Consider the following 115,343-nt stretch of genomic DNA (forward strand, 5'->3'; position numbering starts at 1 on the left):
AGCACCCAGACAAAGTGGCCTTCGTTGCCCATCTGCAGGGCGGCTGTTGGGATCACAACGGCATTTTGCTGCGTGTCGACCAGCATGCGAGCGTTAACAAACTGATTCGGGAACAAGGCATCGTCCTGGTTGTTAAAGCGGGCCTTTGCTTTGATGGTGCCGGTGGTGGCGTCAATCTGGTTATCGAGGCTCAGCAGCACGCCTTCGCTCAGTTTTTGTGAGTTGGTACGGTCCCAGGCCTCAACTTTCAGTGGCGTCCCCGATTTCTGTGCCTGTACTACGGTCGCGATATCGTTCTCTGGCAAAGTGAAAACCAGATCAATAGGATGGGTTTGTGTAATGACGACAATCCCGGTGGTATCGCTGCTGGATATCTGGTTACCCACATCCACAAGCTTCAGGCCCACCCGACCATCAACAGGTGCCGTTACCCGGCTCCAGTCGAGCTGCAATTGCGCGCTGGCGACGCTGGCTTCATCGGCTTTTATCGTCCCTTGTGTTTCGTTGACCAGCGCCTGTTGCGCATCCAGTTCCTGACGAGAGACCAGATTGGTTTTAACCAACTGCTGATAGCGTGCGAGGTCGCGACGAGCATTGGCCAGCGTGGCTTTATCTTTTGCCAGTTGCCCCTGCGCCTGCGCCAGTGCGACTTTGAACTGACTGGGGTCTATCTCAGCCAGCAGATCGCCGGCTTTCACCTGTTGCCCTTCCTGAAAGTGTATGGCGATGAGTTGGCCGTCCACGCGACTGCGTACCGTCGCGGTGTTCGCGGCAGTAATGGTACCCAGCCCGGTCAGATAGCGTGGAACCGCTTGTTCGACTGCCGTGGCCGCCTGAACCGGAGCCAACGGACCGGAACGCATTCCTCGCCGTCCCGCTGTCGGAGCGGGTTGCGTCTGACGGGTTGCGCCGGGGGCTGTTCCCTGGGGCTCGCTGCGACTTTGCCAGAACCAGAAGGCGGCGATGGCGGCCACGACGATCACGATTACTATCACCCTGCGGGATTTGTTACGGCCTTTCATTGTTATGAGTTTCTCATCCTGAAACGTTTCGCGGAATGATACTAGTTTAGCCAGTGAACAAGGGAGAAAAATGGAGGAATTATGAAACACTGTCGGGATTCGTCTGAATGACGGCGCGGCTTTGCGAGGCATTACGCAACAATTTGCGGCGAAAATAGCGAATGCGTCATTGTGCGTTAGAGTGCGGTCAAGGCAAAAGGAGGTAAGCCAAAGATTTCAGCGGGATGCTGGAACGGGAAAGCCCCTCCCGAGGAAGGGGCCAAAATAAGGAAAGGGTTATGATGAAGTACGTCATCATACTGGTGGTACTCTTAGTCATTAGCTTACCGGCTTACTAAGACACCAGGGGGAGGGGAAACCTTCCCTAACCCTCACTCCTGAAAATAAGCCACAGTAACGATGATGTCAATACGCGCACCTTTGAGCCTGCGAGCCGCTTAGCGGAAAACAACGTCAGCCCAGCGGGCCAGTCCGGCGGTGACAGAGCCGAAATCATCGCCACCGGCGATAGGGATCCCCGGAAGCTGTTCAGCAAGGGCTTTTTTGATCAGCGGTGAACGGGCGCTACCGCCGGTCAGATAAATGACATCCGGTTTTTCCTGCGCGTTATCCAGCGCTAAGTTAACCTGCTCAAGAATACGTGCCAGCGGTTGATTTAACGCCATTTCCAGTCCTTGCTGGCTGATAGCGGTGGCCAGCGCATCGCTGATAAACGGCAGTGCCGCGGTAACATTTGTCTGGTCAGAAAGCGCAATTTTGCTCTCTTCTGCGCTGCGTACCAGGCGATAACTCAGGCGTTCACGCCAGACTTTAAGCAGCAGCGCGACTTTGTCTGCTTCACGCGCGTCGCGGACAAGATCGTTGAGTAAACGTCCATTGGCGGTACTGTAGAAATCACTTTGCGCGGGAACATCGTTGATCGCGACCGCATTCCACCAGGGTAAAATCGGCAATGCGATGCCTTTTTCCGTTTCGCCGCCCATGCCCAGCAGTGGCATCAGATGTTTAAAGGCTAACGCAATATCCAGATCGTTACCGCCCACGCGGCAACCGCTGTGTCCCAGCAGGCTGTTTTCGCGATCGGCGCGCTGATGCCATTGCGGCCCCATCAGCAGTAGCGAACAGTCAGTGGTGCCACCGCCGATGTCCACCACCAGTACGCGTTTTTCTTCCTGCAAGGTTGCTTCAAAATCCAGACCCGCGGCTACCGGCTCGTACTGGAAGACGACATCCTGAAAACCGGCGCGTTTGGCCGCACGTTCCAGAATACCCTGCGCCTGGGCGTTGGCGTCATCACCGCCTAACCCCTGGAAGTTGATCGGGCGACCGATAACGGCCTGGGTGATCGCTTCCGGCAGCTGGTTTTGCGCCTGATTGCGAATATGCAGCATCATCGCGCAGACCAGATCCTCAAACAGCGCAACCTGCTGCGGCTTCAGACCGCTGGCACCCAGGAATGATTTTGGCGATTTAACAAAGTACACCTCTTCCGGGTCGTCAATGTATTGCGCCAGTGACGCCAGACCAAACTGCACGCTATTGGCGCTAACATCGATGTCTTCATCGCGGTTATAACGCATTGCACGACTCAGTAGCGCCTGTGTTTCGGCATCCGTCGTGGGGACATCATGATGGCGATACAACCATTCGCTCACCGCTTCGCGCGTAGGCGCACAAAGCATTGAGGGCAGTAACGTGCTGTTGTTTTCCATTTTGAGCAAGTGTGGCTGCCCGTCACGCATTACGGCTACTGAACAGTTTGCCGTACCGTAGTCAAAACCAATAAACACCGTAGAAATCCCCATGCCAGTGAAGAAGGGGCGTGACTTTAGCGAAATGTCGCCGCCCCGACAACTGGAATATGAAAGCAAGGCGTATCGATTGAATACTGTTTATGCTGTAGGTTTAACTAAAAAGGACACCTGAATGTTAACACTGAGCTGGCAGCCGCCTTATGACTGGTCCTGGATGCTAGGGTTTCTTGCCGCCCGTGCGGTGGATGGCGTCGAAACCGTCGGGGAGCTGTATTACACCAGAAGCCTGGTTATCGGTGAATATCGTGGACTGGTGAGCGTAGTGCCTGACCTGAAGACACACCAGCTGCAGGTCAGGCTAAGTCCGGGGTTACAGCCCGTTGCGCCAGAATGCCTCGCCAAAATTGAGCGGTTGTTCGATCTTCGCTGTTGCCCACAGCATATTGCTAACGCGCTGGGCAGCCTGGGCGCAGCGCGTCCTGGACTGCGGCTGCCTGGCTCTGTCGATGCCTTTGAACAAGGTGTGAGGGCGATATTAGGCCAGTTAGTTAGCGTTGCAATGGCGGCAAAACTGACCGCGAAAGTTGTACGCGCCTACGGTGACAGGCTTGATGACGCGCCTGAGTATGTTTGTTTTCCCACACCACAAGCGCTGGCTGCAGCTGAGCCTTTGCATCTGAAAGCCTTAGGGATGCCGCTCAAACGCGCCGAAGCGCTCATTCATCTGGCACGAGCAATGCTTACCGGAAGGCTTGCATCGGTTGCACCAGTTGATATTGAGCAAGGCGTAAAGCACTTACAAACGTTTCCCGGTATAGGGCGCTGGACTGCCAATTATTTCGCGCTACGCGGTTGGCAGGCGAAAGATGTTTTTCTTCCTGACGATTATTTGATCAAACAACGCTTTCCGGGCATGACACCAGCCCAGATCCGGCTCTATGCCGAGCGCTGGAAGCCGTGGCGCTCCTATGCGTTATTACATATCTGGTATACGGAAGGGTGGCAGCCGTCAGTTGATAGCGAAGTTACTGGTATTGAGTAGCAGATCCAACGGCTGAGCATCAGCAATGATGTCGCCGTAGATCATATCAATACCGATACCAGAAAGTGCGTCCATAATAAGCGGCATTTGCACGGGGCCGGCGATCGTTTTGATATCCAGTCGCTGTGCATGACCCTGGATAATAGAAACCCACATTTCATCCATCAGGTTGCCGTGAACACTGGCGCTGATCTCACTGTCGAGTAACAGGTAATCGACGGTGTGAAACTTCAGGTTTTCAACAATCTCTAAGTCGCGTCCGACCTGGCTTAAAATAATCCGACAACCCGCGTGACGAAGTCGCTGAATGGCCGATAGGCTCTGAGCTGGATGCGATTTCATCACTCCGGCTGGAACGGTCAGGTGTAATAAGCGTGGTGGTAGCGGACTATGCTGCAACTGCGCCAGAAGTTCATCCACAAGTTCGGTACTCAACAGTCCGGCGGCAGAAAGGGGCAGGGCAATACTGAGCCCCTTACTGGCAATCGCCGTCGCTGCATGCTGGAAAAATTCGTTAAAAACCCGGCGGTCAAGCGCATGATTAAGCGTGGGGTCAACGAGTCCGGTACGGAAAATATGCTCTTCGATAACATCACCGTCCTCTGTTCCCAGGCGCAGTGAGAGTAGCCAGAAGCTGAATGTCTCAGGAATGCGTGGAGAGGCCACTCCCCGGGCGATCATGAGCATCGGGTTGTGCGCAATAATGTGCTTCTGTTCATCAAACGACAGCAGTTCCCGTGAGGCGTGCGTCTGACTTTGCTGGGGTTCATACACGCAGACCCGGCCACGCCCACTATTTTTGGCGGCATAACAGGCGATATCTGCCTGAGACATGACCTCAGTCGCGACATGATTTTTCTCATCGATCAGCGTAATACCCGCACTGGCGCCTATGCGGTGCAGACGGCCTTCCCACCTGAACTGATACTCGTTGATGGCGCTGATAATACGGCCTGAGATAAAGCGAGCGCTTTCGATGTTGCAATCCGGCAGCAACAGGCCGAATTCATCGCCACCGAGACGAGCCAGTACATCGCTGGTACGCAGCATGCTGAGCATCAGAGAAGCAAGTTCGCGCAGCAGGGCATCGCCTGCAGCATGGCCCGCGCTATCGTTCACGGCTTTAAACCTATCCAGATCGATAAAGACCAGAACATGGCGCTGATGCGTATTGTGTACGGCTTGTAGCAATTGTTTCAGATGGTTCTCGAAGCTGACCCGGTTAGCAAGATGGGTGAGGTCATCATGCGACGCGCTGTAGCTCAGTTGGCGTAACATCTTACGCGACTCGGTGACATCCTGAATGACCAGTACGGAGCCAATGCTACCACCGTCAAGGGTACTGAGTGGCGTAATGCTGTACTGAATGTCGTAACTGCTGCCGTTACGGCAATGCAGAACCACCTCCTGCTCTATGGCAGTACGCGACATATCGGCACTGTAGATGTTTTCCATCAATGGGCCGTTATCGCCAAAGGTAATTCGCAGCACTGTCAGTAACGGAATACCTATCGCGTCGTCCTGCTGCCAGCCGCTCATCTTCTCGGCAACCGGGTTCATGAAGGTCACGTTCATGTCGACATCAATGCAAATCACCGCTTCGCCGATTGAGTCCAGCGTGATGTGCAGGCGCTCTTTTTCCTGGTACAGCGCTTCGTTAAGCTGCTTCACTTCGGTCATATCCAAATTGATACCGAGTAAGCGTTCAACTTCTCCGTCTTTATTCAGTACCCGGTTAGCCAACGAGCGGATATGGCGTACGCCGTCACGTACTGCAATACGAAATTCGAGCTTAAAGGGAATTCGTGCGGCCAGAGAGTCGCGAATCACATTTTCAGCATGCTCGCGATCTTCCGGTACGACGCACTCGTACCAGACTTGCCAACTGGGTTTGATATGTAGCGGGACTTCATAGAGATCGAACATGCGCTTATCCCAACTGATCACGTCGGGTTGCAGTTCCCACTCCCAGATACCGATACCGCCCGCTTCGTTGGCGAGGGTAATGCGTTCCATCAGCCGCTTATTCATCCACTCGGTGTGCTTCAGGTCGTTTATGTCTTCAACCTGTGCAATAAAGTAGAGCGGGGTGTTGTCGCTGTGGCGTACCAGCGAAACGGCCAGCAATGCCCAGACAACGTCGCCCGCGCGCGTGTAATAGCGCTTTTCCATGGAGTAACTGTTGATTTCACCACGGACCAACATGCCGAGTTGTTCGAGGTCGTTATTCAGATCTTCCGGCCAGGTGAGCTGCTGGAAGGTCAGCGCTCTCAGCTCTTCCTGACTGTAGCCAAGAAACTGACACAACGCCTTGTTTGCCTGTAACCACTGCCCTTCGGTACCGACCAGCGCCATGCCAATCGCGGAATATTCCATAGCATTACGAAAACGCGATTCGCTTTCCGAGATGTGTTTTCGCTCGGCCCGAAATGCGTACATCACCATAGTCATCATGTTGGCTGGCAACAGAATCATCAAAAACGGCAGCCACGGAATACTTGTCATCACATTCGCTTTCGGGGTGTAGAGCAGCGATGGGTTGGCCGCCAGCATCAGAGAGACCATCAGGACGGTGCTGAGAAAGATTAAAAATGCTTCCATACGCGGCAAACGGACGGCGCTCCACATCAGCAACACAATGACGCAGGTAAACGGCCACGGCACGTACATCATGGAAAGCCAGCTGAACGTTAAGGTGACGAGCAGCGTGATGAGGGTCTCAAGCAGTAAACGTGGATCGCGGTGGCGCAGCAGATAATGAGGCTTGAATAACAGACCTAATGGCACCAGCGCCAGCGCGCCGATGGATTCGGAAAGCACCCAAATGAGAAATGTATTTAACGAGGTTCCCTCCGGGAGCAGTAGCCACATCAGCACACCACCTAACAGCGGAGGGATGACGGCGCTACCCAAGGCCAAACGCGCCCAGTCATTCAGATTCTGTAAGGGGTTATACCAGGGGAGCAGTTTGCGCAATAACATCGCGCCGGCGACCGCTTCAATAATATTGATGGTCGTATAAGTATAGTTAAGCGAGCCTCCAGGAAAAAACAGCAAAGACGCGCCGATGCTGCCGAATGAGCAAGCCAGCGCTATCCCGGGCCACATTTTTCCTGCATGGCGGTAAAACGCCACCATCATGATTGAGGTTGGAAACCAAAGCGGTGCCAGTTGGGTACCGAAGCGCGACAGCTCCAGCGAAAATAGCGTAAAGATAAATGCTACCAGACCTAAACTGGCCAGGCGCAGCAGAGGATGGGGTAGGGTAACTAAAACATGTTGGAATTGTTTACTCATTACCACTTTACCCAAATAGCCGATGTCGGCCAGCAGAGTTACCGGCCGCATCACGTTTAATCTTCGTTTATGCTAGTACAAATAATTTACAATTTATACGCCAGTTGCTCATAAATTAACACGCCCAAGCCATTAATTCCTAAGGCGGGTGAATAAAATTTGAGCCTGCTTTAAAATTAACCGTTTTAATTTGCGACAGGGAAAGCATTGGTGCAGCCTGGGCTGGCATCGCGCGGCTGAAATCCCTATAATTGCCGCGTTTGGCGTTTCGACGCCGCCCTTCCTTACATCCAGGTTAATCAGGTCGCTAAATTTATGACTGATCAGTCCCATCAGTGCGTCATTATCGGCATTGCCGGCGCATCGGCTTCCGGCAAGAGTCTTATTGCCAGTACCCTTTATCGCGAATTGCGTGAACAAGTCGGTGACGAACATATTGGCGTTATTCCCGAAGACAGCTATTACAAGGATCAAAGCCATCTGTCGATGGAAGAACGCGTAAAAACGAACTACGACCATCCGAACGCGATGGATCACAGTTTGCTGTTTCAGCATCTGCAAACACTTAAACGTGGTTCCGCCATTGAATTGCCCGTTTATAGCTATGTTGAACACACGCGCACACAAGAAACTATTCATATTGAACCTAAGAAAGTCATTATTCTGGAAGGCATTTTGTTGCTGACGGATGCACGTTTGCGTGATGAAATGAACTTCTCTATTTTTGTTGATACGCCGTTGGATATTTGCCTGATGCGCCGTATCAAACGGGATGTGAATGAACGTGGTCGTTCAATGGATTCGGTGATGGCGCAGTACCAAAAAACCGTACGTCCGATGTTCCTGCAATTTATTGAGCCTTCAAAACAATACGCCGATATCATCGTGCCTCGCGGGGGTAAAAACCGCATTGCTATCGATATTCTGAAGGCGAAAATCAGTCAGTTCTTTGAATAAGTTCAGCGAATTGTGTACCGTTCAGTGATAACCTGGTTCACCCTTAACGCGCCTGGCATTAAGGGTTTGAAGCACGAAAGGAGAAAGTGCCATGCGTTTATGTGACCGAGATATTGAAGCCTGGTTGGATGAAGGTCGTCTGTCGATCAATCCACGTCCTCCTGTCGAGCGTATCAATGGCGCAACGGTAGATGTGCGTCTTGGTAACAAATTTCGTACGTTCCGCGGTCATACGGCGGCGTATATCGATTTGAGCGGACCGAAGGATGAAGTCAGTGCTGCGCTTGACCGCGTAATGAGTGATGAAATTGTCCTCAAAGACGGTGAGGCGTTTTTCCTGCATCCGGGTGAATTAGCGCTGGCGGTAACTTTCGAATCCGTTACGCTGCCTTCCGACCTTGTTGGCTGGTTAGACGGCCGTTCTTCGCTGGCACGTCTGGGCCTGATGGTACATGTTACGGCACACCGTATTGATCCGGGCTGGTCGGGGTGCATCGTCCTGGAATTTTACAACTCAGGAAAATTACCGTTGGCTCTGCGCCCCGGTATGCCGATAGGGGCACTGAGCTTCGAACCGCTTTCCGGTCCGGCAGCGCGACCTTACAACCGTCGCCAGGATGCGAAGTATCGCGATCAGCAGGGCGCGGTAGCCAGCCGGATCGATAAAGACTGAGTGTTTTCAGTCCATTGGGGATAGCATGAGACGATTTCTGACGACGCTGATGATTATTCTGGTCGTGCTGGTGGCCGGTTTCTCTGCGTTAGTATTGTTGGTTAATCCGAATGATTTCCGCGCATACATGGTGAAGCAAGTTGCGGCGCGTAGCGGATATCAACTGCAGTTGGATGGTCCTCTGCGCTGGCACGTATGGCCCCAGTTGAGCATTCTCTCCGGGCGCATGGTGCTAACGGCCGAAGGTGCCAGCGAACCGCTGGTTCGTGCCGACAATATGCGTCTGGACGTCGCCTTGTGGCCGTTGTTGAGTCACCAACTCAGCGTAAAGCAAGTCATGCTCAAAGGCGCGGTGATTCAACTCATACCTGAAACCGAGGCTGTGCGCGGAGTCGATGCCCCTGTTGCGCCAAAAGATAATACACTGCCGGATCTGGCAGAGGATCGTGGATGGTCGTTTGATATCGCTCGCCTGCGCGTGGCTGACAGCGTTCTGGTATTCCAGCATGAAGACGATGAACAGATAACGGTTCGTGATATTCACCTGAATATGGAACAGGATGCCCAGCATCGTGGAACGTTCGATTTCACCGGCCGCGTTAACCGTGACCAGCGCGACCTGACGTTGTCCATCAGCGGCGCTGTCGATGCGTCTGACTATCCGCATGATTTAGTCGCCAATATTGAGCAACTGAGCTGGCAGTTACAGGGCGCTGACTTGCCGCCGCAGGGGATCCGCGGCCAGGGGCAGCTTCAGGCTCGGTGGCAGGAAGAGAAAAAACAGCTCAACTTTACGCAGATTAACTTAACTGCTAATGACAGTTCACTCGCCGGGCAAGCTCAGGTGACGCTGGCGGAGAAACCCGCATGGGACGTCAATCTGAAATTCGGCCAGCTCAATCTGGATAACCTGATTGTACAGCATGATGCTCTGGCGGCGACAGATACCGGGGCACAGCAGAGTCAGAGCCAGTCGACGTTGGCGCGACCAGTCATTTCCTCGCAGGTTGATGCCGTCTCTTATCAGGGGCTGCAAGGATTTTCCGCCAACATTGCACTACAGGCGGATAAAGTTCTCTGGCGGAAAATGGCATTTGATCATGTTTCTGCAAAAATCGTCAACCAGGCTGGCTTGTTGAATATCAATGAGTTGCAGGGGAAAAGTGACGGTGGATTGATCTCACTTCCAGGTTCGCTGGATGCCAGAAAAGGCTCACCACGGGCAGTCTTTCACCCACGGCTGGAAGGCGTAGAAATCGGCACTATCCTGAAAGCTTTTGACTATCCGATAGCCCTTACTGGCAAGCTGTCACTGGCTGGCGATTTTTCGGGCTCTGACATTGATGCGCAGGCATTTCGCCACAGCTGGCAAGGACAGGCCAATGTTGAGATGAGCGGCACGCGTATGGAAGGCATGAACTTCCAGCAACTGGTGCAACAGGCGGTTGAACGTAGCGGCGGTAATGCAGGCTCACAACAGGATTTGGATAATGCGACGCGGCTGGATCGCTTTGTGACCGATCTGACGCTGGATAACGGCAAGGTTACGCTGGATAACATGGAAGGGCAGTCTGCCATGTTGGCGCTTTCGGGTAAGGGCACGTTAGATCTGGTTGAGCAAAATTGTGATACTCAGTTTAACGTGCGCGTGCTGGGCGGATGGAATGGGGAAAGTAAATTGATCGATTTCCTCAAAGCGACCCCAGTTCCGCTCAGGGTCTATGGTAAGTGGCAGTCGTTGAACTATAACCTGCAGGTGGACCAACTCTTGCGTAAGCATATGCAGGATGAAGCGAAACGCCGATTGAACGACTGGGCCGATCGCAACAAAGACTCTCGCAACGGCAAAGACGTTAAAAAGCTGCTGGATAAACTTTGAACCCTGGTGCCGGATGGCGGCTTCAGCCCCATCCGGCATGTCGCTTATACCTCGTAATCCATCTCTTCTTCACTGCGCAGTGGTATCAACTGGACTTTCTGCACTCGATGGTTTTCTACTTGCAAGGTTTTCAGCAAATAGTCGCCAACCTGTACTTCCTCTCCGGTTTTCGGGATGCGCTGCAGATACTCCATTAACAGCCCGGCAATGGTGTGGTACTCACGTTTCTCATCTAATGGGATCGGGACATACTGCACCAGGTCTTCCAGCGGCATATGGCCGTTTGCCGTCCACGACCCATCGGCATTTTTCTGAATATCATGACGAGCGTCGATCTCTTCGACTTCATTTGGCAAGTTACCCGCGATGGTTTCCATCACGTCGCTGAGCGTCACAATTCCTTCCACCGAACCAAACTCATCGGCCACAAAAGCGAAGTGCGTCCGGGCGTTTCGGAACTGCTCCAGCGCAGGAAGAAGCGGCAGGGTTTCCGGGAATACCAACGGCTGGCGAAGTAAGACGCGCAAATCGAGCGGTTCGCCACGCAGCGACTGTTGCAGAAGGTCAATTACATGCACCACACCGAGCAGTTCTTCCTGTTCATCTTCTCCGGTTACGACCAGGCGCGTATGCTGGTTTTTCTCCAGTAGTGTGCGAATTTCTGCTTCCGGAGCATTGAGATCAATATGCTCGATATCATGGCGTGACGTCATGATACTGCTGACGGTTCGCTGATTAAGGTTCAGTACGCGCTCAATCATCCGCCGTTCTTGTGGTGCAAAAATCTGGCCTTCATGATGATCCGCCAACATAGCGGCAGTTTCGGCATCCAGCTCGGCATCTTCTTTTTGACCGCTTATCAGACGCATCACCGCCTCGGCGGTACGCTGGCGTAACGTGTGGTTAGCCGACAGGAAGCGACGACGGTTAAAAATAGCCAACTGGTTCAGGGCTTCTATCATGACCGAGAAGCCGATAGCCGCGTACAGATAGCCTTTCGGTATGCGAAAACCAAAGCCTTCCGCGACCAGGCTGAAACCAATCATCAACAGGAAGCTCAGGCACAGAATAACAATAGTTGGGTGGCTGTTAACAAAGCGGGTCAACGATTTACTGGCCAGCATCATCAGGCTGATGGCAATGATCACCGCCGCCATCATGACCGCCAGATGATCAACCATACCAACAGCGGTGATCACCGAGTCCAGTGAGAAAATGGCATCAAGTACCACAATTTGCGCGACCACGCCCCAAAATTTCGCACCCCGACGTTGGGTGGGATTGTCGCTGTCTTTCCCTTCCAGCCGTTCGTTGAGCTCCATAGTGGCTTTAAACAGCAGGAAGAAACCGCCGAACAGCATGATCAGGTCGCGGGCGCTGAAGCTGAAGTCCCGAATGCTGAACAGAGGTGTGGTCAGCGTCACCAGCCATGATATTGATGCCAGCAGCAGCAGGCGCATAACCATCGCCAGCAGTAGCCCGGTAATACGCGCCTTATCCCGCTGGGATGGCGGGAGTTTCTCCGCGAGGATGGCAATAAAAACAAGATTATCAATGCCAAGAACGAGTTCTATCACGATTAGCGTGACGAGTCCGGCCCAGATTGACGGATCGGCAATCCATTCCATAGTAAATGCTATACCCATAGTTATATGACAATTGTCACAATTCGATCATGGGTAAAACCGACGAAAAATGCAATGGCGAGAAGGGATTTCTCTGCCCTTTATATCAGGACAGAGGCGAGAGAATAGTCGGAAGGTAACTGCAAGAAATGGCTTTATTTATGCAGTTATATTTAGGAAATATCGCAGGCTGGATATTTATATATTAACATTGTCAACATCAATAAAATCCTAAAAATATACATACCTTATGCTTAATATTAATCTTAAAAGGCTACATTTCAGGGCTTGTTATCTTGCCTGCTATTCGGTTAGCTGCAACAATTCTTCCCGTAATAATCAAAAGAGAAATATGTTGCCAGTATCGCACCATGCTATTACTGATGGGCAGGCGCTATGAATATGATGACAACAGCGAGGATGGTAAAAATATAAATTAATCAGTGCATTGGTAGCCAATAAAGCCAGGGGCGGTAGCGTGCCTGGTCGCCTGATGATAAACCTAAATTATTCTGTCAAGAGACTGCAGATGGATTCATTTTTTTTAGGACTGATGCCAGTTAAATTTCTATTCAATTAACGGCAAGGTGAATGCAAACAGGCGTAATCGCTATTTAAAACGCACGTGATAATGACTCTGCCAAAGTGATAAATAATCAATGATGAAATCCAAAATTAAATTGATGCCAGTATTGGTGTCGGTAATATTGATCAACGGTTGTACCGTGTTTCCGGGCAGCAATATGTCTACCATGGGCAAAGATGTGATTAAGCAGCAGGATGCCGATTTTGATATCAACCGGATGGTGAATGTTTATCCGCTTACCCCTCGACTGGTTGAACAATTGCGTCCGCGACCGAATGTTGCTCAACCTAATATGTCGCTGGATCAGGAGATCTCCGGGTATCAGTACCGGGTCGGACCCGGCGATGTCCTGAATGTCACCGTCTGGGATCATCCCGAACTCACCACGCCTGCGGGACAGTATCGTAGCTCAAGCGATACAGGAAACTGGGTGCAACCTGATGGCACCATGTTTTATCCCTACATTGGCAAAGTTAGCGTGGTGGGAAAAACGTTGGCAGAAATTCGTAGTGATATTACCGGGCGCTTAGCGAAGTACATCGCAGACCCGCAGGTGGACGTTAATATCGCCGCATTCCGCTCGCAAAAGGCATATGTCTCCGGGCAGGTGAATAAATCCGGTCAGCAGGCCATCACCAACGTACCTCTTACTATCCTTGATGCTATTAATGCCGCAGGCGGCCTCACAGAAGCGGCCGACTGGCGCAACGTTGTGCTGACTCACAAAGGGCAGGAGCAACGCATTTCACTGCAAGCGCTAATGCAAAATGGCGATCTGAGCCAGAACCGTCTGCTCTATCCTGGCGATATTCTGTTTGTCCCACGAAATGACGACCTGAAAGTGTTCGTGATGGGTGAGGTGAAAAAACAGAGCACCCTCAAGATGGACTTCAGCGGTATGACACTCACCGAAGCGCTGGGTAATGCGGAGGGCATCGACCTGACCACCTCCAATGCCAGTGGCATCTTTGTTATTCGTCCATTAAAAGGCGAGGGTGGACATAACGGCAAGATAGCCAATATCTACCAGCTTGATATGTCTGACGCGACATCGTTGGTGATGGCGACCTCTTTCCGACTCCAGCCTTACGATGTGGTGTATGTCACGACCGCGCCGGTTGCTCGCTGGAACCGTTTGATCAATCAGTTGCTGCCGACCATTAGCGGTGTTCGTTATATGACGGATACGGCCAGCGACCTTCACAACTGGTAATCGCCATGTTTAACAAAATCTTAGTTGTCTGTGTGGGGAACATTTGCCGTTCTCCGACGGCAGAGCGCTTGTTAAGGCAATTTCATCCGGCGTTGACGGTGTCTTCCGCTGGTCTCGGCGCGCTGGTAGGCAAGGGCGCCGATCCGTGCGCTATCAGTGTGGCGCAGGCACATAACTTGTCGCTGGAAAATCATTGTGCACGGCAAATCTCGGGACGGATGTGTCGGGAGTATGACCTGATCCTGACCATGGAAAAACGCCATATTACGGCGTTGTGTGAAATGGTGCCGGAGATGCGCGGCAAAGTAATGCTGTTTGGCCATTGGGACAGCGAACGCGAAATACCTGACCCGTATCGTAAAAGCCGTGATGCGTTTGATGCGGTGTATGCACTACTTGAGCGGTCTGCCCAGCAATGGGCCCAGGCACTGAATGCGGAGCAGGGAAAACAATGACAGAAAAAGAAAAACAGTCTGCCACGTCGGCAACAGGCAACGATGAAATCGATATCGGACGTCTGGTGGGGACCGTAGTCGAAGCACGCTGGTGGGTACTGGGCATAACCGCCGCATTTGCGCTATGTGCGGCGCTCTACACCCTGTTTGCCACGCCGATCTACAGTGCCGATGCGCTGGTACAAATAGAGCAAAACACCGGCAGCTCGTTAGTTCAGGATATTGGCTCGGCGTTATCCAACAAGCCACCTGCTTCTGAAGCGGAAATTCAGCTTATTCAGTCACGGCGGGTATTGGGCAAAACGGTAGACGATCTTAATCTGGATATTTCCGTCACTAAAGATTCATTTCCTCTTTTTGGTGCCGGCTGGGACCGTCTGATGGGCCGCCAGAATGAAACGGTCAATGTAACGACTTTCGCCTTGCCAACGTCAATGAATGAACAGACCTTCACGTTGAACGTACTGAACGACAAAAGTTATCAACTGGTGAGTGACGGCGGCTTTAGCGCTCGTGGCCAGGTTGGGCAGTTACTGAACCATGACGGTGTAACGATGCTGGTTGAGGCGATTCATGCCAGTCCGGGTAGCGAATTTACCGTCAGTAAGTTCTCCACGCTTGGCACGATCAACAATCTGCAAAATAACCTGATGGTGACGGAAACAGGTAAAGATACCGGGGTGTTGAGTCTGACCTTCACGGGGGAAGATCGTGCACAAATCCGCCAGATCCTTGACAGTATTACCCGCAACTATCTGCAACAGAACGTGGAGCGTAAATCTGAAGAGGCCGCTAAAAGCCTGGCATTTCTGGCAAAACAATTACCGGAGGTGCGCAACCGTCTGGACGTTGCCGAAAACAAACTGAATGCATTTCGTCAGGATAAAGACTCCGTCGATTTACCGCTGGAGGCCAAAGCGGTGCTGGACTCGATGGTAAATATTGATGCTCAGTTAAATGAACTGACCTTTAAAGAAGCTGAAATCTCCAAACTGTTCACCAAAGCGCACCCGGCGTATCGCACGTTGCTGGAAAAACGCCAGGCGCTGGAAGATGAAAAAAACAAGCTTAACGGGCGCGTGACGGCGATGCCGAAAACGCAGCAGGAAATTGTCCGCCTGACGCGTGACGTGGAGTCCGGCCAGCAGGTCTATATGCAACTGCTGAATAAACAGCAGGAGCTGAAGATCACGGAAGCCAGTACGGTTGGCGATGTGCGCATTGTCGATCCTGCCATTGCCCAGCCTGGTGTCCTGAAACCGAAAACGGCGCTGATTATTCTCGGCAGTATCCTACTTGGTTTGATGCTTTCAGTGGTTGGCGTGCTGCTACGGTCGCTGTTCAATCGCGGTATTGAAAGCCCGCAGGCGCTTGAAGAGCAGGGCATCAGCGTGTATGCCAGCATTCCCCTGTCAGAATGGCAAAAAGCGCGTGATAACGTTCAGACCATCAAAGGTGTGAAACGCTACAAGCAAAGTCAGTTACTGGCTGTGGGGAATCCGACCGATCTCGCGATAGAAGCGGTGCGAAGCCTGCGTACCAGCCTGCACTTCGCCATGATGCAATCACGTAATAATGTGCTGATGCTTACCGGGGTCAGCCCGTCGATCGGCAAAACATTTGTCTGTGCCAACCTGGCTGCGGTTATCAGTCAGACCGACAAGCGCGTACTGCTGATCGACTGTGATATGCGTAAAGGCTATACCCATGAGCTGCTCGGGACCAATAACGTCAACGGTCTGTCTGAGATCCTTAGCGGCAAGGGTGACATTCCCTCCTGCGCAAAACCAACTTCAATTGCACATTTTGACCTGGTCCCTCGCGGGCAGGTTCCCCCTAATCCTTCAGAACTGCTGATGAGCGAGCGCTTTGGCGAGTTGATGACCTGGGCCAGTGCGAACTATGACCTGGTGCTGATCGATACGCCGCCAATACTGGCCGTGACCGATGCAGCTATCGTTGGTCGCCACGTCGGAACCACGCTGATGGTGGCGCGTTACGCGGTCAATACGCTGAAAGAGGTGGAAACCAGTCTGAGTCGTTTCGGGCAAAACGGAATTCAGGTGAAAGGGGTGATCCTCAACTCCATTTTCCGGCGCGCCAGCGGGTATCAGGATTACGGTTACTACGAATACGAATACACGTCGGATTCGAAATAGATAACTAACAGCAACGCATATCGAATGTAGGCCTGATAAGCGTAGCGCCATCTGGCAACTTTATCTGGGACAAAAAATGACGACAGACAACCCGCTAATTTCTATTTATATGCCCACCTGGAACCGCCAGCAGTTGGCTATCCGGGCGATTAAATCGGTGCTGCGCCAGGACTATAGTCACTGGGAAATGATCATTGTCGATGATTGCTCTGCCGAGTATGAGCAGCTGCAACAGTTTGTTGAGGCGTTAAACGATCCACGCGTGAGCTATACGCATAACGAGATGAACTCCGGCGCGTGCGCAGTACGCAATCAGGCCATCATGCAGGCCAGTGGGCAGTACATTACGGGGATTGATGATGACGATGAGTGGACGCCGAATCGCCTGAGCTCATTCCTTCAGTCTCGTCATCAACTGGTAACGCATGCTTTTCTATACGCTGATGATTATGTCTGTGAAGGTGAGGTTTATTCACAGCCAGCCAGTCTGCCGCTGTATCCAAAATCGATGTACTCACGTCGCCGATTTTATAAACGCAATATCATTGGTAATCAGGTCTTTAGCTGGGCCTGGCGTTTCAAAGCATGCCTGTTTGATACGACGTTAAAAGCCGCGCAGGATTACGACATTTTTCTGCGCATGGTCGTGGCCTACGGTAAACCCTGGAAGGTAAAAGAGGCGACGCAGATCCTGCATGTGAATCACGGCGAGATGCGTATTACCTCATCCCCACATAAGTTCTCCGGTTACTTCCAGTTCTATCGCAAACACAAAGGTAAATTTGACCGGGCGAGTAAAAAATATCAGCTGTTTACTCTTTATCAGATCCGTAACAAGCGGATGAACTGGCGCACATTGCTGACGTTGCTTTCCATCCGTAACGGCAAACGCCTGGCTGACGGTCTGCGAGGACGTTAAGTATGCTGAGTCAACATGTGAGAGCAAAGGTAATGCAATGAATATTCTGCAATTTAATGTTCGGCTTGCCGAAGGCGGGGCGGCCGGGGTCGCGCTGGATTTACACCTGCGCGCGCTGGAAAAAGGGTGGGTGTCGCGGTTTGTATACGGTTATGGCAAAGGAGGCAAGAGAAGCGCCAGTCACGGAAATTATCCGCACGTGATTAAACATGCGCCGCGTTTGACGTCGGCGGCGAATATTGCCCTGTTTCGCCTCGCAAACCGCGATCTGTTTGGCAACCTCGACAGTATGTATCGCACAATCATCCGCACCGCGGGCCCGCTGGTTCTGCATTTCCATGTGCTGCACAGTTACTGGCTGAACCTCGAAGAGGTAGTGGCGTTTTGCCAAAAGGTGAAGGCACATAAGCCCGATATCACCTTTGTGTGGACGCTGCACGATCACTGGAGTGTTACCGGACGCTGCGCCTTTACCGATGGCTGCGAAGGCTGGAAAACGGGCTGCCAGAAATGTCCAACGTTAAGCAACTATCCCCCGGTTAACGTTGATAAAGCGCATCAGCAACTGCCCGGGAAACGTCAAATGTTTCGTACGATGCTGGCGCTTGGCTGCCAGTTTATCTCGCCCAGTCAACATGTGGCGGAAGCATTTAACAGCCTGTACGGTGCCGGGTGTTGTCACATCATCAATAACGGTATCGATGTGGCGACGGAAGCGATTCTTGCTGACTTGCCGGTTCAGCATGAGCCGCTGGGCAGACCGAAAATTGCCGTGGTGGCCCATGATTTGCGCTATGACGGCAAAACCAGCCAGCAACTGGTCCAGGCGCTTATCGCGCTCGGTGACAAAATAGAGCTGCATACCTTCGGTAAGTTTTCCCCGTTTGCCGGAGCAAACGTCATCAACCATGGGTTTGAAAGTGACAAACGAACCTTGATGGGGGCGCTAAATCAGATGGATGGGCTGGTGTTCAGTTCGCGGGTTGATAACTATCCGCTAATCTTGTGCGAAGCGCTTTCTATCGGTGTACCGGTTATCGCCACGCACAGTGAGGCGGCACAGGAAGTGCTGGCAAAATCAGGCGGCAAAACATTCAGTGAAGCGGATGTTTTGCATCTGGTACAACTGAAAAAATCAGAAATTGCACAGGCGGTATTTGACACCTCGCTGGCTACCTTTAGCCAGCAGAGCCGGACAGCATACAGCGGACAACAGATGCTGGAGGAATATGTCTCGTACTATCAGGGTCTGTAGCTATCTGGTGTTGCCGCTGCTTTATCTGCTGGTTAACGTCAAGCTTGCGCAACTGGGTGAAAGTTTCCCTGTCACCGTTGTCACTTTCTTACCACTGTTGCTACTGCTGTTTGTTGACCGTATCAATATTAAAAAGCTGTTGATTGCGTTGGGAGTGGGTGGGGGGCTGGCGGTGTTTAACTACCTGTTTGGCCAATCGCTGGATGCCAGCAAGTATGTAACATCTGCCATGTTGTTTATCTATACCGTGATCATTATTGGCATGGTGTGGAGTATTCGCTTTAAAACCATTTCGCCACATAACTATCCTAAAATTTTGCGTTTATTCTGGCTGGTGGTGGGGTTAGTGGTCGGTCTGGCTGCCATTGAAATGGCACAGATCATTCTCAGCGGTGGCAGCAGTATAATGGAAGCTATTTCGAAATATCTTATTTACAGCAATAGCTATGTGCTGAACTTTATTAAATTTGGTGGGAAGCGTACCACCGCACTCTATTTTGAGCCTGCATTTTTCGCTCTGGCGTTAATCTCAATTTGGCTCAGCATCAAACAGTTTGGTATCAAAACGCCCAAGACCGATGCTATGATTCTGGCAGGGGTGATATTGTCAGGATCGTTTTCAGGGGTGATGACATTTATTTTGTTTTACCTGCTGGAGTGGGCGTTTCAGTATCTGAATAAGGATGCGATAAAAAAGAAGTTACCCTTGGCAATTATCTCGCTGAGTGTGTTTATGGTGGGCGTGATATTTGCCTTCCCCTACATCACGACGCGTCTTGGTGATTTAGGTACTGAAGGCTCTTCATCTTATTATCGCATAGTAGGACCGTTGGTCATGGTTGGCTATTCATTACTGAATGTCGATGGTGTAGTGAGATTTGGCTCACTTTATGAATATGTTGCATCATTCGGAATCTTTAACGGTGCAGATGTAGGTAAAACGATAGACAATGGTTTGTATTTGTTAATTATCTATTTTTCGTGGTTCGCCGTAATATTATCCCTGTGGTACATGGGAAAAGTAACGAAAATGATGATGAATGCGTTTGGTGATAATCAGAATTATCGGGTGCAGCTTTATCTTTTTACACCGTTGTCGTTGTTTTTCACCGGTTCAGTATTTAGTCCGGAATATGCATTTTTAATTGTATGTCCGTTTATTTTGCGCAAGGCGCTGAATATCGCGAGGTAATTTACATGCTGCTGAGTATTATCACCGTCGCTTTTCGCAATCTGGACGGGATCGTCAAAACCCATGCGTCACTGGCGCATCTTGCGCAGGCGAGCGATATCCGCTTTGAGTGGATTGTTATCGATGGGGGGTCAACAGACGGTACACCGGCATTCCTGGAAAATCTCAATGGAGAGCACCAGTTACGTTTTGTCAGCGAGCCTGATAACGGTCTCTACGATGCAATGAACAAAGGTATCGCTATGGCGCGCGGGCGCTTTGCACTCTTTCTCAACTCTGGAGATATTCTGCATGCCGATTCTGCACATTTTATCCGCCAGTTAAAAACGCAGAGTGATAAAGCGATGGTGATTGGCGATGCTTTGCTGGATTTTGGTAATGGTAAAAAAATGACGCGCCGGGCTAAACCGGGTTGGTATATCTACCACAGTTTGCCAGCCAGTCATCAGGCAATATTTTTTCCGCTGACGGGGCTGCAAACCTGGCATTATGATTTGCAATATAAAATATCATCGGATTATGCGCTGGCAGCAAAATTATACAAGTCCGGGTTCGCGTTTAAAAAACTGACTGGTTTAGTGTCGGAGTTTTCCATGGGCGGCGTATCGACTACGAATAATCTGGAATTGTGTCGGGATGCCAAAAGAGTCCAACGTCAAATATTGCGCATGCCCGGTTTTTGGGCTGAATTTTCTGAATACATACGTCTGCGTACAACCGGTAAGACAAAACACTTATATGGTAAAACGTAAGGTCACACTATGCAGGATTTAAACGGCTTCGCGGTGCCGAAAGGTTTTCGCGGCGGTGGTGCAATTAAAGTGCAATTATGGTGGGCGGTACAAGCAACATTATTTCACTGGTCACCACAGGTGATGTACCGCTGGCGTGTTTTTTTATTAAGGATATTTGGCGCAAAAATAGGAAAAAACGTAGTTATTCGGCCTTCAGTAAAAATTACTTATCCGTGGAAATTAACACTGGGTGATTACGCCTGGGTAGGGGATGACGTGGTTTTATATACGCTGGGTAATATTACGATTGGGGCTCATACGGTTATTTCGCAGAAAAGCTATTTATGCACCGGAAGTCATGATTATGCCAGCCAACACTTTGATATTAGTGCCACGCCAATTGTGATTGGCGAGAAATGCTGGCTGGCGACAGATGTTTTTGTCGCGCCTGGCGTGACGATAGGCGACGGCACCGTCGTGGGTGCACGTAGCAGCGTTTTTAAATCGTTGCCGGCCAATGCCATATGTCGGGGTAACCCCGCAGTAGTTATGCGTAAACGCGTCGAGAACGTTACTCCCTGAAGGGAAATTTTAAGAGGTAATAACATGTCAAAAGTCGCTCTCATTACTGGCGTAACCGGGCAGGATGGTTCTTACCTGGCAGAGTTTCTGCTGGAAAAAGGTTATGAAGTTCATGGTATTAAGCGCCGGGCCTCGTCATTTAATACCGAACGGGTAGACCATATTTACCAGGATCCACATGCGGGTAATCCCAAATTCCATCTGCATTATGGTGATTTGACGGACTCCTCTAATCTGACCCGCATTTTGCAAGAGATTCAGCCGGATGAAGTCTATAACCTGGGCGCAATGAGCCACGTGGCGGTGTCGTTTGATTCGCCAGAATATACTGCTGATGTTGATGGGATCGGCACGCTGCGTTTGCTGGAAGCGATTCGCTTCCTGGGTCTGGAAAAGAAAACCCGTTTCTATCAGGCCTCCACCTCTGAACTGTACGGTCTGGTTCAGGAGATCCCACAGAAAGAAACGACGCCGTTCTATCCGCGATCGCCCTATGCTGTCGCCAAACTGTATGCCTACTGGATCACCGTCAATTACCGTGAATCTTATGGCATATATGCCTGTAACGGCATTCTGTTTAACCATGAATCTCCGCGTCGTGGCGAAACCTTCGTCACACGCAAAATTACCCGTGCAATTGCCAACATCGCCCAGGGGCTGGAGTCCTGTCTGTACCTCGGCAATATGGATTCGTTGCGTGACTGGGGACATGCCAAAGACTACGTCAGGATGCAGTGGATGATGCTGCAGCAGGAACAGCCGGAAGATTTCGTGATCGCCACTGGCGTGCAGTATTCCGTCCGTCAGTTTGTGGAAATGGCTGCTGCCCAACTCGGTATTAAGCTGCGCTTTGAAGGTGAGGGCGTGAATGAAAAAGGCATTGTGGTTTCGGTGACTGGGCATGATGCGCCAGGGGTGAAACCGGGGGATGTGATGATCGCCGTCGACCCGCGCTATTTTCGTCCTGCAGAGGTTGAAACGCTGTTGGGCGATCCGACAAAGGCACACGAAAAACTGGGCTGGAAACCGGAGATCACATTGCGCCAGATGGTTTCTGAAATGGTTGCTCACGATCTGGAAGCAGCGAAGAAACATTCACTGCTGAAGTCCCATGGTTACGATGTTGTTATTGCACTGGAGAGCTAATGATGATGAAGAAGAAACGTGTTTATATTGCGGGACATCGGGGAATGGTGGGCTCTGCTATTTACCGACAACTTGCACAACGTGAAGATGTCGAGTTAATCATCCGTAACCGTGAACAGCTCAATTTATTAGACACAACGGCGGTTAATGATTTTTTTACCAGTGAAAATATTGACCAGGTTTATCTTGCCGCGGCAAAAGTTGGCGGGATTATGGCTAATAATAATTATCCATCTGATTTCATTTATGAAAACATGATGATGGAAAGTAATATCCTTCATGCGGCTCATAATTCAAATGTCGGGAAGTTATTATTTTTAGGCTCATCATGTATTTATCCTAAGTTTGCGCAGCAACCAATCAAAGAGAGCGAGTTGTTGCAGGGATCACTGGAGCCGACAAATGAGCCCTATGCCATCGCTAAAATTGCAGGAATAAAACTGTGTGAGTCCTATAACCGGCAGCATCGCCGGGATTACCGTTCAGTGATGCCGACGAACCTGTATGGACCAAACGACAATTTCCATAAAGATAATTCCCATGTGATCCCTGCGCTATTGCGTCGTTTTCATGAAGCCACCCAACGGGATGACAAGTATGTTGAGGTTTGGGGCAGTGGAAAACCCATGCGTGAATTTTTGCATGTCGATGATATGGCGGCAGCAAGCATCCATGTGATGGAGTTAGACAATGAAGTTTGGCAGGAAAATACAGAGCCAATGCTTTCTCATGTCAATGTAGGCACGGGTGAAGATTGCACTATTCGTGAACTATCCGACGCCATTGCAAAAGTTGTTGGTTTTCGCGGTGATATTATTTTTGATGCTTCTAAACCTGATGGGACACCACGAAAACTGCTTGATGTCAGTCGCCTGAGAAGACTCGGTTGGCATCATGAAATAGGACTTGAACAGGGGTTGATTAATACTTATCGCTGGTTCCTTGATAATCAGCAGCGGTATCGGGGTGAGTAATGTTTCTCAATAATGAAGACTTCGCTAATGCGGTGCGCACGACGCCGTTGATCTCTCTGGATTTTATCATTGAGAATGAGTTTGGGGAGTTTTTAGTTGGGAAAAGAACTAACAGGCCTGCTCAAGGATATTGGTTTGTGCCCGGCGGCAGAGTATTAAAAGATGAATCGCTGGAACAAGCATTTATGCGTTTGACGGAAGAAGAATTAGGTCAGCAGTTTCTCATAACACACGGTCAGTTTTTTGGTGTCTGGCAGCACTTTTATGAGGATAATTTTTCTGGTTCTTCATTTTCAACGCATTATGTGGTGCTGGGTTTTCGACTGAAGATTAATACCAGTACATCAATGTTGCCGTCAAAACAGCATGATACCTGGCGTTGGGCTAAAACAGATGAGCTGATTGCCGATGGGAATGTGCATAAGAATACGCAGGCATATTTCAACCCAGCGACGAAAGATCGGGTGCCCGGGATATGAGAATTCTGGTTTATGGCATCAATTACTCTCCCGAATTGACCGGAATTGGTAAATACACGGGAGAGATGGTGGAGTGGATGGCGAGCCAGGGGCATGAGGTTCGGGTGGTCACGGCACCTCCTTATTATCCGCAGTGGCAAGTCGGCGAACCTTATTCTTCCTGGCGCTATCGTCGGGAAGTTGGTGTCACCACTGTCTGGCGCTGTCCATTATATGTACCAACTCAACCTTCAACGTTAAAGCGGTTGTTACATTTGGGCAGTTTTGCCCTGAGCAGTCTTTTTCCCCTATTGGCTCAGTATCGGTGGAAGCCTGAATACATTATCGGCGTGGTACCCACGCTATTCTGTACACCAGGGATGCGTTTGCTGGCAAAACTGTCTGGCTCTCGCACCGTGCTGCATATTCAGGATTATGAAGTTGATGCGATGTTGGGGCTGGGATTGGCGGCAACCGGAAATTCCACAATGATTGCGCGAGTAGCCAAAGCATTTGAGCGTAGCAGTTTGTTGAATGTGGATAATGTTTCCACGATCTCCCGCTCTATGATGCAAAAAGCGCAGGAGAAAGGCGTTTCTGCAGAAAAGCTTATCTTTTTCCCGAACTGGTCCGAAGTGGAAAGATTTAGCAAGGTGGATAGTGCTGATATAGAGCAAATTCGTCAGCAGTTTGATTTGCCAACCGATAAAAAAATTATTCTGTATTCCGGAAATATTGGTGAGAAACAAGGCGTTGAAAATATCGTTGAGGCTGCAAGCCAGACTCAGGATAAACCATGGATATACGTTATTGTGGGTCAGGGAGGGGGGAAATCCAGGATGGAACAAATGGTCAAGGAACGAGCCCTAACGAATGTTAAGTTCTATCCCTTGCAACCATACGAAATGTTGCCAGCGTTATTAAGGTTGGCAGATTGCCATTTAGTCATCCAAAGACGTGGCGCTGCAGATGCGGTCCTTCCTTCTAAGTTAACGAACATATTGGCGGTCGGGGGAAATGCCGTGATTACAGCAGAGATCCACACCGAACTGGGGCAGCTTTGTCAGAAACATCCCGGTATTGCGATCTGTATTGAGCCAGAATCAGTTGAGATGCTTGTGGCCGGAATTACTGATGCAATCACTATGCCTGAATACAATATGATTGCACGTTCCTATGCAGAGTCTGCACTTGAAAAAGATAATGTCTTAAATCAATTTATTAATCATTTGAAGGGTTGACTTATGAGTCAGAATAACATTCATCCGGTAATTATTGCCGGTGGGTCCGGTAGCCGTTTGTGGCCATTATCCAGAACATTATATCCAAAGCAGTTCTTGTGTCTGGATGGGAAAAATACAATGTTGCAATCGACAATTTGTCGCCTTGATGGATTGGATTGTTCACCACCGCTGGTAATATGTAATGAAAAGCATCGATTTATTGTTGCTGAACAATTGCAAGAAATCGATAAGCTAACGGGGAATATTATTCTTGAGCCACAAGCCAGGAATACCGCACCAGCAATCGCGCTGGCAGCAATCGCAGCATGTAACAATAATTCCGATCATAACCCGTTGTTGCTGGTCCTGGCAGCTGATCATATTATCGAAGAAAATAAATTCTTCCACGATGCAGTGACCTCAGCCATTCCGTTAGCCGAAAATGGCAAGCTGGTAACATTTGGTATCGTCCCGGATGCACCGGAAACAGGGTACGGTTATATTCGACGCGGTGAAGTCAGTAGTACCCAGATTCAAGTTGATTCTGTTGCTTTCAATGTTGATGCTTTTGTGGAAAAACCTGACCTTGAAACAGCCGAAAAATATATTTCTGCTGGTGAATATTACTGGAATAGCGGTATGTTTTTATTCCAGGCCCGACGCTATCTTGAAGAGCTTGAAAAATATCGCCCGGATATTCTACAGGCCTGCTTGTTAGCGATGGATAACGCTGAACTGGACAATGATTTTATCCGTGTCAGTCGGGACGATTTCCAGGCTTGCCCAGAGGAATCGATCGACTATGCCGTGATGGAGAAAACCACGGATGCCGTAGTCCTGCCGATGAACGTTGGCTGGAGCGATGTGGGGTCATGGTCATCACTTTGGGAAATCAGCGATCGTAACGACGAGGGCAATGTTTATCATGGCGATGTCATTGACCATAATACAGAGAACAGTTATGTCTACGCCGAGTCGGGATTGGTAGCAACCGTCGGCGTAAAAGATCTGATTGTCGTCCAAACTAAAGATGCAGTATTAATCGCAAATAAAACGGATGTACAAGATGTAAAAAAAATCGTTGCGCAAATTCAGGCGGATGGTCGCTCGGAACATCATATTCACCGTGAGGTTTTTAGACCCTGGGGAAAATATGATTCTATTGATGAAGGTGATCGTTATCAGGTTAAAAGGATAACCGTGAAACCCGGGCAGGGCTTTGCATTACGTATGCACCATCATCGCGCTGAACACTGGATTATTGTTGCGGGAACGGCAAAGGTCACGATCTGTGATGAGGTCCAATTATTAAGTGAAAATCAATCAGTGTATATTCCTCAGGGTACTATTCATTGTCTTGAAAACCCAGGAAAGGTTCCGCTGGAGATGATTGAAGTTCGTTCCGGAGTCTACCTTGAAGAAGATGATATTGTAAGATTTGGCACACATCATGAGCATATATAGAAATCTATTATTCATTTCTGTTAACTGACTCTCTGCGAACTTTTATGAAATAAAAATAACAGAATCTGGACTTTGTTACTTATTTATTTAGGCAATCGGGCCCAGGCTAACTGTTGCCTGAAGAAGGAGATAACATGAGCCAAATAATCCGCGTTACTACTTGTGATATTTGTTACGGGTCAGTTGGTGATGTACGCCTGAACGTGCGAACGCGCACTCTCCTGGCATTGCTAAATCAGTAATGCTGGTATTTCCCTTGCCCGATAAGGGCAAGTGGTGACTAACAGGAACCACGATGACACATCTAAAAAAGCGCGAACGAGCCAAAACCAATGCGTCGTTAATATCGATGGTGCAACGCTTTTCAGATATCACCATCATGTTTGGTGGATTATGGATAGTCTGCGAACTGAGCGGTTTGCCTTTCCTGTATATGCACCTGCTGGTCGCGTTAATCACGCTGGTCGTTTTTCAGATGCTGGGCGGGATAACGGATTTTTACCGCTCCTGGCGCGGGGTAAAAATTTCAACTGAGTTGGTGCTGCTGCTGCAAAACTGGACGCTGAGTCTGATTTTTTGCGCGGGTCTGATTACCTTTAATAACGATTTTGATAACCGGTTTGCTCTATGGCTGGCATGGTATCTGCTTTCAAGTATTGGCCTGGTGCTGTGCCGTGCGTTTATTCGCTACGGGGCGGGATGGTTGCGAAATCGTGGTTATAACACGCGTCGGGTAGCGGTAGCAGGGGACCTTCCTGCCGGACAGGTGCTGCTGGACAGCTTTCGCCATGAGCCGTGGTTGGGGTTTGAGGTCGCGGGTGTTTATCACGACCCCATACCGGGGAAAAACGCCCGGGATTGGGCGGGAAATCTGCAGCAACTTGTGGATGATGCCAAAGCTTCACGCATTCATAACGTCTATATCGCTATGTCGATGAGCGATGGGGCGCGGGTAAAAAAACTGGTACGCGAACTGGCTGATACCACCTGTTCAGTGCTCCTGATTCCTGATGTCTTTACCTTCAATATTCTGCACTCGCGGATTGAAGAAATGAACGGTGTTCCTGTGGTTCCGCTGTATGACACACCGCTTTCAGGCATTAATCGTCTGCTGAAGCGCGCGGAGGATATTGTGCTGGCATCGCTAATCCTGCTGCTTATTTCTCCTGTGCTATGCGCCATTGCGCTGATGGTGAAGCTGACCTCAAAGGGGCCGGTAATTTTTCGTCAGACCCGTTATGGGATGGACGGGAAACCGATCAAAGTCTGGAAGTTTCGTTCCATGAAGGTAATGGAAAACGATACGGTGGTTACCCAGGCCACGCAGAACGATCCGCGAGTGACCCGCGTGGGTAACTTCCTGCGGCGGACGTCTCTGGATGAATTACCACAGTTTATAAATGTGCTGACAGGCGGGATGTCTATTGTCGGGCCGCGTCCACATGCGGTGGCGCATAACGAACAGTATCGCCAGTTGATAGAAGGGTACATGTTGCGCCATAAGGTGAAGCCAGGCATTACCGGCTGGGCGCAAATCAACGGCTGGCGTGGTGAAACCGATACGCTGGAAAAAATGGAAAAACGCGTAGAGTTTGACCTCGAATACATTCGCGAATGGAGCGTGTGGTTCGATATTAAAATCGTTTTTCTGACGGTGTTTAAAGGCTTCGTCAATAAAGCGGCATATTAATATGAGTTTACGAGAAAAAACCCTCAACGGTGCCAAATGGTCAGTCATTGCTACGGTAATCATCATCGGTCTGGGGCTCATTCAGATGACGGTTATGGCACGGATTATTGATAATCATCAGTTCGGGTTATTAACCGTGTCGCTGGTGATTATAGCGCTGGCCGATACGCTGTCTGATTTTGGCATCGCCAACTCGATTATTCAGCGCAAAGAGATAGGTTATCTTGAACTAACCACCTTGTACTGGTTAAACGTTGGGCTGGGGATAGTCGTATGTATTGCTATGTTTGCGCTCAGCGAAACCATTGCCGATGCGCTTAATAACCCTGAGCTGGTGCCACTGATTAAAACCTTAGCGCTGGCGTTTGTGGTGATCCCGCATGGGCAGCAGTTCCGTGCGCTGATGCAAAAAGAACTGGCCTTCAACAAAATTGGCATGATTGAAACCAGTTCAGTACTGGCCGGTTTTACTTTTACCGTGGTTAGCGCGCATTTTTGGCCGATCGCTATGACTGCCATTGTTGGGTATCTGGTGAATAGTACGCTACGTACACTGCTGTTTGGCTATTTTGGTCGCAAAATATATCGACCAGGGCTATGTTTTTCACTTTCATCCGTGTCGCAAAATCTGCGCTTTGGGGCGTGGCTGACGGCGGACAGCATTATCAATTATGTGAATACCAACCTTTCGACGCTGGTGCTGGCCAGAACCCTGGGTGCTGGCGTGGCAGGAGGCTTCAATCTTGCCTGGAACGTGGCAGTTGTACCGCCAATCAAACTGAATCCGATAATTACCCGAGTACTGTTTCCTGCGTTTGCCAAAATTCAGGACGATACCGAAAAACTACGGGTCAATTTTTACAAGCTGTTATCTGTTGTCGGCATTATCAATTTCCCGGCCCTACTGGGACTGATGGTGGTATCAAATAACGTCGTACCGCTGGTGTTTGGCGAAAAGTGGAACAGTATTGTTCCGGTGCTGCAACTGCTGTGCATTGTGGGTCTGCTGCGCTCAGTCGGTAATCCGATAGGCTCACTGCTGATGGCCAAAGCACGGGTTGATATCAGCTTCAAATTCAATATTTTCAAAACCTTTTTGTTTATCCCCGCCATCCTGGTTGGCGGAAATATGGCGGGTGTGATTGGCGTCACGCTGGGCTTTTTACTGGTACAGGTCATAAACACCATCCTGAGCTATTTCGTGATGATCAAACCGGTACTGGGACCGAGCTATCGGCAGTACATGCTCAGCCTGTGGCTACCGTTCTATCTCTCTTTACCCACGCTGGTGGTGAGCTACGCGCTGGGAATGACATTGCAAAATAAATTGCCGTTAAGTGCGTTGCTGAGCCTACAGATAACCGCTGGCGCGCTGGTGTTTGTCGTGATGATTGTGCTGTCGCGTCATCCGCTGGTGGTGGAAATCAAACGCCAGTTCTGCCGTGGTGAAAAAATGAAAGCCTTGTTCCGCGCAGGGTGAATTGCGTTTGTTGTCGTCCGGAGACGGGAAAACCGTCATCCGCACTGATTTTAAGAGGTCATGATGAAATTACTGATTCTGGGCAACCACACCTGCGGTAATCGCGGGGACAGCGCCATTTTGCGCGGTTTGCTGGATGCCATTCATACGCTCCAGCCAGAGACTGAAGTGGATGTGATGAGCCGCTACCCGGTGAGTTCCTCCTGGTTACTAAATCGACCGGTGATGGGCGATCCACTGTATTCACAGATGAAGCAGCATAACAATGCTGCAGGCGTCATGGGCCGCGTAAAGAAAGTGCTGCGTCGTCGCTATCAGCATCAGGTGCTGCTCTCGCGCGTCACCGATTCCGGGAATCTGCGCAATATCGCTATCGCTCAGGGGTTTACTGACTTTGTCCGCTTGTTGTCGCGTTATGACGCCATTATCCAGGTCGGCGGATCGTTTTTTGTCGATCTGTATGGCGTGACGCAGTTTGAACATGCCTTGTGTTCGTTTATGGCTAAAAAACCGCTGTACATGATTGGTCACAGCGTAGGGCCATTTCAGGATGCACAGTTCAATCAGTTGGCGAACTACGTTTTTGGGCACTGCAATGCGTTAATTTTACGCGAATCGGTCAGCCTGGAACTGATGAAACGCAGTGAAATAACGACAGAGAAAGTCGAGTCGGGTGTGGATACCGCCTGGCTGGTAGACAACCATCACGATGACTTTGACCCGGGTTATGCCGTACAGCACTGGCTACAAACGGCTGCAAAGCAGAAGACTGTCGCCATTACATTACGTGAACTGGCGCCGTTTGATAAGCGTCTTGGAACCACACAACAGGCCTATGAGCAAGCCTTTGCCGGCGTGGTTAATCGGATCCTTGATGAAGGTTACCAGGTGATGGCGCTCTCAACCTGTACCGGTATTGATAGTTACAACAAAGATGATCGCATGGTTGCACTGAACCTGCGTCAGTACGTTAACGATCCGGCCCGTTATCACGTGGTCATGGATGAACTAAACGATCTCGAAATGGGAAAAATATTAGGCGCATGTGACCTGACGGTGGGCACACGCCTGCACTCTGCCATTATCTCGATGAACTTTATGACGCCGGCGATAGCCATTAATTATGAGCACAAATCGGCGGGAATTATGCAGCAACTGGGGTTAGCGGAAATGGCGGTTGATATCCGCCATCTGCTGGATGGTAGTCTTGAAGGCAAGGTTGCCGATAACCTGGGACGGCTCGCTGAACTTAACGTCAGGGTGGCGGAGGCGGTTAAGCGTGAACGTGAACACGGTAGGCGTATGGTGCAATCGGTATTAACGCGTATTCAGGAGGGGAAATGAAAGTCAGCTTTTTCCTGCTTAAATTTCCGCTGTCCTCTGAAACCTTTGTGCTGAATCAGATCACCGCGTTTATCGATATGGGGCATGATGTTGAAATTATCGCGTTATATCAGGGCGATCTTGATAACACCCATGCATCCTATATGGACTACCGCCTGGGCGAAAAAACACGATGGTTATTGAAAGAACCGGCTGGCAGGTTGGCAAAGCTGAAATATCGCACTACGACGATTTTACAAGGCATCACCCGGACAGCGACCTGGAAAGCGCTCAATGTTCCACGCTATGGCGATGAGGCGCGTAATCTGATTTTAGCGTCCATCTGTGCGCTAACCCCACGAGCATTCCAGGCCGATGTCTTTATTGCGCACTTTGGACCCGCTGGCGTAACGGCGGCCAAACTACGTGAACTCGGCGTGCTCCGCGGCAAAATAGCCACTGTCTTCCATGGTATTGACGTTTCACATCGGGACATCCTTTCCCGCTATACCCCCGAATATCAGAAGCTGTTTCAGCGCGGTGATTTGATGTTGCCCATCAGCAATCTCTGGGCCGGACGTTTGCGGAATATGGGATGCCCACCGCATAAAATAGCGGTATCGCGTATGGGGATTGATATGACGCGTTTTACACCCCGTGAGGTGAAAGCGCCGGGCACGCCGCTAGAAATTCTCTCCGTTGCACGGTTAACCGAGAAAAAAGGGCTGCATGTCGCTATCGAAGCGTGCCGCCAGTTGAAAGAGCGGGGTATCTCATTTCGTTATCGCATTCTGGGAATTGGCCCTTGGGAGCGTCGATTACGTACGCTTATCGAGCAATATCAACTGGATGACGTGATTGAAATGTCAGGATTTAAACCCAGCCATCAGGTCAAAGAGATGCTTGAGCAGGCGGATGTCTTCCTGTTGCCCTCCGTCACGGGAATTGATGGTGACATGGAAGGGATCCCGGTGGCGTTGATGGAGGCCATGGCCGTAGGGATACCGGTCGTCTCTACTGTGCACAGTGGGATCCCTGAGCTGGTGGAATCTGGAAGCTCCGGTTGGCTGGCACCAGAGAATGATGCTCAGGCCCTGGCGGAGCGATTAGCGACGGTCAGCGTGCTAGACAGTGAGCAAGTGAAGCCGGTGGTGGCGTGCGCCCGCGAAAAAATAGCCGCTGAATTTAACCAGCTTGCGATCAACAAACAGCTAGCCAGTCTGCTGCAAACGATGTAAATCGAGGTTGTATGCCAGAGAAAAAACTCTCGCGACGTACTTTTCTGACGGCAGGCTCTGCGCTTGTCGTACTGCATTCTCCCGTTGCCCGGGCGCTTGAATCACCGGGCAGCGTCAACATTCAGGATTACAATCCACAGGATTGGGTGGCTTCCTTCAGGCAGGCGTTTTCAGAGGCGCAAACCGTTGTCGTGCCTGCTGGTCTGGAGTGCAGGAATATCAATACCGCGATCGGGATCCCGCCTGGTAAAACGTTGCATCTGCAAGGCGGGGTCAGTAGCAGCAGTCGTGGGCGCTTTATTCTGCAGGATGGCTGTCGCGTGACAGGGGAGCTGGGGGGGCGCTTGCGAAATATTACCCTTGATGTTCGGGGATCCGACTGTGTGATAAAAGGCATAGCCATGAGCGGTTTCGCCCCTGTGGCACAAATTTATATCGGGGGGAAAACGCCGCGAGCGATGCGTAACCTCACCATTGACGACATTACCGTCACTGATGCGAATTACGGGATCCTGCGACAGGGGTTTCATAACCAGATGGATGGGGTACGGATAACCAACAGCCGCTTTAGTGATTTACAGGGTGACGCCATCGAGTGGAATGTCGCGATAAACGACAGTGACATCGTGATTTCAGACCATGTTATAGAACGCATCAATTGTACGAACGGAAATGTTAACTGGGGTATCGGTATTGGGCTGGCAGGTAGTACGTACGACAACACCTATCCAGACGAACTGGCGGTGAAAAGATTTGTGGTAGCCAATATAACGGGCTCGGATTGTCGGCAGTTAGTCCATGTCGAGAACGGCAAACATTTTATCATTCGTAATATTACCGCGCGAAATATCACCCCGAATTTCAGCAAGAAAGCGGGTATCGACAATGCTACAGTCGCTATTTATGGATGTGATAATTTCGTTATCGATAATATCAATATGAAAAATAGCGCAGGGATGTTGATTGGGTACGGTGTGATCAAAGGACGATATTTGTCCATCCCACAAAACTTTAAGTTAAATAATATTCAACTGGATAACACACATCTCGATTATAAATTACGTGGTATTCAGATTTCCTCAGGTAATGCAACTTCATTTGTGGCCATTACCAACGTGGAGATGAAGCGCGCAACGCTGGAGCTGCACAACAAACCTCAGCATCTTTTCTTGCGAAATATCAAGGTGATGCAGCAATCTACCATCGGGCCAGCGCTGAAAATGCACTTTGATCTGCGCAAAGATGTACGCGGTAAGTTTATGGCCAAACAGGAGACCTTGCTCTCGCTGAACAACATTCATGCAGTTAATGAAGCTGGGCAAAGCTCGGTTGATATTGACAACGTAAACCACCAGGTTGTGAATGTCACGGCAGTGAATTTTCGACTACCGGGCCGGTAATTTTACGACCATTCCTGGCTAAAAACCTACCCGGCTAAGATTATGATTACTGCATTCTGCCGATAAGCGGCGTAACATGCGTCCTAACTGAGCAATGTAATTCATACTGGCTAAAACAAGCTAAAAAGCTATAATTCAGCAACTATTGAATAGGTGAATGACTTAATGATTAATTTGAAAGCAGTTATTCCGGTAGCGGGCCTCGGGATGCACATGTTGCCTGCCACAAAGGCCATCCCAAAAGAAATGCTACCGATCGTTGATAAGCCGATGATTCAATACATTGTCGACGAGATTGTAGCTGCAGGTATCAAAGAAATCGTTCTGGTAACACATGCGTCTAAGAACGCGGTTGAGAACCACTTCGACACCTCTTATGAACTTGAATCGCTGCTTGAACAGCGTGTTAAACGCCAGTTACTGGCCGAAGTGCAGTCCATCTGCCCTCCCGGTGTGACTATCATGAACGTCCGTCAGGCACAATTACTCGGCCTGGGCCACTCTATTCTTTGTGCACGCCCGATAATAGGGGACAACCCTTTTGTGGTGGTGTTACCTGACGTCGTTCTGGATACGGCGAGTGCGGATCCGCTGCGCTACAACCTGGCCGCAATGGTGGCCCGCTTTAATGAGACCGGGCGTAGTCAGGTGCTGGCAAAACGTATGGCTGGCGATCTTTCCGAGTATTCCGTTATTCAGACCAAAGAGCCTTTAGACAACGAAGGTAAGGTCAGCCGCATCGTTGAATTCATTGAAAAACCCGACCAGCCGCAAACCCTTGATTCGGACCTGATGGCCGTAGGGCGCTATGTGCTTTCTGCTGATATTTGGGCGGAAATTGAGCGTACGCAGCCTGGTGCGTGGGGGCGTATTCAGCTTACGGATGCTATCGCTGAACTGGCGAAAAAACAGTCTGTTGATGCCATGTTGATGACCGGCGATAGCTACGATTGTGGTAAGAAAATGGGCTACATGCAGGCATTTGTGAAGTACGGACTGCGCAACCTGAAAGAAGGGCCGAAGTTCAGGGATCAAATTTTAAAACTGCTGAGCTAGTGCCATTGCTACCCTCGTTGCCTGCGATTTGAACCGAGTATCGTAGCAGTATATGTAAAGAGTCATGATTTGTCTGATACCCGCAGAATGCTGCTATAAATGTTTTTTTATAAATTTCAAATACTAAAAAAGGTAGATCGGTAAGAAATTACCGGTCCGCCGTAGGACATTTTTCTTGTCTACACAGTGAATAAATAAGAGAATATTCGGTTGAGATATCCCTTATTCGTTGAGGGTTATCAGCAATTTGTTTGCCCAACATAAAATGAGCAGTGCCCTGGTAGCTGTAGAGCCAGTGCGGTAGCGTGCCCATTTGTCATTGAGCGACGATGAAACTTTTTCGTTGGTTTAGTATAACGCATTGATATTTAAGGACCCAAGATGTTACTTCCTGTGATAATGGCCGGTGGTACCGGTAGTCGTTTATGGCCGATGTCGCGCGAGCTCTACCCAAAACAGTTTCTTCGTTTGTATGGACAGCGTTCAATGCTGCAAGAAACAGTGCTCCGTCTGGATGATGTCGATGCACGGGAACCGGTAGTCATTTGCAATCAGGAACACAGATTTCTTGTTGCTGAGCAACTAAGACAAATTAACAAGCTCTCGCATAATATCATTCTTGAACCCGTTGGCCGCAATACTGCGCCAGCAATAGCGCTGGCAGCATTAAGTGCAATAGAGAATGGCGATGACCCAATTCTTCTGGTATTAGCCGCAGATCACATCATTAACAATAAACCGGCATTTCACCAGGCGGTAAAGTCAGCATTTAAATTTGCCATGCAGGGGCGCCTTGTCACATTTGGGATTGTACCAACCGGTGCAGAAACAGGTTATGGCTATATTCACCGCGGTAAGGAAGAAGTTCTTGGTGAGAATATCGCTTACCAGGTTAGCCGTTTCGTGGAGAAACCGAACAAAGAAACCGCGGAAAGTTATTTAGCGTCTGGTGAATATTACTGGAACAGCGGAATGTTCATGTTCCGGGCCAAGAAATATCTTGAAGAACTGGAAAAATTCAGACCCGATATTCTTGAGTCCTGCAAGGCGGCAATCCGCGGTTGCAAAGATAGCGATGAGTTTATCAAGATTGATCGCGATCTGTTTATCGCTTGTCCGGATGAGTCTGTTGACTACGCGGTCATGGAGAAAACGACAGACGCTGTCGTCGTTGGGCTTGATGCAGACTGGAGTGACGTGGGTTCCTGGTCGGCACTATGGGAAGTGAGCCCTAAAGATAAAAAAGGTAATGTCCTGACGGGTGATACCTTCATGCACAACGCAAATAACTGCTATATCAACACTGATGAAAAATTGGTTGCCGCTATCGGTGTCGATAATCTGGTGATCATTAATACAAAAGATGCCGTACTGGTCGTTGATAAAGATCAGGTGCAGGATGTTAAGAAAGTTGTTGAGTATCTTAAAGCTAATCATCGCAGTGAATATAAGCGTCACCGGGAAATATACCGTCCGTGGGGGCGATGCGATGTGGTGGTACAGACCGAGCGTTTTAATGTAAATCGGATCACCGTTAAACCGGGTGCAGCATTTTCGATGCAGATGCATCATCACCGGACCGAACACTGGGTTGTGCTTTCCGGCACGGGTGAAGTAACGATTAAAGATCAAAAATTCCTGCTGACTGAAAACCAATCAACCTTTATTCCCATTGGAGCACAACATCGACTGGAAAACCCAGGCAAGATTCCATTGGAACTGCTTGAGATCCAATCCGGCTCCTATTTAGGGGATGATGACATTATTCGTATTAAAGACCAGTATGGTCGTTGCTAATTTTGAAGGTATAAAGATCTATGTCTAAGCTGACTTGTTTTAAAGCCTATGATATTCGTGGAAAATTAGGCGAAGAATTAAATGAAGATATTGCGTATCGCATTGGTCGCGCATACGGTGAATTCCTCAAGCCTAAAACAATCGTGGTGGGCGGTGACGTACGCTTAACCAGCGAGAGCCTGAAACTGGCATTAGCGAATGGCCTAATGGATGCGGGTACCGATATCCTAGATATTGGTTTAAGCGGGACAGAAGAGATCTATTTTGCAACCTTCCATCTTGGTGTAGATGGCGGCATCGAAGTTACCGCCAGTCATAATCCGATGGATTATAACGGAATGAAACTGGTTCGCGAAAATGCGAAACCTATCAGTGGTGACACAGGACTACGCGATGTGCAGCGTTTAGCCGAAGAAAATAATTTCGCGCCTGTTGATGCCCAACAGCGCGGAAGCTACAAGAAGATTTCTATCCTTGGTGCTTATGTCGATCACTTAATGGGCTACATTGATTTCGCGAACTTCACTCGTCCAATGAAGCTTGTGGTTAACTCTGGCAATGGTGCCGCTGGCCACGTCATTGATGCGATTGAAAAACGTTTCGTTGCTGCTAGTGTCCCCGTTTCATTTATTAAAGTTCATCACCAGCCGGATGGCACTTTCCCTAATGGGATCCCTAATCCTCTGTTACCAGAATGTCGCAAAGATACTGCCGATGCTGTTAAAGAACATGGCGCAGATTTAGGGATCGCATTTGACGGCGATTTTGACCGTTGCTTCCTGTTTGATGGGGAAGGGCAGTTTATCGAAGGTTATTACATTGTAGGTCTGTTAGCCGAAGCGTTCTTACAAAAAGAACCAGGCGCGAAGATCATCCATGACCCGCGACTGACCTGGAATACCATCGATATTGTGACTAAAGCTGGCGGCATTCCTGTGATGTCTAAAACGGGCCACGCCTTCATCAAAGAGCGTATGCGTAAGGAAGATGCGATCTACGGCGGAGAGATGAGTGCTCATCACTACTTCCGTGATTTTGCATATTGCGATAGTGGGATGATTCCGTGGCTTCTGGTGGCAGAGTTGATTGCTAAAAGCAACTTATCGCTTGAGACGCTAGTGAGCGAGCGTATGAATGCATATCCTTGTAGCGGTGAAATTAACTATAAGGTCAACAATGCAAGTGTAATGATTGAGGCAATAGAGCAGCAATACGCGCTGATGGCGGAGCAAATCGATAAAGTCGATGGGTTGAGTATGGAGTTTTCTGACTGGCGATTTAATATCCGTACGTCAAATACTGAACCATTATTGCGTTTGAATGTTGAAACAAAATCTAATACTGAAAAAGTTAAACTAAAAGTTTCTGATTTAGAAGTCTTCATCAAGTAAAGGTGAAACAGTGAAGGTTATAGAGTTGATATGGGAATATCGGGGTTTTATTCTCGGTAACATTAAAAGAGAATTCCAGTCAAAGTATAGAAACTCCTTGCTTGGGGTAACCTGGAGTGTATTAAATCCACTATCAATGATAGTGGTGTATACAGTTATATTTTCTCAAGTCATGCGGGCAAAATTACCCGGCGTTGATTCACAATATGCTTATAGTATTTATATATGTGCAGGCATTTTGACATGGGGATTGTTCTCAGATCTTGTTCTTAGATCTCAAAATATGTTTTTGGATAACGCCAATCTTATAAAGAAAATTAATTTCCCCAAATTATGTTTACCTGTTACTGTAATTGGTAGTGCATTAGTCAATTTTTTTATCATATTTTCTTTATTTACGATATTTTTAATTGTAACTAATGACTTTCCTGGTCTTGCCTATTTCTCTCTTATCCCAGTACTAATTGTTATGATAATACTTGCTATGGGAATAGGTATTATTACTGGTGTTTTAAATGTATTTTTTCGCGATGTAGGGCAGTTTTTTGGCATTGTTTTGCAGTTCTGGTTTTGGCTGACGCCAATTATATATCCAGCAACAATTTTGCCTGCAAGTATTCATCCTCTAATGAAAATAAATCCTATGGCCAGTGTGATTGATGCATGTCAAAAGATTTTGGTGAGTGGCGTTTTCCCAAGTTGGTTTGGATTAATCTACCCACTTAGTCTTGGTATCATACTTTGTTTCATCGGTTTGCATTTGTTTAGAAAACATATTGGTGAAATGGTGGATGAATTATAATGGGTAGCATTACTGTTAAACAATTATATAAAGAATACAAAAGTTACCCAAATAAATGGGGGCGATTAATTGAGTGGTGTGGGTTTACCAAGAAAAAGAGGCACAAAACCAAGTCTGTCCTTAATGATATTAACTTTACAATCGAAGCCGGCGAGTCAGTAGGAATCATTGGCGTAAATGGCGCAGGTAAAAGTACATTACTAAAGTTAATCACTGGCACTACGCAACCTAGCAGTGGTGAAATAAAAGTAAATGGACGCATAGCAGCACTACTAGAGCTAGGTATTGGGTTCCACCCAGATTTTTCAGGTCGCCAGAATGTGTATATGGCTGGTCAACTGCTGGGCTATTCCACTGAAGAAATTGATAGTTTATTTCCTGAGATTGAAGCATTTGCAGAGATCGGAGAATATATTGATCAACCATTAAGAATGTATTCTTCTGGGATGCAAGCCCGTCTTGCATTCTCGGTAGCCACAGCGACAAAACCGGATATACTTATTGTCGATGAAGCTTTATCAGTGGGCGATGTGTATTTTCAGGCGAAATGTTATTCGAGGATTGCGGAGTACAAAAAACAGGGTATGACTCTGTTACTTGTTTCCCATGCTGTAATGGACATCTCCAAGCAATGTGACAGAGCTATCTTTTTAAAAGCAGGCAAAGTTTATGCTGATGGTCCTTCCAGAGAAGTCGTTAATCTATATATGGATGACTTGTTTGGTAAAAAGAAAGAGAATATTGCAAATAATAAAGATAACGTAAGCAATGTAATTAAAATCAATCAAGATTCAGAAGATCTCTATCATACACGCCCTGGATACCTGAAAGAGGAGCATCGCTGGGGACAAGGTGGTGCAAAAATCATCGATTACCTGACGGTAAGCGGTGGTGTAGAATATCCAACTGTAATCAATACTAATGATAAATTAGATGTTTATGTGAAAGTACTTTTTGAAGACGATTTTGAGCATGTTACTCCGGGGATTTTACTCAAAAGTCTTGAAGGTGTATTTATCTATGGAAGTAATTCATATCTTTCCACAAAAGGGAAAATATTACCTACTGGGAAGTCTGGTCATATTGTAGTTTATAAATTCAGTATGAACTTATGCTTAAATGAAGGTGCCTACCTACTCTCGTTAGGACTTTCGTCTGGGGATCCGACAAAAACAACGGATCCTATCGATAGAAGATACGATTCAATATTATTAAAAGTTACAAACCATGTCCATATGTGGGGATTGGTTGATATGCAGGCTGATTTTGAACAAATCGAGGAATTTATTTAATGACATATAAAGAACAATCAATTTCAGAACTGGTAGAGCAATTACCAGAGGTTTATCAGCCAATTTTTAAGCATCCTGAATTTAATGCACAAGCATCTCGAACTCATGCCTGCTTCGATAGATTAGAAACTATAACATCATTTTATGACTATATTTCCAAGGATAAAGGACGCCCTTTAAAAGTACTCGATTTAGGCTGTGCGCAAGGATTCTTTAGTCTGAACTTAGCTGCTCGAGGAGCTAGTGTTACAGCTGTAGATTACAGCCAACCAAATATTAATGTCTGCAATAAATTAGCAGATGAGAACAGTGGTCTTAATATTGAGTTTTTGCTAGGTAGCATCGAAACAATTATCCGGGAAAGAGTTAAAGAGCAAGAATACGATCTTGTTCTCGGGTTAAGCGTATTCCATCATTTAGTCTATGAACATGGAGCTGATTATGTTTTTGGACTTTTTGAAGAGTTGTCCAGTAAGGTTGAAACTGGCATTTTCGAGTTTGCATTAAATACCGAACCATTGTATTGGGCAGACGCTCAACCAGAAGAACCTCGTCAACTGATTGAGAGTTACACCTTTAACCATAATTTATCGATGCATGGTACACATTTATCGGTAGTAGAGCGCCCTTTATATTTCGCCAGTAATAAATACTGGAGCGTTGGTGGAAACTACGGCGTTATTGAGCACGCAATGCGTAGATCACACCAGTTGGATAATTATTATCACGGGGACAAACGGCGTTACTATTTCTCAGATAACAAAATTATCAAGATTTTCCTAAAAGACGCTACTAATTGTAATTTTAATGAGTTAAAGAATGAGTCAGTTTTCCTGGAAAGAAAAATTGAAGGGTTTCGTTCTTCAGATTTGCTCTGCTATGGTAGCAATGAGAGTGAGTCATGGATAGTTAGAACTTTAACACCAGGTCGTCTGTTATTAGATATTATTATGGCAGGTGATGAATACGATGATGAGAAGATTGTTACAGATATTCTTGAACAGATAAGTCTTCTTGAGGAAAATGGTTTATATCATAATGATCTTCGCCCCTGGAATATTTTATTGGGAGATGATGGGAAGGTTCATGTAATCGATTATGGTGCTATCTCTAATCGAATTTCTGATGGTGATGATCTCTATGGACAAATACTGTCATTCTTTGCTCTTATTAAAGAAATAGCACATCATCGCATTCGGGAACAAGGGAGTCAGCGGCCACAGTTTATATCTCCTCATGATTTCCCAGAAAAATATAAAAAATGGATCGCAAAGGTGTGGCTTCTGCCGAGTCATCAATGGAATTTTAAGAATATATATGCAGCCTTCCTTGATCAGAATGAGGCCAATGAAGATATCCCTGTCTCAGCCATTCTGGAAAGCTATATGTCATCAGCACTAAACCATATGAATTGGCAAATTAAGCTTATCCAGAATAGAATTGATACTTGTGACACTAACTCGTCTATTCATAATCATGAACTGGATGTGAAACTTTCAGCTAAAATCGATAATCTTTGTGAGAAAATTGATGATACTAATAATAGTATCGCTGGAATAATAGATAAGAATCATATTGAAAACCAATTACGGAACGAGCTTAATTTAGTCTATGCTAGTACCTCCTGGAAAATAACTTATCCTGTGAGGCTGCTATCAAAATTAGTAAGAAAATTGTTACGGTTCCGTGGGTGATTTCAGGAGAAAATCATGTTGCAAAAGATAAGTAAAAGCATAATTTCTGCTGCGAGAGTCTTTTTCGAAAATCGTCCACTGCTGAAGCAACGCGTTGTGCGTTTTTTAAATCGCTATCCAAAATTAAAAAGTAGAATCAAAAGAGGGATGCAAGAAAGCTACAATAATGCTTCCTCATTAGATTTATTTGTAAATGGTTCCGTATCTGAAGATAACTGTAAAATAATAGAGCGAGAAGGTTCTTTATCTATTAAGAAAAAAGGTATCCATGAAGATAAGAAATCAGTACTTGAATCATGGTTCTACTAATCAATGGCTGTGGAAATAATGAAAAAAATACTTGCGCTTAACTTCTTCCCGGCATTCGTTCCGATCTCTAATGGTGGTGAGTCCAAACTTTATAATTTTTATAAAGCATTGAGCAAGTATCATCATGTAACATTGCTAACCTCTACTCATCCGGGAGTCAAAGAAGAAAAAATATATCATACGGCGACATTTGTTGAGCGACGAATCCCGAAGGATAAATATTTTGATCAATGCTGGCAAAATTTAGAAAGCTATACTTCGGATGGCCACGGTGATCTGTCTGCTCCTGCTATTGCCGCTAGTGCACAGTATCCAACAACTATGTTGGCAGCATATCTTAGTGAATATGAATCTGCCGATATAATAATTCATGATTTCCCATTCACCGTTGATTTTGACATTTTTCTGGGTATAGATTGTAAGCCAAGAATTTATAATTCGCATAATTGCGAGACTGAATTATATCAGACTCTTCATCCATCAGAAAAATCGCAACCTATAGTTGACCTGGTTTCTAAAGCTGAAAAAAAATTACTGAATAACGCTGACCTGATACTTTATTGCGGTGAAAGTGATTATGAATCATTTAAAAAGATCGCGCCTCAAAAAGAATCTGTAATGTTTTATTCTCCGAATGGTATGGTCGATAACCATCGAGTAATACCCCAGAGAACAACAAAAGTTAAGCATTCAGCCGTTTTTGTTGGTAGCGCCCATTTACCGAATGTAAACGCTGCAATCTATATTGCTAAAGAAATCGCTCCTAAATGTCCTAATATTATATTCGATATTATTGGTAATTGTTTACCAGTAGGTGAGTACGTAAAAAATGTTGTTAGACATGGCCGCGTTACTGACGAAGAGAAAGTTCGGTTATTTGAAAACGCGAGCATTGCATTGAATCCCATGGAGTCAGGTAGCGGTTCTAATATTAAAGCACTAGACTACTTCGCCTATGCTTTACCTATCTTGTCTACTCCTTTTGGCATGCGCGGATTTAATACGGAGTCTGGTAAGAATGTGATTGAAGGGGCGTTGGAAGATTTCCCTGATCTTTTGAAGCAACATCTTTCAGATAGTGATTTTGCAAACACAGTTGAAATAGGTCTTGCAGGGAAATTATTTGCTAGCGAAAATTATACGTGGGACGTTATCGTTGCAAATATCCTGCCTGAGCTAGATAAGCTTGAGAAACAATCAAGTAATTACACATTAGTTCTTAATGACTATAATTCATTTTTAAATGTCGGTGGTGGCGCAACTCGGACCAGAGGGATCTATCAAGCTGTTAATGATATATCCTCTGTTGTTTTCATTTGCTTCTCAGACGATGAGAAGTTGTCTGTGGAAAAGTATAATGAAAAAACATATGTAATTTGCGTCCCTAAATCACCAGAACATCGTAAGCAAGTTGATGAATTAAATGCACAATTTCATGTGTCCTGCGATGATATAATTGCTAGCGCGCATTGTGCTAAGAATGATTTATTAGTAGCTGTTTATAATATCTTGAAAGTATCTGCACGATTTATAATTGTCGAGCATCCATATATGGCACCGGTGCCGATTACTTATCGTGATCGTTTTATCTATTCTTCGCAGAATGATGAAACAATTCTTAAAAAATCTCTACTAGAATGGCATCCCAAGAAGGATTATTTGATTGATCTAGTTACATCTGTTGAGAAAAAAGCGGTTGAATGCTCAGCGGCAACGATTGCAGTATCGGATGATGATGCTTATAGTCTTTTAGTTGGGAAAAAGACAGCTGGACCCATGATCGTTGTCCGTAATGGAGCACAGCTACCGTCCCCCATTATTAATGATATTAGTCAGCAAGTAGCACACAGAATTATTAAAAAATCGGCAGTATTTCTTGGATCCGCGCATATGCCAAATGTGGATGCTGTCAATTTTTTATTAAAAAATATAGCGCCTAAATGCCCGGATGTTCAGTTTAATATTGTTGGGTCAGTTTGCAACTCTATCAACGTCAATCCGGGTAAAAATGTTATTCTGTGGGGGGTCGTAGATGAAGAAGTCAAATCCGCTATTCTTCAAAACTGTCTTTTTGCAGTGAACCCAGTGACTTCAGGTAGCGGATCTAATATTAAGTTAGCAGACTTTTTCGCAAATGGCCTGTTTGTCGTTAGCTCAAAATTTGGTTTACGTGGCTATCCGAGTCATCTTCACAAACATATCGCACTGACGGAACCTGAAACATTTCCAGATGTGATAAATGCTTTATCCATTTCTGATAGTGTTTTCACTGATGAAATGAGAGCAGAGCGTAAAGATATATTCCGTGCTGAACTTTCTATGGTGGGAATCGCGAAGAAATTCGTGGATTTATTATTAAGCATGGAAAAACCAAAACGTAAGGTACTGTTTGTTACATATCGCTATACTCATCCTGAATTAGGTGGGGCAGAGTCAAATTTGAAGCGCTTTTTGAAAGCGCTTGGTGATACACAAGAATTCGAAATTGATGTCGTTACTACAGAGGTCAGTCGAACAACTAATCATGCACGTTTCATGGAACGTTACGAATTTGATGCCGAGATTGGTGCACCAATTGAAATGTCTAATCTCCGTTTTGCTCGCTTTCCCGTTGATGATAGTCCGAGTTCAGCATTAAGTAATGCAACGAGTTTAGCATGGCGTGTGCAGCCTGTATTTGAGAAGGCTATTGTTCAACAAACCGATAAATTATCATTAGATGGGCTTGCATGGGGATGGGCTGATTTAGAGGGTGAAGCTTCTAACCACTATCGCTGGAGCTACTCTTCTTGTGCAGTCAATGTGGCAAAAGCAAGTAAAGTAAAACTGATAGGGTATATCCCCGAAAAATCATTAATTACATTGCAGTCCCCTGATGGGGGCATTTACCTTAGTCAGGAAATCGAGCATAACTTTACGCTTGAATTGGAAGTTGATGCGGGTATATTCGAGATCTTTACATCTAGCCGATTTATGGGGGGGCAGGATCCTCGACCATTAGGTTTTATGCTTACTGAGTTAATTATTGATAGTGCACCACTCGATCTGACACGACCAACTCTGGCAAGTTCTCAAAGCATCTCGGCAGATAAAGTGTTTGATGTACTGTCTGCGGCTGCAGAGAAAACACGTTTTCCATTAGGTGTCAACCTGACAGATATCAGAGGTCCGCACTCTTCGTCGATGGAACATTATATTGCTACTAACATTGGTAAGTACGATTTGGTAGTAACGCACAACATTGTTTTCAAACCAGCGGTATTTGCTCTTGAGTTAGCGAGACAGCATAATGTGCCTTCATTATTGATACCGCACGCGCATCTGGATGATGACTATTACCATTTCCCAGATTTAATTCATGCTGCACGAAATGCAACAAAAGTCCTCGCTGTGCCTAAAGCTGCGAATGCTTTCTATGCTGAAAAAGGGTGCTGCTCTGAATATCTTCCAGCTGGTGCCGATACTGATGAAGAGTTCCTGGAGAGCGATCGCCATGAGTTTGAAAGCGTGTACGGCAGCGATGATGAATTCGTTCTGGTCCTGGGGCGTAAATCCGGAGCTAAGGGTTATCGTTCAGTAATCCAGGCTGTTGAATCTATTAACCAGTCTGGTAAAAAACTTCGATTAGTAATGATTGGTCCAGATGATGACGGATTGGTGATCACATCCCCACACGTTTTTTATTTGGGGAGGCAGCCGCGTTCAGTGGTGCGTGGTGCATTGATGTCTTGCCTGGCTCTGGTAAATATGAGTTCAAGCGAAAGCTTTGGTATAGTGTTGCTCGAAGCCTGGCTGGCCAGAAAGCCGGTGGTAGCCAATAAATCTTGTGTGGCTTTTCATGATATGGCTATTGATCAAGAAAATGCCCTGATGGTGGGTCACGAAGATCTACAGGATGCTTTGGTGCGCTTAAGAAACGACCCGGCTTTGTGCGAGCGCCTGGGGAGTAATGGTTTTGAAACAGCTCAAAAATTTAGCTGGAAAGTGGTTGAAAACGACTTTGTGAATATTTGTCGTAAAGTAGTTCGATAAGACTTCTCTTTACATTGTTACATTGTCACTAATTATTAATAAGAGATTGATAGATTATTATGAATATAGCGATTGTTACTGGTATTACGGGTCAAGATGGTGCTTATCTGGCAGAACTGCTGCTTGGTAAAGGGTATAAAGTATACGGAACATACCGACGTACCAGTTCTGTCAATTTCTGGCGTATTGAAGAGTTGGGCATTGCACAGCACCCAAACTTGACTTTGGTTGAATACGATCTGACTGACCTGTCTGCTAGTATCCGCTTGCTGCAGCAAACTGAAGCTACTGAGGTTTATAACTTAGCTGCGCAGAGCTTCGTCGGTGTATCTTTCGAACAACCGATTACTACAGCAGAAATCACCGGTCTCGGCCCTGTAAATCTTCTGGAAGCTATTCGTATTGTTAATCCTAAAATTCGCTTTTACCAGGCATCAACGTCAGAAATGTTTGGTCTGGTCCAGGCCGTTCCGCAGAAAGAAGATACTCCGTTCTATCCGCGCAGCCCATATGGCGTAGCTAAACTGTATGCTCACTGGATGACCGTGAACTACCGTGAGAGCTATAATATTTTTGCATCAAGTGGAATTCTGTTTAACCACGAATCACCATTACGTGGTCAGGAATTTGTAACGCGTAAAATCACAGATTCTGTTGCAAAAATTAAGCTTGGAAAACTTGACGTTCTTGAACTCGGTAACATGGACGCCAAGCGTGACTGGGGTTATGCCAAAGAGTATGTAGAAGGGATGTGGCGTATTCTGCAGGCAGAAAAACCAGATACCTTCGTACTGGCAACTAACCGTACAGAGACTGTGCGCGACTTCGTCAGCATGGCTTTCAAAGCTGCTGGATTTACACTGCGTTTTGAGGGTAAGGACGAGGAAGAAGTGGGTATTGACACAGCAACTGGGAAAACCTTGGTTCGTGTAAATCCAAAATTCTTCCGTCCTGCTGAAGTCGATCTACTAATCGGTAATCCAGCTCGTGCCAAAGAAATTCTGGGGTGGGAACCAAAAACCTCGCTGGAGCAGTTGTGCCAGTTGATGGTTGAGGCTGATTTACGTCGTAACCAGCAAGGGTTTTCATTCTGATGTTCGGCGCCGGCAAACATGCTCTGGTGACAGGGATTAATGGTTTTACCGGCCGCTATGTGGCAGCGGAATTATCCGCTGCCGGATATCGGGTATTTGGTATTGGCGCAATGCCTTTTGATGGGCCTGATTATTACCAGGTTGATCTAATGGATACTGCGAGATTGCGGGAGGTTATTCAGCTCATACAACCAAACGTTGTTATACATTTGGCCGCTATCGCTTATGTTGGGCATGGTGATGCAGATGCTTTCTACAACGTCAATTTACTTGGAACGCGCAATTTATTGCAGGCTTTGAGTACCTGCAGCACCATCCTGGATGGTGTGCTTCTCGCCAGTAGTGCAAACATTTATGGAAATGGTACCGCAGGGCAACTGAATGAATCTGCGACAGCAAATCCAGCGAACGATTATGCCGTCAGCAAGTTGGCCATGGAATATATGTCTCGATTGTGGATGGATAAACTACCCGTATTCATTACGAGACCATTTAACTATACAGGTGTTGGTCAGGCGGAAAACTTCCTTCTGCCAAAGATAGTTAAACACTTTAATTCAAAATCACCGACGATCGAGTTAGGAAATATTGATGTTTGGCGTGATTTTACAGATGTTCGTGCATTAAGCCATGCTTATGTCAAGTTATTACAGGCGAAACCAGTTGGTGAAGTTATTAACATCTGCTCTGGCCGAACATATTCACTGAGAAAAGTTATTGAACTTTGTGAAAAAATAACCGGACACCATCTGACCATCCAGATTAATCCAGAATTTGTCCGGGCAAATGAAGTTAAGACACTTAGTGGGGATCCATCTAAATTACAATCATTTATTCCAGATTGGAATGTCCCACCACTCGAAGATACTCTGCGCTGGATGTTGGAAAACGAGTAATGAAAGTCATATTTGGAACTGATGCAATAAAATACCCATTAACAGGTATCGGTCGCTATGCATTTGAGTTGGCTAAATGTTTATCTGATGATCCAGAAATATCCGAATTACTTTTTTTAAATGGGCATCGACTTACTCAGCAAATGCCCGTGGCTAAAGAAAATAGCTCTTCAACAGAGGGGCTTAAAAGTTTAATAAAAAAGAGTCGACTGGCTTCGGAAGTATATAGGCTCACAGCTCCGTGGTTGAAGACTAATGTCTTGAGAAATCATAAGGATGCGATTTATCATGGACCGAATTTTTATCTGCCACCGAAGGTAGAGCGCTGTGTTGTCACGTTTCATGATCTTTCTGTTTTTACTTTACCGCAATGCCATCCTCCTGAGAGAGTTAGGTATATGCGTAAAGAGCTTTTACAAACGGTAAAGCGAGCATCAGTATTTATTACAGACTCTGATTTTACCAGATTGGAACTGATTAATTATTTTAATATTTCTGAAAGTAGGGTGTTTACTGCAAAGTTAGCATGTAGTGGTGAATTTAAGCCCCGCCGTGAAGAAGATATAACTCCTGTTCTCGGAAAATACGAACTTACCTTTAAAAAATATTCCCTATTTACTGGCTCGATTGAGCCGAGAAAGAATATTGCGACTTTGCTTGATGCCTACGAACGCCTGCCACTGTCACTGAGAAAGCAGACTCCTCTCGTTATTAGCGGATTCAAAGGCTGGAACAGTGATACTTTACATCGTCGATTTGAACAAGGTAAACGAGAAGGGTGGCTGCGCTACCTGGGATTTACACCGTCAAGCGATTTACCTGCACTCTATGCAGGCGCTGTTAGTTTTTTATTTCCATCAGTCTATGAGGGATTTGGGCTACCAGTATTGGAGGCAATGGCATCTGGGACTCCGGTTGTTTGTTCAAACAGCTCTTCACTTCCTGAGGTTGCAGGTAGCAGCGCTTTAATGTGTGATGCTATGGATGTTGAGACACTTACGTCTTTAATTATGAAGAGTCTTACTGATACGGAATGGCAGGATAATGCCACTAAAAGTGGATTATCACATGTTAACCAATTTTCATGGAAACGATGTGCAACTGAAACGGTTGCTGCATATAAACAGGTGAAGTAAGATTAATGTTGAAAGTACTGCATTTTTATAAGACATACTATCCAGATACTTTTGGTGGCATCGAGCAAGTTATCTACCAGCTAAGTGAGTCTGGGGCTGAATATGATGTTGAATCAACCGTACTTTCTCTAAGTAAACGCGGGGATATTGATAATCAAAAAATTGGTAAGCAGCGTGTCTTCTACGCAAAAACTAATTTTGAAATAGCCTCAACACCATTCTCTCTATCTTGCATTAAAAAATTTAAAGAATTAGCAAAGCAAGCAGACATCATCCATTACCATTATCCATTTCCCTTTATGGATATGCTGCATTTTTTATGTCGAATCAATAAACCAACAATTGTCAGTTATCATTCTGATATTGTTAAGCAGAAGTTTTTTTCTCGGCTATATTCGCCACTAATGAACCATTTTCTCAAATCAGTTGATTGTATTGTTGCTGCTTCGCCAAACTATGTAAAAACTAGTATTGTATTGCAGAAGTTTGAATCCAAGGTAAAAGTCATACCTTATGGTTTAAATGAGAAATCTTATCCAAGTATTAGTAACGAAAAACTCAAATTTTGGCAAGACAGGTTTGACGGGGGATTTTTCCTGTTCATTGGTGCATTTCGTTACTATAAAGGGTTACACACTCTTCTGGAAGCAGCACACACTACTTCGTTACCCGTAGTTATTGTTGGTGGCGGAGGGATCGAAAGTGATATAAAAGCTAAAGCAGAAGAACTTAATCTTACTAATATGCATTTTGTTGGCTCATTACCCGATGAAGACAAGGCTGCACTACTAAAGCTATGTACTGCTATTGTTTTTCCTTCACATCTTAGATCGGAAGCCTTTGGTATTACTTTACTTGAAGGTGCCATGTATGGAAAGCCGCTAATCTCATGTGAAATAGGTACAGGTACAAGCTTTATTAATCTTGATGGCTACTCTGGCTTTGTTATTCCACCTAACGACCCTGTGAGATTAAGGCAGGTAATGCAAGAACTATACTCGAATCCTGAATTGGCTAAACGATACGGCTCAAATGCATATGCCAGATTTAAAGATGTATTTACATCGGAAAGAATGCTAACTGACTATAGCGCTGTCTATAGAGAGTTGTATACCGTTGATAAAAAAAATCATTCATAACTATTCTCATAAAATATTTTAAATTTCTAAGGTTGAATAATGGTCAATAGATTTAGTTCTCTATTGTTTATTGGATTGTCTATTATTCTACTTGTTATTGGATTAACAAGTAAGCCAGTACAACTTGGCGATGGACATGAGTATTCACTCACAACAAAAGCATTTTTAAATAATCTATCACCAAACATTACTGCGAGTGAGGTTACAGACAGGCTAAATGATATTAAGAGTTTCGAGTCAGCAGGGTATATTCCAGAATACTTTGAAAAAATTAGAACAGGGTTAGAAAATAGTGAAAATAATGCGGGCGCTGTAGGTATATATAAATCTAAAACTAATGAATACTATGGATACCACTTTTGGTTCTATCCACTATTGACTGCTGTTACTGAAAAAACAATATCAATATTAGATGTTAATCCTCTTAAATCCTTTCAATTAACGAATGTAATACTTCTAATATGCACTTTATTCGTTTTGATGAATAATGAAAAAAGTAATCCCGTCGCGCAATTACTTTTCTTATCTGGTGGAGTCATATTCTATCTTAAATGGTCGCATCCAGAAGTAATGATATATTCGCTGTTGTTTCTTGCATTTTATTTTTTAATGAAATGCAAACCGTTAACCTCTGCATTTTTTATATCATTAGCGTCAATTCAAGTTGTATCTTTATCATTATTGTTCATCGTTATACCCATCTATCTTACTTTGGTAAGTCATAAAAATATAGTTTCGGTTATATTTATTTTATTAAGGAAATGGCAAATATGGATTTGTGGACTTATTTCTATAAGTTCAATTATATTTTACTACATAAAGTTTAACCAGTTTAGTTTGATAGGAAGTCAGGCCAGCAGTATTTCAAATATTAACTTTGGACATTTCATTTCATACTACTTTGACTTAGACCAAGGTCTATGGGTTGGAGCCCCATGGTTAGTGATTTTTATTATTTTTCTATGTTTTCGATTTGATAAAATCATTATTAGAGATTTCTTGTTTAGCCTTTTATTTTCAGTTGTAATTTGTATACCGCTGTTAGCAAATAACAATATGAACTCAGGGCAGAATGTCTTTCAACGATATGCCTTGTATTCTGTTGCACCTATTATTGCATGGTCTTGCGCTTACTCTTCTGTAATTTTGAATACAATATACAAGAAAGTAATAATTATACTATTAGCGTTCATGTATATAATATTTAGCAATGGATATGAAACGGATGCGAATTATTTGGCTCATAAACCGTGGACAGCATATCTGCTAGAAAATTATCCTGAAATGTATAACCCAGAGCCTCAGATATTTATATTGAGAACATTTCCTTATAATATGTGGTCCGGAAAAGGGCAAGGCTCTTATGCTTATGAAAACCAAGATGGTATAGTCACCAAAATAATATTTAGGGATAAAAATGAGCATGCGCTTAGCGATAGTTGTAAAGCGGGATATAAAGATTTAAGGACTCATCAGCCTATTAATATTGATAAAGCATCTGCACCCAAATACGGATGGCGCTATATTACAGGGGCGATGTATTGCGATGACTTTGCTCCAGTGTACAAAGGTGTTAAATATTTTCAAAAAGAATCTAATGTCATTGACTTCAGAAAAAATGGTCTTCCCAATTTTGTGATTGGACTCTCCGGTCTAAGTCATGAAGAAGGTTGGGGGCGTTGGAGTGAAGGAAGTAATGTTAAATTAAATTTAGATCTTAAGTTAAATAAAGAAACTACTTTCTATGCAGAGCTTTTTCCCTTCGGGCCTAATGCAGGTGAGCCTATTGTTTTAACTATAAATAATGAATCACATGTAATGGAGCCAGTTGAAGGTAAGGGAAATGTATTTTATGCAAAATTTGACTCCATTGACGAAAAACAAAATACAGCTATCACTGTCAATGTTTCGAAACCAACGTCTCCAGCAGAATTAGGTGTCAGTTCTGATAAAAGGAAAATTGGGCTGGGATTGATTCAGTTTTATTGGCAGTAAAGTTAGTTAAATATAATTTTGAAAAATCATTAGAGGATAGGATCTAGCAGATCCTATCCTTTTTTTATGCTTACTTTCTTATGAATGAATCGTATGCTTCACTCATGGCCACGATATCAGACTTTGTTGGCGACCACCCAAGAGTTTCATATGTAAGCGTTGTGTCAAGTAAAACATCTTTATCGGCTATACCAAACTGCTCGGGGTACAGTAGGGTTAATCCTATCTTGTCCATTGTGGCTAAAACTGGTTTCAATAGCATGGCAGGGATAGGCAATAGTATAGACTTAGATTTTGCATGTTTAATCACACCATTGAGTAACTCTTTTGTAGTTGGTGGCGTTGCAGAGCCTAAGTTAAAATTTATGTTTGGACAATTTTTTTCAACGGCGAGTTCTGCTGCTAGAGCGCAATCCTCGACACTCACCATTTGATAACGATTATTTCCGTTACCAATCATTGGGACGGGTATTCCATGTTGAATGAGTTTAAATAATTTACCCAGTATACCTAAACGACCCGGACCAGTGATTAAGCGAGGACGAAATATAGTTGCATCAATAAAATGTTCACCACGGATGATTTTCTCGGCTAATATTTTACTATTACCATAAGGCCCGAGGGGATTTTGTGGATGATCTGGCGACACAGGACAGACGGTAGGGATGCCGTAAGTCATATCGGTTGAAAAGAATACTAGTTTATGGCAGCCAGTATTTTTCATTTCATTCACTACAGCTTTTGTCCCGCATACGTTCACTTCATTAAACCATTCTTCACGGGATTTTTTGGGGACAGCATCGGCAAATTGTCTTGCAGCAAGATGATAAACAACATCATCTTCTTTTAAATGCAGTTTTTTTAATGTATCGCTATCTGTTACATCACCATTGACAAAATGAACATTTTTTCGTAGTGCCACATTGGGTTGCTCTCGGATATCGATATTGACAACTTCTTGCCCTTTTTCAAGTAATCGTTTAGTGAGAACACTTCCTGTAAAACCACTTCCGCCAGTAATAATATGACGCATTATGCACTCCTAGAGATAAATACAATTCCGACGCAAATTAGAGACAAGCCAATGAGTCTCATTGTGTTTATGTCTTCTTTCAGGAAAAAATAGCCAATTACTGCAGTAATAACATATCCAACCGATAGTAGAGGATATGCCAGGCTAACCTCAACTTTGCCAAGAACTGCCATCCACAAACCAATGCTGAGTACATAACAACTCATACCAGCAATAAACCATGGATTCATGAGAAGTTGAATTGCAAAACCTAAATAGCCTGCAATAGCATCTGGAAGCGGTGCTATAGTGAGCATCGTCTTACGCAGGGCCACTTGGGCAAGGGCATTTAGGGATACACTTGTTAATGCAAGTAGTAAAACAAGTAAACTCATAATTCATCACACCTTAGTAATAGCTTGCAATTATAAAGCTTAAGATAGCAGCAGCACCTAATAAAATACTTGTCCTATCCTTGATCGCGAAAATTACAGGATCATCCGTTAATACTTTCCTATGGCTAAGAAACCATATCCTCATTACCCAAAGAAATACGCATATTGGTTCAAGCAATAGCCATTCAGGAGCACTATAATTTATCTGCACCATTGCTTCCTGAGTCAGGAAAAGTAGCATGATTAAAATTGAACAGATCGCGCTACTTACACCAAAGGCTAAGGTTAATGGCCAGTCTTGATGAGTGTAACCGCGACCACCAATTTTGTTAGTCATTGTTTGATCAGATTTGAGAATCTCAACATGCCGTTTTGCCAGAGCCAGCGAGAAAAATAGCAAGGCAGAGAATGAATTCAACCATGGAGATAGGGGAAGATCATTCAACACCGACCCCATGATTATTCTTAATGTAAAAAGAGCGCCGATGATTGAAACATCTAACATTGGAACTCTTTTTAGTTTGAATGAGTAGCAAAGCGTTAACATTACATAAATTAAAATACAGTATGTTAAACCTATTGATAAATTTATTGATATTATTCCGCCGATTAAGAATAGTATCAACGCACCAATGAGCCCTTGAAATGTGGAAATATTACCAGATGCAAGAGGTCTGTTTCTTTTTGTCTTATGTCGACGATCGGCTTCAAGGTCTGCAAGATCGTTAATAATATAGGTTGCGGAGGCAATTAAACCAAACGCGACAAATGCCAATGTAGTTTTTGCAATAACGTTCGCATCATTTGCGATATGTGCCAGAAATATAGGGATAAAAACCAGTATATTTTTAGCCCACTGATGTAATCTCAGTTGTTTTATCCATTGTTTGAAAATACTTACCTTGGCATCTTCAAAAGCAAGACATGGGATTTCACTTTTTATATCTTTCTTAAATTTATTCCCATTCCCTACAAGAATAACACCTTTAGACTTGTTCCAGATTGCAATATCAGCTTTATGGTCACCTGCATAAATAAAACCCTGCGGGAATCTATCTTTTAGCCATGCTAGTTTATTGACTCCTTTTAAATTCAATTGGTTATCTGAGCCTTTTACACCATCAAAAATCCTCAGATACTCATTTATAGAGTCTGCAATTTTTTGGTTAGAGGCCGTAACAAGATGGATTTCTCTTCCTTTGCGTTTTTCTGTTTTTAAATAATCTATTAAATTATGCCTGTAACAGAATGAGTCGGCATTTTGCGTTACAGTTTCTGTAACGAAGCGTTTAAACGATGTTTTTCCATCAAATAAGGCTTTAGTTAAGCCAATTATTTTAATTGGTTTTTTGAATAATATTGACACAATGCCTTCATGCAGTGTGTCAGTTTTAGACAAAGTGCCGTCTAAATCAACAACAAGAGGCACATTTATGTCGATAGCATCAAATGGCTTGGTGGACATTTACATTCCTTGGCTAAGCAGAATCTACATCGATTCTCAATCGAGAAGTATCGAAAACATTATTAACTGATTATTTTATACAAACTTAGTTATATTTTAAAGAAAAAGATAGTCCCTGAGCCAGAGTTTACCCAAGTGTGCTTGTTGAGATCAGGTTATGGCTTCGATGCAGGGTTTTGCGATAGTATGTTAGAAATTATGCGAGTAATGCATCTGCTCGTTAGATCACCTGACAGGAGTACATAATGTCTAAGCAACAAATCGGCGTCGTTGGTATGGCTGTGATGGGGCGCAACCTGGCGCTCAACATCGAAAGCCGTGGTTACACCGTGTCCGTTTTCAACCGCTCACGTGAAAAAACGGAAGAGGTTATCGCCGAGAATCCGGGGAAAAAACTGGTTCCTTACTATACGGTAAAAGAGTTTGTTGAATCCCTTGAAACACCTCGTCGTATCCTGTTAATGGTGAAAGCGGGTGCTGGCACTGATGCTGCTATCGACTCCCTGAAACCTTATCTGGATAAAGGTGATATCATCATTGATGGCGGTAATACGTTCTTCCAGGACACTATCCGTCGTAACCGTGAGCTCTCCGCTGAAGGTTTTAACTTCATCGGAACCGGCGTCTCTGGTGGTGAAGAAGGTGCGCTGAAAGGCCCATCCATCATGCCGGGTGGCCAGAAAGAAGCTTATGAACTGGTAGCGCCAATCCTGACTAAAATCGCAGCGGTTGCTGAAGATGGTGAGCCGTGTGTGACGTATATTGGTGCCGACGGTGCAGGCCACTATGTGAAGATGGTGCACAACGGCATTGAATATGGTGACATGCAGCTGATTGCCGAAGCCTATTCATTGTTGAAAGGGGGTCTGAACCTGAGCAATGAAGAACTGGCCAGCACCTTTACCGAGTGGAATAACGGTGAGCTGAGCAGCTATCTGATCGACATCACCAAAGATATCTTCACCAAAAAAGATGAAGATGGTAAATATCTGGTGGATTTCATTCTGGATGAAGCGGCGAACAAAGGTACCGGTAAATGGACCAGTCAAAGCTCTCTGGATCTTGGTGAACCGCTGTCTCTGATCACTGAATCTGTGTTTGCACGTTACATCTCTTCGCTGAAAGATCAGCGTGTCGCTGCCTCTAAAGTCCTGTCTGGACCTAAAGCTCAGCTTGCGGGTGATAAGGCAGGATTTATTGAGAAAGTACGTCGTGCACTGTACCTCGGTAAGATCGTTTCTTATGCTCAGGGCTTCTCACAGCTGCGTGCCGCATCCGACGAGCATAACTGGGATCTGAATTACGGCGAGATTGCAAAAATCTTCCGTGCGGGCTGTATTATTCGCGCGCAATTCCTGCAGAAAATCACCGATGCCTACGCTAAAAATCCTGGTATCGCGAACCTGTTGCTCGACCCGTACTTCAAGAACATTGCCGATGAATACCAACAGGCACTGCGTGATGTTGTAGCGTATGCTGTGCAGAATGGTATCCCGGTACCGACATTCTCTGCTGCTGTCGCTTATTACGACAGCTATCGTGCAGAAGTATTGCCCGCTAACCTGATTCAGGCCCAGCGTGATTACTTCGGTGCGCATACCTACAAACGTACTGATAAAGAAGGTGTTTTCCATACCGAATGGATGGAATAAGTCTTCTGATAGTCACTGGCCCGGTTCTCTAACCGGGCTTTTTTTTATCTTAAATCTGATTGATTTGCGTTGATTGCTTAATCTTTACTTAATATTTCTGGCGTACCCTGATAAAGAAAATCTGAATTGTTTTAACCTTCGTTGACACAATATTCAACAAAACGTTAAAACATTATTCTCTTATCAGGATGTCCAACATCATGATTAAATATTAAGTTAATACTGAGAGCATGAAATGAAAATTACCATTTCTGGTACCGGATATGTTGGCCTGTCAAATGGTCTTCTTATCGCCCAACATCATCAGGTCATTGCTCTGGACATTGTCCCTTCACGTGTCGAGATGCTAAATAATCGGATGTCTCCGATAGTCGATAAAGAAATTGAACAGTATCTACAATCAAGCGATATAAATTTTAAAGCCACGCTGGACAAGTACGACGCCTACCAGAATGCAGATTTTGTTATTATTGCAACGCCTACAGATTACGACCCGAAAACAAACTATTTTGATACCTCCAGCGTTGAATCAGTTATCAGAGATGTGATTGCAATAAATCCTGATGCACTCATGGTGATTAAATCAACAGTACCTGTTGGTTTTACGCAGACTATGCGACAGAAATTTAACTCGGATAATATTATCTTTTCTCCTGAGTTCCTGCGCGAAGGGAAGGCACTGTATGATAACTTATACCCTTCACGAATTGTCATCGGCGAACGATCTGCTCGTGCTGAGCGTTTTGCTGCCTTATTACAGGAAGGGGCGATAAAGCAGGATATCCCGGTGCTGTTCACTGATTCTACTGAAGCTGAAGCCATTAAGCTTTTTGCAAATACCTATCTGGCAATGCGTGTTGCTTATTTTAACGAACTTGATAGCTATGCAGAAAGCCTGGGGCTTAATGCACGACAGATCATCGAAGGGGTTTGTCTGGACCCGCGTATTGGTAACCATTACAACAATCCTTCATTCGGTTATGGTGGATATTGTCTGCCAAAAGACACGAAGCAATTACTTGCCAACTATCAATCTGTACCTAATAATATTATTTCAGCCATCGTTGATGCTAACCGCACACGAAAAGATTTTATTGCTGATGCCATTCTTTCGCGTAAACCCAAAGTTGTCGGTATCTATCGCCTGATTATGAAAAGCGGCTCGGATAATTTCAGGGCATCGTCTATTCAGGGCATCATGAAACGCATTAAAGCGAAAGGTATCCCGGTCATAATTTATGAACCGGTAATAGCAGAAGAGAGTTTCTTCCATTCACGGGTTGAGCGTGATCTGGCTAAATTTAAACGTGAGGCCGATGTGATTATCTCTAACCGCATGGCAGAAGAACTGCAGGATGTCGCTGATAAGGTGTATACCCGCGATTTATTCGGTAACGATTAAACGCTCGGCGAAATAATTGATACCGGCATCATGCCGGTATCAGTCTATTACTGATGGCGCTTGCGTAAATTCTCAATCACTGTCGTCAGATCGAGATCCTGGTCCTGCAGCAGAACCAGCAGGTGATACATCAGATCCGATGCCTCATTGGTCAACTCGAAACGGTCATGCACAGTCGCGGCCAGTGCTGTCTCAACACCTTCCTCTCCAACTTTCTGGGCAATTCGCTTCGTACCGCTGGCGTACAATTTTGCGGTATAGGAGCTGGCGGGATCTGCCGTTTTACGCTCAGCCAGGAGTTGCTCCAGTTGATACAGGAACAACCATTGGTGGCTGGACTCACCAAAACAACTGCTGGTGCCTTTGTGACAGGTTGGCCCAATAGGGTTAACCAGCGCCAGCAGGGTGTCGTTGTCGCAATCAGCGGAAATGCTGACGACATTAAGAAAGTTGCCAGAGGTTTCACCTTTGGTCCACAGGCGCTGTTTAGTACGCGAGAAAAAGGTCACTTTCCCGCTTTCGATCGTTTTATCCAGCGCTTCCGGGTTCATATACCCGAGCATCAGCACCTCACCGGAAACTGCATGCTGCACGACGACCGGCATCATCCCATCGGTTTTTTCCCAGTCCAGCTCGCGGCATTGTTGCTTGGTTAACATATCCTGATCTCCACGCCCTGTGTTGCCAGGTACGCTTTTAATTCGCCAATATTGATAATTTGCTTGTGGAAGACCGAGGCGGCAAGCGCGCCATCGACATCCGCATCCCTGAAGGCTTCGAGAAAGTGCTCCATCGTTCCGGCACCGCCTGAGGCGATCAGCGGAACGTGGCAAACTTCGCGCACTTTTTTCAACTGCTCGAGATCGTAGCCGTTACGCACGCCGTCCTGGTTCATCATATTAAGAACGATTTCACCGGCGCCCAGTTTTTGCACCTCTGTTACCCAGTCGATCGTTTCCCACTGCGTGACGCGGGTACGGCTTTCATCCCCGGTATATTGGTTAACGTGATATTTGCCGGTTTCTGCGTCATACCACGTATCAATGCCCACCACGATACACTGCACGCCAAAGCGATCCGCCAGGCGGGTGATCAACGTTGGGTCAGCCAGAGCCGGGGAGTTGATAGAAATTTTATCTGCGCCGAAAGACAGTATCTTTGCGGCATCCTCTGGTGATTTAATCCCACCGGCGACACAGAACGGAATGTCGATCACTTCTGCCACGCGTGATACCCAGCTTTTGTCCACCACGCGACCATCGCTCGATGCGGTGATATCGTAAAAAACCAGCTCATCTGCGCCTTCATCGGCATAGCGTTTCGCCAGCGGAACGATATCGCCAATAATCTCGTGATTGCGGAATTGAACACCTTTGACAACCTGTCCGTCACGAACATCAAGGCAAGGGATTATGCGTTTTGCCAGCATTGGATGGCCTCCTCAACGGTGAATTTACCTTCCAGCAAAGCACGACCCACAATGACGCCGCCAACGCCGGTTCCGCGCAGGGCGGCTACATCTTCAATCCCACCAATCCCGCCGGATGACTGAAATGCCACCTGCGGATATTTGGCGCACACTTCTTCATAAAGCGCGACGTTTGAGCCCGCCAGCGTGCCGTCGCGGGAGATATCGGTGCACAGCACGTGCTTCAGGCCGACGGGTAAATAGGTCTCAACCAGTTCTTCCAGTGAAACCCCGGAATTTTCCTGCCAGCCGCTAACTGCAACCTGTTTATTCCCGTGCTCGTCAATCCGCACATCCAGAGCCAGAACCAGCGCGTCGGCACCAAAACGGGCAAACCAGTTCCTGACGACTTCGGGAGATTTTACCGCAGTCGAACCCACCACTACGCGGGCGACGCCAGCGTTAAGCAGCGCTTCAACATCTGCTTCGGTACGTACGCCACCCCCTACCTGCACCGGCACGTTTACGCCAGCAACCAGTGTTTTAATCAGCGGTATTTGCCGTTTCTGCGGATCTTTTGCCCCGGTCAGATCCACCAGGTGCAACACCTTTGCGCCTTGTGCGGCATAGCTTTGTAAACGGGTCAGGGGATCGTTACCGTAATCACGCTGCGTTGCGTAATCGCCCTGATGAAGACGCACAACCGTGCCGTCGATTAAATCTAATGCCGGAATAATCATTACATCTCCAGAAAGTTTTTCAGCAACTTCGCGCCAGCAGCACCGGAACGCTCCGGGTGGAACTGCACGCCAAAGAAATTATCTTTTTGTACCGCTGCGGTGAAGGGCTCACCGTAGTTGCATTGCGCAATAGTCCATGGGTTCACCGGCATGGCGTAGCTGTGTACAAAATAGAAATACGCCCCATCCTCAATGCCCTGGAAAAGGCGGTTTCCGGCCTGTGGATAGACACGGTTCCAGCCCATATGCGGCAACGGCAGACCAAAATCGGTCATTTTGGGTACGTCTTGATCAATAATCCCCAGCAGGGAGACACCGTTACTTTCTTCACTGCGTCGACCAAGCAGCTGCATACCTAAGCAAATCCCCAGTACAGGCTGTGTGCAGGCTTTGATCAGTTCAATCAGCTCACGCTCGTGTAGCTGATCCATTGCCGCCTGGGCGGTACCGACGCCCGGCAAAAACAGTTTATCGGCGCGCAGCACAACATCCGCATCGCGGCTAACTACCGGATCGTAGCCGTGGCGTGCGACGGCGGATTTCACCGAGTTCAGGTTGGCACAGCCGGTGTCGAGGATCACCACGTTCATCACAGCACCCCTTTTGAAGAAGGAAGCGTGTCGCCTTCTACGCGAATAGCCTGGCGCAGCGTGCGGCCAAAGGCTTTGAACAGACTTTCCACGCGGTGGTGGTCATTTTTACCTTTGGTTTTAAGGTGTAACGTGACGCCCATGGTGTAAGAGAGCGAACGGAAGAAGTGTTCGATCATCTCCGTACTCAGATCGCCGACGCGCTGGTAGGTAAACTCAGCCCGGTACTCCAGGTGTGGACGCCCGGAGATATCCAGGGCGCAGCGTGCCAGGCACTCGTCCATCGGCAGCACAAAACCAAAACGGTTGATGCCGCGTTTATCGCCCAACGCCAGTTTTAAGGCTTCGCCCAGAGCCAGCCCTGTATCCTCAACGGTGTGGTGATCGTCAATATACAGATCGCCTTTGACGGCTATTTCCATACGAAAACCACCGTGGGTCGAGATTTGATCCAGCATGTGGTCAAAGAAGCCGACGCCGGTATTAATTTTGCTGCGGCCTTCGCGGTCCAGCCAGACTTTAACGTCAATCTGCGTTTCTTTGGTATTACGCTCAACGTGGGCGTAACGATCCCGTTTGGTTAGCTGCTCACCGATCATTGCCCAGTTCAGTGTGTCGCGGTGATAGCGTAACCCGGTGATGCCCATGTTTTCCGCCAGTTGAATATCGGTTGCGCGATCGCCGATCACATAGCTGTTCTCGGTATCCAGCGCCTGTTCAATGAGGTATTGCTCGACCAGCTTCACTTTGGGTTTACGACAATCACACGCGTCTGCCGGCAGGTGCGGACAGATCAGTACTTCATCAAATATGACGCCCTGCGAGGTGAAAACTTGCATCATCAGGTTGTGTGGACCGTCAAAATCCGCCTGCGGGAAGCTCTGTGTTCCCAGTCCGTCCTGGTTGGTGATCATCACCAGCTTAAAACCAGCTTTTTGTAGTTTTAGCAAGACCGGGACAACCTCCGGCTCAAAGGCAAGTTTGTCGAAGCGATCAACCTGAAAGTCACTGGGCGGCTCGGAAATCAGGGTTCCATCACGGTCAATAAAAAGATACTTCTGGCTCATACTTGCTCCGCACGTAAGGCGTCAATGACGCGCTGGCTCTCTTCGCGGGTTCCGACAGTAATACGCAGGCAGCCGCTCAATGAAGGTTGTTTGTTCTGGTCTCGTAAGATAATGCCCTGATCCCACAAAGATTTAAATACGCTGCTTGATGCTGTGAAGCGCGCCAGAACATAGTTGGTTTCAGAATCGAAAACCTGTTCTACGCAGCGGATGGTTTTCAGGCTATCAACCAGGTACTGACGCTCTTGCAGAATCTGTGCCACGCGCTCACGCATGGCGGAAATGCCTTGCGGCGTTAGTGCCTGAGCGGCGATATCTGCCACAGGTGTAGAGAGCGGGTAAGGCGCGATCACTTTCAACAACAGGTTGATGACATCTTCATTAGCTAGCGTAAATCCGCAGCGCAAACCGGCAAGGGCAAACGCCTTAGACAGGGTGCGCAGTACCACCAGGTTTGGGTATTCCGACAGCCAACCCGCCAGTGTGGCCTGCGGGCAAAACTCGATATACGCTTCATCGGCGACCACGATGGCTTTGCCCTGCGTCATGTCGAGCAGTGAACGCAGATCCTGCGGATTAATTAACTGGCCCGTCGGGTTATTGGGGCTGCAAACGTAAACCACTTTCACGCCATCAAGCTTGTCAGCGATGCCCTGTAAATCCAGTTGCCAGTCGGCAAGAGTCGGCACGGTGCGACATTCAACGCCAATGGTTTCCGCACTGACGCTATACATACCATAGGTCGGCGGGCAGTAGAGAATCGCATCTTTACCCGGCTCGCAAAAAGCACGTACCAGCAACTCGATACCTTCATCAGCACCGCGGCTGACCAGTACCTGCTCTGGCTTAACGCCCGCATACTGTGCGTAGTTCTCGATCACCGCCTTCGGCTGGCACTCCGGATAACGGTTCAGTGTTTGCTGAGTTAGCTGGAATTCAACGGCGGTGGGAAACTCATTGGCATTGAGCCAGACGTCGCCATTTCCGCCCAGACGGCGGGCAGACTGATACGGTGTTAGCTCACGGACATTTTTACGGGCTAAATCAGTAACGCTGAGAATGTTGTCAGTGCTCATGCTTGCTCCTTCAGGGCGTTAACGCGCAGGGTAACGGCATTTTTGTGGGCTGTCAGTCGTTCTGCTGCGGCCAGCGTTTCGATGGTTGCGGCCAGGGCAGAGAAACCTTGCGGCGATAATTCCTGTACGGTCATCCGCTTCTGGAAATCGGCCAGTCCAAGACTTGAGCAGGTTGCGGTATAGCCGTAGGTAGGCAGCACGTGGTTAGTCCCGGAGGCATAGTCACCGGCAGATTCCGGTGACCAGTCACCGAGAAAGACAGAGCCCGCACTGGTGATGTCATCGACAAGTTCGCGAGCATTGCGGGTCTGAATGATCAGGTGCTCCGGGCCGTACGCATTAGAAATCGCTACGCATTGCGCAAGGGAGCGGGTGACAATCAGACGACTGGCGCTTAACGCCTGCCGCGCGGTTTCAGCGCGTGGCAGCGCTGCAAGCTGGCGTTCTACTGCTTCAGCAACCCGGCTGGCCATACCGGCATCCGGCGTCAGCAGGATCACTTGGGAATCGGGGCCGTGTTCGGCCTGCGAGAGTAAGTCAGAGGCAACGAAATCCGGCGTGGCGCCGCTGTCGGCAATCACCAGCACTTCAGACGGACCTGCTGGCATATCGATGGCGGCACCGTCCAGACGCTGACTCACCTGACGTTTGGCTTCGGTCACAAAGGCATTACCGGGGCCAAAAATTTTGTCCACTTTCGGCACGGATTCACTGCCAAATGCCAGCGCGGCAATAGCTTGTGCGCCCCCAACGTTAAACACCTCCTGTACGCCGCAGAGTTGTGCGGCATACAGAATTTCATCGGCGATAGGTGGGGGAGAGCACAACACCACTTTTTTACAGCCTGCAATGCGGGCCGGGGTGGCGAGCATTAACACTGTTGAGAAGAGTGGCGCGGAGCCCCCGGGAATGTACAGTCCAACAGAATTTACCGGGCGGGTAACCTGCTGGCAGCGTACACCGGGCTGCGTTTCAATATCGACTACCGGCAGTTGTTGCGCGTTATGAAACGTTTCGATGTTTTTCACGGCGACTGCCATGGCCTGTTTCAGGTCATTGCCAAGACGTGCGCCGGCGGCGGCAATCTCTTCAGCGCTGACTTTCAGCGCACTCACGTTAGTTTTATCAAACTTTGCGCTGTATTCACGTAGCGCTGCGTCACCGCGCGACTTTACGTTATGCAGAATTTCGCTCACGGTACGGGTGATGCTATCTGACGCCGAGATTGCCGGGCGCATCAGTAATTCACTTTGCTGCTCTTCAGTACAGCTATTCCAGTCGATGATGGTATTAAAGCTCATAATCGTCTTCCTTTTTTTGCCGGATGGCACGTTGTTTATCCGGCCTACGGGTCTTGTAGGCCCGGCTAGCGAAGCGCTACCGGGCAGCATAAGTGGAATTACTCCATCATCTTCTCAATAGGCAGCACCAGGATGGAGCTGGCGCCAAGCGCTTTCAGTTTTTCCATCGTTTCCCAGAACAGGGTTTCGCTGCTAACCATGTGCATTGCCACGCGCTGCTGATCGCCGGCCAGTGGCAAAATCGTTGGGCGTTCAGCGCCTGGCAGCAAGGCGATAACGTCGTCCAGACGTTCACTTGGCGCGTGCATCATGATGTATTTAGATTCGCGCGCCTGAATAACCCCCTGAATACGGGTCAGCAGCTTATCGATCAGTTGTTGCTTAGCATCGGCCATTTCTCCGTCACGCTGAATCAGACAGGCTTTGGAGCGGTAAATGACTTCCACTTCACGCAGGCCGTTGGCTTCAAGCGTTGCACCGGTAGAGACCAGATCGCAGATTGCATCAGCAAGTCCTGCACGGGGAGCAACTTCGACAGAGCCGTTTAACAAACAGGATTTGAACGACACTCCTTTCTGGTCGAGATAGCGTTTGAGCAGGTGCGGATAAGAGGTGGCGATGCGTTTGCCGTTCAGTGCCGACGGACCGTCCCAGGCTTCGTCTACTGGGGTCGCCAGCGAAAGACGACAGCCGCCGAAGTCCAGACGACGTAACGTAAAGTAACGAGGATCTTCACCCTGTGCGCGGCGGTTGAGCAGTTCTTCTTCCAGCACGTTTTCACCGATGATGCCGAGATCAACGACGCCATCCATGACCAGACCCGGGATATCGTCATCGCGTACGCGCAGAATATCGATTGGCATATTTTCTGCCATCGCAATCAGGCGCTGGGTGTGAAGATTAATTTTAATACCACAGCGGGCCAGCAATTCGCGTGAGTCATCGCTTAAACGGCCTGATTTCTGCATAGCTATGCGTAAGCGGGTGTTGTCTAACATTCTCTATTCCTCGTTATCCTGTCTGAATCGGTTTGGGTCACGCACAAAAAAAAGCCCCCGGAAGAAATCTTCCGGGGGCTTTCTCATACGCTCATGCACCACTGGAAGATTTAAATGTCTCCCAGCACACATCGCCTGAAAGACTAGTCAGGATGATGGTGATGATGGTGATTAAATTGAGCGCGTGTCATAAATTTTCTCGATGAATGCTTATTCATTTGATGTCTTTTAACCTAAACCACTTTAGCCGCGGAAAGCAAGGGCTTTTTTTGATCATTAATTCATTTCATATTGATACTATGAATTGTCAGCCACCGTGGGCTGGCGTAGCCTTGGGTTATAGGCCAAAAGTCAGGAGAAAAGGCATGAAAAAGGTCGCAATTGTCGGATTAGGTTGGTTAGGCATGCCATTAGCCATGTCTCTGGCGGCCAGGGGCTGGCAGGTTACCGGCAGCAAAACCACATTGGATGGGGTGGAAGCGGCCCGAATGAGCGGTATTGAAAGCTACTCGTTGCGCCTGGAGCCTGAACTGGTCTGTGAACCTGACGATCTCGATGCGCTAATGGATGCGGATGCGCTGGTCATCACCCTGCCTGCACGCCGTAGTGGCCCGGGTGAGTCGTTTTACTTGCAGGCAATGCAGGAACTGGTCGACAGTGCGCTGGCGTATCGTATTCCACGGATTATTTTTACCAGCTCTACCTCAGTTTATGGTGATGTGCAGGGGACAGTAAAAGAGGGCACACCACGCAATCCGGTCACGGCGAGCAGTCGTGCCCTGAAAGAACTTGAAGACTGGCTGCACAATCTGCCGGGAACGTCGGTGGATATTCTGCGCCTGGCAGGCCTTGTGGGACCGGGCAGACATCCCGGTCGCTTTTTTGCGGGTAAAACAGCACCAGATGGACAGCATGGCGTCAATCTGGTGCATCTGGATGACGTGGTTTCTGCTATCACGTTGCTGCTACAAGCGCCTAAAGGGGGACACATCTATAATATATGTGCGCCTATGCATCCGGCACGCAATGTGTTCTACCCCCAGATGGCTCGCCTGTTGGGGATGGAACCACCGGATTTCCGGGACGGAGTGGATAACGGTAAAGGTAAAGTCATTGATGGCAACCGAATTTGCAATGAGCTTGGGTTTGAGTACCAGTATCCCGATCCGCTGGTGATGCCGATGGAGTGACAGATCAGCAGAGTGTCGCTGTATACCGCCAGGGGGCGAGTATGAAACCACTGCTGGATGTTCTGATCATTCTTGATGCGTTAGAGAAAGAGGGGAGTTTCGCGGCGGCGTCCGCAAAATTGTTTAAGACGCCGTCAGCGCTGAGTTATACCGTCCACAAACTGGAAAGCGATCTCAATATTCAGTTGTTGGATCGCAGTGGACACCGGGCCAAATTTACCCGTACCGGACAGATGCTGCTGGAAAAGGGACGCGAGGTATTACATACCGTGCGCGAACTCGAAAAGCAGGCCATCAAACTGCATGAAGGATGGGAGAATGAACTGGTTATCGGCGTAGACGATACCTTTCCCTTTTCGCTTCTTGCCCCGCTTATCGAATCTTTCTATCAACACCACAGCGTGACGCGTCTTAAATTTATCAATGGCGTATTGGGCGGCTCCTGGGATGCCCTGATTCAGGGCCGGGCCGATATCATTGTGGGTGCCATGCGTGACCCACCCACAGCGAGTGACTTTGGTTTTGCGCGTCTGGGTGTGCTTGAACAGGTTTTTGTTGTTGCCCCCCATCATCCACTGGCGCAGGAACCGGAACCGTTGAGTCGTAGAACGATCAAACGTTTTCGCGCCATTGTGGTCGGCGATAATGTGCATCCCGCGAACGTATCGGCTTCTCAGCTACTTGACGATCAGGAAGCCATCACCGTTTTTGACTTCAAAACCAAACTGGAACTGCAGATAAGTGGTTTGGGGTGTGGTTATATTCCGCGCTATCTGGCACAACGATTTCTGGACAGCGGGGCCCTGATTGAGAAGAAAGTTGTCGCGCAGATTCTGTTTGAACCCGTGTGGATTGGCTGGAACGAGCAGACCGCGGGATTAGCCAGTGCATGGTGGCGGGATGAAATTTTAGCAAATAGTGCTATCGCGGGTGTCTATGTAAAAACGGTTGTCGATAAATCAATCGGTTAGAAAAAAATATTTTTTGACAAGGCTCTCATTCTCTTGTCATTTCGCCCTAATTTAGTGCACAATGCGCCGCTTGCAAAAAATGAGATTAACCGACGTTTTAATACGCGTCGGTTATTTTTTTGCATCAAACCAATCATTCATAAAAGAGGCCGGGCTTCGTACCGGATAGATACTTACTTAAAAATCGACAGTTGTTGTCGCTGAGGATTAACAAAAAATGGGGCAATTTTTTGCTTACGCGACGGTTTCCGCCGTAATGGAGGATAACCATGTCGCATAACGCTACTCCAAACACCTCTCGCGTGGAATTACGTAAAACGCTTACGCTGGTTCCGGTTGTCATGATGGGCCTTGCCTATATGCAGCCGATGACGCTGTTCGATACATTCGGTATCGTATCAGGAATGACCGATGGTCACGTCCCGACAGCTTACGCCTTTGCACTGATCGCCATCCTTTTTACCGCACTGAGCTACGGTAAACTGGTGCGTCGCTATCCGTCTGCAGGCTCTGCCTACACTTACGCCCAGAAATCCATTAGCCCGACCGTTGGCTTTATGGTGGGTTGGTCATCACTGCTGGACTACCTGTTCGCACCGATGATCAACATTCTGTTGGCGAAAATCTATTTTGAAGCTCTGGTGCCGTCGATACCGTCATGGATTTTCGTGGTAGCACTGGTGGCCTTTATGACCGCTTTTAACCTGCGCAGCCTCAAATCTGTCGCGAACTTCAACACCGTGATCGTGCTGTTGCAGGTCGTGTTGATTGCGGTGATCCTCGGCATGGTCGTTTATGGCGTGTTCGAAGGGGAAGGGGCGGGTACGCTGGTGAGCAGCCGTCCGTTCTGGTCAGGTGACGCACACGTGATTCCAATGATCACAGGGGCTACTATCCTGTGCTTCTCGTTCACTGGTTTCGACGGTATCAGCAACCTCTCTGAAGAGACCAAGGATGCTGAGCGCGTGATCCCGCGTGCAATTTTCCTGACCGCACTGATTGGTGGCCTGATCTTTATTGTCTCCACTTATCTGTTGCAGTTGTATTTCCCGGATATCTCTCGCTTCAAGGACCCGGATGCTTCACAGCCTGAAATCATGCTGTACGTAGCCGGTAAGTTCTTCCAGGTCGGTGCGCTGATTTTTTCCACCATTACCGTATTGGCATCCGGGATGGCGGCGCATGCTGGCGTAGCGCGTCTGATGTACGTGATGGGGCGTGACGGTGTATTCCCGAAAAGTTTCTTCGGTTATGTACACCCGAAATGGCGTACTCCGTCCATGAACATCATCCTGGTTGGCGCGATTGCCCTGCTGGCAATCAACTTCGACCTGGTGATGGCGACGGCGCTGATTAACTTTGGTGCGCTGGTGGCGTTTACCTTCGTTAACCTGTCGGTAATCTCCCAGTTCTGGATCCGTGAGAAGCGTAACAAGACGCTGAAAGACCACTTCCAGTATTTGTTCCTGCCGATGTGCGGTGCGCTGACCGTGGGGGCGCTGTGGGTGAACCTGGAAGAGAGCTCTATGGTTCTGGGGCTGATCTGGGCTGGTATTGGTCTGATCTACCTGGCTTGTGTGACCAAGAGTTTCCGCAACCCGGTACCGCAGTACGATGAAGATATCGCGTAATAACCTAATCTGACATCGAAAAACCGGAGACATGTTCTCCGGTTTTTTTATTCCTCTGCTTTATTTCCAGCCAATATTAATAACCGTTAGTTCTAAATTAGAGAATTTGGTTATTGGTTCTGAACCCGTTAGTCATTAATAATTTCCTGACTAATATACTTCTGGCTAATTAATTTATGTTTTCAATGATCTTAAGCGGGCTCATCTGTGGCGCGCTGCTTGGCTTTGTCATGCAACGTGGACGATTCTGTCTGACGGGCGGCTTTCGCGATATGTATATTGCGAAAAACAATCGTATGTTCTATGCGCTACTGATAGCCATCTCTGTGCAAAGCGTGGGTGTCTTTGCGCTGATTCAGGCGGGTGTACTCAGCTATGATGCCGGCCCCTTCCCATGGCTGGGAACCGTTGTTGGTGGTTATGTCTTTGGTATCGGAATTGTTTATGCGGGCGGGTGTGCTACCGGAACCTGGTATCGTGCAGGAGAAGGGCTTATCGGTAGCTGGATTGCGCTGTTTACCTATATGGTGATGAGTGCGGTGATGCGCTCTACGCATGCGAGTGGGCTGAATCAGGCGCTGAAAACCTACAGTACTGAGCATAACTCCATTGCCGATACGTTGAGCCTGTCCGTATGGCCACTGATCGCTATTCTGCTGGCGGTTACAGTGTGGGTGGTAGCGAAAGAGCTGAGAAAACCCAAATTGAAAGTCGCTACGCTACCGCCTCGTCGTACCGGCCTTGCGCATATTTTGTTTGAGAAGCGCTGGCATCCATTTGTTACTGCGGTTCTGATTGGGCTGATTGCGCTGTTGGCATGGCCGCTGAGCGAAGCAACCGGACGAATGTTTGGCCTGGGTATCACGTCACCAACCGCCAATATTTTGCAATTTCTTGTCGCAGGCGACAGTAAGTTTATTAACTGGGGAGTGTTCCTGGTGCTGGGCATTTTTATCGGCTCATTTATTGCAGCGAAAGCCAGTCGCGAATTTCGCGTTCGCGCAGCCGACGCACCCACCACGCTGCGTAGCGGTTTTGGTGGTCTGTTAATGGGCTTTGGTGCCAGCATCGCGGGTGGCTGTTCGATTGGCAACGGTCTGGTTATGACGGCGATGATGACCTGGCAGGGATGGGTTGGCCTGGTCTTTATGATTTTCGGTGTCTGGACCGCGTCATGGATTGTGTATATCAGACCGCAGCGTAAGGCAAAACTAGTCGCTGCTGCGGCAAATTAAGCGTAAGGATTTGATGATGGCAATTAAAAGACTGGATGTGGTCACACAGGTTTGTCCGTTTCCACTGATTGAAGCAAAAGCGGCACTGGCTGAAATGGCAAGTGGTGATGAACTGGTGATCGAATTTGACTGTACCCAGGCAACTGAGGCAATCCCGCAATGGGCCGCCGAAGAGGGGCACGTGATTACTGATTATCAACAGGTGGGTGACGCCGCCTGGAGCATTACGGTGCAGAAAGCGTAACCAGGATCCCTCCGCCGTCTGGCGGAGGGCATTTCATCTTCAGACTATCTCTTGCGCATACTGCCAGAGTGATTTCAGTAGCACCAGCTTCTCTTTATTGTCAGCATATTGCTGACTCAACATCTGCAATTCATTCGCGTAATTTTGCAAAAACTCCGGTGTGAATACCTGACGACGATGATCCAGCCAGCGTTGCTGCTCTCCCTCATCCAAAGTCCCGGGGAAATTGCGTGCGCGATAATTAAACAGCAGTTTTTCAATGCGCTTGTCGACAAAAGTGATGTCCAGTGCGGGTAAATTTCGAGGTTCGGTTTCCAGAACGATCTTCATTGCGGCGCGGTCGGCATCGCTGAAAAAACCGTTGTATAACTGCGCATCTACGTTATCCGATGGCGCAAAGGGTTCTGCTTCGGCAAAAATAGCCACCACTTTATCGCGCACCTGCGGGTTTTCACGCAGGACTTTAAGATTATCCAGGCAATGCTGGCGGTTAATTCCGAGACGATCGGCATCTTCCGGACGTAACGTATTAGCCTGTGCCAGAACCGGGCATTTGTTGATATGCACCAGTTTAACCGGCACCGCTGCGTTATCCCCCAGATCGGCTTTGGCGGTGTAAAGACGTGCGCGCAGGGTGTCGCTATCCAGTTCAAGCAAGGGAGAAATATCACCCGCTAAGTCGACCATAATAACCGCATTACGATTATCCGGATGCCAGGCCAGCGGGGCAACCCAACTGGTGTTACCTCGCCATGCACCGAACATCCCAGATACATGCACTAAGGGCTTCATTTGCGGGACATCAATCAACGCAGCCAGCTTGTGTTTATTGCGGTGACTGTAGAGATAGTCAAACAGACGCGGCTGACGTGACTTTACGAGTTGCGCCATTGCAATGGTGGCATACACGTCTGCCATCGCATCGTGGGCATTAGCATGCTCAATACCGTTGGCGCGGGTCAGGTGCTCAAGGCGGAAACTGGGTAGACCATCGTCGTTTTCTGGCCAGTTGATCCCTTCCGGTCGTAGCGCATAGCAGGCGCGCATTACATCCAGCAAATCCCAGCGAGAATTGTCGTTCTGCCAGCTCCAGGCGTAGGGATCATAAAAATTGCGATACAGGATATTACGTGTCACTTCATCATCGAAGCGCACATTGTTATAGCCGAGGATACACGTTTTCGGCACGGTAAACAGCGCATGGATACGGGCAGCAAAAGCGGCTTCGTTCTCACCCTTTTCACGTGCTTCTTGCGGCGTAATACCGGTTATCAGTACCGCTTCGGGTTGTGGCAGATAGTCGTCGGCGGGCTTGCAGTAAAAGACTTCGGGATCGCCAATGATATTGAAATCGCTATCTGTGCGGATGGCCGCAAACTGTGCGGGTCTGTCCAGTGCCGGATGGGTACCAAAGGTCTCGTAATCGTGGAAGAGAAAACCAGGTTGCTGCTTGCCGTCATTCATTGTTCAGTTATGTCCGGGATCAATTTAGCGCTTATCTAAGAATACCAAAAAATAGCGCGGTAATCAGCAACGGGATTATCAATGCCCGGCGGTGGCCGCAATAAAATTGCGGTAAACGTGATTAAAATAAAATGAATTAATAGATTTGGGGTTTTAAGGATATTTCATGAAATAAGATAACGTTATTTTGTGAGTGCATAAATAAGCTAATTGAGAACTATTATTGTTATTTTTACGTTTGGTAGTGTGTTCTGGAAACTTTAAAACTCTTTTATAAACAATGAGTTTTATTCTTGCCAGTTAACGGAATTTCATTGTAATGAAATGTGAGTAAGGTTAAAAATTAATAATTTAAAGGCCATATAATCATTGGATATATCTAATAACAGGAGGTTATATGAGCATTAGTCGGCGTAATTTTTTGCGGGGTGTGGGTATTGGCTGCTCGGCCTGTGCAATAGGCAGTTTCCCCCCTGGCGCACTGGCGCGAAATTCACCAGAGAGTATTAAAGGGAAAACATCCCTGACGCCGAGTCTGTGTGAAATGTGTTCCTTTCGCTGTCCAATTCAGGCTCAGGTGATTAATAATAAAACGGTTTTTATCCAGGGAAACCCTAATGCCCCTCAGCAAGGCACGCGCGTTTGTGCTCGTGGGGGCAGCGGTGTTAGCCTGATAAACGACCCGCACCGGATTGTTAAACCAATGAAACGCTCCGGGCCGCGTGGCAGTGGCGAATGGCAGGTCATTAGCTGGCAACAGGCGTATAAAGAAATTGCCGAAAAGATGGCGGCAATAAAAAATCAATATGGGCCGCAGGGCGTTGTATTCTCCTCTAAATCTGGCTCGCTTTCCGGCCATTTATTTCATTTGGCGACGGCTTTTGGCTCACCAAATACCTTTACGCACGCTTCAACTTGTCCAGCAGGTAAAGCCATTGCCGCCAAAGTGATGATGGGTGGGGATTTAGCAATGGATATCGCCAATACCCGCTATATGGTCTCTTTTGGACATAACCTGTATGAAGGGATTGAGGTTGCTGATACTCATGAACTGATGACCGCACAAGAGAAGGGCGCGAAGATGGTCAGCTTCGACCCCCGGCTGTCGGTATTTTCCAGTAAGGCGGATGAATGGCATGCGATTAAACCGGGGGGCGACTTACCGGTGCTGATGGCGATGTGCCACGTCATGATTACTGAAAAATTGTATGACGCGGGATTCGTTGAACGCTACACAACAGGTTTTGACCAACTGGCAGAGGCAGTACAAGAGGCCACGCCGGAATGGGCACAAAAGTTGGCCGACGTGCCTGCGGATGTCATTACCCGGGTGACTCGAGAAATGGCGGCCTGCGCCCCCCATGCGATTGTCAGCCCTGGTCACCGTGCGACTTTTTCGCAGGAAGAGATCGACATGCGGCGCATGATTTTCACCCTCAACGTGCTGCTGGGAAATATTGAGCGTGAAGGCGGCATGTACCAGAAAAAAGCCGCTGCAACCTACAATAAGCTGGCAGGAGAGAAGGTGGCTCCGGTGCTGGCGAAACCGGATGCCAAACTCCCTAAGCCAACGGCGCAGCGTATTGACCTGGTCGCGCCGCAATTCAAATACATCGCTGCGGGCGGTGGGGTGGTGCAGAGCATTATCGATGCTGTGTTAAACCAGACGCCTTATCCGGTGAAAGGATGGATTATGTCCCGGCATAACCCTTTTCAAACCGTGACCTGTCGGCCGGATCTGGTCAAAACCGTTGAGCAGTTGGATCTGGTGGTGAGCTGCGATGTCTATTTAAGCGAAAGCGCGGCCTATGCCGATTACCTGTTACCTGAATGCACCTATCTCGAACGCGATGAAGAAGTCTCTGATATGTCGGGGCTGAATCCGGCCTATGCGCTGCGCCAGCAGGTCGTTGAGCCTATCGGTGATGCGCGCCCAAGCTGGCAAATCTGGAAAGAGCTGGGTGAGCAATTGGGTCTTGGGCAGTACTATCCGTGGCAAGATATGCAAGTACGCCAGTTGTATCAGCTCAATGGTGACCATGCGTTATCTGCTGAACTGCGCCAGAAAGGGTATCGGGAGTGGGGCGTTCCACTGTTACTCCGTGAGCCTGAATCGGTACGCCAGTTTACTGCGCAGTATCCGGGAGCAGTGGCCGTTGACAATGACGGTACGTATGGCGAACAACTGCGCTTCAAATCCCCATCCGGAAAGATCGAACTTTATTCCGAAGAACTGGAAACTCTCCTGCCGGGCTATGGTATTCCGCGTGCACGCAATTTTGCGCTCAAGGCCGACAATGAACTCTATTTCATTCAAGGCAAAGTCGCAGTTCACACCAATGGCGCGACGCAATATGTCCCATTACTCAGCGAACTGATGTGGGATAACGCGGTGTGGATCCACCCGAAAACGGCTGGAGAAAAAGGGATTAAAAGCGGCGATGACATCTGGCTTGAAAATGCGACGGGTAAGGAGAAAGGCAAAGCGCTGGTCACTGCCGGTATTCGACCCGACACGCTGTTCGTCTATATGGGATTCGGCGCCAAGGCTGGCGCGAAAACCGCGGCGACAACGCATGGGATCCACTGTGGCAACCTGCTTCCGCATGTAACCAGTCCGGTATCCGGCACAGTGGTCCATACCGCTGGCGTTACGCTTCGTCGGGCATGAGAAAGGAGAACATCATGAATCAGTCAACAAATCCGTATGTCATGCTGCATGACGAGAAACGCTGTATTGGTTGTCAGGCGTGCACAGTTGCCTGCAAAGTTCTGAATGATGTGCCAGAAGGTTTTAGCCGGCTGCAGGTGCAGATCCGCTCACCGGAAAACGAACCTGAGGTGCTGTCTCACTTTCAGTTTGTCCGCGTCTCCTGCCAGCACTGCGAAGATGCGCCTTGTGTCAGCGTCTGTCCGACTGGCGCTTCGTTTCGGGACGAAAACGGCATTGTGCAGGTGGACAAGTCCCGCTGTATTGGCTGTGATTATTGCGTAGCTGCCTGTCCGTTCCATGTGCGCTACCTGAACCCACAAACAGGAATTGCAGATAAATGTAACTTTTGCGCAGACACCCGTCTGGACGCTGGACAATCGCCTGCCTGTGTTTCCGTATGCCCTACGGATGCGCTGAAGTTTGGTCGCCGTGATGACCCTGAAATTCAGCACTGGATTCTTCAAAAAGAGGTTTACCGTCAGCAGGATACGCGTAGCGGCGCGGTGAGTATTTTTCGGCGTAAAGAGATTCATCAGGAGGGAAAAGTATGAATTCTATCTGGGGAGCAGAGCTTAACTATGCGCCAGACTACTGGCCGCTGTGGCTCATTTATGCCGGCGTAGTCATTCTGTTGATGATTGCCGGTCTGGTGATGCATGCACTGCTGCGTCGAATGCTGGCACCCAAAACGGCAGCCGGAGAAGAGCACCGTGACTATCTCTACTCATTGGCTGTCCGCCGTTGGCACTGGGGAAATGCGCTGCTTTTTATCCTGCTTCTGCTCAGCGGTTTGTTCGGCCATTTTTCTATCGGACCGGTAGCGCTGATGGTGCAGGTGCACACCTGGTGTGGATTCGCATTACTGGTTTTCTGGATTGGCTTCGTCATGATCAATGCCACCAGCGGCAACGGTAGTCACTATCGTGTGCAATTCAGCGGGTTGATAACGCGTTGCCTGCTGCAAACGCGTTTTTATCTGTATGGGATAATGAAAGGTGAGGCACATCCGTTTGCGGCAACAGCGGAGAATAAATTTAACCCCCTGCAACAGTTAGCCTATCTGGCCATCATGTATGCGTTGGTTCCGCTGTTAATCATTACCGGGTTGCTCTGTCTTTACCCGCAGATTATAGGCGCCGGGCTGGTGGTGCTGGTGCTGCATATGGTGTTGGCGATTGTTGGCATTCTGTTCATTTGTGCACATATTTACCTGTGCACATTGGGTGACACACCGGGGCAAATCTTTCGCAGCATGATTGACGGCTATCACCGTCATCGCAGCCATCATGCAGAAACAGCATCACATAAAGGCTAATCCTGCGCGTATTTTGCAGGGGAAGTCCGTCTGACTTTTTTCTTTAACAGCAAGAAAATGTGCCTTATGTCACATTTTCTTGCAATTTATCCATGTTTGTTCGGCAGAACTTCCGTAAAAAGAACGGCTATTTCTCCTGGTTATGAGGACATGCTGTTGAAACGCCGTTTGTTTATTGCCGCTTCGCTATTCGCGATAAGTTTTTCGTCCGCTTATGCGACTGATGTCGCCAGTTTTGCACCTCGGCCTCCCGCCATCAATGCTGGCGCGTGGGTGCTTATGGATTACACCACGGGCCAAACCCTGACCGCCGGTAATGAACACCAGCAACGCAACCCCGCCAGCCTGACCAAGTTAATGACCGGCTATGTTGTCGATCGCGCGATTGATAGCCATCGCATTAGCCCAACGGATATCGTCACTGTCGGACGTGACGCATGGGCGAAAGATAATCCGGTGTTTGTAGGCTCATCATTAATGTTCCTGAAAGAAGGCGATCGCGTGTCAGTACGCGATTTAAGTCGCGGCTTAATTGTTGATTCCGGCAATGACGCATGCGTCGCGCTGGCGGATTACATCGCGGGTGGACAGCCACAGTTTGTCGCGATGATGAACAGTTACGTTGAGAAGCTGAAGCTTAAAGATACACATTTCGAAACGGTGCATGGGCTGGACGCGCCAGGCCAGCATAGCTCGGCCTACGATCTGGCCGTGTTGTCCCGGGCGATTATTCACGGGGAACCTGAGTTCTACCACATGTACAGTGAGAAGAGTCTTACCTGGAATGGTATCACGCAGCAAAACCGTAACGGGCTGCTGTGGGATAAAACGATGAACATCGATGGCCTGAAGACCGGGCACACTTCCGGGGCAGGATTTAATCTGATCGCCTCCGCAGTTGATGGACAACGTCGCTTGATTGCCGTGGTCATGGGAGCCGAGAGCGCGAAAGGGCGCGAGGATCAGGCACGCAAACTGCTGCAGTGGGGGCAACAAAATTTTGATACGGTGCAGGTTTTGCGTAGCGGTAAGCAAGTCGGCGTCGAACGAATCTGGTATGGCGATAAAGAAAAAATTAGCCTCGGTACCGAGCAGGATTTCTGGATGGCGCTTCCTAAGGCTGAAGTCCAGAATATCAAAGCAAAATATGTTCTTGATAAGAAAGAATTGGTAGCGCCTATTGCCGCGCATCAACGCGTGGGGGAAATTGAACTCTATGACAGGGATAAGCTGGTGGCGCATTGGCCACTGGTCACCCTGGAATCGGTCAGTAAAGGCGGCGTATTTTCGCGTCTGAGCGATTACTTCCACCATAAGGTGTAATTTTTCACCCATGCTACTGACTGGCAAGAGTGCGAAACTGCTCACATAATAATCACTATTTCCTTGTGGCCGTAATATACAATAATTACACTGTATATAAATACAGTGTAATGACGGAGGTTATATGGAGTACGAGATAAAGCAGGTCGATAAACGCAGGATTGCTGGTTTCCATATGGTTGGACCGTGGGAGCAAACGGTTAAGCAGGGTTTTGAGCAGTTAGTCATGTGGGTGGATGACAAGCAGATAGTGCCGCTGGAATGGATCGCCGTTTATTACGACAACCCGGATGTTGTGCCTGCTGACAAACTGCGCTGCGATACTGTGGTTTCCGTCGCAGAGAATTTCGAGATCCCAGAGAACAGCGAAGGTGTGATACTGACTGAACTGGCCGGTGGTGAGTATGCTATTGCTGTTGCTCGTGTTGAAAATCATGACTTTGCGACGCCATGGTATCAATTTTTTAATCTTCTGCTGCAGGACGCAACATACCAGATAGCCGCCAAACCCTGTTTTGAGATTTATATGAATAATGGCATGGAAGACGGTTACTGGGACATCGAAATGTATGTGCCGGTACAGCCGAAGTAGCTGTTTTTTGTGTAAATCAGGATGAAAGTCCTGGTGATAACGATGATGTTTTCACTAAAAAAGCAGGTACAATTCTGTTCTTTGCTATTCCCTGACGGAGTGGATGAGTGCGTGCCGATAAGTCGCTGAGTCCTTTTGAAATTCGTTTGTATCGTCATTATCGTGTAGTGCACGGTATTCGCATTGCGCTGGCGTTTCTTCTTACTTTTCTGTTGGTTCGCCTGCTGGATATTCCTGAAGGTACGTGGCCTCTGATCACGCTGGTGGTGATTATGGGGCCTATTTCTTTTTGGGGTAACGTTGTTCCCAGGGCTTTTGAGCGTATAGGCGGAACGATCCTTGGGTCGGTGCTTGGGCTGGTTGCTCTGCGTCTCGAACTCCTGTCACTTCCGCTTATGCTGATATGGTGCGCAGTAGCGATGTTTCTCTGCGGCTGGCTGGCCTTAGGTAAAAAACCCTATCAGGCGTTGCTGATTGGTATAACGCTTGCCGTCGTCGTCGGGGCTCCTGCGGGTGACATGAATACAGCGTTGTGGCGCGGTGGCGACGTGATTCTGGGATCGTTACTGGCGATGCTGTTTACCGGCATCTGGCCGCAGCGGGCATTTATTCACTGGCGTATTCAACTGGCGCATTGTGTAACGGGGTACAATCGGGTGTATCAGGCCGCGCTCTCCCCCAATTTGCTCGAGCAGCCCCGACTGGAGAAGCATTTACAACAACTACTGAGTGACGTTGTCAAAATGCGTGGACTCATCGTTCCTGCCAGTAAAGAGACCCACATCCAAAAATCCATCTTTGAAGCTATTCAGACGGTTAACCGCAACCTGGTGTGCATGCTTGAGCTGCAAATCAACGCGCTGTGGGCGACACGTACCAGTCACTTTGTGATGCTGAACGCGCATACCTTGCGTGAAACTCAGCTCAGAACGCAACAAGCGCTACTGACGATCACTCATGCGCTATATGAAGGTAATCCGCAGCCGATACTTGTCAATACGGAAAAGCTCAATGACACCGTGGCGGAGTTGCGCCAACTCATCGCTGAGCATAAAGGCGATAATGTTGCTGAAACACCTATTCATGGCTATGTCTGGTTGAATATGGAGATGGCACGGCAACTGGAATTGCTCTCACATTTGATTTGTCGCGCGCTGCGCAAATAAAGAGCAGATAAGGGGATTGGTTCTACTGCTGCTTCGATTCAGCAAAGATTAAGGGTATGATACTGAAAAAGGCTAAAACCATTGGTAACTACAATGGCTTTACCCTCGATAATTCAGGTTTCAGCCATGCATTATCAATGCAGATGCAACTTGAAGTATGGCGGGCATGAAAGTAATGTTGACCCACTTTAGCCGTTGTTTTAACGAATCCGAATCTCACATTATCAGGGGTGTAAAAATGGAAACTACCAAGCCTTCTTTCCAGGACGTGCTGGAATTTGTTCGTCTGTTCCGTCGTAAAAACAAACTGCAACGTGAAATCCAGGACGTTGAGAAAAAGATCCGTGACAACCAGAAACGCGTCCTGTTGCTGGACAACCTGAGCGACTACATCAAGCCGGGCATGAGCGTTGATGCTATCCAGGGTATCATCGCCAGCATGAAAAGCGACTATGAAGATCGTGTAGATGATTACATCATCAAGAATGCAGAGATCTCTAAAGAGCGTCGTGATATCTCTAAAAAGCTGAAAGCCATGGGTGAAGTGAAAAACGGCGAAGCGAAAGCAGAGTAACGTTTTATGGCAGTAGGGGGCGCTGCTAAGCGGCGACCCCTACTGTAGTTTTACCCCGCCTGTTACCATCCGCAATAAATGCTGCTCAGGCCAGTGAGTTGTCAGTTTTTTCTGTGCCAGCATCCATTTGATGTAATCAACATCATGACGTTTTCTGTCCAGCATCAGACCCACCACGCTGCCGCTGTGCGCAACATTCACTCCGTATAAATCGCACTCTTCTACCAGCGCCAATAGCGAATCGAAATCCGGTTTTGGCAACAACATTTGGCTGGCGATTGCGCTAAGCGTGGCGGCCTCCCCCATCCGATAGGGATTTTGGCTAATACAGGCTTCCTGTACTTTTTCCCATGCGCGTTTAAGCGCGGGAGCACCGGCCTGTAACCCGGGCTGGCGCGGAATGCGGTGATAATCTGCGGTACGTAATGTTTCCGGGCTTTCCAGAACCAACAGGTCAAGCTGGGGCTGCGCTTCACAGGGAATTTGCGTAGAGGCGTCGTTATGATCGAAAAGGGTTAACTGGTGGAAAACGGTGCTGTCGGTAGGTTCAAGAGAAACGCAAAGCTGTGCCAGTGTAGGTTCATCAAGCTGATGACCCAGAAAATGAGCGGTGGCAAGCGCGGTGGCGGCAATATCTGCGGTGCTACTGGCCATTCCTTTCGCAATGGGAATCGTTGACTGGATATCTATACGAATATCCTGACTGATATGCGCCGGGTAGTGCCAGTGCTGCAATAACCGGTCAACCATCGCTCGCGAGAGTGGGCGTTCATCCACTTGTGGTGAACCCGAACTGACCTCAACGGTGCTATACCATTCAACCGGGCAGGAGACCAGCTTCTCACTGCCCAGAATCCAGCCCTGGATAAGTTCCCCGCACGATGCAGGACATTGCGCAATAGCCACGTCTTCACCTTTGTGATCAGCAATCCTCGGCGCATAGTGTCATGGCGATCGCGCTATTACCATGATTTGCCGCAATTTGCGGTGCGGCAGAATTAAGCAGGAATGCCCAATGTCACAGTTTCTGATATCGCTATACGCATAACATCCTGCGCGATCATCAACTCTTCATTGGTATTTATAACGGCCACTTTGACCAGCGCAGTTTCAGTTTGAATGAAGGTTGCGTTGCGCTGATTTTTTTCATCATCAACAGCCAGACCTAAGAAATTCAGATTGTGGCAAATCGCAGCGCGTGCTCGGGCTGAGTTTTCACCAATTCCACCCGTAAATACCAAAGCATCCAGACCGCCCATCTGCATAATATAACTGCCTATTGTGGCACGAATTCGCTCTGCAAACAGCGTAAGTGCGAGAGCAGCCTGTGAGTCGCCTTCGTCTGCGGCGCGTTCAACGTCACGATAGTCTGATGAGATACCGGAAACCCCAAGTAATCCTGATTCATTGTTGAGGAGCTGGTTAAGTTGCTGCGGTGTTTTGCCTTCGCGCAGGGCAATCCACGGCAAAATTGACGGGTCAATATCTCCGCTGCGCGTACCCATCATCACGCCAGACTGTGGCGTAAAGCCCATTGAGGTATTCACCGATTTTCCGCCCTTGATAGCACAGATGCTGCTGCCATTACCAAGATGACAACATACGACGCGCAGTGCGCTGAGCGGGACGCCCAGCTTTTCAGCCAACGCGGTACTGACGTATTTGTGGCTGGTACCATGAAAACCGTAACGCCGAATTCCCAGCTCTGAGTAATAGCGCCAGGGTAGAGGATAAATAAAAGAAGGCTCAGCCAGCGTCTGATGAAAAGCAGTGTCAAAAACTGCGACGGCAGGTGCTTCGGGTAATAACTGACGAAAAACTGCGATCCCCAGCGCATTAACCGGGTTATGTAGCGGTGCCAGTTCTGCAAGACGCTCGATTTCGGCCAGTGTTTCATCGTTGACGAGGGCTGAGTCTTTAAAGGACTCACCACCATGTGCGACGCGATGACCGACGCCATCGATCTCTTCCAGACTTTTGATGATGTTCAGGCTAAGCAGTTTTTCCAGTAACAGAGTTACTGCTTCACGGTGATCGGCAACGGGTAACGTCTGCCGCCATTTCTGTACGGGTGTTTTAAGCGTGACCTGCGCGTCAGACATCCCGATGCGTTCAATCAGCCCCTGGCAGATCATTTCACCCTGCGGCATCGCCAGTAACTGAAACTTAAGCGAGGAGCTCCCCGCGTTAATGGCCATTATTTTGTGAGACATGACGGTTCCTTTGCATTCAGAAAAATGAACATCTCATCGACCCCGGTATTCTCCAGCGCGCTGGTGACAAACACGTTCTGCGCCCCAGCCTGCACCAACCAGCTTTCTATGAGTGAAATCTTCTGAGGGTTAGCTAAATCGGCTTTGGTGACGAGGCCGATAACAGGTCTGTTCATTGGACCCGTAAAACCTGGAGAAAAAGGTGACCATGGGGCGTCGGCATTCAGTACCAGAGCGATAATGTCGGCTTCACAAGCGCTGGCCAGCAGCGCACTGTACAGGCAGCGGTTCTCAAGATATTCACCCGGCGTGTCTATTGTCGTTGGCGACCAGACAATCGCCTGAGTTTTCTGGTAATGAAGTGCTTCTCCACGCAAACATTGTGTGAGCGATGTTTTACCGCACTGGCTGGGGCCAATTAGCATGATGCGTTTCATGTGGTTACGTCCGGGTAATAGGGCATGCAGTAAAACGCATCATTTCGCCAAGCGTTCTGGTTACCTGTTTCAGCGCGTACTCAACGGCGGAAACATCGCCCGTCAGTACTACTGCACCGGTAAAACGATCGAGAAAACCAATCTCTACCGCCCCGGACTTTGTGGCGATATCACAGGCGATAATTGAGGCTTCACTGGGCGTAATGGTTAAAATACCAATGGCCGAGACTGAATCCTGCAACCCCAGTTTTTTGAATAAATCCTTACCTGGATTAGCAATAAGGTGCGCCAGCGTGACCTGCTTGCCGGGTACGTATTCCTGGATCATGCGATCCGTCGGCGGTTGTCTGTCCATTATCCTTCCACCATTTGTCGCCACATGCTTTCATGTGGGCGAGGGATGACCGAGCGATAAACCAGCAGACCTTTTTCACCCGCGCTTTCGCTGGCAACCGTCACGGCGTTATTCACATCAGACACGTCGCCTGCGACAACCATGTAGCACTTGCCGCCTATACCAAATGCCATATGGACGCGTACCAGCGTGACGTTGGAGGCTTTAACCGCACGGTCGGCGGCGCAGATGCAGGCCGCAACGCTCCATGTTTCAACAATGCCTACGGCCTGGCGCTGATCCACGCTGTTTAATCCACTAATCGCAGGAAGTACGCTGGCGTGAATGTTAGGCAGTACCAGACTGTCAACGAGCATATCGCCAGCAAGAGAGGTGCCGGTGGTAATCGCCTGCTGAACTGCACCTACGTCACCGCCGAGCATGAGCAGAAATTTTCCCGGGCAGATGGTTTTGCTTACCAGCAAATTCACATTCGCGCTTTTTAACATGGCATCACCAGCTTCCATTCCTTTGGCAATGCTGGTGAGTTCTAAAATCCCTATAGCCTGAGACATGATTAACCTCTTATTACCGTGATGGATTGTTCAGTAATTTCGCTGACAATACCGTCAATACTGGCGTGGACAGGTGCGCCTAATGCTCCGGACGGCACATCGGCGACGCATTGACCGCGAACAACGCGTTCGCCTTGCTGTACGCATGGAATGGCGCTGGCACCAATATGCTGGCGTAGCAACAGCGTCGTTTTATCTGTGGGATAATCAGTCTCAGCCAGTGGCGCGTCGTGATACCAGTCGTTAAGACCCAGTTTGGTGATAAGGCGCTTAACCGGGATCAGCCGGTACTTGGCCATTTCATCCTCAGGATTTAGCGGCCCTTCATATCGATGGTTGAGCGCCCGCAGCTCGCGTTTAAGCATGCGGTTGATGCGCATCGGTGAAATCCCTACCGGACAAGCCACACTTTCACAGACATTGCATTCTGAACAGGTCAGGGCCGTGAGCAGCAACTGCGGCGTGGCTGCCTGCTGATAATTAACCGCGCGAACCAGCAGGTGCGGTGATAACTCGTGGCCAATCAAGTGCCTTGGGCATAAGTCCGTACACAAACGGCACTGTTCGCAAACGGTTTTCGCGACGGAAAGCACGGTGCGTTCATCCTGCATCCGCCGCTGAATCAACGCATGAGACTTAGGCAAAACCAGCAGGCCTCCGGTGGTCTTGCTCACAGGGGTATCCAGAGAGGTAATCAGGCCGCCCATCATCGGACCACCGTTAATAAAGCCGGGGTCATCAACGGTTGCGCCTCCGGCCAGTGCCAAAACGTCGCGTAAAGACATGCCGACAGGGACGGTGAGGGTGATTGGTCTGGCGACCGCACCGTTGACGGTCAGAGTACGACGGGTAACGGGGTACTGTTGTTCTACCGCTCTGGCGATGTTGAGCACGGTCTGGACGTTATTGACCACCACGCCGACGCTGACTGGCAGCGCAGCAGGTGGAACTCTCCGGCCTGTTGCCATCCAGATGGTCAGCACCTCATCACCAGCCGGATAAACATCGGGTAAAATATGTAAGCGGATGCCGGCAGGCAGAAGGGGCGTTAACGCATTGATAGCCTTCTGGTATTTCTCTTTGAGCGCAATAATACCGTCACTGGCGCCGGTAGCCGTCATAGCGTATTGAACGCCGCGGATAAGTCGCTCAGCCTGGACGGCCATCAATTGCTGGTCAACTTTCAGCATCGGCTCGCATTCTGCGGCGTTCACCAGAAACGTATCAACCTGCGCCTGGAGTTTAACGTGTGCAGGAAATCCCGCACCACCGGCCCCAACCACGCCTGCTGCACGCACGCGATCGCGTATCATTTGTGCGTCATAAAGAACATGTTCTGCCGTCATGGCTGTCTTCATAATAATTCCTCAAGCAGTTCCTGAATGGCACTGGCATCGGCTACGCGGGGATTGGTTTGCAACGTGACATCAGCCAGTGCGGCCTGAACCATCGACGGTATACGTTGCGACCAGGTATGCTTCTCGTCTTTCAGTGCATCAATAAATGCAGGCAATGCGCACTGTTCTTTGAGTAGTTCGATATGATGAATCAGCGCATTCAGCGCCGCCGTATCGTTCGCGTTATCCGGGCATAAGTGGCAGGCTTTAGCGAAACGGGCATAGCGCTTTGCGGCCCGGGGATCGCGGGCATTAAAATGAATGACATGGGTCAGCAGCAGCGCATTGGCGAGTCCGTGGGGCAGATGAAACTGGCCGCCCAACTGATGGGCAATCGCATGATTGATACCCAGTCCAGCCTGACTAAATGCCATTCCGGCGAGCGTTGACGCGTTGTGCATTTTTCCTCTGGTTGCCAGGCAGTCGCCTTTACTGACGGCGACAGGCAGGTACTGGAAGACGATTTGTGCCGCTTTCTCAGCCAGTGCGTCGGTAAAGTCGCTGGCCTTCGTAGACACGTAAGCTTCCAGCGCGTGTGTTAACACATCCATGCCGGTATTCGCAGTGATGGCTGGCGGTACGCTGACGACCAGCGTCGGATCGAGGATGGCCATGTCCGGGTAAAGCGCATTATTGAATAATGGATACTTAATGCCTTTGTCCGGATCGCTAATCACGCAGGCGCTGGTCACCTCCGATCCCGTACCGCTGGTGGTAGGGATCGCGACACAGGTTTCAATTTCGATACCGAACTGTCGGCTAAACCAGACGATGGCTTTTGCGGCGTCAAGTGCGGAGCCACCGCCGAAACCAATCACCACATCCGGTTGCAGGGATTGCATTTGTGCAATCCCTTGAACTACCGTACCAATGGTTGGATCGGGTGTGATATCACTGAAAATGCTGATGCGATTATCCGCGGGCAGCGTATTTCGCAGCTTTTCAATCAAGGGAGAACGCGCGAGAAAACCATCGCAGATAACCCAGATGTGCTTATTTTTGAAGCGCTTGAGCACATCCAGACTTCCCTGGCCGCTGTACAATCGAGTTTGCAGTGAAAAGCTTTTCATAACGGCCCCATTAGCGAATAGAAAAACCGTTGGTGAGCACACAACGACGAGAGCGTGCGAAAGTTCGCGCTGACGTTGTGCCTTCACCGGTTGGAGTAGCGATAGTAAAGGTGGTAAAGCCTTCACCGCCGACACCAATACCGGCGTAAGAGGGGCCATTTTTCACAAAGATTGAGGTCTGAAGGGTGCGGGCGGCAAGATTCAGACGTGACACGTTTTGTGAATGCATGATGGCAGTGTGATGCAGTCCCTCTTCAACTTTCAGTGCCAACGCCAGTGCACTGTCAAAATCCTTTACGCTCACGATGGGCAGCATTGGCATCAACTGTTCGCTGGTGACCCATGGATCGTCAGCATTGACGATGCCAATCAACAGGCGAGGTGTTTTTGCCGGAACCAGTATGTCCGCAGCTTCAAGCAGGGCTGCTGGACTCTTTCCAACCAGTTTTTTATTGGCTATGCCTTCAGGCAGACAGGCGGCGCGCAGTTTGTTGATGTCTTCGTTGTGCAGAAGTAACGCGCCAAAAGACTGCATTTGTTGGACCAGTCGTTCAGCAACAGCATCGACAACAATCAGGCTTTTCTCAGCAATACAGGGCAGGTTGTAATCAAAGGATGCGCCGTTGATGATATCTTCCGCCGCCTTAACCAGGTCGGCAGTTTCATCAACAATACAGGGCGGATTTCCTGCACCTGCGCCAATGACTTTTTTCCCGCTTTTCATACCCATAGCAACAATGCCAGGGCCGCCGGTAATCGCCAGAACTGCGATTTTAGGGTGTGCCATCATCTGCTGGGTAGCCTCAAAAGTGGGTTCTGTGACCGTGGCGACAAGATTCCGGATCCCGCAGCAGCGGAAGGCTATATCTTCAATCATGGCAATCAGCTTCAGTGATACTGCTTTTGCGCCAGGGTGCGGGCTAAAATAAACGCTGTTTCCCGCGGCCAACATACTGATGCTGTTATTGATGATGGTTTCCGTCGGGTTGGTACTTGGCGCAACGGAGCCAATCACACCAAATGGAGAGTACTCAAACAACACCATGCCACCGTCACCGGTTAGCGCCGTGGTAGTGAGATCCTCGATACCCGGGGTGTTGTCCAGCGCGGCTTTGTTTTTGAGGAATTTATCCTCTTTGTTGCCCATTCCTGTTTCGGCAGCGCTCTCGGCGGCCAGTGAAGCCAGGTGAGGCGTCAGTTCTTCTCGCAGGGCATTGATGATGGCGCTGCGGGTTTTCAATGGACATTGCTGATAACGCAGAAAAGCCTGATACGCGGCATCAATTGCTTCGTTAACGGAAGGAAAAATTCCATTACCCTTAACTTCTGCTTTTGCCGGGGCGAGTTGTTCACTCAAAATGTTACGAATAAGCGTTTCAAGTTCTGAAGTATTCATTGATGTGTTCTCACGTTAATCGCCGCAATGGCCGTTTCTGCAATGTCCATATCCTGCTCAACGCTTCCCCCGCTGATGCCAAGACCCCCAAGGAGTAAACCCTCTCGCCATAATGCGTACCCGCCACCGAAGGTGACGACTTTTCCCTGCATATGGCTTTCCAGACCGTAAAGCGCGGCCCCTGGTTGCACCGCTGATGTCAGCTCGTGCGTGGCGGTTTTCATCGCCACGGCGGTCCAGGCTTTTTTCGGTGCCAGTTCGCTACTGACGAGCAATGCGTCAGGCATGCGCCAGGTCACCGTTTGAGTTCCGTTCGCATCAACAATGCAAATGACGACCGGAACCTGAATTTCTTCTGCTCTCGCCACCGCCGCGCGAGTCAGTTGGTGGAGCTCCTGAAAAGACAGTGACATAGTCGGCTCCTGGGTGGCTGATGTGCGGATGGCTGCGAGATAGCGCTCCGTCACTTTCTGAATAATGTGGCTTTGATGGGCGTCATGATCTTCTGCTCGTGCAAGCGCATATAAGCAGTCGGACAGGCGATTGATGTAACGCATCAATACATGTCTGACGGAGATCTCTGTGGAGAGTTCGACCAGTCGCCGCTCTGCGCGGCGAGCCAGTGTGCGGGCGAAGTGTAGTCGGCTGGCGGCTTCGCTGCGGCCTGGTAAAATAAAGCTGCGTAGGGGCGGTACTCTCCCCATCGCGGTATCGATGGCGGCTTCCAGTGCAGCAATTTCTTCTGAGCTGATGTAGCGCTGTTCTGGCGTTGGCTGTTCGCTTTCGCTTGCCAGTTCGGCGCTGAACCAAAAAAGCTGCAGCTGAATATTTTCAAGCAACTGGCGGTGCTGCGGGTTTTTCGCCGCGCAAACGCACAGGCTAAGCGCTGCATTAAGCTCATCCAGCGTACCGTAAGCCTCGACGCGCGGATGCGTTTTACTCACGCGTTGTCCGGTAAAGAGAGCTGTTGTACCGGCATCGCCCGTTCGGGTATAAATCGCCATAGTTCCTCCTAGCGAGAAAGCGTGTCGACAATGCCGACGATAGCCAGGTCGATGGCCTCATTCGGGCCGGAAAAAACGTGTCTGGCGCTGGATCCGCTGCTGAGTAACACCAGTTCGCCCGTTCCAGCACCGACTGAGTCAACCGCGACTTCATCTCCGGTAGCGGGGGAGGCGGGGAGCTCTCCGTCAGCACTCACCCGACGTACCAGCAAGAGTTTTTTTCCCACCAGTGATGGGGATTTTTGCGTGGAAACCACAACGCCTGTAACCCGGGCCAAATGCATAGCTCACTCCTGCTTAATTAATTGGACATTTCGCGTACCGACAGCTTCCTGAGCCAGAGCCGTCACGACACATCGACGGCGTAGTACCAGTACACCACCCTTCAATTGGGCGACGTCGGCGTAGCTGAGAAGCGTTTCAGGATGCAGCACGATGATTCGTCCCAACTCGTCACTGAACTCCAGCGGCAGACGCGCGAGCTTTTTCACGGGGAGTGCCGGTAGCAGCCGATGCTGTAGAGAGATTTTTACGCGAAGCCCGCATGCCAGCGCCTCGTGGATTGTTACCACTGCGACACTGGACGGACTGCAATCTGCAATTTTTTCCAGTAAAGGCAGGTCTGCCTGAAGGAGGTGCAGTGACGAGTACTGACAACATAACGTCCGGGAATCGATTTCCCGTAACTGTGCGACGCTCAGCGTGATGGTACTTTCCGCGCGTTTTTTTAATCGGGAAACAACCTCCTCGATAATGCGTTGCAGCAGTTCGTTGTTCATCGTGAGGTCACCAGTGTGGCAAATGCCTGCGGATTATCAGCGCCTGCTGCATTGGCTTCGTCTGTATCGATATGCATCTCAAGGCGCATATCCGGCGAAACACGTACGGCGACGTTATCGAAAATCAGTCGGCGTTCATCGCCATTGATTGCCACGGAGACTTTATCTCCATGAGAGACACGCAGTATCAGCGCATCCAGCGGCGACATATGGATATGTCGCTGGGCAACAATAACCCCGGAGGGTAACTCCAGTTCAGCAAAGGGGCTGATAAGACGAATGCCAGGCGTACCCTGAATATTGCCGGACATGCGCAGCGGCGCAGCGATACCTAATGTGCGGGCGTCGGTACGAGATATCTCCACCTGGCTAGTACTACGCAGTGGACCAAGCAGACGCACATTCTTTAACTGACCTTTCGGTCCGACCAGCGTGACGGTCTGATCTGCGGCATATTGTCCGGGCTGCAACAGACCCTTTTTCTCGCTAATCGGCTGATTAGGAAACAGGCGAGTGTAGTCCTCGGCGCAAAGGTGGATGTGGCGATTCGAAATCCCGAGAGGGATAGGGCGTTCACGCATTTCATCCAGTATTTTACTGACCGTTGTTTCCAGTTGCTGTTTATCCATTACGCTTCACCTCGTTTACCAGAGTGCAGACAAAGAGTGCGCGGCTCGCCCTTTTGACGGGGACAGGCAGGGTCAAGACACAGATTGCAGCTAATCAACTCTGCCTGTTGCGCGGCTTCAGGTAATGCAATTTCTGTAGCCATCTCTTCTTGCTCTTGCGATAGATAAGGTATCGGTTCTGGCTCTGGCTGCACGGGCACACTGTGGGAAAGAATGCCTTCTCCGGGCCTGGAAATGACCCTGTGCGCGACCAGTCCATTTCGCAATTCTGCTAAATTAGCACCGGTGGATATAGCCGCCTGAACGGAGGCCACATCCCCGATTATCTTGATCACCGTCCAGCCTGAGCCGTTGGTTTTTTCGAGGCCCACCAGCGTGATGGAGGCGGCTTTCGCCATGACGTCCGCGCAACTGATGGCTAATGCCAGACCACTAACTTCAAGTAATCCCAGTGATTGCTTCACGCTGTGCTCCTTGTTTGCAACGACTTATGCAGATTTAGGTAAAATGGCTTCAACGTCGCTATGCGGACGCGGGATAACGTGGCAGGATTTCACCTCGCCAACGGCGCTTGCTGCTGCGCTTCCTGCATCTACCGCTGCTTTTACGGCGCCGACATCCCCGCGGACCATCACGGTGATCAGGCCTGAACCAATTTTTTCGTAACCAACCAACTGCACGTTTGCGGATTTCACCATGGCATCAGCGGCTTCAATAGCGCCGACAAGCCCTTTTGTTTCAACCAGTCCCAGTGCGTTATTCATACTGCTTTTCTCCTGTGGATTATGAGTGGCATTCGCGGAACGGAATGCCTTTAACCAGCCGCGCAGCGTTATTGCCAATGCTGCGGCGATCATGGCTATTTTGTTGATACGTCAGCGTAAAAAGTGGCGCTGATGTAGGTAAGTTTTTGTAGTGCACGACCAGTTTTTCATGACTGCAGCCAATGCCAACCAGCAATGGTGATTGGCAGGCAGCCAGCCATGCATTGTGGATAACGTCAGTTGAATGGCTCTCCTGAATCACAAAGGGGATCCCTTCTTCCTCAATACCCAGCAGCACGTCATTCCAGACTTCAGCGCAGCCGGTAGTAGTGAAGATAACAATGGCTGGCGTGGTGAGATTACTTTCCATGAGCGAATGCCTTGTACCAGGAGAGAATCAACCCTGTGGCAACCGCATTGCGCGGACCTTCGGTGCCACGAATGTTGCCGCGCCCGGCAACGAGGCGATAATGAGCCAGTGCATCGGTGACCAGTTGCGGAACTTCGAAGTCCAGCGAGGAACCGCCAACCAGCACGACAAAAGGAATGTCCCGAATATTCCCGGTCGGACTTACCTGACGCAGCGCTCTGAGCGCGTTGGTGACGAAAACTCGCTCCTTGGCGCTGCGGCGAATGGCGCGAACTTTCTCCAGCGCCAGTTCGCCCGGCAGTGGCACCAGTTCATCGGGTTTCACCACGCACACGCGGGCAAACACCGTTGGCGGGAGCGGGGTGGGGAAGAACTGGACGCTGCCGTCTTCGTGGCGAAGATGGAACAAGCTTTCAACTTTCGCCAGCGGGTATTTTTTAATTTCTTCAGCGAGATAACGATCATCCAGCCCCAGTTCTCGGGCAATGATCATTGTGACCATATCGCCGGCCCCTGCCAGATGCGTGGCAATAATTTCGCCTTTCGGGTTGATGATAGAGGCGTCAGTAGATCCGGCCCCAAGATCCAGAATAGCCAGTGGACGTGTAGTACCCGGTGTGGTTAAGGCACCCAGAATAGCGGCTTCGGCTTCAGCACCACCAACCTGCACATCAATGTTGAGTTTTTGCGTTATTTCCTGGGCAATCATCGCCATTTGCAGGCGATCTGATTTCACCATAGAAGCAATACCAACGGCCTGTTCCAACGAAAACTCGCCGGCAAGTCCCCCGGTCACGCTGACTGGGACTGAAGTATCAACTGCCAACAGATCCTGAATAAAGATTTCATGACTGGGTTTGTTGGTTAATTCAGCCATTGTCTGGCGTACGTGCTCCAGCATGCCACCAATATTGGTTCCCGCCTCTCCGGTGACGTTATCCAGTTTCGGGCATTCGCCAACCGCTTTCATAATCGCGTCGGCACCTGCCGCGACGTCGACGCGTACTGTTCGTCCTTGCGATTGCAGTTCCAGGTTTCCGGCAGGTATTGCACGAGCTTTCACATCACCTGACGGCGTTTTCACCACTACCGCAGAGCGGTTGCCAATCAGTGCGCGGGCCATGGGGACAATGTTCTTGGTCTCCTCTGCGCTAAGGCTAAAGACAGTCGCGATTCCGTACGGGTTGGAAAGGGTTTCGATAACCTTGCCTGGAACAGCGACCTCAATAGCGGCCAGCATACCCAACGGGATGCGGTCGATATGAAGCACTTCATCGACGATGGGCAGGGGATGAGTCAGACGATTGCTGACCAACACGCCATCGTCCTGCTGCAAAATAACGCCAGTTAACTGGTACCCGGCGCGGACGGAGGCATTTATCATCGTGGCGACATCGGCGAAATCAAATGCAGATGACACTACCAGAATATAGGGCGTATCCGCCGGACGACTAAGCAGGTCTTCCGGCGTAATCGTGATGCCGACGCCTAACCCGACGCCGCCTGGCGTTTTAGGGTTATGACCGATCATAGTGGACTCAGTGATGATGGTTTCGGTGATCGTTTCCATCGCCACGTCGCCAATGACCGGAGTGGCTTCGTTAATACGGATGAGCGCAATATCGCTGACATTGATTCCGGCGTTTTTAGCCGCCAGCGTAAGCGCCTCCTGAATGCCAAACACATTACGCAATGTGCCCTTAATCCCGGTGGTTTCCGCCAGCGCACTGCTGGTGATGCTCAGTGCGCCAGACTCATCCAGGGTAGCCAGAGCGACTTCCGTGGATGAGTTGCCTATGTCAATGCCAGCTATATATCGCATGATCCTGTCCCTGAGTTAGTCGTCGCCTTTGAGTTTTTTACGCTCAACGTACAGCGCTGCCGCTTCACGAACGAAAGCTGCGCAGATCTTTGCCTGATAACGATTTTCGAGATCGTCGGCGATGGCCATCAGCTCGTCTTTCGTTGAGCGGTACGGGCGCAGCGCGTTGTAGATCTCAAGAATACGGTCGTCAGGTACGGCGGTTAGCTCAGCGGCGCGCTCGAAGTTCATCGCCAGCCTGTCACGTCCGGCATCCTTGGCGATTTCCGCCTGGAGGCGCAGCGTTTCAGGGGTGATGCGCATGTCTTGCGCCGTCACTTTGTTGCTCAGAACATTTTCGAGCGTGAAGTCATCCAGGGTTTTGTTGGTTGCGGTTTTTACCCACTCAGGATGTTTATTCGCGAGAGGGTAGTCCGAGACTTTCGCGGTATGAGCTGATGAACTCGCCGTGGTCGGAGTTGCGGACTCTCCCTGCAGGCTGTTCATCCGGCTCAGCACATCCCGAACCATCGATTCAATTGCGTCGGTATTCATGGAGTTATCCTTTATCAAAGCGCCACGCGCAGTTCCTGCGGGTTTTTGCCCGTCACGACGTATTTGGTCTCTTTAATGTGCAGAATGGCTGATTTCGCCTGGTACTTAGGACGAGCCATCTGGTCATTCAGCGTAGGGACCGGTTGCGGAGATTCACGCTTGGCATAACGCGCGGCGTTTTTACCGATCTGACGGTAGGTTTCCAGCGTCAGAAGCGGTGCCTGAGGGAACAGCTCCAGGTTAGAAAGCGGCGGTAATCCCTGCTGATGAATAACCGTGGTGCCTTTTGACTGGATGCCGATAGAGATCCCGGAGCCACTCAGGCGGTTACCTTCCACGGCAACAAACGCCACATCAGAGGATTTAAAGCAGCGGATAACGCGCGCTTTAATGCCTTCTTCTTCAATACCGGCAATCACTTCGCGTAAGATATTTTTGTGCGGTATACCGACGATATTGACGGTTTGCGACAGACCAAACGCTGGCCCTACGGCAATAATCACTTCATCCTGCTGCTGGCCCTGTTTGGCTTCGCCAATCTCAGTCAGAAAACTGTCGCCTTGTACCGCTGCAGCCTGTGGTGCGCTAGCCGCTGTCGTTGAGCTGAATGAGACAGGTTTGTCGCTGGTTTGCATTTCAGACAGTACGTCTTCAATTATCTGGCGCAGCAGCTTTTCATTGATTTCCATTTTTCACCCCTTAGCCAAGTTCGTTGGGATCAAGTGCGCCAGGGATGTTTTTGATCTCTTCCCAGCGTTCGCCTTGCAGGCGATAACCTGTTGCCGGACCGGCATAGTCATTGACGTCATTTACTGCGGACAGCACCTGTCCGTCGCCAACGATAATGGCGGAGGTATGCAGATAATCCCCGGTTAACTTGGCTTTCTGGATGTTGAGCATGTCCTGAGCGACATCGGTAAACCCGCCCTGAGCAAGAGCTTTCACCACTTCCAGACCGTTACGGTTTTTATTGATGATCTCTTGCGCAAATTTGATGTCTTCAACGATGTTACGCTCTGGCATATCTTTTGAACCGTGGGCGTAGGTCGCGGCCTCGACTTCTTCGTCGGTGATTGGCGGTAATCCCATCCCGGCGAATACAGCCTGCAGTGCGCGAGCTGCTTTATTGCGAATGGCGATAACGTCTTCTTCTCGCACCGGACGCAGACCACCGTCGACTTTCAGATCGCGCTGGATGACGTTGTAATCGTCAAAATCTTCGGCATCCTCGTTGGAACCGGCGAACATGTTGTCGTAGTTCGGAACAGCGGAATAACCAGATGAAATGAAATCTGTACCCGGCAAGAATTGCATCAGCAGACGAGCAGTACGACGCATATCGGAGTGGGTAAAGGTCTGGTCATTACTGGAGGCACACTCCAGATCCAGTGACGAGCAGATCAGGTTTTCTGCCAGCACCGCGCGAATACCCGATGGCACGGCTGAAGGTACGCCAATGCAACTTACTGAACCGTTTTGCAAACCCTGAACGCCAGCTGCCTTGGTGATGTAAATGCAGCGCGCTTCCAGATAAAGCATCGATTTGCCTTCGGCGTAGCCCATCTGAACTTCTGAACCGGAGCCAGACGTGAAGCGCATTTTCAGGCCGCGTGAAGCGTAAGAAGAGGCCAGAAAACCTTTTGACCATGGCGTGTCGTCACCGTCTGTAAAGACGGGTTCAGTACCGTAGACGGAGATCGTTTCCGCATAACAGGTATGACCTAACATACCGAGTTTCAGCTCGGTGGCTTCTTCCAGAGAACACTGAGTTAACACACCTGGGCGTCCAACCTGCGAACCTACCAGCAGTGCAATCGCGTTAAACGGCGCGTAACGTGCAACAGCAACGGTCGTTTCCTGCTCATCAAAGCCACGCCAGGCACCCTCTGCAGCATCGGCGGCAATCTGTACCGGGTTATCTTTGACGTTAGTCACGTGCGCTTGTTGAGATGGGGTACGGCGGGCACGCATTTTCTGCATGGCCATCATCATCTCAACGACGTTCATGTGCGAAACCACTTCCACAATTTTCGCTGGCGTCATTGCCGTGGTCAGAGGAACAATGTCCATACGCTTGACGTTGGGGTCGCAAAGCATATTGGCGAGTTTAACCGAGTCCATCGCCATCACCTCTTCAGCGCGAGCCAGGTTAATGCCGTAGCGCGCGATGAAGTGGTCAATCAGATCAAATTCACTGGCGGATTTGCCGTCCAGTTCAGTGACCATCCCGTTGACGATTTTAATCGACGGCTTAGGGTCGTTCGGGCTTTCCATCGCAATGAAGCCTTCTTCGATCCACTCCTTAACGAAGCCGTCCTGATTCACAGGGCGTTTCGCCAGTGCTTCAAATCTTTTCGATCTCATGAATCAGCCTCACTGATATCAGATATAGGACGGACGGTCGTTTTTGGGTTCTGAGCCGAGGGTCGCCAGCACGGTTTTACCGATTTCACGGGCTGAGATAACAGCCTGACGCACGGCCCCTGAGTCACCGGAAATGACCAAAATGGCTTCGTTGCTGAAACTGGTGCCATGGGCGGGGGAGCTGTAGGCCACCACTTCAACATTGGCGGATTTCAGCGCCGTATCGGCCATCAGGACACCTACGGATGCGGGTGCGCCGACGATGACGCCACAGGCACGACCAATCGGTGCGCCAAAGGCTTTTTCCAGCGCGTAGCTGGCGCGTGCGGTGTATTGCATCTCGATGTGACCGGCTTCGTTGGCATAAACGTCGCCAAAGGTGCGATCCAGCTCTTTCAGCGCAACTTCAATCCCGCGCTTCACGTCAGAAACGTCGTTACCGCCGAGAATTATTAGCGAACCATGACCAGCGCCGCCTTTGGTATCACGCGGCAACTCGATGCTGACGACTTCAGTATTTGTGGCTTTCACCGCTTCATCAGCAGCCATGATGTGTGGACCCGCACCAGTACGTGCGCCAAGGATGCCAATGGAGCGATAACGCTTTTCAAGTTTCATCGCGTCCAGTAAGGCGCTATCTACGTTGGCGATCACCAGACCGACGGTGTCGCCAATCGCAGTACCGACAAATTCCGTTAAACTGCAGCTCTTCTCTGCCATAGCCGTTTCTCGTGTTGGAGGATTATTTTCAGGGATAGCCTGCTGTTCCGGCGTCGCCACGCGAGCAATCACCTGCGCCATGATCTGTTCAACCAGCTCATTGCTGCTCATTAGCTAATTCCCTTCGGTAAGATTTTTTCGACATCGGTATGAGGACGTGGAATGACGTGTACGGCTTTCACTTCTCCCACGTTACGGGCCGCGGCGGCACCGGCATCTGTTGCTGCTTTAACCGCGCCGACATCACCGCGGACAATGACTGTTACCAGTCCCGAACCAATTTTTTCGTAGCCGACCAGCATTACATTGGCTGACTTCACCATTGCATCTGCGGCCTCTATGGCTGCAGTTAAGCCTTTGGTTTCTACCATTCCTAACGCTTCTTGTTGCATAAAGACCTCGCCTGGGTTGTCCCGATTTTCATGACTATAAAAAGAAGCGAGGAAAAAGAATGGCTGACTTGAATGTATGAGAGAAAAAATAGTGAGGAACTGGTGATATAAAATTGCTGTTAATTATTTTATTGTGTTGTTTTTATTGAACATTTTTAGATTTGTTGATGTGATTATTTGGTTATGTTAATTCCATATTTACACTTTTGAACGTGACAGGTGAAATATCATTTGCTATGCGGGGAAAATGAATTTGTGACGGTTATCTGAAAACAAGATTATGCTATTGGCAATATTTTATTATTTCTAAAATGTACAAATAATAGAGAAATTCCCCGTCATCTGGCTTTGTTTAATAAAAGTGATGGCAAGAATTTGCTATCGCAACACGATTTTTAAAGTCATACCGCCCGCAGATTGCCAACAATTTGCCGACATGGCTTTTTATAGTAAGCCTCGAAGTATTCTACTTGCCAGCAAGGAGTCCGCTGGTAAAGACACGAACTCTGCTTAGAAGGTGTCACAATGAACGATTCACTAAAAGCGCAATGCATTGCCGAGTTTTTGGGTACCGGGTTGTTTTTGTTTTTTGGCATTGGATGCCTGAGCGCCCTGAAAGTAGCCGGTGCCAGTTTAGGGTTATGGGAGATCTGCATTATATGGGGACTGGGGATCTCTCTGGCAGTTTATCTGACAGCAGGGATCTCAGGTGCACATCTCAATCCCGCTATCACCATCGCACTGTGGTTGTTTGCCTGTTTTCCAGGTCGTAAAGTGTTGCCGTACTCCATTGCTCAGGTGGCTGGTGCCTTTGGTGGCGCTCTGCTCGCCTATTTGTTGTATGGCAGTTTGTTTATCGAGTACGAAACCGCCCACCACATGGTGCGGGGTAGCTTCGAAAGTTTGCAGCTTGCCAGCATATTTAGCACTTATCCTGCCGCTGCACTCAGCGTCTGGCAGGCTGCACTGGTGGAAGTTGTGATTACCTCCATTCTGATGGGGATGATCATGGCGCTCACCGATGATGGCAATGGGATTCCCCGGGGGCCGTTGGCACCACTACTGATCGGTATTCTGGTTGCCGTTCTTGGGGCATCGACCGGACCGCTTACCGGATTCGCCATGAATCCGGCTCGTGATTTTGGGCCAAAATTGTTCGCATGGATGGCGGGTTGGGGGGATGTCGCGATGACTGGGGGGCGTGATATTCCTTACTTTATTGTCCCGATCGTGGCACCTATCATTGGCGCTTGTGCGGGGGCAGCAATTTATCGTTACTTTATTGGCAAAAACTTACCGTGTAATAGCTGTAAGCTGGAGGAAAATGAGCGTTAGCTTCACGGAAAATGTTTATTTTTGAAATGTAATAACTGTTTTCGTGATCAGGTTTCCTGAACCGCTTAAAAAGTCTCCCAAGAATGGGAGACTTTTGTTATGTTCGAATACGCCTTTTATCATTGCTCTGGATAGCGAGATGAAAAGCAGATGTAAATAATGTGTTTTATTTATAACAATAAATTAACTGAGAGGTTTTATCATGATTTCTGCGAGTGCCCTGAACTCAGAACTCATTAATAAAATCGCACAGGATTTTGCGCAGGCCACCAGTCTGGCTGTTGTGGTTGTCAATATTCACGGTGATGAAATTTCTGAGCTTTTTAATTTCACTCCTTTTTGCCAGTTGATGCGCCAGCATCCTCAGCATAGTACACGATGTCGTATGAGCGATCGCTGTGGGGGACTGGAAGCTTCAAAATCCGATCAACCCTGCATTTATCGCTGCCATGCCGGACTTACCGACTTCTCCATTCCGCTGGTCATTGCGGGACATCTGGTCGGGTTTGTCTTATGTGGCCAGGTGCGCCTAAGCAATGACGTGGGGCTGGTGGATATTCTGAACGTGGACGACCGTTGGCAAGCCGATCCCGAACTGGTGAGTGAATTTCGTAATGTACCGGAAATGGACTATTCGCGGGTTATTGCTTCCGCGGATTTGCTAAAGCTCATTGTAGAAAATTGTCTTAAAAAACAACTGAATTTCGTCGTAATCAAAGACAATCCGCAGCAGTCAGAACCGGTACGCGCTAACCGCAGTACCAATCCGCATGACAGTAAAATGAAGAAAGCCTTGCGCTATATTGATGCGCATTTATCAGACGAGCTGCGTCTGGAAGATGTTGCCTCTCACGTTTATCTCAGTCCTTACTATTTCAGCAAATTGTTCAAAAAATATCAGGGGATAGGGTTTAACGCATGGGTAAATCAACAGCGAATGGCGAGTGCCAAAGAGTTGCTTTGTCATAGCGACTGGAGCATCGCCAGTATTGCGCGAAATTTAGGCTTTTCACAAACCAGTTATTTTTGCAAAGTATTCCGTCAAACGTACCAGGTTACGCCGCAGGCTTTCCGTCAGCAAATAAATGTCACCTCATCTGAAGAGACAGCTTAAATAGCAATAATTTGCTATTGCCGATTTTTGATATCGTACGCTATGTCAGTCATTATAAAATGAAAAATAACTACAGCAGTCAATAAATTGTCATAGCGCAACAAAATAATAGTATTTGAGGGATAAACTGCACCAGTTTTTATTTTTGTGATGAGATACAGTGTCTGTGTGAAAGACTTTCTTTATTCTTTAATGACGCTTTCATTCAAAAAATGAACATATGAATAAACGGGTTGAGGCCATAACATTGGTTGAATGTACCCGGCAAGATATTAAATTGAATTATTGTCATGAGGTCGTGAATTTGCCTCAAGACACAGAGCCAAATTAAATCGGCTCTTGAACTGACAGGTTTGCCACATTTGTGGTAGGGAAGGGGGTGAGAATCCCCCGCAGCCCCCGCTGCTGTGATGCTGACGACCCCGTATAGACCACTGATCGCAAGATTGGGAAGGACGGGCGAGGACGACGCTAAGCCAGAAGACCTGCCTGTCGGTGACTACCAACAACTTCGGTGGGAAGTGGGTTGCGCAGATGCATACAGTCGAGAGACTGGGTATCTATACACCCCTACCACCCTGAACAGGATCAGGGTATGGCGGCCAGTTTTCACGCATTTGTTCTTGCAGGTACCGGTAGCGGCTGTGGCAAAACCACGGTGACGCTGGGCTTGTTGAGCCTGATGAAAAAGCGCGGTTTACGCGTCCAGCCATGCAAAGTCGGTCCTGATTACCTTGATACTGGCTGGCACACCGCGGTGTGCGGCACGGCTTCCCGCAATCTTGATAGCTTCATGCTACCCACCTCTACACTGAATGCCTTATTTTGTGAGCAGATGCAGCACGCGGATATTGCCGTTATCGAAGGCGTTATGGGGTTATATGACGGCTATGGTACAGACCCTGATTACTGCAGTACTGCGGCGATGGCGAAACAGTTAGGTTGCCCGGTCATCTTGCTGGTTGATGGTAAGGCGGTTTCCACTTCGATAGCCGCCACGGTGATGGGATTCCAGCATTTTGATCCCAGTCTGAACATTGCAGGCGTGATTGTTAATCGGGTCAACAGCGAAACACATTACCAGCTACTCAAAGTTGCCATTGAGCGTTACTGCTCCGTGCCTGTATTAGGCTACGTTCCCCGCATGGAGGGCGTCGCGCTTCCTGAACGTCATCTGGGTTTAGTTACCGCTCGTGAGTCAGTTATCAACCAGCAGCCGTGGCAGGATTTTGCCGCGACGCTGGAACAGACGCTGGATATCGACGCGTTGTTGGCATTAAGCCAGTTAAACACCCTTCCTGTTGGCGAATGGCCCGCGCTACCGGCAGCAGACGCAGGAGCAGGGTTAACGCTGGCCATCGCCGATGACGAAGCGTTCAACTTTTACTATCCGGACAATATTACGCTGCTGGAGCGCACGGGCCTCAATATTGTTCGTTTTAGCCCGCTGCATGATACCTGTTTACCAGACTGTCAGATGATTTGGTTAGGCGGCGGATATCCGGAACTGCATGCTGCGGCCCTGGCCCGTAATGTCACCATGCTGGAGCAACTGCGAGCGGCGCATCAGCGTGGCGTCGCTATTTATGCAGAGTGCGGAGGGTTGATGTATCTCGGTAGCTCGCTGGAGGACAGCAACGGCGATTGCTGGCTAATGGCGGATATCATTCCTGGGCACAGCAAAATGGGCAAACGGCTGACCCGGTTTGGCTACTGCGAGGCACAAGCCACACAGCAAACATTACTGGCAACGGCCGGTGAAGTCCTGCGCGGGCATGAATTCCACTATTCCGACTTTACCCCTGAAACCCCGGCGGTGATGAATTGCCGCAAGGTGCGTGATGGCAAAACGCTGCAGGCCTGGTCAGGTGGATGGCAGGTCGGAAATACCTTCGCCAGTTATCTGCACGTTCATTTTGCCCAGCGCCCCGAAATGCTCAATCACTGGCTGGCCGCTGCGAGGAATGCGCTATGACGATACTCGCATGGTGCGTTGCCTGGCTGCTGGATTTTATCATTGGTGATCCGCAGAACTGGCCGCATCCGGTGCGCTGGATTGGCAATCTGATTTCTGCCGTGCAACGCGTTGTTCGTCGTTACTGCCATAGCGACCGCGCGCTTCGCATTGGTGGTGCAGTGATGTGGATTGTGGTGGTTGGACTGACCTGGGCTGTGTCCTGGGGGGTACTGGCGCTGGCGCAATCAATTCATCCCTGGTTTGGTTGGGTCGTTGAGGTGTGGATGATTTTCACTGTGCTGGCGGGGCGTTGTCTGGCAAATGCTGCGCTGGATGTAGAGCGTCCATTGCGTGCCAATAATCTTGCCGAAAGTCGGGAAAAACTCTCCTGGATTGTGGGACGTGATACCTCACAGCTGCAACCAAAACAGATCAACCGCGCCGTGGTGGAAACCGTGGCGGAAAACACCGTTGACGGCATCATCGCGCCGTTGTTCTTCCTCTTACTGGGCGGTGCGCCGCTGGCGATGGCCTACAAATCGGTGAATACCCTCGATTCAATGGTGGGGTACAAACATGAAAAGTACCGTGCTATCGGCATGGTCAGCGCCCGTCTGGACGATGTCGCTAACTTTATTCCGGCAAGACTGAGCTGGCTGTTGCTGGGTGTGGCGGCGTTTTTATGCCGCCAGGACGGCGTACGCGCTTTGCAGATTGGCTGGCGTGATCGCTACAACCATAGCAGTCCAAACTGCGCATGGTCGGAAGCTGCTGTGGCCGGCGCATTAGGTATTCGCCTGGGGGGACCCAATGACTACTTCGGCGAGCGCGTTGAAAAACCGTGGATTGGCGATCAACAACGAGACATTTCTGTAGACGACATTTCCCAAACGATTCGATTGATGTGGGTAGCATCGACCCTGGCACTGGCGCTTTTTATTGCGCTGCGCTGGCTGTGGCTCGGTGTCGCCTGAGGACAACAAAATGCACTATATCCAGCAGCCTCAAGCAATTGAGGCCAAAAGTTTCGACATCATTGGTGAGATTATCAGTGAAACCCGCCCGGACTATCAGTTTGCCAGTCCGTTGCATGAAGCCATCATCAAGCGGGTGATCCACACCACCGCGGATTTCGACTGGCTGGACATTCTGTGGTTTTCCAGCGATGTGCTGGAACAGTTTTGCGCTGCATTGAGTCGTCCGAGCGTGATTTATACCGATACCACGATGGCGCTTTCCGGGATCAACAAAAACCTGCTGGCAAAATTCGGTGGCGAATGCCGCTGTTACATCAGCGACCCACGTGTGGTGCGGGCAGCAAAAGAACAGGGGATCACTCGTTCAATGGCTGCAGTCGACATTGCCGTGAAGGAAGAGGGCGAAAAACTGTTTGTCTTTGGCAACGCGCCAACCGCGTTGTTCCGACTGCTGGAACATGATGCACCTGTCAGCGGTGTGGTTGGCGTACCGGTAGGATTTGTTGGCGCGGCGGAGTCGAAGGATGCCCTGACACAAAGTCATCTGCCCGCCATTGTCGCATTAGGTCGCAAAGGTGGCAGTAACGTCGCCGCCGCTATCGTCAACGCCATGCTTTATCACATGCAGGGGGCGCGATGAGCGACCAGTCCTTCGATACGCCAGTGTGGCACAACGGTAAAGCGCTGCGTAAAGGATACACCACGGGATCGTGTGCGACGGCGGCGGCAAAAGTCGCTGCGTTGATGGTGCTGCGCCAGCATCTGATCCATCAGGTTTCCATTGTGACGCCTTCCGGGGTGACGTTATGCCTGAACGTGGAGTCACCGCATATCGAAGGGCAGCAGGCGATTGCCGCCATCCGCAAAGATGGTGGCGATGATGTGGACGCCACGCATGGGATGCTGATCTTTGCCCGCGTGACGTTAGACGATAGCAAAGAGATCGTCTTACAGGGCGGTGAAGGTGTCGGTACGGTGACCCGTAAAGGGATTGGTTTGCCGGTGGGCAGTTCGGCGATTAACCGGACACCTCGTCAGACCATTGAGTCCGCAGTACGTGAAGCGATTGGACCAAATCGCGGGGCAAAAATTGAGATTTTTGCGCCTGAAGGTGAAGAACGGGCGCAAAAAACCTACAACTCGCGGCTGGGGATTCTGGGCGGTATTTCGATCATTGGTACCACGGGCATTGTTACGCCGATGTCAGAAGAGAGCTGGAAACGTTCGCTATCGCTGGAGCTGGAGATCAAACGCGCGGCAGGGCTGGCTCGCGTAGTACTGGTACCGGGTAATCACGGCGAACGTTTTGTGCGTGAGCAAATGGGGATCGACACACAGGTTGTGGTCACTATGAGCAACTTTGTCGGTTACATGATTGAAGAAGCGGTACGCCTGGGATTCCGCCAGATCGTGCTGGTCGGCCACCCCGGCAAACTTATCAAAATCGCGGCAGGGATCTTCCATACCCACAGTCATATCGCTGATGCCCGCATGGAAACGCTGGTGGCTCACCTCGCATTACTTGGCGCGCCGTTGGAACTGCTGACGCTGGTCAGCGACTGCGATACCACCGAGGCGGCGATGGAACACATCGAAGCGTATGGTTTCCAGCACATTTATGACCATCTGGCCAGGCGCATCTGTATGCGCGTCCTGCAAACGTTGCGTTTTACCAAAAATCCCCCGACCTGCGACGCCATCATGTTCTCTTTTGATAACCAGGTGCTGGGGAGCAATCGCCCGATCGCCGAGATCGCTGAGGAGATGCAATGTTAACCGTTGTAGGGATGGGGCCCGCAGGGTTGCATTTGATGACGCCGGTGGCGCGCGATGCGGTTGCAATGGCCGATGTGCTGATCGGTGGCAAGCGACATCTGCAGCAGTTCCCGGATTTTGCCGGTGAGCGGTTTGCTCTTGGCGCCAATATTCCGGAGCTATTGAACTGGATAGGCGAACATCAGGCGCAAAACGTGGTGGTGCTGGCATCCGGCGACCCGCTGTTCTACGGCATTGGCACGCGGATGGTGGCGCATTTTGGTATTGAAAATGTGCGCATTATTCCCGGCATTAGCGCGGTGCAGTATCTGTGTGCGCAAGCTGGTATTGATATGAACGACATGTGGCTCACCAGTAGCCATGGTCGCAGTGTCTGTTTTGATGAACTGGCGCGACATAACAAGGTTGCGATGGTGACCGACGCGCTGTGTGGTCCGCGTGAAATTGCACAGCAGTTGGTTGCCAGAGGCAAAGGACATCGCTGGATGGTGATTGGCGAAAACCTGGCGATGGACAATGAGCGTATCCACTGCCTGCCTGTGAGCAAAATTACAGCCGACTATGACATGAATGCAGTGGTGATACTCGATGAAAGATGAGCTTTTTCTACGTGGAGAGAAAGTGCCGATGACCAAAGAAGCGGTACGCGCACTTGCCCTCTCAAAACTTGAATTACACCGCGCCAGTCACCTGATTGATATTGGTGCCGGAACCGGCAGCGTGTCGATAGAAGCCGCGCTGCAATACCCAGGATTACGCGTGACGGCAATTGAGCGTAATCCGGATGCGCTCAGGCTGCTGGACGAAAACCGTCAGCATTTTGCCTGCGCAAATATCGACATTTTTCCAGGTATCGCGCCGATGACTATCGCGGAAAAAGCTGATGCCATTTTTATGGGCGGCAGCGGCGGCCATTTGACCGAACTGATTGACTGGTCAATGCGTCAATTGCATCCCGCAGGGCGGTTGGTGATGACATTTATCCTTCAGGAAAACCTCAACACCGCGCTGGCTCATCTGGACCGTCCTGGCGTACAGGGCGTGGATTGCCTGCAACTGCAGGTTTCCTCACTTACCACGCTGGGTAGTGGTCACTATTTCAAACCGAATAACCCCGTATTTGTTATCGCCTGTCAGAAGGAAGGAACCCATGTCTGAGATTTTTGATCCCCGTAGTGTGTGGTTTGTTGGCGCAGGTCCTGGCGATCGCGAGCTGATTACCCTCAAAGGGTACCGGTTGCTCCAGCAGGCACAGGTAGTTATCTATGCCGGATCGCTGATTAACACTGAATTACTGGAATATTGCCCGGCCGGAGCGGAATGTCATGACAGCGCCGAACTGCATCTGGAGCAGATCCTTGATCTGATGGAAGCGGGTGTGAAAGCCGGTAAAACCGTCGTGCGTTTGCAAACCGGTGATGTTTCCTTATATGGCTCCGTGCGTGAGCAAGGCGAAGAGTTGACTAAACGCGGGATCGACTGGCAGGTGGTGCCTGGCGTTAGCGCATTCCTGGGCGCGGCTGCGGAGTTGGGCGTCGAGTATACCGTACCGGAAGTGTCGCAGAGTTTGATCATTACCCGTCTGGAAGGTCGCACGCCGGTACCGGAACGTGAACAACTGGAGTCGTTTGCCAGTCACCAGACATCGATGGCGATTTATCTTTCCGTCCAACGTATCCACCGGGTTGCTGAGCGTCTGATTGAAGGCGGTTACCCGGCGGCCACGCCAGTGGCGGTGATCTACAAGGCAACCTGGCCGGAAAGTCAGACCGTGCGCGGTACCCTGGCAGATATTGGCGACAAAGTTCGCGACGCAGGGATCCGTAAAACGGCGCTCATTCTGGTCGGTAATTTCCTGGGCTCGGAGTATCACTACTCCAAACTCTATGCGGCGGATTTTAGCCATGAATACCGTAAAGCCTGAATCACTTGCGCTATTTTGCCTGACCCCCGGCGGCGTTGTGCTTGCTAAACGTCTGGCGGCGATGCTGCCGGTAACCTGTTTTACCAGTGAAAAGCTGCTGGAGGAGGGGTTTATTCCCTTCGAAAACGGCTTTGCTAATACCGCCCGCGAAGCGTTTGCGAATTACTCGGCGCTGATTTTTATCGGGGCGACCGGCATTGCGGTGCGCGTGCTGGCCCCGCTGGTCAACGACAAATTTTGCGATCCGGCAGTGGTGGTCATTGATGAACGTGCCCAGCATGTCATTAGCCTGCTCTCCGGTCATGCGGGAGGAGCTAATGCTCTGGCGCGTTATCTGGCGGGGATGCTGGGGGCCGACCCGGTCATTACCACCGCGACGGATGTTAACGATATGGCGGCGCTGGACACGCTGGCGTTTCAGTTAAATGCCCGTATGAATGATTTCCGCTCGGCGGTCAAAATTGTTAACCAGATGCTGGTCAGCAACAAACGGGTTGGTCTGTGGTGGGACGACGAACTGGCACAGGACGTCAGCCATTGCGACCGCCGTGGATTTATCACGGTGACCGACCTCAATCAGCTTCCTGAACTGGATGCGCTGATTTGTATTACCTTGCGCAACAATCTGCCTGAGCTGCCAGTTGTGCACTGGAAGCTGGTACCGCAGCGAGTGGTTGCCGGAATTGGCTGTCGTCGGGATACGCCGTTTCCACTGTTAGCAGCGCTACTGGCACGTCAACTCGAAGCACAGCGCTTCGACCCGCTGGCGTTAAAAGCCATTGGCAGCATCACGCTGAAAAAAGACGAACAAGGGCTTATCCAGTTGGCCTCCTGTTGCCGCGTGCCTTTCGAAACCTTTACCGCTGACGCGCTGCGTGAGCATGAACACCGTTTTCCGGCCTCATCGTTTGTTCGCAAAACGGTGGGTACAGGAAGCGTTTCCGGTCCTGCAGCCTGGCTGCTGAGCCACGGACAACTGTTAGGCGAGACCCTGCGAGAACAGGGCGTCACGATCACTTTGGGAGTTTCACACTGATGTTAAGCGTAATTGGAATTGGCCCTGGCTCGCAGGCAATGATGACCATGGAAGCCGTTGAAGCATTGCAGGCAGCGGAAATCATCGTGGGTTATAAAACCTACACCCATCTGGTAAAAGCGTTCACAGGCGACAAGCAGGTGATCAAAACCGGGATGTGCAAAGAGATTGAACGCTGTCAGGCAGCGATCGAACTGGCGCAGGCGGGTCACAACGTGGCGTTGATCAGCAGCGGTGACGCTGGGATTTACGGTATGGCCGGGCTGGTGCTCGAACTGGTCAGCAAGCAAAAGCTGGACGTTGAGGTCCGGTTGATACCTGGCATGACCGCAAGTATTGCCGCCGCTTCTTTGCTGGGTGCGCCGCTAATGCACGACTTCTGCCACATCAGCTTAAGCGATCTGTTAACGCCATGGCCGGTTATCGAAAAACGCATTATTGCTGCCGGTGAAGCTGACTTCGTTATCTGTTTCTACAACCCACGCAGCCGGGGTCGCGAAGGACATCTGGCGCGTGCATTTGAACTGCTTTCCGCCAGCAAGAGCGCACAAACGCCGGTTGGTATTGTGAAGTCAGCCGGACGTAAAAAGCAGGAAAAATGGCTGACCACGCTCGGTGATATGGATTTTGAACCGGTGGATATGACCAGTCTGGTGATCGTGGGCAATAAAACAACCTATGTTCAGGACGGCCTGATGATCACGCCACGAGGTTATGTGCTGTGAATTATGGTGATGTGCTGGTCATGGGCGGCACCAGCGACGCGCGCATGCTGTGCCAGCAACTGGATGCGGCAAACGTGGCCTACACCCTGTCAGTTGCGACCCCGACGGGAAAGCAGCTGGCGGGAGACATCAAAGGTCAGGTGCGCTGCGGGCGTCTGGAACGTGAGCAAATGATTGCCTGGCTGCAGGAAAATCGGACGCGCTGGGTGATCGATGCCTCGCATCCTTACGCCGAGGTAGTGAGCCGCAACATCATGAATGCCTGCGAAGCGGCGGGCGTACTGCTGAGTCGCTATCAGCGCCCTGAACAGTTAAGCGGTTTAACCCACCCGCACCTGTATACCGTACAGAGCATTCAGCAAGCCAGCGAGGTTGCGCGGCGCTTCGGTGACCGCGTGCTGCTGACGACCGGCAGTAAAGATCTGGCCATCTGGCGCGAAGAGTTGCCTGAAAAAACGTTGCTGGCGCGCGTCCTGCCTGTACCCGAAGTCATTCAGCAATGCGCGGACCTGGGATTTGGCGTCGGTGAGATCTTTGCGCTGTGCGGACCGTTTAGCGCCGAGTTCAACGCTGCGTTTTATCGCCAGTGTCAGGCTGATGTGGTGATCACTAAGGCATCAGGCGCGGAAGGGGGGTATCAGGAAAAAGTGCAACCCTGTCTGGATGCTGGTATCCCCTGCATCGTGATTACACGCCCGGCACCGTTGGTGACGGGAGAAGAATTACTGGAAAGTCAGGCTGCCTTTGCGGCGCGTTTAACGCGCTGGCTGGCCGCTGCTTAAGGAGTTAGAGATGAAAAAGGCGCTTCTGGTGGTCAGCTTTGGCACCAGCTATCACGACACCTGCGAGAAGAATATTGTGGCCTGTGAGCGCGATCTTGCAGCCAGTTGCCCTGACCGCGACCTGTTCCGGGCGTTTACCTCAGGGATGATTATCCGCAAGCTCAAGCAGCGTGACGGCATTGAAATCGACACGCCGCTGCAGGCGCTGCAAAAGCTGGCGGAGCAGGGGTATCAGGATGTCGCGATTCAGTCGCTGCACATCATCAACGGCGACGAATACGAAAAAATTGTCCGCGAAGTACAAAGTATGCGCCCGCTGTTTTCTCGCCTGACGCTGGGTGTACCACTACTGAGCAGCGTTGAAGATTACGCACAGCTGATGCTGGCGCTGCAACAGCAGATGCCGGCGCTTGGCGAAAATGAAAAAGTGGTCTTTATGGGGCACGGGGCCAGCCATCACGCCTTTGCTGCCTATGCCTGTCTTGACCACATGATGACGGCGCAGCGCTTCCCGGCTCGCGTAGGTGCAGTGGAAAGCTACCCGGAAGTTGAGGTGCTGATCGAAAGCTTAGGTCAGGAAGGCGTGACGGCGGTTCATCTAATGCCGCTAATGCTGGTTGCAGGCGACCACGCTATCAATGATATGGCCTCCGATGAAGAGGATTCGTGGAAAACGTTGTTTAACGCAGCAGGCATTCCAGCTACGCCATGGCTCAGCGGTCTGGGTGAGAATCCGGCGGTTCGTGCCATGTTCGTCGCCCATTTACAGCAAGCGCTGAACGTAGCGTTGGAGGAAGCAGCATGAGTGGCAAATTGTATGCACTGAGCACCGGGCCTGGTGCTGCCGATCTGATAACCGTGCGCGCAGCACGCACGCTTGGGGCGCTGGATATTCTTTATGCGCCAGCCGGGCGTAAAGGTGGCGATAGTCTGGCGTTGTCGATTGTGCGGGAGTATATCGGTGAGCAGACCGAGGTTCGCTGCTGCCATTTCCCGATGAGTGCCGACAGTGCTGAAAAAGAGGCCGTCTGGGATGAGGTCGCTGCTGCGTTGGTACAGGAAGTGGAAGCGGGTAAACAGGTAGGTTTTATTACCCTCGGCGACGCCATGCTGTTCAGCACCTGGGTCTTTTTACTGCAGCGTATTGGTTCGCCTGACTGGTTAGAAATCGTCCCGGGCGTGACCTCTTTCGCTGCGATTGCCGCGCGTTCGAAAACTCCGCTCGCCATGGAGCAACAATCGCTGGCAGTGGTCTCCTGTACCGCGCCGGAAGCTGAAATTCAGCAGGCGTTAAAGCAGCATGACAGCCTGGTGCTGATGAAAGTGTACGGTCGTTTTGCGCGCATCAAAGCGCTGCTGCAACAAGAAGGCTTGTTGGACTGTGCACTGATGATGTCTGAAGCCACGCTGCCGGGCGAGCAGTGCTGGCGCCATCTCGACGAGGTGAGCGACGATCAGCCGCTGCCTTATTTCTCGACCATTCTGGTCAACAAACAGTGGGAGTATGCACAATGAAGCTTGAACAACAGCTAAAACAGCTGTCTTTCAGCGGGTTGGCAGCGGCGCTATTACTGATGATTGTTCCTGAGCAAGCGTTCGCGATGCACATTATGGAAGGCTTTTTGCCACCGATGTGGGCGCTGGCATGGTGGCTGCTGTTTTTACCCTGCCTGTGGTACGGGCTGGTGCGCCTGCGCCAAATCGTGCAGGAAGATAATCACCAGAAAGTTTTACTGGCACTGTGCGGCGCCTTTATTTTTGTGCTGTCGGCGCTGAAAATTCCTTCCGTTACCGGAAGTTGTTCACACCCTACCGGCGTAGGCCTGGCGGTTATCCTGTTTGGACCAGGCGTAGTGGCCATCCTCGGGGCAATCGTTTTGCTGTTCCAGGCTCTGCTGCTGGCGCACGGTGGTTTGACGACGCTTGGCGCTAACGGTATGTCGATGGCGGTAATCGGCCCGGTTGTTGGGTATATGGTGTGGAAGTTGGCCTGTCGCGCGGGGTTCCGCCGTGATGTTTGCGTCTTCTTGTGCGCGATGCTGGCGGATCTTGTCACCTATTTCGTCACCTCAGTGCAACTGGGCGTGGCGTTCCCGGATCCGTCTGCTGGCGCTACCGGTTCAATCATTAAGTTCATGGGAATTTTCTGTCTGACGCAGATCCCCATCGCGATTGCGGAAGGGTTACTCACCGTGCTGATTTACGATCAGCTAACCAAACGCCAGTTAATAACCGCACAAGGACATTAACGATGAAAAAGACGCTGATTATATTGGGCATGGTAGTGGCGCTGGTGATCCTGCCGTTCTTTATCAACCACGGTGGTGAATACGGCGGCTCGGACGGTGAGGCGGAGAGTCAGATTCAGGCTATTGCCCCGCATTATGAGCCGTGGTTCCAGCCGTTATATGAACCGGCAAGCGGTGAGATTGAAAGCCTGCTGTTTACGCTCCAGGGATCGCTGGGCGCAGCCGTAATTTTCTACATATTGGGTTACACCAAGGGCAGGCAACGTCGTGATGACCGGGCTTGACAGGCTTAGCTATCAAAGCCGCTGGTTTCATGTCTCACCGGTGCGGAAATTTCTGCTCTGGCTAATGATGATGATTCTGGCCTTTACTCTGCCCCCGCTGGGGCAGGGTATCGAGATGTTGCTGATAGCGGCGCTCAGTTGCTGGCTGCTGCGGGTTTCTTTCTGGCGCTGGTGTCGCTGGATGGCGTTACCGTTTGGCTTTCTGCTGGTGGGCGTCGTGACGATTTTGTTTAGCGTCAGTCGCGACCCGCATACCTTACTGGCCAGCGTACCCGTGGGCAGCTACTGGTTGGGCGTTAGCGCCCCAGGACTTGTCACCGCCAATGAAACCTTCTGGCGCAGCCTGGCTGCGCTGGCGGCAACGTTCTGGCTGGTGCTGAATTTACCGTTTCCGCAGTTAATTATCCTGCTCAAACGTGCACATGTCCCACGACTGATGACCGAGCTGATTCTGCTGACCTGGCGCTTTATTTTTATCCTGTTAGACGAGGCACTCGCCATTCATCGCGCACAAACGCTGCGTTTTGGTTATCGTAGCTTGCCATTAGGCTATCGCTCGCTGGCGATGCTGGTGGGATTATTGTTTACCCGCGTGTTGATCCGTTATCAGCAAATGACCACCACACTGGATATCAAACTGTATCAGGGTGATTTTCACCTGTAAGGAAAAGTATGCTTGCCACCTCAGCGCTTTGGTTTCGCTACCAGGATGACCCGATTCTCAAAGGGCTAACGCTGGACTTTTCTCAACATGCCGTCACCGGACTGGTGGGGGCCAATGGCTGTGGGAAGTCCACGCTGTTTATGAACCTGAGCGGTTTACTGCGCCCACAACAGGGGGCGGTGATGTGGCAAGGAAAACCACTGGATTACAGCAAGCGCGGCCTGCTGGCGCTACGTCAGCAGGTGGCAACGGTATTTCAGGACCCCGATCAGCAAATCTTTTATACCGACATCGACAGTGACATCGCGTTTAGCCTGCGTAATCTTGGCGTGGACGAGGCTGAAATTGCCCGTCGGGTGGACGATGCCTTGACGCTGGTCGACGCCCAGCATTTTCGCCATCAGCCGATTCAGTGCTTAAGCCACGGGCAAAAAAAACGCGTGGCGATTGCCGGGGCGCTGGTGCTGCAGGCGCAGTATCTGTTACTGGATGAACCCACCGCCGGTCTCGACCCATCAGGGCGTACGCAGATGATCGAGATTATCAAACGCATTGTGGCGCAAGGAAATCATGTGGTTATTTCCAGCCATGATATTGATCTCATCTATGAAGTCAGCGATGCGGTGTATGTTTTACGTCGCGGAGAAGTGCTGACGCACGGTACGCCGGGTGACGTGTTCGCCCGTACCGATCTTATTGAACAAGCCGGGTTAACTCAGCCATGGCTGGTGAAATTGCACACCGAGCTGGGCTTCCCGCTGTGTAAAACAGAGGCTGAATTTTTTAGTTGTATGCGAGAGAACGCACTGAAGGAGGCGTCATGACGCAGGCGATAATGTTGCAGGGAACGGCATCTGATGTGGGTAAAAGCGTGTTGGTCGCCGGGCTGTGTCGAATTTTTTATCAGGATGGGCTGCGTACCGCGCCGTTCAAATCGCAAAACATGGCGCTGAACTCTGGTATTACGCCAGAGGGCAAAGAGATGGGCCGCGCGCAAATTTTTCAGGCTGAAGCCGCTGGCATTACGCCAGATGTGCGTATGAATCCGGTGCTGCTTAAACCGACCAGCGACCGTAAAGCGCAGGTTGTGCTGATGGGCAAAGTGGCAACCGATATGGATGCGGTCAGTTACCACGAGTACAAACCGCGTCTGCGGGATCAAATCCTGTCAGTTTATAACAGTCTGGCGCAAGAGTTTGATGTGCTGGTGCTGGAGGGGGCGGGAAGCCCGGCCGAGATTAACCTGCGCGATCGCGATATCGTCAATATGGGCATGGCTGAAATGGCGCAATGTCCTGTGATTTTGGTGGCGGATATCGACCGTGGCGGGGTGTTTGCCTCCATTTACGGCACGCTGGCGCTATTGCACGATCATGAACGCGCCAGGGTCAAAGGGGTGATCATCAATAAATTTCGCGGCGATGTGGCGCTGCTGTATTCCGGTATTGAGCAAATTGAAGCGCTGACCGGGGTGCCGGTACTGGGCGTCATGCCATGGCTGGATGTGGATCTGGAAGATGAAGATGGCGTTGCGCTGCAAAAGGGCAAATATTTGCGCACTGATAAACGCGACATCGACATCGCCGTTGTGCAAATCCCGCACATTTCTAACTTTACTGATTTCAATGCGCTTGCCGCACAGCCGGATGTGCGCGTGCGCTATGTGCGCCAGCCTGAAGAACTGGCGGGGGCCGATCTGGTGATTCTGCCCGGCAGCAAAAATACGCTGGGCGATCTTGTGTGGCTGCGTGAGAGCGGAATGGCGCACGGCGTCGTGCAATTGCATCGTAATAACGTGCCGGTGGTGGGGATTTGCGGCGGCTATCAAATGCTCGGCGATACGATCATCGATGAAGTGGAGTCAGGGCTTGGCACGCTGCCGGGTCTGGGCTTGCTCAATACCGTCACCCATTTTGCCCAGCACAAAACCACCACTCTGGTTGAGGGAAAAATGTCCTCCTCGCTGCCTGACTGGCTGGCGGGCGCGGCGGGGTTATCCGTTCGTGGTTACGAAATCCATATGGGCGAAACGACGTTAACCGAAGAATGCCGGTCGGTGATGACGCTGCGCAAAGACGGAGGCAATGTGGCTGACGGCGCGGTTACGCCGGATGGCCTGGCGTTTGGTACTTATCTTCACGGTCTGTTCGACAGCGATGAATTTACCCGGGCGCTGGTTAATGGCCTGCGCGTACGTAAAGGGTTAGCACCGCTGGATTCCACCTTCCATTACGCGCAATATAAATCGCAGCAGTTTGATCTGCTGGCGGATGCGATGCGGCAACACATCGATATTGAGAAAATTTATACCATCATGCAGCAACACCGGGAGCCCGTATGATGATTCTGGTTACCGGCGGTGCGCGTAGCGGCAAGAGTCGACATGCGGAAGCGCTGATCGCGGATTCTCCAAACGTTTTGTATATCGCGACTTCGCAGATCTTTGATAAGGAGATGGCGGCGCGAATTCAGCATCATCGCGATGGACGCCCTGCGCACTGGCGTACAGCTGAACGCTGGCAACATCTCGATGAGCTGATAACGGCAGAAAACGATCCGCAAGAAGCCATTTTGCTGGAGTGCATTACCACGATGGTGACCAATCTGCTGTTTGCACTGGGCGATGACAGTGACCCGGATAGCTGGGATTACGCGGCGATGGAGCAGTCGATCGAGGATGAGATCCGTTCGCTGATTGCTGCCTGTCAGCGCTGCCCGGCAAAGGTTGTGCTGGTGACCAACGAAGTGGGAATGGGGATTGTTCCGGAGAACCGTCTGGCACGGCATTTTCGCGATATTGCAGGACGCGTGAATCAGCGACTGGCGGCAGCAGCCGATGAGGTCTGGCTGGTGGTATCAGGAATTGGAGTCAAAATTAAATGAGTAAGTTGTTCTGGGCAATGCTCTCTTTTATCAGTCGCTTGCCCGTTCCTGCTCGCTGGTCGCAAGGACTGGATTTCGAGCACTATTCACGTGGCATTGTGATGTTCCCGCTGATTGGCGTGGTGCTGGGCGGGCTTACGGGGCTGGTCTTTATGGCGCTACAGGCCTGGTGCGGTATCCCACTGGCGGCGCTGTTTGCAGTGTTGACCCTGGCGCTACTGACCGGCGGTTTTCATCTTGATGGCCTGGCGGATACCTGTGACGGTATTTTCTCTGCCCGTCGACGCGAACGGATGCTGGAGATCATGCGCGACAGCCGGCTGGGAACCCACGGCGGACTGGCGCTAATTTTCGTGTTGCTGGCAAAAGTGCTGGTAGTGAGCGAACTGGCTTTGCGTGGCACACCGATGTTGGCGGCGCTTGCTGCGGCTTGTGTCGCCGGGCGGGGCTGTGCTGTTTTGCTGATGTATCGACATCGTTACGCGCGCGAAGAAGGGCTGGGCAACGTCTTTATCGGCAAAGTCTCCGGGCGTCAAACCTGCGTCACGTTGGGATTTGCGGCGATCCTTGCCGCCGTACTGCTTCCCGGTATGCGTGGTGTGGCAGCACTGGTCGTTACGTTGGTGGCGATCTTCATTCTTGGGCAGTTATTAAAACGCACGTTAGGTGGGCAAACCGGCGATACGCTGGGTGCGGCCATTGAACTTGGCGAGTTGGTTTTCCTGCTGGCTCTGCTTTGAGTCAGTCAACATACTGGAACCCTTATGCAGACTTTATCCTCTTTACTTCACGCGATCCCTTCTCCCGATAGCGCTGCAATGTTGCGCGCGCAGCAACATATTGATGGCCTGCTTAAGCCGCCGGGAAGTCTTGGGCGACTCGAATCTCTCGCTGTGCAACTGGCCGGTATGCCTGGCCTGAAGGGTGTGCCGCATGTGAA

110 protein-coding genes, 1 pseudogene, 1 riboswitch and 1 other annotated feature (2 of these 113 cut by a window edge) are annotated in these 115,343 nt (G+C 49.4%); of the genes and pseudogenes, 73 read left to right on the plus strand and 38 right to left on the minus strand.

What is annotated here, in order from left to right; genetic code table 11:
- Positions 1-1,022, minus strand: the 5' portion of a protein-coding gene (locus FDX24_RS15130; protein ID WP_137364551.1) for an MdtA/MuxA family multidrug efflux RND transporter periplasmic adaptor subunit. 226 nt of this gene lie to the left of the window's left edge; 1,022 of the gene's 1,248 nt are visible here — the first part of the coding sequence; it begins with the start codon at positions 1,020-1,022; its stop codon lies beyond the left edge, outside the window.
- 278 nt (positions 1,023-1,300) lie between these two features.
- Here FDX24_RS15130 and FDX24_RS23855 point away from each other — a divergent pair, with 278 nt between their 5' ends.
- Complete coding sequence (locus FDX24_RS23855) at positions 1,301-1,360, plus strand: type I toxin-antitoxin system Ibs family toxin (RefSeq protein WP_350203163.1); 60 nt, start codon at positions 1,301-1,303, stop codon at positions 1,358-1,360.
- A 99-nt stretch (positions 1,361-1,459) separates the two neighbouring features.
- On the opposite strand, the gene yegD is transcribed toward FDX24_RS23855, so the two are convergent.
- Positions 1,460-2,812, minus strand: a complete 1,353-nt coding sequence (gene yegD, locus FDX24_RS15140) for a molecular chaperone (protein ID WP_137364552.1) — start codon at positions 2,810-2,812, stop codon at positions 1,460-1,462.
- Positions 2,813-2,948: 136 nt separating this feature from the next.
- Between yegD and alkA the strand changes: the two genes are divergently transcribed.
- On the plus strand, positions 2,949-3,818 hold the full coding sequence (alkA, locus tag FDX24_RS15145) for a DNA-3-methyladenine glycosylase 2 (protein ID WP_137364553.1): 870 nt from the start codon (positions 2,949-2,951) through the stop codon (positions 3,816-3,818).
- Here alkA and FDX24_RS15150 read toward each other — a convergent pair.
- Positions 3,786-7,115 (minus strand): diguanylate cyclase, encoded by a 3,330-nt coding sequence (locus FDX24_RS15150; RefSeq protein WP_137364622.1) that lies wholly within the window; start codon positions 7,113-7,115, stop codon positions 3,786-3,788. The genes alkA and FDX24_RS15150 overlap by 33 nt on opposite strands.
- 315 nt (positions 7,116-7,430) lie before the next feature.
- Between FDX24_RS15150 and udk the strand changes: the two genes are divergently transcribed.
- The 3 genes from udk (at position 7,431) to asmA (ending at position 10,624) form a co-directional block, all read left to right on the plus strand.
- The gene (gene udk / locus FDX24_RS15155; RefSeq protein WP_005128328.1) at positions 7,431-8,072 is read left to right on the plus strand and encodes a uridine kinase; all 642 of its coding nucleotides are present in this window, start codon (positions 7,431-7,433) and stop codon (positions 8,070-8,072) included.
- 91 nt (positions 8,073-8,163) lie between these two features.
- The gene (gene dcd, locus FDX24_RS15160; RefSeq protein WP_003036774.1) at positions 8,164-8,745 is read left to right on the plus strand and encodes a dCTP deaminase; all 582 of its coding nucleotides are present in this window, start codon (positions 8,164-8,166) and stop codon (positions 8,743-8,745) included.
- Between the two features lie 25 nt (positions 8,746-8,770).
- Complete coding sequence (gene asmA / locus FDX24_RS15165) at positions 8,771-10,624, plus strand: outer membrane assembly protein AsmA (protein WP_116360250.1); 1,854 nt, start codon at positions 8,771-8,773, stop codon at positions 10,622-10,624.
- 44 nt (positions 10,625-10,668) lie between these two features.
- Here asmA and FDX24_RS15170 read toward each other — a convergent pair whose 3' ends face one another.
- Positions 10,669-12,252 (minus strand): TerC family protein, encoded by a 1,584-nt coding sequence (locus FDX24_RS15170; protein ID WP_048212046.1) that lies wholly within the window; start codon positions 12,250-12,252, stop codon positions 10,669-10,671.
- Between the two features lie 656 nt (positions 12,253-12,908).
- Here FDX24_RS15170 and FDX24_RS15175 point away from each other — a divergent pair.
- The 31 genes from FDX24_RS15175 (at position 12,909) to FDX24_RS15325 (ending at position 52,373) form a co-directional block, all read left to right on the plus strand.
- On the plus strand, positions 12,909-14,048 hold the full coding sequence (locus FDX24_RS15175; protein ID WP_137364554.1) for a polysaccharide export protein: 1,140 nt from the start codon (positions 12,909-12,911) through the stop codon (positions 14,046-14,048).
- 5 nt (positions 14,049-14,053) lie between these two features.
- Positions 14,054-14,503 (plus strand): low molecular weight protein-tyrosine-phosphatase Wzb, encoded by a 450-nt coding sequence (wzb, locus tag FDX24_RS15180; protein ID WP_101741482.1) that lies wholly within the window; start codon positions 14,054-14,056, stop codon positions 14,501-14,503.
- Positions 14,500-16,662 carry a tyrosine-protein kinase Wzc gene (wzc, locus tag FDX24_RS15185; RefSeq protein WP_137364555.1) on the plus strand — a complete coding sequence of 721 codons (2,163 nt, stop codon included), beginning with the start codon at positions 14,500-14,502 and terminating at the stop codon, positions 16,660-16,662. Before wzb ends, wzc begins: the two co-directional genes overlap by 4 nt.
- 76 nt (positions 16,663-16,738) lie before the next feature.
- Entirely contained in the window at positions 16,739-17,581 is an 843-nt protein-coding gene (wcaA, locus tag FDX24_RS15190) for a colanic acid biosynthesis glycosyltransferase WcaA (RefSeq protein ID WP_005128312.1), read from the plus strand.
- A gap of 37 nt (positions 17,582-17,618) precedes the next feature.
- Positions 17,619-18,836, plus strand: a complete 1,218-nt coding sequence (gene wcaC, locus FDX24_RS15195; RefSeq protein ID WP_048212042.1) for a colanic acid biosynthesis glycosyltransferase WcaC — start codon at positions 17,619-17,621, stop codon at positions 18,834-18,836.
- The gene (wcaD, locus tag FDX24_RS15200; protein WP_115602250.1) at positions 18,811-20,028 is read left to right on the plus strand and encodes a colanic acid polymerase WcaD; all 1,218 of its coding nucleotides are present in this window, start codon (positions 18,811-18,813) and stop codon (positions 20,026-20,028) included. The genes wcaC and wcaD overlap by 26 nt, the downstream gene beginning before the upstream one ends.
- A 5-nt stretch (positions 20,029-20,033) precedes the next feature.
- Positions 20,034-20,780, plus strand: coding sequence for a colanic acid biosynthesis glycosyltransferase WcaE (gene wcaE, locus FDX24_RS15205; RefSeq protein ID WP_115602423.1), 747 nt, complete (start codon positions 20,034-20,036; stop codon positions 20,778-20,780).
- Between the two features lie 9 nt (positions 20,781-20,789).
- Positions 20,790-21,344 carry a colanic acid biosynthesis acetyltransferase WcaF gene (gene wcaF, locus FDX24_RS15210; RefSeq protein ID WP_137364556.1) on the plus strand — a complete coding sequence of 185 codons (555 nt, stop codon included), beginning with the start codon at positions 20,790-20,792 and terminating at the stop codon, positions 21,342-21,344.
- Between the two features lie 24 nt (positions 21,345-21,368).
- A complete protein-coding gene (gene gmd, locus FDX24_RS15215; RefSeq protein ID WP_115602248.1) occupies positions 21,369-22,490 on the plus strand; it encodes a GDP-mannose 4,6-dehydratase in 1,122 nt (373 codons plus the stop codon).
- 5 nt (positions 22,491-22,495) lie between these two features.
- Positions 22,496-23,464 carry a GDP-L-fucose synthase gene (locus FDX24_RS15220; RefSeq protein ID WP_061068813.1) on the plus strand — a complete coding sequence of 323 codons (969 nt, stop codon included), beginning with the start codon at positions 22,496-22,498 and terminating at the stop codon, positions 23,462-23,464.
- Positions 23,464-23,943: a GDP-mannose mannosyl hydrolase gene (locus tag FDX24_RS15225; RefSeq protein ID WP_137364557.1), complete on the plus strand. Its 480-nt coding sequence runs from the start codon at positions 23,464-23,466 to the stop codon at positions 23,941-23,943. Before FDX24_RS15220 ends, FDX24_RS15225 begins: the two co-directional genes overlap by 1 nt.
- Entirely contained in the window at positions 23,940-25,163 is a 1,224-nt protein-coding gene (locus FDX24_RS15230) for a WcaI family glycosyltransferase (protein ID WP_137346242.1), read from the plus strand. The genes FDX24_RS15225 and FDX24_RS15230 overlap by 4 nt, the downstream gene beginning before the upstream one ends.
- Positions 25,164-25,166: 3 nt before the next feature.
- Positions 25,167-26,609 carry a mannose-1-phosphate guanyltransferase gene (cpsB, locus tag FDX24_RS15235; RefSeq protein ID WP_124021618.1) on the plus strand — a complete coding sequence of 481 codons (1,443 nt, stop codon included), beginning with the start codon at positions 25,167-25,169 and terminating at the stop codon, positions 26,607-26,609.
- 295 nt (positions 26,610-26,904) lie between these two features.
- On the plus strand, positions 26,905-28,299 hold the full coding sequence (gene wcaJ, locus FDX24_RS15240; RefSeq protein WP_061067681.1) for an undecaprenyl-phosphate glucose phosphotransferase: 1,395 nt from the start codon (positions 26,905-26,907) through the stop codon (positions 28,297-28,299).
- Between the two features lies 1 nt (position 28,300).
- Positions 28,301-29,779 (plus strand): MOP flippase family protein, encoded by a 1,479-nt coding sequence (locus tag FDX24_RS15245; protein ID WP_137364558.1) that lies wholly within the window; start codon positions 28,301-28,303, stop codon positions 29,777-29,779.
- Positions 29,780-29,842: 63 nt separating this feature from the next.
- A complete protein-coding gene (gene wcaK, locus FDX24_RS15250; protein WP_048212030.1) occupies positions 29,843-31,123 on the plus strand; it encodes a colanic acid biosynthesis pyruvyl transferase WcaK in 1,281 nt (426 codons plus the stop codon).
- Positions 31,120-32,340 (plus strand): colanic acid biosynthesis glycosyltransferase WcaL, encoded by a 1,221-nt coding sequence (wcaL, locus tag FDX24_RS15255; RefSeq protein ID WP_121584478.1) that lies wholly within the window; start codon positions 31,120-31,122, stop codon positions 32,338-32,340. The genes wcaK and wcaL overlap by 4 nt, the downstream gene beginning before the upstream one ends.
- An 11-nt stretch (positions 32,341-32,351) precedes the next feature.
- Positions 32,352-33,740: a colanic acid biosynthesis protein WcaM gene (gene wcaM / locus FDX24_RS15260; protein ID WP_137364559.1), complete on the plus strand. Its 1,389-nt coding sequence runs from the start codon at positions 32,352-32,354 to the stop codon at positions 33,738-33,740.
- Between the two features lie 165 nt (positions 33,741-33,905).
- Complete coding sequence (gene galF, locus FDX24_RS15265; RefSeq protein WP_061067685.1) at positions 33,906-34,796, plus strand: GalU regulator GalF; 891 nt, start codon at positions 33,906-33,908, stop codon at positions 34,794-34,796.
- Between the two features lie 381 nt (positions 34,797-35,177).
- Positions 35,178-36,593: a mannose-1-phosphate guanylyltransferase/mannose-6-phosphate isomerase gene (locus FDX24_RS15270; protein WP_061067686.1), complete on the plus strand. Its 1,416-nt coding sequence runs from the start codon at positions 35,178-35,180 to the stop codon at positions 36,591-36,593.
- A 20-nt stretch (positions 36,594-36,613) separates the two neighbouring features.
- On the plus strand, positions 36,614-37,984 hold the full coding sequence (gene cpsG / locus FDX24_RS15275; RefSeq protein WP_137364560.1) for a phosphomannomutase CpsG: 1,371 nt from the start codon (positions 36,614-36,616) through the stop codon (positions 37,982-37,984).
- Positions 37,985-37,994: 10 nt separating this feature from the next.
- Entirely contained in the window at positions 37,995-38,786 is a 792-nt protein-coding gene (locus FDX24_RS15280) for an ABC transporter permease (protein WP_137364561.1), read from the plus strand.
- Entirely contained in the window at positions 38,786-40,078 is a 1,293-nt protein-coding gene (locus tag FDX24_RS15285; protein ID WP_137364562.1) for an ABC transporter ATP-binding protein, read from the plus strand. The genes FDX24_RS15280 and FDX24_RS15285 overlap by 1 nt, the downstream gene beginning before the upstream one ends.
- Positions 40,078-41,772, plus strand: coding sequence for a methyltransferase domain-containing protein (locus FDX24_RS15290; protein WP_137364563.1), 1,695 nt, complete (start codon positions 40,078-40,080; stop codon positions 41,770-41,772). The genes FDX24_RS15285 and FDX24_RS15290 overlap by 1 nt, the downstream gene beginning before the upstream one ends.
- Positions 41,773-41,787: 15 nt before the next feature.
- Complete coding sequence (locus FDX24_RS15295; RefSeq protein WP_137364564.1) at positions 41,788-42,081, plus strand: hypothetical protein; 294 nt, start codon at positions 41,788-41,790, stop codon at positions 42,079-42,081.
- A gap of 18 nt (positions 42,082-42,099) precedes the next feature.
- Positions 42,100-46,113 carry a glycosyltransferase gene (locus tag FDX24_RS15300; RefSeq protein ID WP_137364565.1) on the plus strand — a complete coding sequence of 1,338 codons (4,014 nt, stop codon included), beginning with the start codon at positions 42,100-42,102 and terminating at the stop codon, positions 46,111-46,113.
- A 59-nt stretch (positions 46,114-46,172) separates the two neighbouring features.
- Positions 46,173-47,207 carry a GDP-mannose 4,6-dehydratase gene (gmd, locus tag FDX24_RS15305; protein WP_137346234.1) on the plus strand — a complete coding sequence of 345 codons (1,035 nt, stop codon included), beginning with the start codon at positions 46,173-46,175 and terminating at the stop codon, positions 47,205-47,207.
- A complete protein-coding gene (locus FDX24_RS15310; RefSeq protein WP_137364566.1) occupies positions 47,207-48,103 on the plus strand; it encodes a GDP-mannose 4,6-dehydratase in 897 nt (298 codons plus the stop codon). The genes gmd (FDX24_RS15305) and FDX24_RS15310 overlap by 1 nt, the downstream gene beginning before the upstream one ends.
- Positions 48,103-49,239, plus strand: a complete 1,137-nt coding sequence (locus tag FDX24_RS15315; RefSeq protein WP_137346233.1) for a glycosyltransferase family 1 protein — start codon at positions 48,103-48,105, stop codon at positions 49,237-49,239. Before FDX24_RS15310 ends, FDX24_RS15315 begins: the two co-directional genes overlap by 1 nt.
- A 5-nt stretch (positions 49,240-49,244) precedes the next feature.
- Positions 49,245-50,378 carry a glycosyltransferase family 4 protein gene (locus FDX24_RS15320; protein ID WP_137364567.1) on the plus strand — a complete coding sequence of 378 codons (1,134 nt, stop codon included), beginning with the start codon at positions 49,245-49,247 and terminating at the stop codon, positions 50,376-50,378.
- A 39-nt stretch (positions 50,379-50,417) separates the two neighbouring features.
- Positions 50,418-52,373: a hypothetical protein gene (locus tag FDX24_RS15325; protein ID WP_137364568.1), complete on the plus strand. Its 1,956-nt coding sequence runs from the start codon at positions 50,418-50,420 to the stop codon at positions 52,371-52,373.
- A gap of 70 nt (positions 52,374-52,443) precedes the next feature.
- Here FDX24_RS15325 and FDX24_RS15330 read toward each other — a convergent pair whose 3' ends face one another.
- The 3 genes from FDX24_RS15330 to FDX24_RS15340 are packed head-to-tail and all read right to left on the minus strand — an operon-like array spanning position 52,444 to position 55,245.
- Positions 52,444-53,406 carry an NAD(P)-dependent oxidoreductase gene (locus FDX24_RS15330; RefSeq protein ID WP_116360231.1) on the minus strand — a complete coding sequence of 321 codons (963 nt, stop codon included), beginning with the start codon at positions 53,404-53,406 and terminating at the stop codon, positions 52,444-52,446.
- A complete protein-coding gene (locus tag FDX24_RS15335) occupies positions 53,406-53,780 on the minus strand; it encodes an SMR family transporter (RefSeq protein WP_116360230.1) in 375 nt (124 codons plus the stop codon). The genes FDX24_RS15330 and FDX24_RS15335 overlap by 1 nt, the downstream gene beginning before the upstream one ends.
- Positions 53,781-53,793: 13 nt before the next feature.
- A complete protein-coding gene (locus FDX24_RS15340; RefSeq protein WP_116360229.1) occupies positions 53,794-55,245 on the minus strand; it encodes a UbiA family prenyltransferase in 1,452 nt (483 codons plus the stop codon).
- Positions 55,246-55,490: 245 nt separating this feature from the next.
- Here FDX24_RS15340 and gndA point away from each other — a divergent pair, with 245 nt between their 5' ends.
- Both gndA and ugd read left to right on the plus strand, forming a co-directional pair.
- A complete protein-coding gene (gene gndA, locus FDX24_RS15345; protein WP_101741457.1) occupies positions 55,491-56,897 on the plus strand; it encodes an NADP-dependent phosphogluconate dehydrogenase in 1,407 nt (468 codons plus the stop codon).
- Between the two features lie 235 nt (positions 56,898-57,132).
- Positions 57,133-58,299, plus strand: coding sequence for a UDP-glucose 6-dehydrogenase (gene ugd / locus FDX24_RS15350; protein WP_048212024.1), 1,167 nt, complete (start codon positions 57,133-57,135; stop codon positions 58,297-58,299).
- Between the two features lie 47 nt (positions 58,300-58,346).
- On the opposite strand, the gene hisIE is transcribed toward ugd, so the two are convergent.
- From hisIE to hisL, 9 genes are all read right to left on the minus strand, one after another.
- A complete protein-coding gene (gene hisIE / locus FDX24_RS15355) occupies positions 58,347-58,958 on the minus strand; it encodes a bifunctional phosphoribosyl-AMP cyclohydrolase/phosphoribosyl-ATP diphosphatase HisIE (protein ID WP_048212023.1) in 612 nt (203 codons plus the stop codon).
- Positions 58,952-59,728: an imidazole glycerol phosphate synthase subunit HisF gene (hisF, locus tag FDX24_RS15360; RefSeq protein WP_048212022.1), complete on the minus strand. Its 777-nt coding sequence runs from the start codon at positions 59,726-59,728 to the stop codon at positions 58,952-58,954. Before hisF ends, hisIE begins: the two co-directional genes overlap by 7 nt.
- Positions 59,710-60,447 (minus strand): 1-(5-phosphoribosyl)-5-[(5-phosphoribosylamino)methylideneamino]imidazole-4-carboxamide isomerase, encoded by a 738-nt coding sequence (gene hisA / locus FDX24_RS15365; RefSeq protein ID WP_137364569.1) that lies wholly within the window; start codon positions 60,445-60,447, stop codon positions 59,710-59,712. The genes hisF and hisA overlap by 19 nt, the downstream gene beginning before the upstream one ends.
- Positions 60,447-61,037 carry an imidazole glycerol phosphate synthase subunit HisH gene (gene hisH / locus FDX24_RS15370; protein WP_005128083.1) on the minus strand — a complete coding sequence of 197 codons (591 nt, stop codon included), beginning with the start codon at positions 61,035-61,037 and terminating at the stop codon, positions 60,447-60,449. The genes hisA and hisH overlap by 1 nt, the downstream gene beginning before the upstream one ends.
- Entirely contained in the window at positions 61,037-62,104 is a 1,068-nt protein-coding gene (gene hisB / locus FDX24_RS15375; RefSeq protein WP_137364570.1) for a bifunctional histidinol-phosphatase/imidazoleglycerol-phosphate dehydratase HisB, read from the minus strand. The genes hisH and hisB overlap by 1 nt, the downstream gene beginning before the upstream one ends.
- Positions 62,101-63,180: a histidinol-phosphate transaminase gene (hisC, locus tag FDX24_RS15380; RefSeq protein WP_061067700.1), complete on the minus strand. Its 1,080-nt coding sequence runs from the start codon at positions 63,178-63,180 to the stop codon at positions 62,101-62,103. Before hisC ends, hisB begins: the two co-directional genes overlap by 4 nt.
- The gene (gene hisD, locus FDX24_RS15385; RefSeq protein ID WP_115602236.1) at positions 63,177-64,481 is read right to left on the minus strand and encodes a histidinol dehydrogenase; all 1,305 of its coding nucleotides are present in this window, start codon (positions 64,479-64,481) and stop codon (positions 63,177-63,179) included. The genes hisC and hisD overlap by 4 nt, the downstream gene beginning before the upstream one ends.
- Positions 64,482-64,579: 98 nt before the next feature.
- Complete coding sequence (gene hisG, locus FDX24_RS15390) at positions 64,580-65,479, minus strand: ATP phosphoribosyltransferase (protein WP_005128078.1); 900 nt, start codon at positions 65,477-65,479, stop codon at positions 64,580-64,582.
- A 45-nt stretch (positions 65,480-65,524) separates the two neighbouring features.
- Positions 65,525-65,647: a sequence feature (His leader region), on the minus strand.
- A complete protein-coding gene (gene hisL, locus FDX24_RS15395) occupies positions 65,623-65,670 on the minus strand; it encodes a his operon leader peptide (protein WP_101741515.1) in 48 nt (15 codons plus the stop codon). Its footprint overlaps the feature before it by 25 nt.
- Before the next feature lie 174 nt (positions 65,671-65,844).
- Between hisL and FDX24_RS15400 the strand changes: the two genes are divergently transcribed.
- The 6 genes and pseudogenes from FDX24_RS15400 to tsuB all read left to right on the plus strand — a co-directional run bounded on the left by FDX24_RS15400 (position 65,845) and on the right by tsuB (position 70,750).
- Complete coding sequence (locus FDX24_RS15400; RefSeq protein WP_137364571.1) at positions 65,845-66,669, plus strand: SDR family oxidoreductase; 825 nt, start codon at positions 65,845-65,847, stop codon at positions 66,667-66,669.
- A 41-nt stretch (positions 66,670-66,710) separates the two neighbouring features.
- A pseudogene (locus tag FDX24_RS15405) lies at positions 66,711-67,695 on the plus strand (LysR substrate-binding domain-containing protein).
- A 162-nt stretch (positions 67,696-67,857) separates the two neighbouring features.
- Positions 67,858-67,920: a membrane protein YoeI gene (gene yoeI, locus FDX24_RS23860; protein WP_101741514.1), complete on the plus strand. Its 63-nt coding sequence runs from the start codon at positions 67,858-67,860 to the stop codon at positions 67,918-67,920.
- A complete protein-coding gene (gene plaP, locus FDX24_RS15415; RefSeq protein WP_040231916.1) occupies positions 67,910-69,271 on the plus strand; it encodes a putrescine/proton symporter PlaP in 1,362 nt (453 codons plus the stop codon). The genes yoeI and plaP overlap by 11 nt, the downstream gene beginning before the upstream one ends.
- A 176-nt stretch (positions 69,272-69,447) precedes the next feature.
- Positions 69,448-70,506 (plus strand): thiosulfate utilization transporter TsuA/YeeE, encoded by a 1,059-nt coding sequence (gene tsuA, locus FDX24_RS15420; RefSeq protein ID WP_048212014.1) that lies wholly within the window; start codon positions 69,448-69,450, stop codon positions 70,504-70,506.
- A gap of 16 nt (positions 70,507-70,522) precedes the next feature.
- The gene (tsuB, locus tag FDX24_RS15425) at positions 70,523-70,750 is read left to right on the plus strand and encodes a thiosulfate utilization sulfurtransferase TsuB/YeeD (protein ID WP_048212013.1); all 228 of its coding nucleotides are present in this window, start codon (positions 70,523-70,525) and stop codon (positions 70,748-70,750) included.
- Positions 70,751-70,789: 39 nt separating this feature from the next.
- On the opposite strand, the gene sbcB is transcribed toward tsuB, so the two are convergent.
- The gene (gene sbcB / locus FDX24_RS15430) at positions 70,790-72,214 is read right to left on the minus strand and encodes an exodeoxyribonuclease I (RefSeq protein ID WP_115602234.1); all 1,425 of its coding nucleotides are present in this window, start codon (positions 72,212-72,214) and stop codon (positions 70,790-70,792) included.
- Between the two features lie 397 nt (positions 72,215-72,611).
- Between sbcB and phsA the strand changes: the two genes are divergently transcribed.
- From phsA to FDX24_RS15465, 7 genes are all read left to right on the plus strand, one after another.
- Positions 72,612-74,885, plus strand: coding sequence for a thiosulfate reductase PhsA (gene phsA / locus FDX24_RS15435; protein ID WP_137364572.1), 2,274 nt, complete (start codon positions 72,612-72,614; stop codon positions 74,883-74,885).
- A gap of 14 nt (positions 74,886-74,899) precedes the next feature.
- Entirely contained in the window at positions 74,900-75,478 is a 579-nt protein-coding gene (gene phsB / locus FDX24_RS15440) for a thiosulfate reductase electron transport protein PhsB (RefSeq protein WP_005128061.1), read from the plus strand.
- The gene (phsC, locus tag FDX24_RS15445; protein WP_137364573.1) at positions 75,475-76,242 is read left to right on the plus strand and encodes a thiosulfate reductase cytochrome B subunit; all 768 of its coding nucleotides are present in this window, start codon (positions 75,475-75,477) and stop codon (positions 76,240-76,242) included. Before phsB ends, phsC begins: the two co-directional genes overlap by 4 nt.
- 150 nt (positions 76,243-76,392) lie before the next feature.
- The gene (gene dacD / locus FDX24_RS15450) at positions 76,393-77,565 is read left to right on the plus strand and encodes a serine-type D-Ala-D-Ala carboxypeptidase DacD (RefSeq protein ID WP_105242165.1); all 1,173 of its coding nucleotides are present in this window, start codon (positions 76,393-76,395) and stop codon (positions 77,563-77,565) included.
- Positions 77,566-77,689: 124 nt separating this feature from the next.
- A complete protein-coding gene (sbmC, locus tag FDX24_RS15455; RefSeq protein ID WP_005128054.1) occupies positions 77,690-78,157 on the plus strand; it encodes a DNA gyrase inhibitor SbmC in 468 nt (155 codons plus the stop codon).
- Between the two features lie 107 nt (positions 78,158-78,264).
- Positions 78,265-79,323, plus strand: coding sequence for an FUSC family protein (locus tag FDX24_RS15460; protein WP_137364574.1), 1,059 nt, complete (start codon positions 78,265-78,267; stop codon positions 79,321-79,323).
- A gap of 238 nt (positions 79,324-79,561) precedes the next feature.
- The gene (locus FDX24_RS15465) at positions 79,562-79,897 is read left to right on the plus strand and encodes a DUF496 family protein (RefSeq protein ID WP_005128046.1); all 336 of its coding nucleotides are present in this window, start codon (positions 79,562-79,564) and stop codon (positions 79,895-79,897) included.
- Positions 79,898-79,936: 39 nt separating this feature from the next.
- Here the strand turns inward: FDX24_RS15465 and FDX24_RS15470 are convergent, their stop codons facing one another.
- The 21 genes from FDX24_RS15470 to pduA all read right to left on the minus strand — a co-directional run bounded on the left by FDX24_RS15470 (position 79,937) and on the right by pduA (position 96,697).
- Positions 79,937-80,803, minus strand: coding sequence for an L-threonine kinase (locus tag FDX24_RS15470; RefSeq protein WP_101741447.1), 867 nt, complete (start codon positions 80,801-80,803; stop codon positions 79,937-79,939).
- A 92-nt stretch (positions 80,804-80,895) separates the two neighbouring features.
- Positions 80,896-82,110, minus strand: coding sequence for an acetate/propionate family kinase (locus FDX24_RS15475; RefSeq protein WP_061067704.1), 1,215 nt, complete (start codon positions 82,108-82,110; stop codon positions 80,896-80,898).
- Positions 82,095-82,547 carry a propanediol utilization protein PduV gene (gene pduV / locus FDX24_RS15480; protein ID WP_061067705.1) on the minus strand — a complete coding sequence of 151 codons (453 nt, stop codon included), beginning with the start codon at positions 82,545-82,547 and terminating at the stop codon, positions 82,095-82,097. The genes FDX24_RS15475 and pduV overlap by 16 nt, the downstream gene beginning before the upstream one ends.
- 4 nt (positions 82,548-82,551) lie before the next feature.
- A complete protein-coding gene (pduU, locus tag FDX24_RS15485) occupies positions 82,552-82,902 on the minus strand; it encodes a propanediol utilization microcompartment protein PduU (protein ID WP_048212006.1) in 351 nt (116 codons plus the stop codon).
- A complete protein-coding gene (pduT, locus tag FDX24_RS15490) occupies positions 82,902-83,456 on the minus strand; it encodes a propanediol utilization microcompartment protein PduT (protein ID WP_116360219.1) in 555 nt (184 codons plus the stop codon). Before pduT ends, pduU begins: the two co-directional genes overlap by 1 nt.
- A gap of 2 nt (positions 83,457-83,458) precedes the next feature.
- Positions 83,459-84,814, minus strand: a complete 1,356-nt coding sequence (gene pduS / locus FDX24_RS15495) for a cobalamin reductase PduS (protein WP_121584488.1) — start codon at positions 84,812-84,814, stop codon at positions 83,459-83,461.
- Positions 84,811-85,923: a 1-propanol dehydrogenase PduQ gene (locus FDX24_RS15500; RefSeq protein WP_137364575.1), complete on the minus strand. Its 1,113-nt coding sequence runs from the start codon at positions 85,921-85,923 to the stop codon at positions 84,811-84,813. Before FDX24_RS15500 ends, pduS begins: the two co-directional genes overlap by 4 nt.
- Before the next feature lie 10 nt (positions 85,924-85,933).
- A complete protein-coding gene (pduP, locus tag FDX24_RS15505; RefSeq protein WP_137364576.1) occupies positions 85,934-87,319 on the minus strand; it encodes a CoA-acylating propionaldehyde dehydrogenase PduP in 1,386 nt (461 codons plus the stop codon).
- On the minus strand, positions 87,316-88,323 hold the full coding sequence (pduO, locus tag FDX24_RS15510; RefSeq protein WP_048212001.1) for a two-domain cob(I)yrinic acid a,c-diamide adenosyltransferase PduO: 1,008 nt from the start codon (positions 88,321-88,323) through the stop codon (positions 87,316-87,318). The genes pduP and pduO overlap by 4 nt, the downstream gene beginning before the upstream one ends.
- An 8-nt stretch (positions 88,324-88,331) precedes the next feature.
- Entirely contained in the window at positions 88,332-88,607 is a 276-nt protein-coding gene (locus FDX24_RS15515) for a EutN/CcmL family microcompartment protein (protein WP_048212000.1), read from the minus strand.
- A gap of 3 nt (positions 88,608-88,610) precedes the next feature.
- Positions 88,611-89,102, minus strand: a complete 492-nt coding sequence (gene pduM, locus FDX24_RS15520; RefSeq protein ID WP_048211999.1) for a microcompartment protein PduM — start codon at positions 89,100-89,102, stop codon at positions 88,611-88,613.
- Positions 89,099-89,731 carry a phosphate propanoyltransferase gene (locus FDX24_RS15525; RefSeq protein ID WP_048211998.1) on the minus strand — a complete coding sequence of 211 codons (633 nt, stop codon included), beginning with the start codon at positions 89,729-89,731 and terminating at the stop codon, positions 89,099-89,101. Before FDX24_RS15525 ends, pduM begins: the two co-directional genes overlap by 4 nt.
- On the minus strand, positions 89,731-90,195 hold the full coding sequence (locus FDX24_RS15530; RefSeq protein WP_124021643.1) for a BMC domain-containing protein: 465 nt from the start codon (positions 90,193-90,195) through the stop codon (positions 89,731-89,733). The genes FDX24_RS15525 and FDX24_RS15530 overlap by 1 nt, the downstream gene beginning before the upstream one ends.
- Before the next feature lie 24 nt (positions 90,196-90,219).
- Positions 90,220-90,495, minus strand: a complete 276-nt coding sequence (gene pduJ, locus FDX24_RS15535; RefSeq protein WP_001057752.1) for a propanediol utilization microcompartment protein PduJ — start codon at positions 90,493-90,495, stop codon at positions 90,220-90,222.
- Positions 90,496-90,514: 19 nt separating this feature from the next.
- A complete protein-coding gene (locus tag FDX24_RS15540; protein WP_048211996.1) occupies positions 90,515-90,865 on the minus strand; it encodes a glycerol dehydratase reactivase beta/small subunit family protein in 351 nt (116 codons plus the stop codon).
- On the minus strand, positions 90,855-92,687 hold the full coding sequence (locus tag FDX24_RS15545; RefSeq protein ID WP_048211995.1) for a diol dehydratase reactivase subunit alpha: 1,833 nt from the start codon (positions 92,685-92,687) through the stop codon (positions 90,855-90,857). Before FDX24_RS15545 ends, FDX24_RS15540 begins: the two co-directional genes overlap by 11 nt.
- Positions 92,688-92,702: 15 nt before the next feature.
- Positions 92,703-93,221 (minus strand): propanediol dehydratase small subunit PduE, encoded by a 519-nt coding sequence (gene pduE / locus FDX24_RS15550; RefSeq protein ID WP_048211994.1) that lies wholly within the window; start codon positions 93,219-93,221, stop codon positions 92,703-92,705.
- A 14-nt stretch (positions 93,222-93,235) separates the two neighbouring features.
- Positions 93,236-93,910, minus strand: a complete 675-nt coding sequence (gene pduD, locus FDX24_RS15555) for a propanediol dehydratase medium subunit PduD (RefSeq protein ID WP_116360213.1) — start codon at positions 93,908-93,910, stop codon at positions 93,236-93,238.
- 10 nt (positions 93,911-93,920) lie between these two features.
- On the minus strand, positions 93,921-95,585 hold the full coding sequence (pduC, locus tag FDX24_RS15560; RefSeq protein ID WP_005128020.1) for a propanediol dehydratase large subunit PduC: 1,665 nt from the start codon (positions 95,583-95,585) through the stop codon (positions 93,921-93,923).
- A gap of 18 nt (positions 95,586-95,603) precedes the next feature.
- On the minus strand, positions 95,604-96,416 hold the full coding sequence (pduB, locus tag FDX24_RS15565; protein ID WP_005128019.1) for a propanediol utilization microcompartment protein PduB: 813 nt from the start codon (positions 96,414-96,416) through the stop codon (positions 95,604-95,606).
- Positions 96,416-96,697, minus strand: coding sequence for a propanediol utilization microcompartment protein PduA (gene pduA / locus FDX24_RS15570; protein ID WP_003030255.1), 282 nt, complete (start codon positions 96,695-96,697; stop codon positions 96,416-96,418). The genes pduB and pduA overlap by 1 nt, the downstream gene beginning before the upstream one ends.
- Positions 96,698-97,222: 525 nt before the next feature.
- Here pduA and pduF point away from each other — a divergent pair.
- The 22 genes from pduF to cobT all read left to right on the plus strand — a co-directional run.
- Positions 97,223-98,032: a propanediol diffusion facilitator PduF gene (gene pduF / locus FDX24_RS15575; protein WP_101741436.1), complete on the plus strand. Its 810-nt coding sequence runs from the start codon at positions 97,223-97,225 to the stop codon at positions 98,030-98,032.
- A 202-nt stretch (positions 98,033-98,234) separates the two neighbouring features.
- Complete coding sequence (pocR, locus tag FDX24_RS15580; protein WP_048211991.1) at positions 98,235-99,146, plus strand: regulatory protein PocR; 912 nt, start codon at positions 98,235-98,237, stop codon at positions 99,144-99,146.
- A gap of 332 nt (positions 99,147-99,478) precedes the next feature.
- A riboswitch (cobalamin riboswitch) is annotated at positions 99,479-99,654 on the plus strand.
- A gap of 87 nt (positions 99,655-99,741) precedes the next feature.
- Positions 99,742-101,121, plus strand: coding sequence for a cobyrinate a,c-diamide synthase (locus tag FDX24_RS15585; protein ID WP_137364577.1), 1,380 nt, complete (start codon positions 99,742-99,744; stop codon positions 101,119-101,121).
- Positions 101,118-102,077 (plus strand): adenosylcobinamide-phosphate synthase CbiB, encoded by a 960-nt coding sequence (cbiB, locus tag FDX24_RS15590; RefSeq protein ID WP_137364578.1) that lies wholly within the window; start codon positions 101,118-101,120, stop codon positions 102,075-102,077. The genes FDX24_RS15585 and cbiB overlap by 4 nt, the downstream gene beginning before the upstream one ends.
- Before the next feature lie 10 nt (positions 102,078-102,087).
- Entirely contained in the window at positions 102,088-102,720 is a 633-nt protein-coding gene (locus tag FDX24_RS15595) for a cobalt-precorrin-8 methylmutase (RefSeq protein WP_137364579.1), read from the plus strand.
- Positions 102,717-103,856 carry a cobalt-precorrin-5B (C(1))-methyltransferase CbiD gene (gene cbiD / locus FDX24_RS15600; protein ID WP_137364580.1) on the plus strand — a complete coding sequence of 380 codons (1,140 nt, stop codon included), beginning with the start codon at positions 102,717-102,719 and terminating at the stop codon, positions 103,854-103,856. The genes FDX24_RS15595 and cbiD overlap by 4 nt, the downstream gene beginning before the upstream one ends.
- The gene (locus FDX24_RS15605; protein WP_048211986.1) at positions 103,850-104,455 is read left to right on the plus strand and encodes a cobalt-precorrin-7 (C(5))-methyltransferase; all 606 of its coding nucleotides are present in this window, start codon (positions 103,850-103,852) and stop codon (positions 104,453-104,455) included. Before cbiD ends, FDX24_RS15605 begins: the two co-directional genes overlap by 7 nt.
- Positions 104,445-105,014, plus strand: coding sequence for a decarboxylating cobalt-precorrin-6B (C(15))-methyltransferase (locus FDX24_RS15610; protein ID WP_048211985.1), 570 nt, complete (start codon positions 104,445-104,447; stop codon positions 105,012-105,014). Before FDX24_RS15605 ends, FDX24_RS15610 begins: the two co-directional genes overlap by 11 nt.
- The gene (locus FDX24_RS15615; RefSeq protein WP_005123046.1) at positions 105,007-105,780 is read left to right on the plus strand and encodes a cobalt-precorrin-4 methyltransferase; all 774 of its coding nucleotides are present in this window, start codon (positions 105,007-105,009) and stop codon (positions 105,778-105,780) included. Before FDX24_RS15610 ends, FDX24_RS15615 begins: the two co-directional genes overlap by 8 nt.
- Positions 105,761-106,816, plus strand: a complete 1,056-nt coding sequence (gene cbiG / locus FDX24_RS15620) for a cobalt-precorrin 5A hydrolase (protein WP_061067717.1) — start codon at positions 105,761-105,763, stop codon at positions 106,814-106,816. Before FDX24_RS15615 ends, cbiG begins: the two co-directional genes overlap by 20 nt.
- Positions 106,816-107,541 (plus strand): precorrin-3B C(17)-methyltransferase, encoded by a 726-nt coding sequence (locus FDX24_RS15625; RefSeq protein WP_048211983.1) that lies wholly within the window; start codon positions 106,816-106,818, stop codon positions 107,539-107,541. The genes cbiG and FDX24_RS15625 overlap by 1 nt, the downstream gene beginning before the upstream one ends.
- The gene (locus tag FDX24_RS15630) at positions 107,538-108,323 is read left to right on the plus strand and encodes a cobalt-precorrin-6A reductase (RefSeq protein WP_048211982.1); all 786 of its coding nucleotides are present in this window, start codon (positions 107,538-107,540) and stop codon (positions 108,321-108,323) included. The genes FDX24_RS15625 and FDX24_RS15630 overlap by 4 nt, the downstream gene beginning before the upstream one ends.
- A 10-nt stretch (positions 108,324-108,333) precedes the next feature.
- Entirely contained in the window at positions 108,334-109,128 is a 795-nt protein-coding gene (locus FDX24_RS15635; RefSeq protein WP_048211981.1) for a sirohydrochlorin cobaltochelatase, read from the plus strand.
- On the plus strand, positions 109,125-109,838 hold the full coding sequence (locus FDX24_RS15640; protein WP_005123035.1) for a cobalt-factor II C(20)-methyltransferase: 714 nt from the start codon (positions 109,125-109,127) through the stop codon (positions 109,836-109,838). The genes FDX24_RS15635 and FDX24_RS15640 overlap by 4 nt, the downstream gene beginning before the upstream one ends.
- The gene (gene cbiM / locus FDX24_RS15645; protein WP_048211980.1) at positions 109,835-110,572 is read left to right on the plus strand and encodes a cobalt ECF transporter S component CbiM; all 738 of its coding nucleotides are present in this window, start codon (positions 109,835-109,837) and stop codon (positions 110,570-110,572) included. Before FDX24_RS15640 ends, cbiM begins: the two co-directional genes overlap by 4 nt.
- A 2-nt stretch (positions 110,573-110,574) precedes the next feature.
- Positions 110,575-110,856 carry an energy-coupling factor ABC transporter substrate-binding protein gene (locus tag FDX24_RS15650; RefSeq protein WP_003030289.1) on the plus strand — a complete coding sequence of 94 codons (282 nt, stop codon included), beginning with the start codon at positions 110,575-110,577 and terminating at the stop codon, positions 110,854-110,856.
- Complete coding sequence (locus tag FDX24_RS15655) at positions 110,843-111,520, plus strand: energy-coupling factor ABC transporter transmembrane protein (RefSeq protein ID WP_048211979.1); 678 nt, start codon at positions 110,843-110,845, stop codon at positions 111,518-111,520. The genes FDX24_RS15650 and FDX24_RS15655 overlap by 14 nt, the downstream gene beginning before the upstream one ends.
- An 8-nt stretch (positions 111,521-111,528) precedes the next feature.
- Positions 111,529-112,344 (plus strand): energy-coupling factor ABC transporter ATP-binding protein, encoded by an 816-nt coding sequence (locus FDX24_RS15660; protein ID WP_061067720.1) that lies wholly within the window; start codon positions 111,529-111,531, stop codon positions 112,342-112,344.
- On the plus strand, positions 112,341-113,861 hold the full coding sequence (locus FDX24_RS15665; protein WP_061067721.1) for a cobyric acid synthase: 1,521 nt from the start codon (positions 112,341-112,343) through the stop codon (positions 113,859-113,861). The genes FDX24_RS15660 and FDX24_RS15665 overlap by 4 nt, the downstream gene beginning before the upstream one ends.
- Positions 113,858-114,403, plus strand: coding sequence for a bifunctional adenosylcobinamide kinase/adenosylcobinamide-phosphate guanylyltransferase (gene cobU / locus FDX24_RS15670; RefSeq protein ID WP_137364581.1), 546 nt, complete (start codon positions 113,858-113,860; stop codon positions 114,401-114,403). The genes FDX24_RS15665 and cobU overlap by 4 nt, the downstream gene beginning before the upstream one ends.
- Positions 114,400-115,143 (plus strand): adenosylcobinamide-GDP ribazoletransferase, encoded by a 744-nt coding sequence (gene cobS, locus FDX24_RS15675; RefSeq protein WP_061067722.1) that lies wholly within the window; start codon positions 114,400-114,402, stop codon positions 115,141-115,143. Before cobU ends, cobS begins: the two co-directional genes overlap by 4 nt.
- Positions 115,144-115,167: 24 nt before the next feature.
- Positions 115,168-115,343, plus strand: the beginning of a protein-coding gene (gene cobT / locus FDX24_RS15680) for a nicotinate-nucleotide--dimethylbenzimidazole phosphoribosyltransferase (RefSeq protein ID WP_137364582.1). Its footprint extends 889 nt past the window's final position; the window shows 176 of its 1,065 coding nt (coding positions 1-176); the start codon lies at positions 115,168-115,170; the stop codon falls past the right edge of the window.

Origin of the sequence: Citrobacter sp. wls716, assembly GCF_005280975.1 — a bacterium.
Taxonomy (GTDB): Bacteria; Pseudomonadota; Gammaproteobacteria; order Enterobacterales; family Enterobacteriaceae; genus Citrobacter; species Citrobacter youngae.

What these genes read in the sequence shown, in the direction of transcription:
- alkA (WP_137364553.1), top strand. Translation starts at nt 2,949, where the DNA reads ATGTTAACACTGAGCTGGCAGCCGCCTTATGACTGGTCCTGGATGCTA.
- FDX24_RS15150 (WP_137364622.1), bottom strand. Translation starts at nt 7,115, where the DNA reads ATGAGTAAACAATTCCAACATGTTTTAGTTACCCTACCCCATCCTCTG.
- udk (WP_005128328.1), top strand. Translation starts at nt 7,431, where the DNA reads ATGACTGATCAGTCCCATCAGTGCGTCATTATCGGCATTGCCGGCGCA.
- dcd (WP_003036774.1), top strand. Translation starts at nt 8,164, where the DNA reads ATGCGTTTATGTGACCGAGATATTGAAGCCTGGTTGGATGAAGGTCGT.
- asmA (WP_116360250.1), top strand. Translation starts at nt 8,771, where the DNA reads ATGAGACGATTTCTGACGACGCTGATGATTATTCTGGTCGTGCTGGTG.
- FDX24_RS15170 (WP_048212046.1), bottom strand. Translation starts at nt 12,252, where the DNA reads ATGGAATGGATTGCCGATCCGTCAATCTGGGCCGGACTCGTCACGCTA.
- FDX24_RS15175 (WP_137364554.1), top strand. Translation starts at nt 12,909, where the DNA reads ATGATGAAATCCAAAATTAAATTGATGCCAGTATTGGTGTCGGTAATA.
- wzb (WP_101741482.1), top strand. Translation starts at nt 14,054, where the DNA reads ATGTTTAACAAAATCTTAGTTGTCTGTGTGGGGAACATTTGCCGTTCT.
- wzc (WP_137364555.1), top strand. Translation starts at nt 14,500, where the DNA reads ATGACAGAAAAAGAAAAACAGTCTGCCACGTCGGCAACAGGCAACGAT.
- wcaA (WP_005128312.1), top strand. Translation starts at nt 16,739, where the DNA reads ATGACGACAGACAACCCGCTAATTTCTATTTATATGCCCACCTGGAAC.
- wcaC (WP_048212042.1), top strand. Translation starts at nt 17,619, where the DNA reads ATGAATATTCTGCAATTTAATGTTCGGCTTGCCGAAGGCGGGGCGGCC.
- wcaD (WP_115602250.1), top strand. Translation starts at nt 18,811, where the DNA reads ATGTCTCGTACTATCAGGGTCTGTAGCTATCTGGTGTTGCCGCTGCTT.
- wcaE (WP_115602423.1), top strand. Translation starts at nt 20,034, where the DNA reads ATGCTGCTGAGTATTATCACCGTCGCTTTTCGCAATCTGGACGGGATC.
- wcaF (WP_137364556.1), top strand. Translation starts at nt 20,790, where the DNA reads ATGCAGGATTTAAACGGCTTCGCGGTGCCGAAAGGTTTTCGCGGCGGT.
- gmd (WP_115602248.1), top strand. Translation starts at nt 21,369, where the DNA reads ATGTCAAAAGTCGCTCTCATTACTGGCGTAACCGGGCAGGATGGTTCT.
- FDX24_RS15220 (WP_061068813.1), top strand. Translation starts at nt 22,496, where the DNA reads ATGAAGAAGAAACGTGTTTATATTGCGGGACATCGGGGAATGGTGGGC.
- FDX24_RS15225 (WP_137364557.1), top strand. Translation starts at nt 23,464, where the DNA reads ATGTTTCTCAATAATGAAGACTTCGCTAATGCGGTGCGCACGACGCCG.
- FDX24_RS15230 (WP_137346242.1), top strand. Translation starts at nt 23,940, where the DNA reads ATGAGAATTCTGGTTTATGGCATCAATTACTCTCCCGAATTGACCGGA.
- cpsB (WP_124021618.1), top strand. Translation starts at nt 25,167, where the DNA reads ATGAGTCAGAATAACATTCATCCGGTAATTATTGCCGGTGGGTCCGGT.
- wcaJ (WP_061067681.1), top strand. Translation starts at nt 26,905, where the DNA reads ATGACACATCTAAAAAAGCGCGAACGAGCCAAAACCAATGCGTCGTTA.
- FDX24_RS15245 (WP_137364558.1), top strand. Translation starts at nt 28,301, where the DNA reads ATGAGTTTACGAGAAAAAACCCTCAACGGTGCCAAATGGTCAGTCATT.
- wcaK (WP_048212030.1), top strand. Translation starts at nt 29,843, where the DNA reads ATGAAATTACTGATTCTGGGCAACCACACCTGCGGTAATCGCGGGGAC.
- wcaL (WP_121584478.1), top strand. Translation starts at nt 31,120, where the DNA reads ATGAAAGTCAGCTTTTTCCTGCTTAAATTTCCGCTGTCCTCTGAAACC.
- wcaM (WP_137364559.1), top strand. Translation starts at nt 32,352, where the DNA reads ATGCCAGAGAAAAAACTCTCGCGACGTACTTTTCTGACGGCAGGCTCT.
- galF (WP_061067685.1), top strand. Translation starts at nt 33,906, where the DNA reads ATGATTAATTTGAAAGCAGTTATTCCGGTAGCGGGCCTCGGGATGCAC.
- FDX24_RS15270 (WP_061067686.1), top strand. Translation starts at nt 35,178, where the DNA reads ATGTTACTTCCTGTGATAATGGCCGGTGGTACCGGTAGTCGTTTATGG.
- cpsG (WP_137364560.1), top strand. Translation starts at nt 36,614, where the DNA reads ATGTCTAAGCTGACTTGTTTTAAAGCCTATGATATTCGTGGAAAATTA.
- FDX24_RS15285 (WP_137364562.1), top strand. Translation starts at nt 38,786, where the DNA reads ATGGGTAGCATTACTGTTAAACAATTATATAAAGAATACAAAAGTTAC.
- FDX24_RS15290 (WP_137364563.1), top strand. Translation starts at nt 40,078, where the DNA reads ATGACATATAAAGAACAATCAATTTCAGAACTGGTAGAGCAATTACCA.
- FDX24_RS15295 (WP_137364564.1), top strand. Translation starts at nt 41,788, where the DNA reads ATGTTGCAAAAGATAAGTAAAAGCATAATTTCTGCTGCGAGAGTCTTT.
- FDX24_RS15300 (WP_137364565.1), top strand. Translation starts at nt 42,100, where the DNA reads ATGAAAAAAATACTTGCGCTTAACTTCTTCCCGGCATTCGTTCCGATC.
- gmd (WP_137346234.1), top strand. Translation starts at nt 46,173, where the DNA reads ATGAATATAGCGATTGTTACTGGTATTACGGGTCAAGATGGTGCTTAT.
- FDX24_RS15310 (WP_137364566.1), top strand. Translation starts at nt 47,207, where the DNA reads ATGTTCGGCGCCGGCAAACATGCTCTGGTGACAGGGATTAATGGTTTT.
- FDX24_RS15315 (WP_137346233.1), top strand. Translation starts at nt 48,103, where the DNA reads ATGAAAGTCATATTTGGAACTGATGCAATAAAATACCCATTAACAGGT.
- FDX24_RS15320 (WP_137364567.1), top strand. Translation starts at nt 49,245, where the DNA reads ATGTTGAAAGTACTGCATTTTTATAAGACATACTATCCAGATACTTTT.
- FDX24_RS15325 (WP_137364568.1), top strand. Translation starts at nt 50,418, where the DNA reads ATGGTCAATAGATTTAGTTCTCTATTGTTTATTGGATTGTCTATTATT.
- FDX24_RS15330 (WP_116360231.1), bottom strand. Translation starts at nt 53,406, where the DNA reads ATGCGTCATATTATTACTGGCGGAAGTGGTTTTACAGGAAGTGTTCTC.
- FDX24_RS15335 (WP_116360230.1), bottom strand. Translation starts at nt 53,780, where the DNA reads ATGAGTTTACTTGTTTTACTACTTGCATTAACAAGTGTATCCCTAAAT.
- FDX24_RS15340 (WP_116360229.1), bottom strand. Translation starts at nt 55,245, where the DNA reads ATGTCCACCAAGCCATTTGATGCTATCGACATAAATGTGCCTCTTGTT.
- gndA (WP_101741457.1), top strand. Translation starts at nt 55,491, where the DNA reads ATGTCTAAGCAACAAATCGGCGTCGTTGGTATGGCTGTGATGGGGCGC.
- ugd (WP_048212024.1), top strand. Translation starts at nt 57,133, where the DNA reads ATGAAAATTACCATTTCTGGTACCGGATATGTTGGCCTGTCAAATGGT.
- hisIE (WP_048212023.1), bottom strand. Translation starts at nt 58,958, where the DNA reads ATGTTAACCAAGCAACAATGCCGCGAGCTGGACTGGGAAAAAACCGAT.
- hisF (WP_048212022.1), bottom strand. Translation starts at nt 59,728, where the DNA reads ATGCTGGCAAAACGCATAATCCCTTGCCTTGATGTTCGTGACGGACAG.
- hisA (WP_137364569.1), bottom strand. Translation starts at nt 60,447, where the DNA reads ATGATTATTCCGGCATTAGATTTAATCGACGGCACGGTTGTGCGTCTT.
- hisH (WP_005128083.1), bottom strand. Translation starts at nt 61,037, where the DNA reads ATGAACGTGGTGATCCTCGACACCGGCTGTGCCAACCTGAACTCGGTG.
- hisB (WP_137364570.1), bottom strand. Translation starts at nt 62,104, where the DNA reads ATGAGCCAGAAGTATCTTTTTATTGACCGTGATGGAACCCTGATTTCC.
- hisC (WP_061067700.1), bottom strand. Translation starts at nt 63,180, where the DNA reads ATGAGCACTGACAACATTCTCAGCGTTACTGATTTAGCCCGTAAAAAT.
- hisD (WP_115602236.1), bottom strand. Translation starts at nt 64,481, where the DNA reads ATGAGCTTTAATACCATCATCGACTGGAATAGCTGTACTGAAGAGCAG.
- hisG (WP_005128078.1), bottom strand. Translation starts at nt 65,479, where the DNA reads ATGTTAGACAACACCCGCTTACGCATAGCTATGCAGAAATCAGGCCGT.
- FDX24_RS15400 (WP_137364571.1), top strand. Translation starts at nt 65,845, where the DNA reads ATGAAAAAGGTCGCAATTGTCGGATTAGGTTGGTTAGGCATGCCATTA.
- plaP (WP_040231916.1), top strand. Translation starts at nt 67,910, where the DNA reads ATGTCGCATAACGCTACTCCAAACACCTCTCGCGTGGAATTACGTAAA.
- tsuA (WP_048212014.1), top strand. Translation starts at nt 69,448, where the DNA reads ATGTTTTCAATGATCTTAAGCGGGCTCATCTGTGGCGCGCTGCTTGGC.
- tsuB (WP_048212013.1), top strand. Translation starts at nt 70,523, where the DNA reads ATGGCAATTAAAAGACTGGATGTGGTCACACAGGTTTGTCCGTTTCCA.
- sbcB (WP_115602234.1), bottom strand. Translation starts at nt 72,214, where the DNA reads ATGAATGACGGCAAGCAGCAACCTGGTTTTCTCTTCCACGATTACGAG.
- phsA (WP_137364572.1), top strand. Translation starts at nt 72,612, where the DNA reads ATGAGCATTAGTCGGCGTAATTTTTTGCGGGGTGTGGGTATTGGCTGC.
- phsB (WP_005128061.1), top strand. Translation starts at nt 74,900, where the DNA reads ATGAATCAGTCAACAAATCCGTATGTCATGCTGCATGACGAGAAACGC.
- phsC (WP_137364573.1), top strand. Translation starts at nt 75,475, where the DNA reads ATGAATTCTATCTGGGGAGCAGAGCTTAACTATGCGCCAGACTACTGG.
- dacD (WP_105242165.1), top strand. Translation starts at nt 76,393, where the DNA reads ATGCTGTTGAAACGCCGTTTGTTTATTGCCGCTTCGCTATTCGCGATA.
- sbmC (WP_005128054.1), top strand. Translation starts at nt 77,690, where the DNA reads ATGGAGTACGAGATAAAGCAGGTCGATAAACGCAGGATTGCTGGTTTC.
- FDX24_RS15465 (WP_005128046.1), top strand. Translation starts at nt 79,562, where the DNA reads ATGGAAACTACCAAGCCTTCTTTCCAGGACGTGCTGGAATTTGTTCGT.
- FDX24_RS15475 (WP_061067704.1), bottom strand. Translation starts at nt 82,110, where the DNA reads ATGTCTCACAAAATAATGGCCATTAACGCGGGGAGCTCCTCGCTTAAG.
- pduV (WP_061067705.1), bottom strand. Translation starts at nt 82,547, where the DNA reads ATGAAACGCATCATGCTAATTGGCCCCAGCCAGTGCGGTAAAACATCG.
- pduU (WP_048212006.1), bottom strand. Translation starts at nt 82,902, where the DNA reads ATGGACAGACAACCGCCGACGGATCGCATGATCCAGGAATACGTACCC.
- pduT (WP_116360219.1), bottom strand. Translation starts at nt 83,456, where the DNA reads ATGTCTCAGGCTATAGGGATTTTAGAACTCACCAGCATTGCCAAAGGA.
- pduS (WP_121584488.1), bottom strand. Translation starts at nt 84,814, where the DNA reads ATGAAGACAGCCATGACGGCAGAACATGTTCTTTATGACGCACAAATG.
- FDX24_RS15500 (WP_137364575.1), bottom strand. Translation starts at nt 85,923, where the DNA reads ATGAAAAGCTTTTCACTGCAAACTCGATTGTACAGCGGCCAGGGAAGT.
- pduP (WP_137364576.1), bottom strand. Translation starts at nt 87,319, where the DNA reads ATGAATACTTCAGAACTTGAAACGCTTATTCGTAACATTTTGAGTGAA.
- pduO (WP_048212001.1), bottom strand. Translation starts at nt 88,323, where the DNA reads ATGGCGATTTATACCCGAACGGGCGATGCCGGTACAACAGCTCTCTTT.
- FDX24_RS15515 (WP_048212000.1), bottom strand. Translation starts at nt 88,607, where the DNA reads ATGCATTTGGCCCGGGTTACAGGCGTTGTGGTTTCCACGCAAAAATCC.
- pduM (WP_048211999.1), bottom strand. Translation starts at nt 89,102, where the DNA reads ATGAACAACGAACTGCTGCAACGCATTATCGAGGAGGTTGTTTCCCGA.
- FDX24_RS15525 (WP_048211998.1), bottom strand. Translation starts at nt 89,731, where the DNA reads ATGGATAAACAGCAACTGGAAACAACGGTCAGTAAAATACTGGATGAA.
- pduJ (WP_001057752.1), bottom strand. Translation starts at nt 90,495, where the DNA reads ATGAATAACGCACTGGGACTGGTTGAAACAAAAGGGCTTGTCGGCGCT.
- FDX24_RS15540 (WP_048211996.1), bottom strand. Translation starts at nt 90,865, where the DNA reads ATGGAAAGTAATCTCACCACGCCAGCCATTGTTATCTTCACTACTACC.
- FDX24_RS15545 (WP_048211995.1), bottom strand. Translation starts at nt 92,687, where the DNA reads ATGCGATATATAGCTGGCATTGACATAGGCAACTCATCCACGGAAGTC.
- pduE (WP_048211994.1), bottom strand. Translation starts at nt 93,221, where the DNA reads ATGAATACCGACGCAATTGAATCGATGGTTCGGGATGTGCTGAGCCGG.
- pduD (WP_116360213.1), bottom strand. Translation starts at nt 93,910, where the DNA reads ATGGAAATCAATGAAAAGCTGCTGCGCCAGATAATTGAAGACGTACTG.
- pduC (WP_005128020.1), bottom strand. Translation starts at nt 95,585, where the DNA reads ATGAGATCGAAAAGATTTGAAGCACTGGCGAAACGCCCTGTGAATCAG.
- pduB (WP_005128019.1), bottom strand. Translation starts at nt 96,416, where the DNA reads ATGAGCAGCAATGAGCTGGTTGAACAGATCATGGCGCAGGTGATTGCT.
- pduA (WP_003030255.1), bottom strand. Translation starts at nt 96,697, where the DNA reads ATGCAACAAGAAGCGTTAGGAATGGTAGAAACCAAAGGCTTAACTGCA.
- pduF (WP_101741436.1), top strand. Translation starts at nt 97,223, where the DNA reads ATGAACGATTCACTAAAAGCGCAATGCATTGCCGAGTTTTTGGGTACC.
- pocR (WP_048211991.1), top strand. Translation starts at nt 98,235, where the DNA reads ATGATTTCTGCGAGTGCCCTGAACTCAGAACTCATTAATAAAATCGCA.
- FDX24_RS15585 (WP_137364577.1), top strand. Translation starts at nt 99,742, where the DNA reads ATGGCGGCCAGTTTTCACGCATTTGTTCTTGCAGGTACCGGTAGCGGC.
- cbiB (WP_137364578.1), top strand. Translation starts at nt 101,118, where the DNA reads ATGACGATACTCGCATGGTGCGTTGCCTGGCTGCTGGATTTTATCATT.
- FDX24_RS15595 (WP_137364579.1), top strand. Translation starts at nt 102,088, where the DNA reads ATGCACTATATCCAGCAGCCTCAAGCAATTGAGGCCAAAAGTTTCGAC.
- cbiD (WP_137364580.1), top strand. Translation starts at nt 102,717, where the DNA reads ATGAGCGACCAGTCCTTCGATACGCCAGTGTGGCACAACGGTAAAGCG.
- FDX24_RS15605 (WP_048211986.1), top strand. Translation starts at nt 103,850, where the DNA reads ATGTTAACCGTTGTAGGGATGGGGCCCGCAGGGTTGCATTTGATGACG.
- FDX24_RS15610 (WP_048211985.1), top strand. Translation starts at nt 104,445, where the DNA reads ATGAAAGATGAGCTTTTTCTACGTGGAGAGAAAGTGCCGATGACCAAA.
- FDX24_RS15615 (WP_005123046.1), top strand. Translation starts at nt 105,007, where the DNA reads ATGTCTGAGATTTTTGATCCCCGTAGTGTGTGGTTTGTTGGCGCAGGT.
- cbiG (WP_061067717.1), top strand. Translation starts at nt 105,761, where the DNA reads ATGAATACCGTAAAGCCTGAATCACTTGCGCTATTTTGCCTGACCCCC.
- FDX24_RS15625 (WP_048211983.1), top strand. Translation starts at nt 106,816, where the DNA reads ATGTTAAGCGTAATTGGAATTGGCCCTGGCTCGCAGGCAATGATGACC.
- FDX24_RS15635 (WP_048211981.1), top strand. Translation starts at nt 108,334, where the DNA reads ATGAAAAAGGCGCTTCTGGTGGTCAGCTTTGGCACCAGCTATCACGAC.
- FDX24_RS15640 (WP_005123035.1), top strand. Translation starts at nt 109,125, where the DNA reads ATGAGTGGCAAATTGTATGCACTGAGCACCGGGCCTGGTGCTGCCGAT.
- cbiM (WP_048211980.1), top strand. Translation starts at nt 109,835, where the DNA reads ATGAAGCTTGAACAACAGCTAAAACAGCTGTCTTTCAGCGGGTTGGCA.
- FDX24_RS15650 (WP_003030289.1), top strand. Translation starts at nt 110,575, where the DNA reads ATGAAAAAGACGCTGATTATATTGGGCATGGTAGTGGCGCTGGTGATC.
- FDX24_RS15655 (WP_048211979.1), top strand. Translation starts at nt 110,843, where the DNA reads ATGACCGGGCTTGACAGGCTTAGCTATCAAAGCCGCTGGTTTCATGTC.
- FDX24_RS15660 (WP_061067720.1), top strand. Translation starts at nt 111,529, where the DNA reads ATGCTTGCCACCTCAGCGCTTTGGTTTCGCTACCAGGATGACCCGATT.
- FDX24_RS15665 (WP_061067721.1), top strand. Translation starts at nt 112,341, where the DNA reads ATGACGCAGGCGATAATGTTGCAGGGAACGGCATCTGATGTGGGTAAA.
- cobU (WP_137364581.1), top strand. Translation starts at nt 113,858, where the DNA reads ATGATGATTCTGGTTACCGGCGGTGCGCGTAGCGGCAAGAGTCGACAT.
- cobS (WP_061067722.1), top strand. Translation starts at nt 114,400, where the DNA reads ATGAGTAAGTTGTTCTGGGCAATGCTCTCTTTTATCAGTCGCTTGCCC.